The following is a 115,343-nucleotide window of genomic DNA, read 5'->3' as shown; positions in this document are numbered from 1 at the left end:
GGCCATATTCCTAGGGCAAGTTACCGCGGCGTTAGCAACGGGTAATACCGTTATCGCCAAACCTGCTGAGCAAACCAGCATTATTGCCCAGCGCGCAGTAGACATTATGCACTCGGTAGGTTTACCGGAAGATGCATTAAAACTTATTGTATCGCCAGGTAAAGAAGTGGGTGAAACCTTACTGCCAGATGAGCGCATTAAAGCGGTAATGTTCACAGGTTCAACGCAAACGGGAACGCTTATTTCTCAGGTGCTGGCAGAGCGCGGCGGTGAACAGGTACCACTTATCGCTGAAACAGGCGGTCAAAACTGTATGATCGTCGATTCAACGGCACTGCCAGAGCAGGTGGTTGACGATGTTATTCGTTCTGGGTTCCAGAGCGCTGGCCAGCGCTGTTCTGCGCTTCGTGTGCTTTACGTGCAGGAAGAAATTGCTGACGATCTTATAGAGATGCTTATTGGCGCGATGAAAGAGTTGACAGTAGGTGACCCAACACAACTCGCAACTGATGTTGGCCCTGTTATTGACGAAAAAGCCTTGAAGAGTCTGACCGACCATCAAAAAGCGATGGAAGATAAGGCGAAATTACTTTATCGCTCGGAAATGCCTGCGACGTTTAAAAACGGCACCTTCTTCCCACCAACGTTGTATGAAATTAAGAACATCGACGTGCTAGAGAAAGAAGTGTTTGGTCCAGTGGTTCACATTGTGCGTTTCAAGTCGAAAGAACTTGATAATGTGCTAGAGCAAATTAACGGCACAGGTTACGGCCTAACAATGGGTATTCATTCGCGCATTGAAGAACGCGCTAATGAACTGGCCGCTAAAAGTCGCGCAGGTAACGTTTATATTAACCGCGATATTATTGGGGCTATTGTTGGCGTTCAGCCATTCGGTGGTCGTGGTTTATCTGGAACGGGTCCAAAAGCAGGTGGTCCAAACTACTTATCTCGTTTGATGATGGAGCGCGCGACACCTAAGCCTTCACATATCGATGATGTAGATGGCACAGATACAGCGCTAGTAGGTGATGAAGAGATTGCTGAGCGCGCGCACGTGATAATGGATAAAGCCAAAGCAGTAGAAGTTCAGTGGCGTCATACGCCGTTGAACGACCGTATTTCGATGGTGCGTCAGCTTCTGGCGAAAATCGCGAAAGTCAACATCGTTGATGAGCTTGCAGATGATTTAAACCGCACGTTGGCGACAGCCCGTCAGCAGCTAATAAGCGTTGAGCGCAAACTCGCTAAACCACAAGTTCTGCCAGGGCCAACAGGTGAGTCGAATAAACTTTATCTAGAGCCGCGTGGCATCTTAGTATGTTTTGCCGATAAAGAAGTAACGTTTGAATATTGGTTACTGTCTGTCGTGACGGCACTTTCTACCGGTAATCCTGTTGTGTCTGTTGTATCTGAAATATTCTACGAAGAAGCGGTGGAAATTCAGAACAAATTTGAATCGACAGGTGCACCAGAAGGATTGTTCCAGGTGGCACGTCTTGCACATTTAGATACCTTATTGATGGATGAAGATTTGGCTGGTGTTGTAGTGGATTCAAGTACTGAACGTACGGCTCGAATCTCCGCTATGCTGTCATCTCGCGTAGGGGCAATATTGCCTGTTATTACAGCAGAATATAACGACAACCTTATTCAGCGTTTGATGACGGAAAAAACTATCAGCATCGATACAACAGCATCGGGTGGTAACACCTCACTAATGACGCTTGTTGAAGATGATGAATAGCTAATGTAGGTAATGCTTAAGGAATAAAAATGGCCAGCGAAGCGCTGGCCATTTTTGTTGTTATCGTTATGTAAGACGACGTTAAAACGCCTTCATATTACATCCATTCACTATTTCGGCGTTTGCGTTTTGGAAGGTAGGTTATGAACACGCCAAGCAGAATGCCGATACCGGCCACCATGCCGCCACGGGTAAACCATGTCACCAATTCATCCTTGCTTGCACTTTCGACTTGTGCGGTAAGTCGAATAATCTGAGATGCCTGTTCGTCATTGGTGGTAGTAAGTGTAGACACTTGTTGACGAGCGTCGTTAAGCTGCTGACGAAGCTTTGCATTTTCTGACTGTGCAGCCTGCAAACCATTTTGGCTTTGTGCAAGTTTTTCGCTAATGATGGGTAGCTGCTCTGCCTGTGACATTGTGTTAGACACAAATTTACTTTCTACCCAGCCTTTACGACCTTCAGGATCAGTAACCTGTGTAAACTCAGCGTCATTGTCTCTTGCTAGGACAGTGATGGGTGTCCCGGCTTCAATTGAACCTAGAATACGGTAATTACGACCAGGTCCGGTATGCATAAAGATAAACAAATCATCTCTTATATAGTGTAATGAAGACGCTTCTAAATCAGCGGTATCTTGTAGCGAAAATGCTTGAAAAGAGCACGCAATAAGGGCTGCTGCTAACCACTTTCGAATCATATGAAGTCCAATTTAAGAATTTAAAACGTGAAGATGGTATTGGTTGACCGCCATAAAGGCAAGTTTGTTCCACTTTTGTCTAAATTTAGAGAGTCACAAAACGCTGTAGCATTGCGAAAAGTATGTGACAAAGGTATGGTGTCAGCATCATAAGCTGTGCCTTGCGCAACCATGTCAGAAATAGAATTAAAATTTGTAACAGGTGACGATGCTCACCAAGCGTTTACTCAACGGGTCCTCCCTCTTTTTGAAAACCACAGTATTAACGTTAATTCACATCGCGAAATGCGATTGGAAAACGACTACTACGACACGGATAAACTCGACTTTCAAAATAACAAGATGGGGTTTAGAGTTCGCGGTAATAATGGTGAGTACGAGCAAACCTTGAAGACCAACGGTGTAGTAAGCGGCGGCTTACACAAACGTATGGAATATAACGTCGCCTTGGAAAACTCACGTCCTGATTTGGCCTTGTTCGATAGCAATGTGTGGCCGCCGGGATGGGATATTGCTGTAAAAAATGCCAGCTTATCAAAACAATTTAGTACCCACTTTACGCGAAATGCCTATGTGGTGACTATTGACGATAGCGTTGTTGAAATTGTGCTGGATTGTGGCGAGGCGACAACAGAAAAAGCCAGTTCCCCAATTAATGAAATAGAGCTTGAGTTGATGTCTGGCAGTATCAACAGTCTGTTTACGCTTGCTGTGCTGATAAACAATAATATGCCAGTTAGGCTTAGCGATGTCTCTAAAGCGGCGCAAGGCTATCAACTCCTCCACGGCTTCAACGCAAAAATACGGCATTTGCCGGACTTTCTCTCACTAGAAGAAAGTACCACAACAGAAAACGCGTTTTGTCATGCCGTACAAACCGCACTCGCCCATTGGCAACATCATGAGCACATGTTTTGTGAAAGCGGGTCAATAAAAATGCTGGGGGAAGTGGCGAAAAGCGTTCGGTTACTGCTGCAAAGCGTATCGCTGTATCTCCCCGTGTTGCAATGTCCAGAATTATTAACCCTGCATCAAAAGCTTGTCGCCCATGCGCAAAAGTGGGGATGGCAAGATGATTTACAGAGCCTTCGCTATTTGCTTTCTAAGAAAAGCATGTTTAGCAAGACATTGAGCAAGCATCCTGCTGTGGTTAGTTATCTTCAGGGACGTCAGGCAGGGTTAATGCACGCCCATGAGCCAGAAAAGTTGTTTTTTGACAACGAAGCGACCGATATCAAGCTATTGGCCATCAGCCTCATACAAAATAAGCCTTGGCAAAAAGAAGCGACAGGCTATGATCATCCTGTGTTAGAGCATGCAAAAGGGTGGTTATCGCAAGGTTGGCAAACAGTGCAACAAAGCATGCCGTTAAGCAAAACCATGGGCCCGGTCAACTACAGCTCGGTAGAAATTATGCTCAGACAGACCTTATGGAGTGGGTTTCTTTTAGGCGACTTGTTTGTAGAAGAGCGCGGAAACTTTCGCGCTCCCTGGCTAGATTTGCTTACCGGTATTGATGAGCTCAACGCACTATTAATGCTCAAACAGGCGATAGATGATGCAGAGGTCGACTCTCACAATGAAGTGCGTAAATGGACAGCGGAAAAATTGTCTACGTTAATTCGCGTTATGGAACGAACGCGTTCTGTAGCGATGCAGCGCGACATTTACTGGTAGCCGGGTCTAATGGATAAGTTTCCTGATGGCAATGTAATTCTCATGGACGGAGGGTGCTGATGAACTCAGCTATTTTTAGTTATTTTCTCTACGCGTCGATAGGCATTTATATCGTTGGCCTTGCTCGCTTATTTTTACAAAAAGAGGGGTTAAGCAATAAGCGCTGGCTGAGTGCCGCTTTTATCTGCTGGCCTCTATTTATGCTAGATGAATGGTTGCGCCTGGCTTCAGCTACTGAGTTTGCTTTTGTTTATGGCTTATCAGACGTGTTTGCAGTCATAGCTATCACCTGTTGCTACCGGGCGATTAAACCCATGTTATTGGCTTACCCCTCATCAAGAAAGCGATTGTGGTGGCCAGTGGTTATTACCGCTATATTTCAGAGCGCCGTGCTTTTGATCCCCATTGAAGACAAACAGCAGTGGCTCTCAGCTTCCCCCACTGGTCAGCCGTTACTGCTATGGCCTGCTTACATTGCGTCGCTGTTAACTGGGTTTAGCGTATTGCTGATAGGAATCTTAATTACTGAGCATATTCAGATGTATCACAGGCATCTACCAGAGCAGGCTGTGGATATTAAAAACCTAAAAATGCCCAAGTTGGCTGGCGTGATGGGAAGTTTGGTGGGAGTGGCATTTATGAGTATTTTGCTTGTTACCGCCGCTACGTTTGGCTTTTTCCCTGTGCCGTTTTGGGAAAGCTTTCATCATTTAATGATAGGTACAGCACTATTGATCGTGCTGTTTTCACTAACGTTCATACGACGCACGTCGCCATCTCCTTTAGACTATGAACGGTTAGACGAAGGTAAGGCGTCACCTTATGAGAATAGTAGTGTTATATCTAAGGCGGAGCGCTACACCATAGGTTCAAAAGCGTACAAAAAGCGATTTTTAACGCTCGAAGAATTTTGTAAGGGGGCAGACATTGACCCCACATCACTAGCCTTGGCCTTACAGCTGACAGATCGTAAAAACTTCAGGCGGTTTATTTTCCACTATCGCCTCGAATACGCAAAAAACGTGTTACTGCGCAGTGACGCCAAGCTCGAAGCAGTTGCAAAGCGGATTGGGGTAAATTCAGAGAAGTTTTTAAGCGACTATTTGGTAAAGCACCTCGATACGACAACGCCAAAATAGGTGGCTCGACCGGTGCCACCGCTAGCCGCCAAAGGCGTTTGATAATATCTGGTGGGTAAATGTCTTGCGTAAATAAAACCCTCGCGGGCGCGTTTTTATGCGCTGGCCTTCTTGCCCTAACGCATCCGTGAGGACTTTGCCGTTCGCGGCTTTAGGGCGAATATGCAGTGCCACGCCCTGACGAGAGGTAATCGTCTCAACCTGTCCCGTGGCGATTTGTTCAACTAATTCCTCCCAATCCCTTTGCAACAGTGCATCTTCGTGTTCGTTGGGACGCCAATAAAAACCGGTAGCGACCCGCCTTTGTGCAAGCGGTATGGCTCTGTCTCCTTCTATAGGTAACCACAACACTTGCTGTAATTTGTTACGCACATTAGAGGTGTCCCATGTGATGCCTGGCGGCATGAGCAGTGGTGCGAAACAGACGTAAGTTGTTTCTAACGGTGAAAAATTAGCGTCAATTGGAATGGTTTTCAGTTCAATACCTAGCTCGGGGAAGTCTTGCTGTGGCTTAGATCCCGCGCTCGCCCCTAACCATTTCTCTATGAGCATGCCTGGCCAGCCTTTGTGGCGCTGAAGATTAGCTGGAATAGCCACGTTCGCCATTTCGGCTAATTCTCCCAATGACAAACCAGCAATAGCATGACAGCGCTGTAAAAGGCTTTCTGGTGACGTAGGCGAGGAGGATGGCGGTTGCATAAAAGTCGTTAATTTCCTATTTGGGCGGCGACGGCGAACATTAAAGCTATGATTGGAGCATAGTTTATGGAAGAATGAAAACATATAACAGTATAGTGTGCCCGGGAGTCTATGTGATAGATGCCGATGGATTCCGTGCGAATGTGGGCATAGTGATTTGCAACAAAATGGGTCAAATATTTTGGGCAAGACGTTATGGTCAACATTCATGGCAGTTCCCTCAAGGCGGAATTGATGAAGGGGAAACTGCCGAACAAGCTATGTACCGCGAGCTTCACGAAGAAGTAGGGCTGACACCGAAAGATGTCACTATTTTAAGTGTTACCCGCAACTGGCTGAGATATAAATTGCCGAAGCGATTAATTCGTCAGGGCAGTAACCCTGTTTGTATAGGGCAAAAACAAAAATGGTTCTTGTTGCAGCTTGATTGCAACGAGAAGGACGTTAATGTACTCAAAACAGGTCATCCAGAATTTGATGACTGGAGGTGGGTAAGTTACTGGTATCCGATAAGAAATGTAGTATCGTTTAAGCGAGACGTCTACAGACGAGTAATGAAAGAGTTCTCACCTGTGGTTATGTCTGTGCAGCATCGTCCACCGCAGCGCCAGAACGCAGCGCCACACAAACGTGGCAAAAAGCGCAGGCGTGGCTAAAAATGCAGAAGATTGCTATGTGCGGGCGTAAGCAGCGAGTGATCAAGGAGTAACCGGTGAGCCCTCAAAGCCAACAAGGCGCTATGTTGACTACGTTAAAACGTATCGTGCAGGAAATGAATCAGATTTCTGCGCTCGATACGGCTTTATTTCGGCTTGCCTCGCGAGTAAAGCAAACGCTCAATGTCGACTCTTGCTCCATTTATCTCGCTGATTACGAGACCCAAGAGTTCATACTCAAAGCCACTGATGGCCTTCATCCAGATGCCGTAGAGCAAGTTCGCATTGGATTTTCGGAGGGGCTTATTGGTCTCGTTGGGCAGCGAGAAGAACCTCTCAATATTGTCAATGCGCATAGCCATCCCAGGTTTAAGCACTACCCCGAAGTAAAAGAAGAAAAGTACAACGCCTTTTTGGGCACGCCCATCATCAATCAAAGGCGTGTGCTTGGCGTTATTACGCTCCAGCAGGCTGAAATGCGACGCTTCAGCGAAGACGAAGAGGCGTTTTTAGTTACCCTAGCCGCACAGTTAGCGTTAGAAATCACTAATGCTGATATTCGCGGCGCGCTGACACTCTCAAACTCAAATGACAATACTGCCCGACAAAAAAATGTACGGGGCATTGCGGGTTCGCCAGGCTTAGCGATTGGTAAAGGGGTGTCGCTAGACAAGTCAATTAATCTGAAAAACTGGGTGGTAAAACGGACCGATTCTCCGTTAGAGCAAATTCAATTATACCGCAAAGGGGTCGAGGTAACGCGAGGCCATGTGGACGCATTGTCTAATGGGCTTGATGACGCAATTCCCGATGATGTTAAGTCTATCTTTCAGCTATATCATCATCTGCTCGATGCAAATAGTTTGGGAAGAGAAGTTGAGGAAAAAATTCGCGAAGGTTGGGATGCGGCATCATCACTGAAAATGGTCATAGAAAGCTATGCTGCCCGTTTCCGTGCGATGGACGATCCCTACATGCAAGAGCGTGCCATTGATATTGTCGACTTGTCAGACCGTATTTTAGCCAACATTTTGTATGAAGCTAACGGTCAAAAAGTTACAGAAAAGGTCATCACAAAAGCCAGTATTTTGGTGGCTGATGAGGTTTCAGCGCCAATGCTTGCTGAGTTTCCAAGAGATAAGCTTAAAGGCATTATCTCTATTCGTGGGTCTAACAATTCTCATGCGGCAATTTTAGCAAGAGCGATGGGTGTGCCGGCTGTAATGGGCTGTCAAAATGTAACGCCCGCGCTTTTGGAAGACAAAGAAATTTTACTTGATGGCTACTCTGGTGAAGTCATTATTTCCCCTGAGCGCAACATAAAAACAGAGTTTATTCAGCTCATTGAAGAAGAGTCGGCGATCGCCGAAAAGATTGATGCAGAGGCTGATAAACCGTGTGAAAGCGTGGATGGCTGCAGAATGTCGCTATACATTAACGCCGGTCTTTCTGCTGAAGTTGAATTAAACGCTGAGCAAATTGGTGCTGGTGTTGGTCTTTATCGAACGGAAATTCCCTTTATGCTTCGAGAGCGGTTTCCCTCGGAACAAGAGCAGGTAGAGTTATATCGCCAAGTGTTAGAGGCTGCGCCCACACTACCCATTACTATGCGCACCTTAGACGTGGGCGGTGATAAGCCATTACCTTATTTTCCAATTAGCGAGGAAAACCCATTTTTGGGGTGGCGGGGTATTCGTCTAACGTTGGATCATCCTGAAATTTTCTTAGTTCAAGTACGCGCTATGCTTCGAGCAAGTGTTGGGCTGAGTAACTTACAAATAATGCTACCCATGATTTCCACCGTGTCTGAAGTGCAAGAGGCAAAGCGACTTATTAATCAGGCATTTTATGAGATATCTGACGAAATAGCAGAGTCTGGACAGACGCTTAACAAGCCTAAGTTAGGGATCATGCTAGAAGTACCTTCAGTACTTTATCAATTGCCTCAATTGGCCAAGCACGTGGACTTTTTCTCTGTGGGAAGCAACGACTTAACTCAGTATTTATTAGCAGTGGATAGAAACAATACGCGAGTAGCGGGCCTCTATAACAGTTATCACCCTGCGGTATTAGGTGCGCTTTACGACGTGGTGCAAAAAGCCAATCAAAATCAGGTGCCAGTAACTATTTGTGGCGAGATTGCCGGTGAGCCTGCTGGCGCATTACTGTTAATGGGGATGGGATACCGCCGGTTAAGTATGAATGGTTTTAACTTAAGGAAGATCAATTGGCTAATTCGAAAAGTCACGCTAGATGAATGTAAGCAGCTACTTTCGTTGGCGCTTACCTCTGTGAGTCAAGAAGAAGTCTTTGTGCACTTGAATAAGTATCTTGAAACCAAGGGCCTTGGAGGCCTTATCCGAGCAGGTGCGTAAGGAATGGAGCCATTCGTTGTTATCATAGTCAGTTGCCTGGTTCTAGGCTCTGTTGTCGGTATTCTTGCGGGGATGCTTGGCATTGGCGGTGGTCTTATTATCGTACCTGTGTTGTCGTATTTGCTTATTCACTTTATGGGAATGACCACCGAAACCGTGATGCCGGTTGCTATTGCTACTTCGCTTTCAACCATTATTTTTACTGGCACATCATCGGCGCTCGCTCACTATAAACTTGGTAACATTCAACGCAAAGTGGTGCTTTACACGGGCTTGGGAATAGCTGTTGGCGCCATTATTGGTGCGCAGGTGGCAAGTCATATATCCGGCGAGCTCTTAAAAGATATTTTTGCCGTACTGGTGATTCTAATTGCGCTGCAAATGATATTCGGGAAACAAAAAGCGTCTGAAAACGAGGCGTCTAAAGGCACCTTAGCGGTCGTGGGCGTGGGTGCTGGTTTGCTCAGTGCGTTGATGGGCATAGGTGGTGGTGCATTGCTGGTACCTGCTCTAGTATGGTTTCGTGTTAATGTACGCGCGGCTATCGGCTGTGCTGCCTTTTGCGGCTTAGTTATTGCGGTTTTTGGCACCACTAGCTTTATTATTGCTGGCTGGAATGCGATAGATGTACCAGAACACAGTTTGGGGTATGTTTATTTGCCTGCCACAGCTGGTATTGTTGCCACCTCGATATTTACCGCAAATATTGGCGCGAAGCTTGGACAGCGCGTAAACGTTCGCATATTGAAAGCGATGTTGGCATGCCTGCTGGTTCTTGTAAGTATTAGAATGATTTTAGGAATTGAATAAAGTAATGGAACAGAGCAGTTATCTGGTATTCCCCAGTATCGACCCCGTTATCTTCAGCATGGGCCCGTTAAGTGTTCGCTGGTATGGTTTAATGTACCTGGTGGGGTTTATCGCCGCGTATCTATTAGCACAAAAGCGCCTGTCGCAAACCGATTGGAGCCGAGAGCAGCTAAGCGATTTGCTTTTTTGGAGTTTTGTCGGTGTTATCTTAGGTGGCCGTATCGGCTATGTATTCTTCTACCAGTTTGGCATGTTCCTCGACGACCCGCTTTATCTGTTTAAGATTTGGGCTGGCGGTATGTCGTTCCACGGGGGATTACTTGGAGTATTAGCGGCGCTGTTTTGGCGAGCGAAGTGTATGAACACGACTTTCCTGAGATTAGGGGACTTCGTTGCGCCACTAGTACCGATTGGGTTGGGTGCAGGACGAATCGGAAACTTCCTCAACGCAGAGCTTTGGGGACGCAGTACCGATGTTCCATGGGCGGTTATATTTCCCAATGCGGGTAATGTGCCTCGCCATCCCTCACAGCTCTACGAGTTTGCGCTAGAGGGTGTTTTACTCTTTATCATTCTATGGATTTATTCTGCTAAAAAGCGCCCAGTAGGGGCAGTCAGTGGGTTGTTTTTATTAGGCTACGGAAGCTTCCGTTTTATCGTTGAGTTTTTCAGAGAACCCGACGCTCATATTGGCTTATATCAAATGGGCCTAAGCCAAGGACAACTTCTTTGTTTACCTATGATTGCTTTAGGAATAGGATTATTAGTGCGCGCATATACGCGTGGAAAAAACCGTGTTGAACAGTAAATAAATATAAGAATAACGATGAAAGAATATCTCGCATTAATGCGCCATGTACGTGATACGGGTGTGAAAAAGGAAGATCGAACTGGAACAGGTACGCTCAGTGTATTTGGCTATCAGATGCGATTTAATCTCCAGGAAGGCTTCCCCTTGGTGACCACAAAAAAGTGTCACTTGAAGTCAATTATTCATGAGCTGCTTTGGTTTCTAAAAGGCGAGACTAATATCGCCTATTTAAAAGAACACGGCGTGAAAATATGGGATGAATGGGCCACTGATGAGGGTGAGCTTGGCCCTATTTACGGCCACCAGTGGCGCAGTTGGGATCGCGGCGATGGTACGTCGGTAGATCAAATCGCAGAAGTGGTAGAGCAAATCAAAACAAATCCTGACTCTCGACGTCTTATTGTGAGCGGCTGGAACCCTGCAGTATTACCAGATACCAGTTATTCTCCGAAAGAAAATGCGGCAATGGGGAAACAGGCACTCCCCCCTTGTCACACGCTGTTCCAGTTCTATGTGCTTGACGGAAAGCTAAGCTGTCAGCTGTATCAACGAAGCGGCGACATTTTCTTGGGTGTGCCATTTAATATTGCAAGTTATGCACTTCTCACCATGATGATTGCCCAAGTTTGCGATCTGGAGCCGGGTGATTTCATTCATACGCTAGGTGATGCGCACTTGTACTCAAATCACCTTGAACAGGTGGAATTGCAGCTTGGCCGCGAACCATTTGCGCGCCCTACAATGGAAATAAACCCCGAAGTAAAAGACATCTTTGGGTTTTCGTTCGACGACTTCACGCTTAAAAACTACCAGTCACACCCACATATTAAAGCCCCCGTCGCAGTGTAAGGCGTTACCATGAGTACTCCAATATTGATTTGCGACGACTCGGGTTTCGCAAGGCGTCAAATGGCGCGTAGTTTGCCTGACAACTGGGATGTAGATATTTCTTTTGCTGAAAATGGCGAACAGGCGCTAGCGCTTATTCGAGAAGGCAAAGGCGATGTGGTTTTTTTAGATCTCAACATGCCGGTTATGGATGGCTATCAAACAATGGCAGCCATCCGTAGATATGACTTACCGTGTTTAGTTATCGTCGTTTCGGGTGATGTGCAGGCACAAGCGCGAGAAAAAATGCTGGCGCTTGGTGCATTAGATTTCATCAGAAAGCCCATCGATAACGAAAAGCTCAGCCATATATTATCGTCTTACGGTATCTACAGCGGTGAGGGCCATTCGTCAGGTGCTCGTTTAAACAAAGTGCAAAAGAATGATGCGTTTCAAATACGAGACAAACAGATAAGCAACGAAGATAAATTAGACGCCTGTCGGGAAATGGTGAATATCGCCATGGGGCGAGCAGGGGAGAACCTTGCTGAGTTACTGGGTGAGTTCATTGACTTACCCATCCCGAACGTAAACCTTATAGAAAGTAACGAACTCTCAATGGCGGTGGCAGAGATAAATCGAAACGAAAGTGTGTCAGCCGTTTCTAAGGGGTTTATCAGTGAGGGAATAAGTGGTGAAGCACTGGTGATCTTCAATGACACCAACTCTCAAAACATCGTTGAGCTGCTAAAATACCCGCCGTCAGCATCGTCTGACAAATTGGCGTTAGAAGCGCTTATGGACGTGTCTAATATTCTTATAGGTGCGTGCTTGAACGGCCTGTCGGAACAACTAAGCGTAGCCTTCAGTCACACTCACCCAGTGCTGCTTGGTCAGCACCAAGGTTTGTCAGCATTGTTGAGTGATAATGTACACCGCTGGGGTAAGCTAATGGCCATAGAGATTGGCTATGCAATTAAAGCGAGAGATATTTCGTTTGATTTACTGCTGCTCTTTCCCGGTGATGCAATGAATCACGTATACGAACGCTTATTAAGTGATGAATTGGACGCTAACGGTGACAAGGAAGGTCTATGAATGCTTCAACTAGAACATTGTCTCAAAACACGGTAGTCACTACCTCTCAAGTGCCAATGGAATTACTTGATTCCATCGAGGTAGGAATTGCGGTACTTGACCGTAATTTTACTGTGGAGGTGTGGAACAAATTTTTAGAAAACCACAGCGCTAAAAAAGCACAGTCAGTGATTGGTGGCAGTCTTTTTTCTCATTTTTCTGAGATAGATGAGGTATGGCTGAGAACGAAAATCGACCCGGTTTTCAATTTGAGAAGCCCCGTTTTCATTATATGGGAGCAGCGCCCTTACTTATTCAAGTTTACCTGTAATCGTCCCGTTACGTGTGCTGCTGAGTTTATGTATCAAAACGTGACCATTTTCCCGATGGTAGAAAATAATGGCCGTGTTGAACGCTTTTGTATGCTGGTATACGACGTAACCGAGCAAGCGTTAGGCAAGTTGGGTATGGAGCACTTGAACGAAGAGCTGAAAACAGCGAGTCGCGTTGACGGTCTCACAGGGCTTTTTAATCGCCGTTATTGGCAAGAGCGCTTTGACGAAATGTATAAACTCTGCCTTCGCAGAGGTAAGCCGAGTACAGCCCTCATGCTGGATATCGACCACTTTAAGCGCATTAACGATACTCATGGTCACCAAGCCGGCGATAAGGTCATCAAAATGCTTGCGGCGCTAATTAAGCGCTGTGTAAGGGAAACCGATTTAGCAGGACGGTATGGTGGAGAAGAGTTTGCCATTATATTGAATGATTCGACGGTAGAAGATGCAAGAGTCGTTGCTGAGCGAATTCGCCAGCTGGCGCAGCGTTTAACGGTTGAGCACGAAGGAGAGTCGATACGCTTTACCGTAAGTCTTGGATTAGCTCAATTCTCTGCGGACTTTAAAAGTGCGATGGCGTGGTTAGAATGTTCAGACCAAGCGCTTTATAAAGCCAAAGAAAGCGGTCGGAATCAATACTGCATTTACGAATAAACCGGCTTGGCACGGCTAAAGTGCTAAGCGAAGTGTGTTCTTAAGCTCTTGAAAGGTTATAGGTTTTACAAGATGGTAACGGATGCCAGATTGTAAAGACGCTTCTTTATCGTCGCGATGTGCGTTTGCTGTTAATGCAATTATAGGAAGGTCGGGTCTGCCTTCCTTAAGTATTTTCGCGACTTCTAAGCCGCTAATATCCGGCAGGTTAATATCGAGTAAGACACAGTCAAAAACTGACTCATTAGCCCTGCTAATAGCATCATCTCCTGTGTAAGTTACCGTGACATCGTGCCCCATACATTGAAGCATGTATTCAACCAATTCAGCATTTATAGGCTCATCTTCAACGACCAATATTCGCGCTTTTTTCTCTTCTTCCATTGCATATTTGTTATTTGTGGTTAAATAACGAAGCGCATCAACAAATCTGTTTCGGTCGATAGGCTTTACAAAGCCTTGATAGACCGGTAGCTCGCTAGTGGCAATAATATTCGCAATATCCGGTGTGGCTGAAAGTATGATTACAGGCGGAACCCTTTCTCTGTAAATGGCCCGTAAGGTTCTTATCAGCTCAAGTCCATTCATACCTGGCATATAAAGGTCGACGATAATTCCTGAAAATTGCAATATTTCATCGTGAAGATTTAAAAGGTCCGCACCCGATGAGAAAGTACGCGCTGTAAAACCCTCTGAGGTAATAATAGATTGTAAATGTAGCCGAGATATCTCGAGGTCATCAACAACTGCAAATTGTGCGCTAGAAGGTTTCAATACTTCTGGCTGTTTAATTTCGATGGGATTAAGAGGAATAAAAACTTTAAACTCGGAGCCTACACCTACTGTGCTTGAAACTTCTATAGCGCCGCCAAGTTTAGTGATACATTTGTTGGCGATAGAAAGTCCAATGCCGGCACCAGGATAGCGTCGTACGCCGTTATGCTCCCCACGATAGAAACGTTCAAACATACGTTTTTGAGTGACATCATCAATACCTATTCCCGTATCGCTGATAATGACGACTAAGAATATTTCCCGTTTTTTGACTTGAGTCGTAATAGCGACATCTATTAGGCCATTTGTCGTAAACTTCACCGCGTTATCTAGTATGTTGGTTATTACTTTTGAAATAGCAAGGGGATCCGTTCTTACATGCTGCGGTACACTGTGGCTGCAATGCATATTAAATTCGATTTTCTTGTCTTTTACTTGAACAGAAAACGGTGAAATACATTCATCCAGCAAGCTTATTAAATCAATTTCAGTTAATTGCTGGTCATCGTCAGTTCCGTTAACAAGGACTTCAGTAAGATTATTAGTAAGATTGAGTAGTCGATAGCTGGACTGCTCTGCCTGCTGTATTAAATGCGATCGCTTAGACTCCATGTTTGGAATAAGCTCAAGTGCACTTATTATTGCGCTTATCGGTGCGCGAAACTCATGGCTAATAAGCTGCAAAAATGCTTTATTTTGCATCTCGGAATCATCGTTTATTGGGGTCACCCTTAACTTTGACTTACTAAACTTATGGCTACCACTACGTGTATGTCTTTTGTAGATTAACCAAGCCGCAAAATACCATAATGACAGGGCTAGAACGCCTAGGATAAGGGTAAGATAGAAGCTACTGTAAAGGCCTTGTAATTTATTTAGGTTAGCGCTCTCTCGGTCTTGGATGAGCGTCAGCAGGGGGAGTAGGGTCAATCCACTGATGTCGTAAAGAGCTGCTATATTCGGTGGGCTCTCCACGAGAGTATGTACTAAATTAAATACATCGACCGTAGTTTGCTCGTCTGAACCATCGCCCAAATTACGGGATACAGTTAAAAACGTTTCTTTATCGAGGATCTTGCCAACCCCAGAGACACCGAGTTCGGTCTCTAAGAAAAGCCGTAAGTTCTGATGCACCACGCTCAACGGTAGTTTGAGCGTATTGAACGGTGCCGTGGTAGGCGGTGAGTCAGTGAAATCGTGCAGGTTATAGCGGTTGATATACTGTTCAGCAGCAAGAATATCAGCTTCGAAGGCGTGGCCTTTTGTCAGGCTCACTACGATGCGTTCCTCTTTGTTAACGAGACTCATCAAAAAGGTAACGGTTATCAGCGCAATAAACCCTGCGGTGACGTTCACTTTGGATAAAATAAACTTCAGCGCTTTTGCTAATGATTTGTCCTTGAAACGGGTAACCTTGCTTGCACTCAATAGTCTTCCTTGGAAGTTGGTTCAAAAACTATACCGATAAAATAACTGTAGATAACACATGGAAACTTGCAAGCGACTAAGATTAAATTATCTTCTTTCAACCCGGTTGATGTGATGACGAATAGCGTATAAAAAGCAGAGGCTTGGCGTGACCATAGCGGCAGTTAGAATGAAAAATAAGCTCCAGTCTCCGTGCAAGCTGTCTACGACAACACCACTGCTAGAAGCAACCAATGTTCTTCCTGCCACACTCAGCGAAGCCATTAGCGCATATTGTGTAGCACTAAAAGCTCTGTTACACAGAAGCGATATAAAAGCGACCATCGCAACCGTACTCCACGCGCCAGTAAAGCCGTCAACAATGACGGTTACTGCTAGTAAAGAGGTAGAGGGACCTGTTTGCGCGATGAGTGCAAAAAGCAGGTTTGACGCCGCCATTGCAACACCGGCAGTCATGAGTCCTCGGTATATGCCATAGCGAATATTAACGAGGCCACCTAATAGCGAGAATATAATGGTTACCCACCAGTTGAGCAGCTTTGAGTACGTGGCGATATCACTGTTAGAAAAGCCAATCTCTTTGTAAAAAACGATACTCATTCGGCCAAGGAAAGCTTCTCCAATTTTGAAAAGAAAAATAAAAAGTAAAAAAGAGGTAGCTAGCTTGACGCCGTTACGACTGAAAAATTCCGAAAATGGCGTTACGAGGGTCGTTTTAACCCAGTAAACGAAGGGTGAGCTATTGGTCGTAGTGCGAGTGATTTTTTGAAGCAAGGCTTCCCTGTCAATATACGGCTCATTAGCAATCAGTGTTCCGCACATTAACAACGCCATAATTGCCGCTAACAAAAGATAGATATCAGGCCATGACCAAGCGGTTAAATCTGCTAAAAAAAATGGAATAGCGCCAAGTCCGCCATAGCCTGTCCACCACCCAGCTGTTGCCATAGAGGACGCAGCAGACAACCCGTCTTTGTCGTCTTTATCGATGCAATCAATACGAAAACCGTCAATAGCGATGTCTTGAGTAGCAGACGCTATAGCGATAAGTAAGCCTATAAACGCAACATAATATAAGTCGTAAGTAGCGGTGAGTTGAGACATACCAAGACATAGGAACACAATGCAGCACTGCATCGCAAAAATCCAACCTTTTCGTTGACCTAAAAAAGGCGGCCTAATTTTGTCTACCAGGGGAGACCATAAAAAGTTAAAGGAGTAAGTGGCAAAAATAATTCCAAAGAGTCCGATGGCGGAACGAGAGAGCCCTTCATCTTTTAACCAGGCTGAAAGTACTGAGCCAATCATTATCCATGGAAAGCCGCTTGAAATACCAAACAGAAAAATATTCAGATAGCGCTTGTCATTGAAGGTCTTTAACGCGGTGAGCAAAACTTCAGCCTTTGGGAATAACTCAAAAGCGTATTGAGCCATGAACCACGTCTTTTAGCAATAACACTTCGCAATAACACAATGAAGGGAATAATATATGAACAAACGATAATGTTTTTTTTATGGGCTTAGCAAAATCACAACGGCGTGTTCTATTATGGACGAACACCTACACAGTCAAGGGGACAATGCCCTAAACCTTCTAAGAAATTGACACAGTTTGTAAGCTCGTCAACAAGAAAGCGATCTTGTTTCAGCTTATCTTCATTCCAGTAATGTACTTGATGCAGTAAATGCCAAAAAACGCGTTCCTTTTGAGTGTAGGGCTGGGTTAACGTAAATTCAATTTGACCCCATTCCTCCATGCTATCCCAAAAGAATAGCTCCAATTCCTCAATAGGAAGCTCATCTTGCCAAAATGCTCTCAAATAGAAACATAGCTGCTTCGCTTTGTCATCTACAAATTCCTGAACATTCACAAGTAACTCAACCGCCTTTGTTTACTAAATTAAAGTATAGTCCAATTCGTAATTTTCACTCGCTAAGCTAAATGAAAATTTGTCGTATTAACCTAGGTGACTGTTTTGGGTAAATATTTAGACTAGGCCGAAGGCGAGAAAATTACCAGCCCAAATGGCGCGTCCAACCAATGGTGCTATTTGCAACCATCTGAATTTGAGGATTTTTTTGGATTTCTTTTATACTAAAGGCTAACGAGTTGCTGGGGATGGTGATTTGTCTGTAGTGTATTTTGAGTTCGTTTTTTGCTCTTATTTTTCTTTTCAATGTTGTACTGGCCTCCCAGTCATTAAACTCGCTTAATGATAAATCTAAAACCGGGTATTCCGCTTTTGCCATCGTTTCAATCAGCAGATTATTAGTCGTATCCTCAGGCCAAAATGGTGATATTGCAACAAAGGTGTCGGGATGCAGAGCAGGCTGCAGTTCAGCCGCCGAGAAATAGGTCGTGGCGAGCATGCCTTGTGCAATAATCATGCGATAGCCAGAACGGGTTTGTAGATAATTATTTAATGCGTTGAGTTGCAGGGTCAATGCAGACGTAGCCGATTCAAAGTTAAGGTATTGGGTAAGTTGATTGCTTCTGGGATGTATATTTTTATCAGCTTGACTGTCTTGTGCTGCATCGTTTTCTGCTACTGCTTTGTCTACTGACGAAATTGGGGCCATAGGTAAGTTCACGGGACTAATGACTACATGCCACCCTTTCTCCGCGAGCAAGTCTGCAAGGCTATTGCCTTCTGCGAGCGTAAGGCTTGAGGGAAAGGGTTCGGTAAGGATAATCGCCGTACCTAGAGACAGCGGTGTTTTCGCCTCTACCTCAACAATGGGCGCTTCAGCCTCGCCGACCATTATTGACTTGACCTCCCCTGGAAGGTACGCATTGCTCACATCATTATAGAAGTCGCCATAAGCTGTCATAGGAAATAGCGACACCATGACAAAAATATAGAAGGTGATGGTTTGCGTATTCATATAAAAGTGCTGTGCCTTTTCATTTTGCCAACGATAATACCCATCTGCGATGTGAAACAACGAGCTACAATCAATGTGTTTCGTTATCGGCAATTAAAATTAAAACTAAAGCAGTTGTTAAACGTTGTGATAAAGGTTGCCGGTTTGGTGTGTCGCCATCACAGAGACTACTGCGTTTCTAGCGAAAGCGCATCAGGGCGATGCTGGCTAAAGGGAATTGGTGTTTGAAAATGAAGCCATTGACCCAGTGTAGGATGAGCGAAACTCAAGCTTTCTGCGTGAAGCTGCAGGCGAGATGCCATAGCTAGCGCTTCGTGATGCGCATATAGCCTGTCACCCAAAATGGGGTGGCCCAAAGCAAGCATATGTACGCGTAATTGATGGGAGCGCCCGGTAATAGGATACAGTGCTACCAGAGAGTAAGGACGCCCATTTTCATCCGCAGTTCGTTCTATCACTTCAAAATGGGTCATCGCTTTTTTGCCACGCTCAAAGTCAACCATTTGCTTTGGCCTGTTTGGCCAATCGCAAATAAGCGGCAGATCAACGTCACCTGTATCGGCTTCAATATGGCCGTGAACACGAGCAAAATAGCGCTTTTTGGTTTGCCTTAGTTCGAACTGCTTTGAAATGTGACGATGGCTCTCTTTATTGAGCGCCATCACCAGTATGCCCGAGGTCGCCATATCCAGCCTGTGAACTACAGTCGCGGTAGGATATACACGGTTTACTCGGCTAATAAGCGAATCGCGATGCTCTAACGCTTTACCCGGTACGCTTAGAAGCCCGCTGGGTTTATGCGTTACCACCATATCCTCATCCTGATACACAATATCAAGATAAGGCGTCATTGGCGGGTTATAAACAAAGCTTGGGTTTGCCATTATTTTCTCATTGCGTTAACAGTCGCTACCACGCCATAGATTATGGGTTATTAACCACTATACGTAGCGCGTCTAGCTCTACATCTGCTTCCTGGATAACTTTATCAAGCGCATTCATTTGCGTTTCAATAAATTCAATCTCACTGTCACGAACAGCAGGATTACGTTTTTGAAGGTCGCGCAATCGCTGTATTTCTTCGTTTAGTGTGTTGTGCATGTTGTTAAGCGCATCATGTTGCTTTTGATTTGCCTGCTGGTGGGCAAGCTTTCGCGCTTTCTCAATAGCTAATTCTAGGGGCTGTTGCAGTGCTTTTAAAAGCTGCGTCGAGATTTTGCGACCAATTTTACGCTTAACATCAAAGCTCAAATCTGAAGGATTGCCTTGCGCATCTAAACACACGCGCACTGGCGTTTGTGGCAAGAAGCGACCAAGTTGTAATGCTTTTGGTGCTTGTGCCTGTAGCACGAATAAGGCTTCTATCCAGTAGGCCCCTTTAGGCAAAGACGGCTCCGCGATAAAGCCCATGCTGCTTTTTCCGTGTACATCAGTAAGTACAACATCGATGGCGGTATGAACAAGCGGGTGGTCCCAGCTTAAAAACTGAACGTTTTCTAGGGTAGTGGCAACGCGGCGCTTATAGGTGACCGTCATGCCTTCAGGATCTAAGCCAGGTAGCTGGCTTACCATGGACTCAGTTGGCATGAGAATAAAACAGTCGTTACCTTTTTCGTCTTGCTGTACGCCAATAGCATCGAATACACGACCCATAAAACGAGAGAGATCTTGCTCTGTATCCAGCGCAATGATGTCCTCAAGTAGTTGCTCTACACGTCCTTCGCCAGACGCATTGAGCTCTAGAAGACGATCCCGTCCGGCTTCAAGCTGCGCGACGAGTTGGCTATTCAACGTAACACTCATGTTGACGAGTTCATCTCGCGCATTCATATCATCAGGGTGTAAACACGCGCCAATTAGCAGTGGCTTAACATCATCAAATACGCCAGAACCGGTAGGGCAGGTCTTCTCAAAGGCATTAAGCCCTTCGTGGTACCAGTCTAGTAATACGTGCTGTGCCGTTTTTGCTAAATACGGCACGTGGATTTGTACCGTTTGTGTTTGGCCAATGCGATCAAGACGACCGATTCGCTGTTCAAGTAAATCTGGCGTTATCGGTAAATCAAATAACACCAAATGATGAGCAAACTGGAAATTACGCCCTTCACTGCCAATCTCGCTACATAATAAAATTTGTGCACCGTCTTCTTCATCCGCGAAGTAATGAGCAGCTTTATCGCGTTCAACAATGCTCATGCCTTCGTGAAATACGCTATGGCGAATACCGGTTTGGGTACGAATTACCTCGCCAAGTTCTTGTGCCGTGCGAGCGCTGGCGCAAATAAGCAGAATTTTTTCTGGCTTAACGCTTTGCATGAAATCAAGCAGCCATTCAACGCGTGGGTCGAGTTTAGTCCAGCTGTTTACCACGCTTGCCATGCGTTCTGGGTACAGTGAATAGGTTAGGTCACCTCCACTAACAGCATCTGAATAAACGTCGGGTAGAGCCAGCTCGTAGGCGTTTAACTTACGCATCGGAAACCCATCAATATTGGCTCGGCGGTTTCTAAACAGCATACGCCCGGTACCATGGCAGTCGATAAGTTGATGCAGTAAGGCATGGCGGTTTTCTGGTGAACTTAAATCGCCCGCATGTTCCATCACATCAGGCGCGAATTCAGTGAGCTTACTGCGTTGTTTATCATTAGGTTCGGCGTCAGAAAGCAATGGCGCTACTGCGTCAGCTAATTGGCTGTATTTTGACTCTTCTTCCAAGAAAGCGTCGTAGCTGTGAAAGCGGGCTGGGTCTAATAAGCGCAAGCGAGCAAAGTGGCTTTCGTGGCCAAGTTGATCAGGTGTTGCTGTCAGTAACAGTACACCAGGTGTCTGGTTAGCAAGTGCTTCTACACACTGATACTCTTCAGATGGCGCTTCGCTAGACCAAGCAAGGTGGTGGGCTTCATCGACCACCATTAAATCCCAAGTTGCAGCTTGAATCTGCTGCTGACGCTTTTTACTTTTGCTTAGGAAGTCGATACTACAAAGCACAAGCTGGTCGTTTTCAAAAGGATTGACGTCGCCATCATCAGAAGCTTCACTTTCTTCAATGGCTTCACAGCGGTCTTCATCATAAATAGCGAAGGGTAGATTCACTCGACGGAGCATTTCCACTAACCATTGATGCACGAGTGAATCGGGAACTAGTATAAGCACGCGACTTGCACGGCCAGTTTTAAGCTGCTGATGAATGATCAGCGCAGCTTCAATGGTTTTACCTAGGCCTACTTCATCGGCAAGCAATACCCGAGGGGCGTGTCTACCGCCTACTTCAGCGGCGATATGAAGCTGGTGAGGAATTAAGGAGATGCGCGCACCGGCAAGGCCGATAGTGGTAGATCTAAGATAGTCATATTGGTGGTCAAGCGCGCGTTCACGCAAATCAAACCATTTGGGGTTGTCTAATTGCTGACTGAACAAACGCTTTTCAGGTTGGTTTAAGCGTATGTGGCTGTCTAACATCGTTTCAGGTAAACGTGCTTGCGCTTTCGTGTCTTCACGAAGCCCGTGATAAACGAATAACCCCTGACTTTCTTCTCTTTCGGTAATGGTCATTTCCCAGCCGTCTTGGCTTTTTACCGTTTCGCCAATTTCAAATATCAGTCGTGTTAGCGGCGCATCTTGCTTGGTGTATTTTCGCGCTTCGCCCGTTGCTGGATATAGCACTTCAACCGAACGGAAATCGCTACCAATCACGACTCCTAACCCCAGTTCTATTTCTGTATTACTTAACCAGCGTTGACCAACTGAAAATTGACTATCTGAACTCATAAATCACCAACCTATATTTCGGGGGGCGGTATTGTACGCATTGCGTTGTGATAAGTCATTAATACTAGCTCATTTGATCTACAGTTGCAGGTGGGGGCGTAATTGAATACCTATGCCTACGCGTCAACAAGACGATTAGCACTAGTAGGCCTTCATTACTTCACAACGAGAATGCTGGTAGCAAAAGAATAAGAACGCTAACGTGCCCATCAGGCTTGCTTTGTCACAGGGTTGGCGTAAAACTGTCGTATCACTGAACATGGATATTTCTTACTGTTAACTGCGTTACGTTTTTAACGTATGTGAAGCGCAGCTAACAGGAGGAAGCGCGAGATGGATATGAAAGTAGACAGTCAAAAGCTTATACAACTTCGCAATGCTAAGGCATGGAGTCAGCAGCATCTGGCAGATGTATCTGGATTGAGTTTGCGTACTATTCAGCGAATTGAGAAAACACAATCTGCATCCCACGATTCAATAGGCGCACTTGCTTCGGTTTTCGAAACGACGCCCGATACGCTTTTATTGGAGGAATCCTACGCCACCACAAGTCATGCCCAAAAGCCGCCAACCTCGCAAGCTTCTACTGCGGGCGAGAATGCCGCAGCTTATTATGCAATTAAGCAGCAGCTTGACCGGCCAACGTCGTTGAGCCCCCAACACGTTCTTTGGATCACGCTAGCGCTCGCCATCAGTTTGTTTGTTTCTATTTATTATGCACACACGGCCAATGCGAACAACGGTAGCAGCCAAGTAATTGAAGCAGGCAAGCCAATTAATGTCAGTAGCGAAGTCCTTGAAGATGCAACAAATTGGCTTGAACTTATCGACAGCGGCGAATATGAACAAAGCTGGAAAGAGAGTGGGGCTATTTTTAGAAGCGGTATTTCAATAGCTAAATGGGCAGAGGCGATGCAGCTAGTCAGGGAGCCATTGGGGGCAGCCAAGTCGAGGGAAATCGCGTTAGCACAAGCGCCAACTTCACTGCCGGGATTGCCTAAAGGAAACTACCTGATTTTGTCGTTCACCACTGACTTTGATTCTCAGACCACAATGAAAGTAGAGACCCTTTCTATGGTGGAAGTTGATGGCGAATATAAAGCAATAGGCTACTTCATTAAGTAGCCTACTCAGGAAATTGGTACAAAGTTTCAATCCCTTGAATGGCTTTTAAAGCATCATCGCTCGTTGCATTGTTGATGGCTTTTATAAGTTCAGGTGCATTGTACGGTTCTAACAAGGTTAAGAACGTCGCTGTGCCAGGCGGCATGCCACTATTCACTGCTTTTTGAAGTCGCTTCCATACGGTGAACAGCGACTCCTCACCTAACGTTTTTTGTTGCACCACGCTATCGATGGCACGGTGCATTATCATCCCGCATGAATAATAAAGATTGAAGTGCCCGTTTTTGTAAGCTTGAGCCAGCGTAGTCTGCGCCAGCCCTTCAGAACAGCTCTCGAACGCGCGGGTTATTCGACTTTCAACATAGCTATTGGCGTCTTCATAGAGGAAGTTCATGGCGATTGCTGCAAAGTAGTCGGCGTTGCCCTCGTGCAGCCAAGACTGCTCCTCGTTTTCTGATACACCTCCGGTATTGCCGGGCTGATATAGGTGTGCGACTTCGTGAGCAAAGAACCACAGTGTTTGGTTAACAAAGCTGCTGTTATCGGCCTGCTTATTTAAGTCTTGTCTGTTCCAATGCATAAATATCTGGTTAGGTAGTGTGCCGCCTTGTGTAGAGTGATCGTCTATGTTTGCGTAAGAGGCAAGTAGAATAGGCTTTTCACCTTTGAGCGGATTAAGAGAATGGGAAAAAAATGCCATCATGTTGGGGATGTCTTCTTCTAGCGAAACTTTAATGCTTTCAGGAAGTCCAGGGTCAATTAGGGCAACCACATCATTGGTAATAATTGGTACTTGCTTACCCACATACACAATCCTTCCATCATTGATATCTGTCCACGACACGCTGTTTTTCGTTACTTTGCCATTCAACACAATGTGTTCATCACTGGGAATATTGAGTGTCAGCTGCCATTTATTATCTTCTTCAGTACAGGTATTAGCACAAGCAAACAGTCGCCCAGAATGAAAGGCATTTCCACCGTCAGAAAAAGGAGAAAATGGCGCGTAATCTTTGCCCAAGTGTTTGTATGTAGGCGTCAGTGCAAAAGACACGGTAGAGAAAGACTTACCTGACTTGGAGCGCACAATTTCCTGGTGCTTGGCGTCATCAAAAACGATTTCAATATCGCTATCTTGCGCTAACCAACGTGTTGTTCTTGATGTATCTGGGTTTCTAACAAAAGCCAACGTTTTGGCTGGCGTAGTTAATGTGTAAGTGACTTCCCATTCTTCAACCGTGTCAGCCGTGCTTTTCTCAATGTGGATTAGCATGTTAGAAGAGGGAGTATCTTTGGGCGCTTGGCTATTCGCCCATGCAATTTCAACGCTAAAGCACACCAGTAGCGCTATTGTCATACTTATGGCCGTTTTAATTATTGCGATGTTAAACCAATTCATGACCGGTCTTTCCCTGAGTATTATTAATTTGAATGCATCCACATTGTTGGGATGTTGCGGCACCTGGTTAGCACCCCTTTTTAACTCATCACCTCAACAACTATACCTTAGCGTATTTGGACTTTATAAACGCAGCTAAATTAGCGCTAAATGTCGGTAAAGTGTGAGTATTTGTTACGAAACAAGTATGTCTGTTTCTTTTTCAATGCGGGATTAAAGCACTTTCCTCTCTTATATAACGACGTGAGAATGTTCATCCCTTGTCACTTGCTCTTACGAAAAATAAAAAAGAGAAAAACAGTGCTAAATCTTAAAAACTGGATTATGGTGGAATTAAGGGTTCGCGAATTTCACGAACGAACCTTTGAGGCAGAAAGTGAAGTACTGCTTCTCAGTCGACGCGAGTAGGGGAAGAAGTCCTGTTTCGAGCGGCATTCTCCTACAACCGTAACTGTAGCTTGTTAGTGCGTTCACATATGAACAACACGCCTAACCTGGCTTTATTTACCGGAGTAAAGGATGCCAAGAAAAAATTCTACCGATACTAAGATTTACGTCCTCGATACCAATATCTTGCTGCACGAACCCCACGCTTTTCTCTCTTTTAAAGAACATGATGTTGTTATTCCAATGACCGTATTGGAAGAGCTCGACTATATCAAAGACAGCAAAAAAGACGTGGCGCGTGATGCACGGGTATCTATTCGGGCAATGGAAGATTTACTCCATGACGCAACGCCAGAAGATATGCTTGCCGGTGTTTCGATGGAAGGGTTGGGTGCGGGTCAAACGGCACCTACAGGTAGCCTATCTATATTTGCCGATCTTAATATGGTTGAGGCCCAGCAGGTCTTTACTAGCAATGAAAACGACAACCGCATTATTAACGTAGCGCTGCACCTACAAAAGACATTCGCGCCGCAAAAAGTGGTGTTGGTGACTAAAGATTTAAACATGCGCCTTAAGGCGAAAGGGGCGGGCCTTGCTCATGTTGAAGATTATCGTACCGACCAGCTCATTACCGATATCAAGTATCTATCCCGGGGCTTCCATACTTTTGAAGGCAATCTCTGGGATAGTGTGAAAAGCGTAGACAGCCGCACTGAAGGGCGCGACACCATTCATACTATTCCTAAATCCATGCTGCTTGAGGCATATGTAAACGAATTTTTGCTTGATGAAACTAAGCAATTTGCAGGGCTTGTAGAAGAGATCACCGACGATCATTTAGAAGTACTCGATTTAGGTTATGAACGCTTAATGGGGCGTCACGCTTGGGGTATTACACCTAAAAATATCGGGCAGGCCATGGCGCTTCATGCATTACTCGACCCCCATATTGATATGGTTATCCTTACCGGGCCTGCTGGTAGTGGTAAAACGTTACTTGCGCTAGCCGCTGCCCTTGAAATGGTTGTTGAGCGCAACATGTATGACAAAATCATTGTAACGCGAAGTACGCCGGAAATTGCCGAGTCCATCGGCTTCTTACCGGGTACGGAAGAAGAAAAAATGTTGCCTTGGTTGGCAGCGATTACTGATTCTTTAGAGGTGCTGCATAAGCACGATGAAAATACCAAAGGCTCTATGAATTACATCATGGAAAAAGCCAACATTCAGTACAAGTCGGTTAACTTTATGCGTGGCCGAAGCATCCAAAATGCTATTGTGATTTTGGATGAGTCGCAAAACTTAACCGCGTCACAGCTCAAAACTATTATTACGCGTTGTGGTGAAGGAACTAAGCTCATTGTAGGCGGTAACCTGGCGCAAATAGACAGTAACTATTTGAGTGCGGTGACCTCGGGCTTGACCTACCTAGTTGAGAAGTTTAAAGACTTCTCAGGCAGTGCCACCATTAACTTAGACGGTGTGGTAAGAAGTCGACTTGCGAGTTTTGCTGAAGAGAACTTGTAAACCTATTTACACTTTGCTCTTTGGTTTTTTACAAAGGAAAGCGCCTGTTTTTAAGGCGCTTTTTTATCTGAGAATAAACTGATTCATTTAGGGTTTGCTTGAATGCAAGAGCGATAATTAGCTTGCTTACTCCATAATTTCTACTTGATAGCGGCCTGTTACAATATGGCGTTCAGTATCTTCAGACACTTGGCCAAAAGGAATGAGAGCCGGCCCCGTGGGGTCATATAAAACATAAGTGTCGCCGTCGTACTCGATGGTTCTGTCGTCAACCAAAGGGGTTAGCGCAATGCCAAGCAACGCATGATTAGGCAGAAAAACCATTATCATTTTTGTTGAGGGCAAAAACGCTCTAACCATAGCCGAGGAGAGCACTGCTTTGCTGTCGCAGTCCCCCAGGTTTTGCATAAGCACGCTAACTGGCGGCGCATACCCTGAGCCGTTACTGACCACTCTATCTTCTAAGGTGTCATAGGGAATGCTTTGTATCCAGCCAAGAAGCAGTGAAAAATAGGCTCTGGAGTCGGAGTCAGAGTCGAGCTTTTCATAGAAGGCTTGAGATGCCGCTACCAAAGGTTTGACCGACTCAACTGCATACCTCGCATGATCGGGTTTGATGGCTTGCTGATTAAAGAGGGTCGTAAAGCGCGTAAAATAATGGGCGTGTAGATATTCGTTATATTCTCGCTGCTGAATGGCTTTTAAATCGCTAAGTATTTTCTCAACCTGTGCCTCGTTAGCGCCTCTTACTTCGATATCGATAGACTCACGCTTTGGCGAAATTTTTACGCGCGCGTCTTTTGGGTTTATTTTTTTCGCCTCTTCTATAAGGGCAACAGTAACGTAGCGCTGGGCTATCTTTGGCTTGTAGTTAGGTTGTTGAGTAGGCGCTTCGTTTAACGCCTCAGACGGTATTTCGAAAGCGATAGATTGAAGAATGTTGTCACCATCTAGCCACTCATAACTTAGCGCAACGCCCGTCTCAGTTTGCCGTTTATTGAATTTAAGCTGTTCGCTTTGTGAGACAGAAGAAACGACAAGCCCTGCTAACAGTAAACAGAGCCTTACTGATAACCGGGTTTTAGCGCTGCTCAATCTTGATAGTGTCTTTTTATAAACCACGGTGCGTACGCCTACTCAATGTAACGATCGTGGTATTGAGTATGCGTGCCTGAGCGCAAAAAACAAGGCAACCTAACACGTAACTCGTAGAAATTCTTATTCTTGGAACCAGTTGAGTTCGTTGTGAAGGCTTACAACGCTGCCCACAATTATTAGCGTAGGCGGTTGAAGCTGCGCTTCTTCTTGCTTGGCGACAATGGTTTGCAGAGTGCCTGTCAGCACTTGCTGCTTTTCAGTGGTTGCTGACTGTACCAGCGCGATTGGCGTTGTGGCATCTAGCCCATGCTCTATCATTTTTTCGCAGATGATGGGAAGCCCGGTTAGGCCCATATAGAACACCGCCGTTTGGTTTTTTTGCGCTAATGCAGACCAGTTGAGGTCGATAGTGCCATTCTTTAAGTGCCCAGTAGCAAACACCACCGACTGAGCGTGATCCCTATGGGTTAGCGGAATACCCGCATAGCTAGATGCGCCACTTGCTGCGGTAATGCCCGGAACCACTTGAAACTCAATGCCGTGTTTAATGAGGGTTTGAATTTCTTCGCCACCACGGCCAAAAATAAACGGGTCGCCGCCTTTTAGGCGCACCACACGATTCCCTTTTTTTGCTTCATCAACCATCAGCTGGTTAATGTCGTCTTGCGGGAGTGTATGATTACTTTTGGCTTTGCCTACATAAATCTTCTCTGCATCACGACGCACAAGTTCAAGAATTTGTGGTGAAACCAAGCGGTCGTAAACTACCACGTCGGCTTTCTGCATTAAGCGCAGGGCACGAAAGGTTAGTAAGTCTGGATCCCCCGGGCCTGCGCCTACCAGATATACCTGACCTTCTACTTTCTTGTCTTCAGCTGCTGCTTGCAGTGCTAACTCGAAGGCTTCATCTGCTTTTTTATCTTGCCCTTTTTCTACCATTTCGGCGATATCACCGTCGAGAACATCTTCCCAAAAGTAGCGGCGCGCGGTAACACCGTTAAGCGCTTGCTTTACCTTGTCGCGAAACTTCTCTGAGAATGCGCCTAATCGGCTTAGGTTTGCGGGTAGAACCGTTTCAAGCTTCTGGCGCAAATAGCGCAATAGTACAGGAGCTACACCGCCACTGCTCATCGCAATTACAATGGGCGAGCGGTCAACAATGGAAGGCGTAATAAACTGGCATAGCGGCGTATTATCCACCACATTAACTAATACTTTGTTCTCACGAGCAAGGTCGTGAATGTGCTGGTTTACTTCAGGTTTATCGGTTGCTATGAAAACCATGTCCTTGCTAGCAAGGTCATTATCTTCAAATTCGCGCTCAATAAGGGTTACTCTCTCGTCTTGCGCGATCAGCCTAACGGTATCGCATACCCAAGGTGCAATGACCGTAACAGTAGCAGGCGTCTTCATGATCAGCTCTAGCTTGCGGGCTGCGACTTCGCCTGCCCCAACGATAAGGACATTGAGTTTTCTTGCGTCTAGAAATAACGGAAAGTAATCCATAAAGGTTTTATTAGCTTCAAATACAAAAAAAGAACTGACACTATTTTGCGCCAATTCTTTTTATTTAGAAAACAACGAAAATAGCCTTTATATTACTAATGGTTATATAAAGGCTGGTAGTTTTGTTATTTAGTTCTTACGTTTGCGGTCGCGGCCGCCTCGCTCTTCACGATTACCGCGGGCTGGGCGGTCGTCACGACTCTCGCGAGGAGGACGGTCGCCACGAGGGGCGCGATCGCCACGTCCTTCACGTTTAGGTGGAGGCGTGTCAGACCATTCGCGAATATTCAAACGCTGTCCTGCTACTCGAGTACCGGCAAGGGTGTCCCGTGTTTCTTTAGGCATACCGTCTGGTAGGTCGACTGTACTGAAATTATCATAAATCTCGATAGCACCAATGTGCTTAGAGTTGATATTCGCTTCATTCGCAATCGCGCCAACGATGTTGCCCGGCTTAGCACCGTGAACATGGCCTACTTCGATGCGGAAGCGCTGCATGCCTTCTTCTGGCTTGCGGTTTCCGCGTGGTACTTTCGGCTTTCTCTCGCGACCATCACGGCCGTCACGGCTGCCTCTTTCGCGGCTATCTCTGCTATCGCGAGGAGGCTTGCTGTTAATGTCTGGACGATCAGTTTCTTTAAGAATTAACGGTTCGTCGCCTTGCGCAATTTTAAGCAACGCAGCCATTAACACTTCAGGCGATGCTTCGTTTTCTGCTTTAATCATCTCAACAATAGGCATTAACGACTCAATGCTATCGTCTTGTGTTGCTTCAGCAACTGATTGCTTAAAGCGACTTAAGCGTGTCTCGTTAATTTCGCTAATTGAAGGAATTGGCATTGCTTCAATAGGCTGCTTAGTCGTTTTCTCGATAGAGAACAACAGGCGCTTTTCGCGGTGAGAAATAAATAAGATGGCGTCACCTTGACGTCCAGCACGGCCGGTACGGCCGATGCGGTGCACGTAAGACTCACTATCATAGGGAATATCATAGTTAATAACGTGACTTACACGCTCAACGTCAAGACCACGAGCCACTACGTCAGTAGCAACAAGGATGTCGATTTGACCTTGTTTAAGCTTTTCAACGGTACGCTCGCGAGCCGCTTGCGGAATATCACCGTTTAACGGCTCCACATCGTAACCACGGGCCGACAGTTTATCGGCCAATTCAACAGTAGCGGTTTTCGTACGCACGAAAATAATCATACCGTCGAACACTTCTACTTCCATGATGCGGGTTAACGCTTCAAGTTTGTGATGTGGCGCGATTTGACAGTAGCGCTGGCGAATAGTGCTTGCAGTACTTACCTTAGACGCAATTTTTACGTGCTTAGGATCTTTCAAGTAACGCTGGGTAATTTTCTTGATTGGGCCAGGCATGGTTGCAGAGAACAACGCGGTTTGGCGTTCTTCTGGCGCATGGCTCAGAATAAGCTCTACGTCATCAATAAAACCCATGCGAAGCATTTCGTCAGCTTCGTCAAGCACAAGATACTTAAGCTCGCTTAAGTCTAATGTTTTGCGCTTGATATGGTCGATAATACGTCCCGGTGTACCAACAACCACTTGTACGCCACGTTTTAGCTGACGAATTTGGTTATCGTACGACTGGCCGCCGTATACTGGAAGTACTCTAATTTTTTGACTAAAGCTCGCATAAACCTGAAACGCCTCTGCAACCTGAATAGCTAGTTCACGAGTTGGGGCCAATACCAGTAATTGCGGCTTACTTTGCTCAGGATCGATATTTGCCAACATGGGCAGGGCAAACGCAGCGGTTTTTCCTGTCCCTGTCTGTGCCTGACCGAGTAAATCGTGACCTTTAAGAAGAAGAGGTATACTCTCTGCTTGAATAGGTGACGGTTTCTCATAGCCAACTTTTTCGAGGGCTTGTAAGATAGGTTCTGGTAAATTGAGGTCTTTAAATGTCATGTCGACAGTTGTTGTCATTAAGGGTCCTGGTGCATTAAGTAAGGAGGGTGCGGCATACGACTAAACCAAATTTAGCGGTTTATTATCGCAAGACGCTATACAGCGATGAACTGGCCATTCAGGCGAGTTTAAGAAGCGTATTTTTAGCGTATTTCGCGATATGCTTGCCAGCAGTGTTGCAAAAACCCGTATTATATTCGAATAATGGACAGGTTGCCACGAAATTGCACAAATTAGATGAATTAATAAGCAGTGTGATGGACGTTTTTTACAATAGTGCAGCGGTGTGACAATAAAAATTTGAGGAAGGGCAAGGAATTACAATGACAAAGTATAAAACAAATAAATTAATTAAACGCACAACGTTAGCAGTAATGCTATCCAGTGCACTTTTGTCAGGCTGTAGTGAAAAGTCTATGGAGAGCCATCTGGCTGACGCAAGAAATTACGCCTCTCAACAGCAACTTGACGCGGCGGTCGTTGAATACAAAAACGCCATTCAAAAAGCGCCTAATGCTGCCGAGCCGCGCTTCGAACTAGGTAAGCTGTATTTGCAGCAAAATAATTTTGCTGCGGCAGAGAAAGAGCTCAACAAGGCAATGGACTTGGGGCACCCAGTGAGTCAGGTCATTCCACTTCTATCTGTCGCGTATCAACAATCGGGGGCAGAGAATGCCCTTGCTGAGGTGGACTACCGTGCCGAAGGCATGACAGCGGTTGAGTCAGCGGAAGTAGGGTTTTATAAACTACAGGCGTTAATGCAGCTAGGTAAAACTGAGGAGGCGCAGACTCTCCTTGCTGACCTGTCTACCTTGGATACAAGCTCAGTATATAAAGGCCTGATTGATAGCTATGCTTTCGTTTTAGACAACGACATGGAAGGTGCTTTGGCTGCCACTGAGGCGCTTCGTGAACAAGCGCCAACCAATAAAGATGTGTTGCAGCAGCTCGCCAAGCTCTATCTTCAAAGCGGTGAGCCTGAAAAAGCCGCCGAGGTTTATGGCGTTTACGTTAGCCAATTTCCAGATGACGTGACCAGCAAGTTTGCCTATGCGGCGTTGTTGATAGAGATTAGAAATTTAGAGAAAGCAGCGCCTATCGTTAATGACTTATTAACCCTTAACGAAAACCACCCTTTGCTTAACACGTTTAAAGGCATTATCGAGTCGGCTAATGAAAATTACGCTAAAGCATTAGAACATCTAGAGATTGCTGTACAAAACGGCAGAAGCGATCAAGTTGTTCGCCTTGTGGCTGGTTTCAGTGCCTATCAAATTCAAGACTTCGAGGCTGCTCAGCGACACTTGACCATGGTTGCATCAAGTTTACCTGATAATCATCCTGGTCTTCGCATGCTCGCAGATAGCATGCTTCAGCTTGGCGAAAATGACGAAGCGCTAGAGGTGTTAGCTCGGGTTGAAGGTGAGCAGGGTGTTGACGCTGCATTGTTCTCAAAAGCCAGCTACCAGTTACTTAAAGACGGTAACGTAGTAGGCGCTAAACAAATGGTAGAAAAGTCTGAGGCGGTTAGCGCTACTGCTGAAGATTTATCACGTCTTGGCGTGCTTCAATTATCACTCAACGATATTGACGGCTTGGTGAACCTTGAAGAGGCTGTAGAGAAAGCACCAGAGTCAGTGACGTCACAAGCGACCTTATTGCGGGCTTACATAGCAACGAATCAGCTAGATAAAGCAAAGGTTGCGGCAAAAGAATGGCATGAGCAGTCGCCAGACACGGCGGCCCCGCTTATCTATCTCGGTAACATTGCTACTGCAGAGGGCGCTTATCAAGAAGCCGCCCAGTATCTTGATAAAGCAAGTGGTTTAAGCGATGCGGGTAACGAGGTGACGTACTCCCGCGCCAATCTTCTTGTAGCCGAGGGGAAAAAAGAAAATGCCCTTGCGTTTATTCGCGCTTTTATTGATGAGAACCCTGCAGATGTTCAGGCATTAGCGTTATGGTTTGCATTGGCAGCGGAAGAAGGTGATGGCAAAGAGGTTATCGCCCACGCGCAAACTCAATTTAGCAAGAATAAGAGCGATCTTAAGTTAAGGCTGTTATTAGCGAGAATGTACTCTATAAACGGTCAGCTTGATAACACTGTGTCACTGTTAGCTAACGTAGAAGGAGACGAATCGTCACCTCAGGTTTTTTGGAACTTAAAAGGTCAAACGCTTATCGCGACGAATAATGTAAAAGAGGCGACGGCCTTTTTTGATCGCTGGCTGTCCTTTTATCCACAAGACAAAAACGCGGTTTTAGGCAAACTATTAATTGTTGATTCACAGAAGCAGTTTAAGCAAGGCTTAGCCCTTACCGATAAAGTGCTTGCGAAACGTCCTGACGCACAGTTAACGCTGTTGAAAGCGTATTTCCATAGTCGTCTAGGTCAGACAAAACCCGCGTGGGATATCATCAATAGCACGTCAGATGATGTAAAAGCATTGCCATTTGTAAGAGGTATTATTGCTCGCTTACATCTTATCGAAAAAGCGCCAGAGCAAGCGGTAGAGCACGCTAAAGTCGCCTATGACGCCACGCCTAATTCAGACAATGCGCTGCTTTTGGTGGCAGCAATGGAAATGTCTGGTAAGAAAGAGCAGGCGTTCAGCTTTTTAGAGAAACATGTTGGTGCTCACAATAATGATGTGCAAAGCGCCATGCTGTTAGCTGAGCGTCAAATTCGCTCAGACCGAAACGCGGCCATTGATACCTATGAACGGGTGTTGACGAAAACACCAGACAACTTTGTTGTATTGAATAATTTAGCGTATTTGGCTTTTGAAGATGGCGAATTAAAACGCGCGGAGGAGCTCGCGAAAAAAGCAGTGTCGCTTCAACGTGAAAACCCAGATGCTGTAGATACATTGGCGCAAATTTACATTGCTAAAGGTGATAAAGAGGCGGCGCTAACGCTTTACGAGCAAATTTCTGCAGCTCCGATTGCAAGCGATGAAGTTTATTTGAATCACGTAGATTTGTTATTTGCACTCGATAAAGCGGCATTAGCAAAGCGTCGTCTAACAAGCCGAGAGTTTTCGTCTGACGCAGCAAAGCAGAGAGCGGAGAATCTTAAACAGCAATACGGGTTATAACACATCCTTGTAGAAGAGAGAGCGAGGCGGTTTGTTTCCTCTCACTCTGCGCGTAAAAACAAAGGCCACATTCGTGGCCTTTGTTTATTAAGGGTTACATGTCAACGTTGGTTTGTCTCCTGCACGGTAGGCTTGGGCAAATGAATTGACCTCGCCATGGTGGGCTACCTTGTGCAGACTGCATAACTTAATCACGTTTTGAATGTTGCGCCGACAATTGCATTTTAAGTTCGCGCAACTCTTTCATCACATCGTGCAGCGTTGGCTCTACATGCCCTTGGGCAATTTGCTCTTCCAGCAATGCCGCTTCTTTTTCTGCCCGCGCTTTTTCGTTTTCCCTTTCCATTACGTTTACCACAATGCCAATCACCATGTTTAAGAATGCAAACGCGGTGAAAAAGATGAACGTGAGATAGAAAATCCAACTCAGCGAATATACCTCTTGGGTTTCGTACATGACATCTGTCCAATCCTCGAACGTCATGATCCTAAAGAGTGTTAGCATCGAGATGGTAATGTCACCCCACAACACAGGGTTAATATTTTCAAACAGCGTACTGCCCACCGCCGCGTAGATATAAAAAATAATGAACATCAGTAGCATCACATAGGCTAACTGAGGTAAGGCTTTAACCAGTGAAACCAATAAAATCCGTAGCTCTGGGATTATTGAAATCATTCGCAGTACACGGAAAACACGCACTAAACGTGCTATCAACGCGAGTTCCGTATCATCTGCGGGGATCAAACTGATGATAACGATTAGCGTATCAAACCAATTCCAAAAGCTTTTGAAAAAGTAGCGTTTACGTTTTTCAGCTAAAAAGCGAATAGTGAGTTCAGTTAAAAAGAAGGCGCTGATAAACCAATCTAAGAAAAGGGTTACAGAGGCCATTCCCGAGGGAAGTTCGTAGGTTTTTGCACCTACTAGCAGTGCAGAAATAACGATGACGCTTATTACAAAGGCTTCGAACCATTTATTGGCACGGATCCGTTCAAATTTATTCTGAAGTTCAGAGGCTTGCATTTTTATCTATCACTCAAGGAAAAATCACTAAACCAATAGGCTTGCTGTAAGCCCGTTTGGCGTTATACTAAAGTTGCAGTTTGCGCATGTAATGCGACATAAATGTTGGGGCACCAACCGCGTTTTAAAACCGTTACCTGTGCATGTAATAAAAATTAGCCATTACAAACATAGGTGAAAAATAAAGGGCATAATCATGGATGATGAATTACGTTTGTTGCAAGCAAAATTACACGCGGTGTCTCTGCGCTTATCCACTCCTGTTTTAAGCAAGCAAAACGCTCAAGCACTTTGCAATGAATATCGCGAGTTGTTGGGTGCTCTACAGAAGTTTGGGGCGATAAAATAACGCTTTGGTTTCACATTACATAAGAAGTTGACGCGCATAAAAAAGGGCAGCCTTTTCGCTACCCTTTACATCCATCATTCAGGCACTGTCCGTACCCTAACAGCACTTAGCTATTGCTGTCGGCTTGCACTGGCTTAAGGCCGCGATTAATCATCGCCACATCTTCACCTGTTAATGTCCCCGCTGCTTGCTTAAGCGTAATAACCGACTGAATAAAGTCGTAGCGCGCGCCAGCAAGGTTACGTCGTGCGTCGAATAAGTTGCGCGTGCTGTCAAGTACATCAACAATGGTACGTGTGCCTACATCAAACCCTGCTTCCGTTGCTTTTAGTGCACTGTCTGCTGAGACCACAGATTGTTCAAGGGCGCGAATAGTTGAGATAGACGCTTTTACGTTATTAAACGAACTGCGAACAGACTGCACTGTTTGACGATAGGTTTGCTCGGTAGCTTGGCTTTGAGCAACATAGTTGTACTTAGCCTGCTGTGTTTGAGCACTTACGCTGCCACCTTGATAAATTGGCACACTCAGCGTAACACCTATCGACTGGCTGTCTAGGTAAGGCGTATCATAAGCAACCGGCGCACTCTCACCTGCATCGTTGATAAATTCACCCTCAACTTCGTCTTTTGAGCGTCCGTATCTACCCGACAAAGACAACGTCGGTAAGTGTCCTGAACGTGCAATCGCAATATCTTCTTTTGCAATGTCCATTGCTAACCGGTTTACGAGTAACGCTAAATTTTTATCTTCAGCCGTTTCTAGCCAGCTTTCCACAGTTTCAGGTACCGGCATGGTTGCTGAGAAGTTTTCAGTATTTAATCCGTAAAGACTGTCGTGATACTTACCCGTAATAACCCGAAGTGCTTCAAGAGCAAATTCAAGTTCGTTTTTAGCCTGTATTTCCTGTGCCACAGTTCTATCAAAATTAGCCTGTGCTTCGTGTACGTCAGTAATCGCGGTTAAACCAACTTCAAAGCGCTGACGCGTTTGTTCTAATTGACGCTCGATAGCGCGTTTCTCAGAGCCAACAAACTCTACATTGTCGCGCGCGCGGAGCACGTCAAAATAAGCTGTTACCGTTCTTACAATAACGTCCTGCATGCTTGCTGCTAGCTGAGCGTCACTTTGCTCTGCGACCTTCTCAGCACGGTCTAAGTTAAGCCAGTTTGCATGGTCGTACAGTGACATGGAAAGCGAAATACCGTAGTCCTTAGTGTCTACCGTGGTGTCGGTGGTGAAAATGGTATCCGGACCTAGCTGTTGAAAACGCTCAGATTCGGAATGGGTATAACCCACCGAGCCTGAAATTTGGGGGAGCAGGCTTGCACGGCTAAGACTAATTCCTTCAAACGCAGCATCACGTTGCGCTTTCGCTTGGTTTACCAATGGATCGTTCGCCAGTGCTTGTTGATATACCCGCATTAGGTCATCGGCCAAAGCACTAGTTGTCATCGATACTCCGATAACCAGCGACAGAAGTGTTCGTTTCATGCTTACGTCTTCCTGTTGTGTTCAAGTTGCGTCGTCGCGTATTCGTTAAGACGACTAATTAAAACCAAGTGTATGAAAATTCAACCACAAACCGAAAGTACAAACTCGTAACAGTATTCGTTTAACTGTAACAGAATATGTGATCTACCCACGCAATTATTATAGTAATAGACGACTTGTAATCTGAGTTTTCCGTTATTCGAGCACACCTAAATATTGCGTTTGCAACGCATATACATGGTTGGTGTGTGAATGTACTATGTATGATAAATCTATTTGAACCATAAGTGTCAGCAAATGAGCAAGGAATTCCTTTCATTTACCTCAAATGATGTTGAAATCACCGATATTAAACCAGTGTATCGTGGTTTCTTCACGATGAATCAATATCAATTTAAACACAAGTGCTTCAATGGAGAATGGAGCGACACCGTCACCCGCGAAATTTTTGAACGCGGTCATGCAGTGGGGGTACTACCTTACGATCCCATTCTCCAAGAGTTCGTACTGATCGAGCAGGTAAGAATTGGGGCGTTGGCCACATCTTCAAGTCCTTGGCTGATAGAAATTATCGCAGGCATGATAGATGAAGGGGAAACGCCCGAAAACGTGTGCCACAGAGAGTCAATGGAAGAAGCTGGTATCGAGCTTGATAACCTCACTAAAGCGCTCAGTTATTTATCCAGTCCTGGTGGCACGACAGAAAGATTACATATTTTTATAGCGAAAACGAACGCGGCTAAAGCGCACGGTATCCACGGCTTGGATACCGAGTCTGAAGATATTAAGGTCCATCGAGTGAAAGAGAATACCGCCCTTGAATGGTTGGAAAAAGGCCATATTGACAACGCGGCGGCAATAATTGCGCTACAATGGTTTTTTATGCACAAAACTCAACTTCTGGAGCAATGGCAGACATCGTGACTCAACGTAATCAACGAAAATATGTACCTAATCTTCCGTCTATGCAGGCGCTTTGCGAACTGAATTATTCGCACGTACTGAGGATTTTGCCTGACTGTGATACGGAGGATTTAAGTTACGAATTTTCGGTAGGGGTTGGTCTGTCTTATGAAATTCGAATCGTTGACTCTGCCCGTTACACCAGTACGCTGAGCATCAAGCAAACCACGAAAGATATGCCCTCTTACTTAACGCCCAGCATGACGGTGCGCTTATACCATGATGCTCGTATGGCCGAAGTTATAAACAGCCAAAATACAGGTGCACTCGCGCCATCATATGATTACCCAAATTTAAAAATGCGGCAGCGCAACGAAAAGCACATGGTTAATATCTTCTTAGCAGAATGGCTGAATTTTTGTTTGCAGCATGCATCAAGCGTCACTTCTGAAGCGTGATTACCCTCCTACAGTTAAGTGATTGCCACTTACTTAAAGATAAAGAAAAAGCAGGTTATGCAGGCATTGCCCCATACCACTCGCTAGCGCGTGTGCTTCAAAATGCGGTGAGTCCGTATATTAACCGAAGTAAGCATGATAAGAACGTCAGTCAGCCTCAACAAGATAACGAGCATCAAGCTATAATGCTCGTTACCGGTGACATTAGCGGTGACAACTCTTTAGAGAGCTATCAGCACTTTACTGCACTAATGGACCACTACTTAGCGGGTGCAGATATAGAATGGTATGTACTGGCGGGTAATCACGACAATAACCCACATTTTGAAGCAGTGTTAGGTGAGCGGATGCTCAAAAGCGCTAAACCGATAGTTTGCCAGCGCTGGCATATTCACGGCCTGGATACTCGCTCTTCAAGCGATATTTATACGGCGGCGGGGGAGTTAAAAAATGAGGACGTTCGTTCGTTTGAAAAAGCGTTAGTGAGCGCCCCTAGGAATAACCATATCGTTGCACTGCATCACCATGTACTCCCGTCAAATAGTTGGATGGATAAGCACTATTTGGATAATGCTTCTAAAGTTGTGGCACTATCAGAGCAATATTCACAAATTAAAGCGTTAATTCATGGCCATGTACATTCGCCGCTACGCCACACTATAGGTTCAAACAATACACCCGCTTATGGCAGTCCATCTACATGTTGGCAGTGGAAAATGCAGGCAGAATTTGGTGTAAGCGACGAGGCTCCGGGTTATCAGGTGATAGAGCTTTGTGATGATGGTGCAGTGAATGTTACGGTTAAACGGGTTGAAAAATAAGAGACAACAATGCAGCACATTTTATACCTTCACGGCTTTTTAAGTTCTCCAAAATCAATTAAAGCGCAGACTACAAAAGCCTATTTCGAAAAGCATCACTCTGATGTCACATTGCACATCCCAGAGCTCTCCAATTTTCCAAGCAAGGTTGAAAGCCAACTTCTTGCGCTTATTGAAGCTACTCCCGCGCTTTTAGAAAATGGGCTTAAACTGATAGGCAGTTCCATGGGCGGTTACCTCTCTACATTTTTGTTAGAGAAGTTTGGTGGTAAAGCGGTGCTGATAAACCCAGCTGTTCGTCCTTATGAATTACTGCGAAGCTTTATTGGCGAGCATGAAAACCCATACAGTAAAGAAAAATTTGAAATTGTCGCCAGTGATGTGGACGTGATAAAAGCGCTTGAAGCCCCGTCACTGAGCGCGCCAGAGTGCTACAAAGTATTGCTTCAAACCGAAGATGAAACCCTTGATTACCGGCTTGCTGAAGAAAAGTATGCGCAAAGCCAGCTTGTTATTGAGCAAGGCGGCGACCATAGCTTTGTAGGCTACGAAAATCACTTACCTGCTATCGCTCAATTTTTGCTAAACTAAGCGCATTGCCAGGCTCATCGAGCCCTGCTAACATCAAATAAACACAGTGCAGTACTGTGATTAATACCAGTGCTGTTTACTTCCTTTTCGTCGCTGGCTTAAATAATAACCATAACTATGTCAAATCAATACAATTCAGATGCTATCGAGGTTTTAAACGGCCTTGACCCCGTAAAGCGCCGCCCTGGTATGTATACCGACACCACCCGACCCAATCATTTAGGTCAGGAAGTCATCGATAACAGTGTGGATGAAGCGTTAGCCGGACATGCGTCTAACATTAAAGTTATTTTGCATGAAGACCAATCGTTAGAAGTGATTGATGACGGTCGCGGTATGCCTGTGGATATCCACCCTGAAGAGGGAATTTCGGGCGTTGAGCTTATTCTCTGTAAGCTTCATGCAGGTGGTAAATTTTCAAACAAAAACTATGCGTTCTCTGGTGGTTTGCACGGGGTGGGTATCTCGGTTGTAAATGCGCTTTCAACGCGCGTTGAAGTGACCATTAGACGCGACAGTAATGTCTATCAAATTGCGTTTGAAAACGGCGATAAAGTAGAAGATTTGCAGGTTATTGATACCTGTGGCAAGCGAAATACGGGAACTCGGGTTCACTTTTGGCCCGATCCCCAATATTTCGACTCAGCTAAGTTCTCTGTAAGCCGATTAATCCACAATTTGCGTGCAAAAGCGGTACTTAGCCCTGGCCTTCGTATTCGTTTTGACAATAAAATTTCGAAAGAAAGCCAAGAGTGGTATTACGAAGACGGGTTAAAAGACTATTTATACCAAGCGGTAGAAGAGTTTGAGACATTGCCGTCTGATGCGCCTTTTGTCGGCACATTTAGCGGAAACACAGAAGCGGCCGATTGGGCGGTAATGTGGCTGCCCGAGGGCGGCGACTTGGTGACAGAAAGCTACGTGAACCTGATCCCCACTGCCCAAGGTGGTACGCACGTTAATGGTCTCCGCCAGGGGTTATTAGAGTCAATGCGGGAGTTTTGTGAGTTCAGAAACCTCATGCCCCGAGGTGTTAAGTTATCTCCCGACGATATCTGGGATCGCTGCGCGTACATTCTATCAACCAAAATGCAGGACCCACAATTTGCCGGGCAGACCAAAGAACGCTTGTCTTCACGTCAAGCCAGTGCTTTTGTATCAGGCGTAGTGAAAGATGCTTTTAGTCTGTGGTTAAACCAGCATACTGAAATCGCCGAGTCGCTCGCTGAAATGTGTATCAATAATGCACAGCGACGTCTGCGCCAAACTAAAAAAGTAGCCCGCAAAAAAGTAACGCAAGGTCCAGCTCTACCCGGAAAGCTTACCGATTGCTCCTCGCAAGATATATCGTACTCTGAACTTTTCCTAGTAGAAGGGGACTCGGCGGGTGGCTCAGCCAAACAGGCTCGCGACAGAGAGTTTCAGGCAATTATGCCGCTGCGCGGTAAAATCCTTAATAGCTGGGAAGTCGACTCCTCTCAGGTGCTGGCCTCTCAGGAAATTCACGACATTTCGGTGGCATTGGGCATTGACCCTGACTCAACCGATTTGTCGGGTTTACGCTACGGTAAAATTTGTATACTAGCCGATGCTGACTCCGATGGACTACACATTGCAACCTTGCTTTGTGCCTTGTTTGTACGTCACTTTAGAGCCTTGGTTGATTCAGGCCATGTGTATGTAGCGATGCCGCCACTATTTAGAATCGACGTGGGCAAAGACGTCTACTACGCGCTGGATGAAAGTGAAAAGCAGGGAATTCTCGACCGCATTGAAGCTGAGAAAAAGCGCGGTAAAGTCAACGTGCAGCGCTTTAAAGGTTTGGGCGAAATGAACCCGCTTCAGCTTCGTGAAACGACAATGGATCCAAATACTCGTCGTCTTGTACAGCTTACTATTGAAGATGCAGAGGAGATGATGGAACTGATGGATATGCTGCTTGCTAAAAAGCGTTCAGGTGACAGAAAAATCTGGCTGGAAAGCAAAGGCAATATGGCAGAAGTAGTGCTGTAACAGGCCGCACAGGCACATGCCCTTAGTAACTTGCACTTAAAGCCTTGCTAGCAATAAAGCAATGATGAAACGCCAAGACACTATCCTGATAAAGGGAGTGCTTGGCGTTTTAGTTTGTACATCTTCAATAAGATACTTCCGCGCATAACAACACTTGTTCCATTTAAGATAAGTAGCGGCCAGCTTTGGCTCAGTGGCATTGTTAGACCAAACAACAAAGTGCTAACGTCTTTAATGAGAATATTCTTGAAAAGCGAGAATGACAGCGAGCCCACTTTTTGTCGTCGTTGTAAAACCAACCATTGATGCAGTGAACCTTGAAACAAAACAACGGTGACCGCAAGCATCAGGGTATTCGCTCCTAATTGTGCCAATGCCGGAAAGGGGCGAAATGCGATTGATAGCGTACCGCCAATAAGAGCAAACAATGCAAGCGCGGTAACAGCTGCACAAATGCGTGTACGCCTGTGCTGCCATATTTTCCAAATAATGATGAGTGTAAGGATAAGCGCGCCAAAACGGGTCCACACTAAATAGTGATTGAAAGGCTCAACAGAGATACCAAACAAGAAAATTGAAAAAAACGCGAAGTAGCTAGAAGCAAATTGGTTCAGGGAAAGGCTGTGATTGGCGTCATTATCGACCACAACTTGGCTTCGTGCCATGGCTTTTATTTGTGACCATAGCCCTAACCACGTAAGTAAAAATAGCGCAGCACTCGCAAAACCCAAGACGTGGTAAAGCACGTTGATAGCTCCACTTTAAGATATTGATAACATTGAAGTGTAGATAGTGTATCACACCAGAACGAAGACGGGATGAGAAGACAAGACATCATAAATTCAGGGTCGCTTTAAGCCAGCTCATTGTCTACTGGCCTATTATCTGCATTCCGCTAAACGTAGGTTAAAACGTAACGCAAATTCATTAGCAAGGAGGATTATTTTGACATTGTATCCAGTGACTTCATCGTCTCGACGTCGGGCAGTTGGTAACGAAACCACAACACTTCTATTTGATCATGACGGCACACTTATCGATTCGGAGACCGTGCATTACGACTTGTGGAAGGACATTTTGCATGATTACAACGTAGAACTAAGCGAGGCGTTTTACTGTGAAGTGATGGCAGGTATACCCGTTAAGCAAAACGCAGTTGATTTGGTGGAGCACTTTAAACTAGATATTGAGCCTGAGATGTTAGCGGATAAAAAGCACAAGAGTATTAGCGACTACCTAGATAGCCAAGCATTTCCCCTCATGCCTTTTGCCAAAGAAACCCTTTGTACGTGCTTCAGAAATGGCTACACCATCGGCATCGTAACAGGAGGAAGCAAGAAGTCTGTCGAAAAGACCCTATCGCAGTATGAGTTAGGCAGCTATGTGTCTTGTGTGGTCGCTGTGGAAGATGTAGAAAATAGTAAACCTGCTTCTGACTGCTATGAACTCGCTATGGCTAAATTAAAAAAGTCGCCTAGCGAGTGCGTTGCAATTGAAGATACACAGACGGGCATGACGGCGGCAGTCTCTGCGGGCTTAGCTTGTGTGGTAGTCCCAACTACGTTATCAATGCACCACGATTTTACACGCGCTACCGTGCAGTACACTAGCTTAAATGAATGGGTAGGCAGTGAATTTGGCCGCTAAAGCAATGGCCACCAAGCACTATGACTTGTCAGGCCACTTAATCACACGTCGTAGTGGCGGGCGAATAGATAACATAGTATAAACAGTGCCTTGACTAGGGCTTATCTAAATAATTTCACGGGTAAAGCAGCAGTATCATGATTTTGCGTAGCGTAAAATGGCTTTTTATTATCATTGCCGTTATTGTCCTCCTGCTTATCGCGGGTGCAACAGCGGTTGCCATTATGGCGGTTCAAAAGACGCCGCTGGTGGCATCAACTGCGACGACGCAACTTGATGGCGCTGACAGTGTGAACGAATTATTAGGTCAGCTCCAGCGGGCGTTTTCGCGGCGCGAGGAAGGCCATCAGGTAACGCTAACTGAAACTCAGGTAGAAAGTTTAGTTGGCGTTTTACAGCGTGCGTTGCCTGACTTTAAAGGTGTGGTAAATATCACCCCTATTGGAGGGACTATTAATCTAACCTACGCCATTCAGGATACGGGCTATTTTGTGAATGCCTCGGCGCTCGTACTGCCGGGCAACAGTTTGCGTATTGAGCAGGTACAAATCGGTGATTTGACGATACCGGGTCGCTATCTACTTCGCTTCCTTGAACGTACCGTTAATTCTTATACTCAATCGGAAATCGCTACGATTGCGTTATCGCGTGTAGAACGCGTTACTATGGAAAGCGGCGAACTTACCTTAGATGTGGGGCGACTAGATGCTCTGTTGACTGAGTTAAACGTAGTAGCATCAAATATGTCAGTTGACGAGGAAAGCGAGCTTCAGCGCTTGTCCGCCTACTATTTGCGCTATCTTTCTGGAAGAGAAATCGCGCTCTCAACTGAACCTGTTTCTCTTATTGAATATTTACGTGAGGGAATGGCGAGAGCGCGAGAGCAAAGTGAAACAGCTCAAGATGCGGTACTTCACAACAAAGCGGTTATTTTAGCGCTTGCTGTTTACGTAGGGCATCATCGCGTTGGTACTTTGGTGGGAGATATTCAGCCCAACGCTGATAAAGCATTAAAGCCGCGCAGAGGCGCAGTACTTCACAATCGTAATGACTTAGCCCGACACTTTATTATTTCAGCAGCGTTAGAACTTCTGTCTGAAGAAGGTATGTCTTTAGCGATTGGCGAGTTCAAAGAGCTTATGGACCGCGGCAATGGCGGTTCAGGTTATAGCTTTGTGGATTTGGCAGCAGATATGTCAGGCAATGAGTTTGCGCAGGTGGCCACCGAGATTAGCACCGCAGTCGATGTGCAAAATGCTATGGCGCGCATTCAAAGTGAATTAGAAATAATCCCTGCTATTGATGGGTTGCCAGAAGGGTTGAGTAAGCAAGCTTTCATAGAACAGTATGAAAGGGTAGATAGCATGGCTTACCTTAAAGAGGTAAAAGAAATAAAACGCAGAATTAATTTACTGCCCCTTTATCAGCGGTAAGTTTGTAATGACTCAAAGCTAGTACGGATGAATGTTTAAAAAGAAAGCCCGCTGTAAAGCGGGCTTTCTTTATCTGAAGCGATATGTTTAACTTTTTGAAAGCGACTGCTGAAATTGTGTAATAGTCACCAGTGCAAGTTCTATTTTTTTCACTAATGGCGCCAGTGCCTTTTTAGCCTCATCATCATTCAGCTCTTTGACTGACTGCCAGTCATTCGCGATTTCTTGTACATAAGGACCGAAGCGTTTAGCTGACGTGGTAAACCCGCTGTCATCCGCAAACACAGCTGCAAATTTGCCTTTTTGATCGCGCTGCAAATTATCTAAAATTTGGTCGGCATCAACGGCTTTGCGGTGTAGCGTTTGAAGTGTTTCCTGAAGTTGTTGATGGACAGCCTGCATCTCTTGGCTTTGTTGCATGGTTACGCCTTTTGTTTCTATGTGTTTTAAGTGTACATTGTGAAGTACGTTAACTGTAGTTCTGAATACTACCCATGACCTTAGTTAAAGCCATGTTAAATGCTTTACGGCAAATAATGGTTAAAGTTTGATCTTTCAAGGCCGATAACCTACGAGTATTGTTGTTTATGCATTAGTAGTGAATAAGTCCTACCAAGATTTAGTCACTTAACTATTTGCGAAATATTCAACATGCCGTAAGGGTGGGCAATTTTGCCCATTTTTTTACTTTGCTACAAGCAACAAAGGAAAATGGTATGGATCTACAAGGTGCTAGTGCCTCTGGAGCGTCCGGTGCGTCACTTGAGTTGGCCTCTCTTAAGTTGGCAAAAAGCCAGCAAGAGCAAGAGGGTAAAGCGTCGCTTCAGCTGCTGGAATCAGCCGCTGACGTACCAAAATCGTCATCTTCAAACCCCGCGTTAGGCGCCAACATTGATACCTTCGCGTAAGTTAGGGATGCAACCTTAAGTCGATAGGCGTTTTGCCGGGTTGACCGCCAATTTCTCTTACCAGTTTTGGCACTAAGAAACCCGGCAGACGCTTTATCGCTTCTTCCATAATGCTGCGACCCTCGTCATCGCTTACGTTGAAGTGACTCGCGCCTTGTACTTTATCTAATACGTGCAGATAATAAGGCAGTATTCCAGCCTCAAACAGCCTTTCACTCAAGGCACAAATCGCATCGCCAGAGTCATTCACGCCTTTCAACAATACCGATTGATTAAGCAAAGTCACACCTTTTTCTCGCAATGTGTTTAAACGTGCTTTCAACGTTTCTGAGATTTCATTCCCGTGATTTGCATGCAGCACCAGCACTTTTTGCAGGGGTAATGCAGTAAACCATGCGATAAAATCATGACTTATTCTATCTGGTAGCACTACCGGCAACCGGCTGTGAATACGCAGGCGCTTTATATGAGGGATTGCTGCAATTTCACTGGCTAGCCATGCTAAATGGTCGTCTTTTGCCATAAGTGGGTCGCCCCCAGAAAAGATAACCTCGTTAATACTATTGTTACTGCGAAGGTAATCAAGTACCTCAACCCACTGGTGCTTACTTACTGCATTGTCGGCATAAGGAAAGTGGCGGCGGAAACAATAACGGCAATTTACAGCACAGCCAGTGCGAATCATTAACAACACGCGAGAGTCGTACTTGTGCAAAATACCCTTACCCGCAGTGTCATGCTCTTCTAGCGGATCTTCGCTGTAGCCTGGCGAGGTCAAGAACTCGTCGCTTAGCGGCATCACTTGCAAAAACAAAGGGTCGCTAGGGTTTCCTTTTTCCATTAAATCAGCGAAGTGACGCGGAACACGCATAGGAAAAAGTCGACGAGCTTTGATGTGCTGGGCATATTTTTCTGGGTCTAAACCTAAGTGTTGTAATAGCTTTACTGGGTCGGTAAAGCTAAGGGCTAATTCTTTTTGCCAGTTATGCTCTACAGAAATCGCTTTTTTAGGTATTATTTGTTCCACGAAACTTTTTGTACCTTATGTTTAGACAGAGGAATTATGGCTTATTACAGCACTAACGAGTTCAAAGGCGGCCTGAAAATCATGCTGGACGGCGAACCTTGCAACATTTTAGAAAACGAATACGTAAAGCCGGGTAAGGGCCAAGCGTTTAACCGCGTTAAAATCCGCAAGCTTATTTCAGGTAAAGTTTTAGAAAAAACTTTCCGCTCAGGTGAATCGGTAGAAGGCGCTGACGTAATGGATACGGAGCTTGCCTACCTTTACACCGACGGCGAATTCTACCACTTTATGAACAATGATACATTCGAACAAATCGCAGCGGATGAAAAAGCGGTAGGTGAGAATAAGAAGTGGCTAGTAGAAAACGACGTTTGTACTATCACGCTGTGGAATGGGTCACCTATCACAGTAACGCCGCCAAACTTTGTTGAGCTAGAAATCACAGAAACCGATCCTGGCCTAAAAGGTGATACAGCGGGCACAGGCGGTAAGCCAGCAACGCTTACCACCGGTGCGGTGGTACGTGTTCCTCTGTTTGTTCAAACAGGTGAAGTTATCCGTGTAGATACGCGCTCTGGCGAATACGTGTCTCGTGCACAAAAATAATATCTGAAACTGAGGCGCATGTAGCGCATTCTGTTTACGTGTAAAGCCGGTGCCTTTGTGTACCGGCTTTTTGTTTTAGCTTTTTCTATTTAGGTTTAAACACATGCAATCTTGGCAGCCTACTACCACTCATGAAGCGCGTGTTGCGCGTGCCGAATTACTTAGAACTATCCGTGATTTTTTTTACGCGAGAAACGTTTTAGAGGTAGATACGCCTTTACTTTCAAACGGCACGGTTACCGATGAGCATCTTGATGCATTCGATACCGAGTTTAACTTTGCCCAATCGGGCAAGCCCACTCGGTTATATCTTCAAACATCACCTGAATATGCCATGAAACGACTACTTTGCGCTGACAGCGGCTCTATCTACCAAATCTGTAAAGCGTTTCGTCACGAAGGTGAGGGCCGCTGGCACAATCCAGAGTTCACAATGTTGGAGTGGTACCGCTTAGAGTTCGATCATTTTGCATTAATGGACGAAGTAGACGCCTTGTTACAAGAAACTCTGGCCACAGACTCAGCCGATAAGATGACGTATCAACAAGCCTTTCAAACCCACTTAAATATTGACCCTTTAAGTGCTGATGACAACGTGTTGCTAGAAGCAATGAAACAGCAGAATATAGATATTCATGCGCCGCAAAGCCTAAGCTATGACGTTAAATTACAACTGTTATTCAGCTACGCGATTGAGCCTAATATAGGCATTGAAAAACCCTGTTTTATCTACAATTTTCCGGCATCTCAAGCAGCGCTTGCCAAGTTAAGCACTACGGATGAACGGGTTGCCGAACGCTTTGAGGTGTATTATCAAGGCGCTGAACTTGCCAATGGTTTTAATGAATTAAGCGCAGCGAAAGAGCAACGCTTGCGCTTTGAAGCGGATAACGTGAAGCGTAAGGCGGCTGGTCTTCCCGTAAAACCTATCGATGAGAATTTTCTAAGCGCGTTAGATGCGGGGTTACCGCCTTGTGCGGGTGTGGCACTGGGTATCGACAGATTACTTATGCTCAAAACGAGTGCAAAGCACATTCAAGAGGTAATTAACTTTACGGTAAGCAGAGCATAGAACTATTTTGGGTAATGGGGGGCAGAAAAAGTAGGACTTTGCGCTCACACAGTTACAAAACATTAAATTGCCTTAGGTAAGGTAAAGTTACGTTATTCTGCGGTTGACATGCGCCAAGCAATGCTTAAGAATGTTATAACATCACTAAATAATGTTATAACATCCTCAGAGGAATACCCATGAAAATGCGTTCGCTGCTAAGTTTGTCCATAGCAGGGCTGTTAAGTGCGCCTGTGTATGCCACCACGGTAACCGGAAAGGTCACAGACACGGCAGGCCAGCCAGTCGCAGGGGCCGAAGTTAAAATTGAAGGTAGTCGCCGCGTAGCGTATACCGACGAAAACGGTGTTTACCGCTTTGACGACGTAAAACAGCCACATATTCATCTGCATGTTTACTCTTCCAACTATATCCATGGTGATAACGACCTAGGTGACGTTAGTATTGATCAAAACGTCGACTTCGTTTTAGAACCCTCATCGTTCGAGAACATTGTGGTTACCGCTAATGCGCTTCAGTCGTCGGTACTTGAATCCGTTACCCCAGTAACGGTTATCGGTGCTGAAAAATTACGTAAAATTGAAGCGCCAACGCTAGGTGAAACGCTTAAAAATGCCCCTGGGGTTCACAGTACCTATTTTGGCCCTGTTTCAAGCAGTCCTGTGATCCGCGGTAACGATGGCCCACGTGTGAAAATTGTTCAAAATGGCTTAGATGTTTCTGACGTATCTCGTGTTGGTCCAGACCATAACGTAGCCACCACACTATCAAGCGCCACTCAGGTAGAAATTTTGCGCGGCCCAGCGACTCTTCAATACGGAAGTGGTGCCATTGGTGGTGTAGTAAACGTGGTTGATAAACGTATTCCCCAGTATCAGGTTGAAGGCATTGAGGGCGAGGCTGAAACTAGCTACAGCACAGTAAACAATGGTTCTTACACCCGCGCCGATGTAACCGGTGGTAGTGGTAACATTGTATGGCATGTTGATGGTTTTTATCGCGATACAGACAATGCAGATATTCCGGGCTTTGCGTCTATCGACCCCGATGAAGATGAGCCAAACGGTGTATTAGAAAGCAGCGCCATGGAAACGAGCAATATTGTTGCTGGTTTATCTTATGTGGCTGACGAGGGTTACTTCGGTTTCGCGGTTGAGCAACTAGACAATGAATATGGTGTTCCTGGTCATAGCCATGCCCACGGCGAAGAAGAACACGAAGAGCACGATGAAGATCATGAAGGCGAAGAGCATGGTGAAGAAGGGGTGCTGCTTGATGTAGACATGACCCGTTACCAAGCTGCAGGTGAGTGGCACTCACCTATCCGAGGTTTAACTAACCTGAAATTTGCTGCGGCCTACACCGATTATCAGCATGCTGAAATAGAAGACGGCGAGCCAGGCACCGTATTTACGAACGAATCTAGCGATATTCGTTTGTCTGCTTATCACGAAGAAGTGAATGGTTGGCACGGCGTATTTGGCTTGCAGTTCAATCACAGCGACTATAACGCTGAAGGCGAAGAAGCCTTCACGCCAGCCAATACCACTTCAAGCTACGCACTTTATGTGGTCGAGCAGAAAAAAGTTGGCGACGTTACTTTTGAACTAGGCGGCCGATTAGAACGCACTACACTTGATGCTGAAGCGAGTGAAGTTGATTTAGAAGTACTTCACGAAGAGCATGACGGTGAAGAACATGATGATGAGGAGCATGAAGGTGAAGAGCATGAAGAGCACGCTGTTGCTTTCAACTTCCCTGACTATGACTTTACCAGCCTGTCGCTTTCAGCTGGCGCCAACTGGGAATACCAGGAAGGTCACTCTATTGCCGTTACTTTGTCACGCAGCGAACGAGCCCCTAGTCAGCAAGAACTTTTCTCGGCAGGTCAGCACTTAGCAACCCAAAGCTACGAAGTGGGCTTGGTGTTTGATATGGACGAAGAGGGTCATATTGAAGAAAACCTCAAAGGCGTAAAAGAAGAAGTAAGTACCAACTTAGATATCACGTTCCGTAAATTTACTGGAAGCTGGGGCTACAGTGCGTCTTTCTTCTACAATCAGGCAGATGACTATATCTTCCAAACAAGCACGGGGCTGATTGCACTTAGTGAGCACGAAGAACACGGCGAGCATGAGGAAGAAGAGTTAGAAGGCGAGCTTGAAGAACACGGACATGACGAGCACGGCGACGAAGAAGGTTTGCCTATCTATTACTTCCAACAAGCAGATGCTGATATCTGGGGCTTTGAAGCGGAAACTTATGTCGACCTAACCGACACGCTGCGCTTAACCGTGTTTGGTGATTATATTCGCGCTGAAATAGAAGATGACAATCTGCCGCGTACTCCACCTATGCGCTTTGGTAGTGAATTAAGCTACGTCAATGCTGGCCTAAGTGCCGATGTGGGCTTTACGTGGTATGACGATCAAACTGAAGTGGCATCGTTCGAGACGGCTACAGACGGCTACACGTTGGTCAATGCCAGTGTGCAGTATGAGTTTGGTGCTCAAGGTATCGATTGGGTTGTATTTGCCCGTGGTGAAAACCTTACTGACGAAGAGGCCCGCGTTCATACGTCTTTCTTGAAAGACCAAGCGCCGCTTCCCGGTAGAAACTTCACTATGGGTGTAAGAGCGTTGTTTTAACCAAACAAGCCCCTTGCGAAAAAATAAAGGCGATGCATTGAGGGGACTCGGTGCATCGCCTTTCTCGTTTTAGAGCAAGAAAAAATGCACTCATTGTTTATTTTTCCTGTAAAACTAAACGGCGAAAAAAGCGTACTATGAACATCTGAAACTGGCTACGAAGTAGAGGTGACAATGAATGAAATAGCGAGTTGGCTAAGTAATCAAACCGAAAAACACATGGTGTTAGGTTATGGAAGCTTGCTAAGCAAAGACAGCCGAGAGCGCTACTCGAACATTTTCACAAAAGGGATCCCTGTAACGGTTTCAGGTTTTGAACGGGCGTGGGTAACGCGTAGTATTCAAGAAAAACAGACCTACGTTGGCGCAGTGGCTAACGCGCACAGCAAATTAAATGCCCAGCTCATACCTACCCTTATTAACCCCGCCTTACAGGAGCGAGAAAAAGATTATCGGTTTGTTGAGGTAAGTCCAAGCGCGCTTGATTTTCACCTTTATGAACCTGACGAGTCTTCGTTGATAGACGATGTGCTTTCTCAATTCACCTTCTGGATTTGCGAAACCTTAGCGTGTGAACCAGCAAGTGAACAATTTCCCGTTCACCAGACGTATATTGATACCTGCATGGCCGGCTGTTTAGAACACGGCGGCGTTACTGAAGTTGAGCGGTTTGTGACCCATACCTCGCTGTGGCAACATCCAAGAGTGAATGACAGGACAGAACCTAAATATCCACGTGCGGCAAACGTGAATAACGAAGCTATCAAGCACATAGACAAGATTTTAGCAAAGGGCTAGTGTTATCAGTAATGAAAGCGTTCAGGCAAAAGGTTAAGTGTGAATATAAACAGCGCTATTTTCACAAGGGATAATATTACTCTACGGCCCCTTACTTTCGACGATAAACACTGGGTGCTTACGTTGCAGCACGACCCGTTATGGCTCAAATACATTGGTAGTAAAAACGTAAATACGTTGGACGATGCGTGCGACTATATCGGTAAAACCAACGCGCAGCGAGATGAGTGGGGATATGGTCTGCTTGCCGTTGAGGCGACAGACACTAAACAGCCTTTGGGCGTTTGTGGGTTATTCAATCGTTTTGCGTTTGATTGCCCTGATTTAGGCTTTGCTATGCTGCCAGAGGCAAGAGGTCGTGGCATATGTTATGCGGCATGTGAGTGCGTTATAGCCTGGTCTGCTTCCGAAGGATATCGCTTTTTAACCGCGATGACCCACCCAGAAAATATGGCATCGCAAAGGCTTTTACAACGTTTAGGATTCAAAAAGCTGGGTTTTTACTTCGATAAAACGTTCCCAAAGCAGCATTTATTTAGGCTAGATTTATAGCCATAAAGGAATGCCCTCTATGGCTGTTTTTTTCAAAAGTTCTGACCGTAATTTTGTCCTAACATTACAACGGCGGTAGCACGGTCATTTTTTTAATAATGATTGGCTCAATCGGAACGTTATTCGCGTTCAAGCGGATTGAATATTCGGTTTCTACTTCCGACATGGCATCAACAACGTCTTCACCTTCCACAATCACGCCAAACACTGCGTAGCCCCAATCTCTGCCCGGGTTTAAGCTACTGTTGTCATTCACGTTAAAGAAAAACTGACGATTTGCCGTATGCGGGTCGCCCTGTCTCGCCATTGCTATGGTATGTAGGTCGTTGGTTAAACCGTTACCAGACTCATTAAAGATATCGGGGAAATTTGATTTGCCATTGAAGTCGGCCGTATAACCGCCACCTTGCACCACAAAGCCCGGCACAATGCGGTGAAAAATGGTGTCTTCATAAGCGCGCTTATCTACATAGCGAAGGAAGTTATTTACCGTAATGGGTGCACGTCTTCTGTCCAGTTCAATCACGATATCACCCATGGTAGTTTCAATCTTTACCCGTGGATAATAGTTATCTGGCTGAACCTGAGAACCATCGTCTTTCTTCGCCATAGCTGCTGAACTGCTGCCTATCAACATAACGACCGTAAGCAGTGGTAAAAGTATTTTTTTCATAAAAATGCCTTTAAATGTAATCCTTAATTCGCGTATTTCTTTTCTGCACCTAGCGTTTCGCAGTGCTTAAGATAACGAACTTTTTATCGCTCGCAAGTACCTTGGCACCACCGAACAATTTTTTAAGTTTAATGTGATAGTCCAGGTGCCGGTTACCCACCACAACAAGATGCCCACTTTTTATAAGCAAGTCCCGTGAATCGGTGAACATCTGCCATGCGATATGATCGGTGATGGCGTTTTGTTGATGAAACGGTGGGTTACACAGTATTTTGGTAACAGCAGGTTTGTATGTTCGCTTTAGTAGTGTTTCTAAACAGTTACTTGCAACAAACTCGCACTGGTCTATTTTATCAGGGAAATTATTGAGTACATTTAGTCTGGCACTTTCTAACGCCATATAAGACTCATCCACAAATATAACCTTGGCATCCGGCGCGAGAGAAAGCGCGTTGACGCCCAGTACGCCGTTGCCGCAACCTAAATCTACCACCACGTCATTAGCACTTACCGACATGTGCTCTAACATAATACGCGCACCGATATCTAATGACTGACGTGCAAAGGTGTTGGCTAGGTTATCTATGGTTAGCGTTGTGCCTGTTGTGCTTTTGCACTGCCAACGGGTGGGATAAGGCGAGTCAGCGTGTTTTAATGACGCTCGAGGCGAAGTGAAAATTAGCCGCGATTTCTTTTTGGCAAGAGAAGTGGTTGTGGGGCCAATATACCGTTCAAAAAGATTGAGCACAGATTTTGTAATGGCTTTTACTTTGCCCGTCGCGATAATCTGAGTGTCAGGTGTAATATATTTCTGTAAGTCAATCAGCTGCTGTTCTAGCAGCGCAAGTGCACGTGGGACTTTTACTACAATAATTAGGGGAGCTTTTGCTGGAGTAAACGTTGAACTTTCAACACTGCTAAGTGTTTGAACAGGGGCCGTTTTTAGCTCATCTGGTTTATCAGCATCTGACGTATCTAATAATTGGTTAGCCTTTAGGTTCTCGTGTAAAGAACGCAAAGATATGTAAGAGTCGGATACCCAGTAAGGCGCTAAATGCGAGAACCAGCAGCCTAACGCACCAAAATCATCGTTAAAGATCATCATTGAGCCATCACTTTCACCGCTACCGATTGGAAACGATTCTTCGCTCAATAATGATTCAACGTGCTCTATAATGAGTTCGTCGGCACTATCCCAAGCTTGAAGGCTTATATGCTGATGCTTTTCAGGGTAGCGAATAAGCGAGAATTGTCGGTCGGCAAAAATAAATTCTGTATTCATTGGCGTCTGTTTTAAAGAAAGGCTCACGACATTCACTACTGCGAATGTCAATTAGATGGATTGTAAACGCATATCTTATCACACCCCAGGCAGCACTCTAGCCAATAACTGCGGATTACTCCTGCTGCTTCGCTGAAGCGTGACTGGGTGAAGGTCATTTCCTGAATCAGTGAAAGGGTGGGATGTCATTAAATCAATCCACTTACATAGTGCCTGCGTATTTAGCAGGGAAACGTTAAGCATAGATAGCAGTGGCTCTCATTATTGAACTAAAACCAAGCACCAATAGAAGCGAAAAAATTACGCATGCAATTCTCTCTATTCGAGGCACCACAAGAAGAAACGTCGCCTTATACGTTGCCATTATCCGAGGCTGACGTTAGGTACTTTCCTAATGCATTGTCGCAAGATGACGCAGATAGCTTCTTTGCCTTGTTGAAAAACGAACTTCCTTGGCAACAGGACACGATTAAATTGTTCGGAAAGTCGGTAAAAATACCGCGTTTACAAAGCTGGCATGGCGATCCAGAGTGCACCTATACCTACTCGAATTTAACCATGGCGCCAAATCCATGGACGAAGAATCTTTCGTCAATAAAGACGCGGTGCGAGGCACTGTGTGCACCCAGTTACGGTACACGGTTTAATAGTGTTCTGGCTAACTGGTATCGAGATGGTAAAGATAGCATGAGCTTTCATTCTGATGACGAGCCTGAGTTAGGCATGAACCCTGTTATTGCTTCAGTGACGCTAGGTGAAGCAAGACCGTTTGTCTTCAAGCATAAAGAAACAAAAGAAAAGTATACGCAAGTACTTGAGCACGGCAGCGTATTGATTATGGCCGGAGCAACACAAAGTCATTATGTACACGGTATTGCGAAGACGGCTAAGCCTATCGGTGGTAGAATTAACCTTACATTTCGACATCTTATTCAAAGAGCAAGGTAAGCCCCATGCAAGTAAAAACGTTTCTTGAATCAACTATTGAAACCGCACTTAGCCCAAGCTATCTGGAAGTAGTTGATGAAAGCTTTATGCACAATGTGCCAGAAGGTGCTCAAAGTCACTTTAAAGTGACTGTGGTAAGTAATGCCTTCGAAGGAAAACGATTGATTGCCAGACACCGAGAAATTAACGGTCTTGCAACTGAGGCACTACAAGGGCCGGTCCATGCGTTAGCACTCCATACCTACACCCCGGCCGAGTGGGAGGCGCGAGGCGGACAATCCTTAACTTCTCCTGATTGCCTCGGTGGAAGTAATACCAGTCCACATAGGTAATCACGCCCTCAGCGAGAGTTAAAATGTTCGTAATCGCGGCGTGTTACCGCAGGTATAGTAGTTCTTCATCAAGGTGACACAACAAATAGCGCTTTTTATCGTAACGATTGGAAGTTGAACAGAATGAGTGAAATGGAAAGCAGCGATATGAAAAATAGCGGCACCTATGCCCCCTACGTCGATTTTATTAAGACCCCAGCAATTCAAGTATTAATGCTAGGCACTGGCTTTTTACTTGTGATGCTGTTTGTGTATATGGGCGTGCTCACGTCTTTTGACAATAGTGTATTTGAGTCACTTAGTACCCTCGGTAACGTCGAAGGTTGGCGGGGCGATGTGCTTAGAGATACCACTGCGCTAGGCAGTAACACGGTGCTTATCTTTGTGGTGGCATCAGTGGCTGGTGCTCTGAGTATAGCGGGAGAGAAGAAAAAGGCGCTCACGTTTATTATTGCAGTCGCGGTTGGAATAGCTATGACATTCTTGCTAAAAGCGGGTATCGATAGGCCGCGTCCTTCGCTTACCATGCAGCATGTTGATGTGTATACACAAAGTTTTCCCTCAGCGCACGCTACGCTATCCACGCTGGTATATTTTTACGTGGCTAATTTACTTACGCAGCTATCGCAAAGTACGAAAGTGCGAGTATGGATTTATGTTGCCACCGCGTTCCTTGTGTTTTGTATTGGATTGAGCCGAGTTTTACTGGGCGTGCATTGGCCTAGTGATATTATCGCGGGCTGGTTTGCCGGTGGAAGCATGGCGGCGTTTTGCTTTTATGTGATTAAGTGGAAACGCAAACTGCGTATCAAAAGTGAAGCCTAAGCAAGATGGGTTGTGTAAACAGCTTGGTGAGATAATCAAGCGCGATCCTTTTAAAATGCGGTGCCTTCGTGCCTTACGTACCCTTGCATTACCACAAGGGTATATTGGCGCAGGGTTTGTTCGAAATGCCATTTGGGATGAACTACATCAAAAGGTTTCACCTACTCCCCTAAATGATATCGATGTCGTTTACTTTTGCGATGAAGTTACTGTGCCGCACAGTAGCGCTGAACGTAAACACACAAATGCATCGCTCTCTCAATTAGCCGCTCAGTCGGAAGTTCTGTCGTTGGTAAAGTCGAAGGAACAAGCCATTGAGCGTGAACTTACCCGTCTAGTACCACAAGCAACCTGGCAGGTAAAAAACCAAGCGCGTATGCATATGATGCATCATCATTCTGCCTATAAAAGCTGCAGTGAAGCCATTTCATATTGGATAGAGCGGGAGACCTGTGTAGCGGTGCGTCTTTTGGCAAATGACGATGTAGATGTACTGGCGCCATTTGGCTTGGAAGCAAACTTCGCCGGCACGATAAGTATTAACCCCAAATACCCTAGACCTGAAGTTTTTGAGCAACGCGTCGTATCTAAAAATTGGCGTAAGGTTTGGCCTTTGTTGAAGGTAGTGTTATAGCAACAGAAGGCGCACCTGAAGGAATTAATCTTCAGCTATTTTGGGTAATCGCTGAAGCAAAAATGGGATTAAGCTACTTTTTCACTACACGTTTCGTAGCAATATTTACTATCTTGGCGGCAATGGTCGCAATGGTGGTGTTTTCACTCATAGCTTGTTTTTGCAGTCGACGATAGGCGTTATTTTCACTTAACCCGAATTGTTCCATGACAACCAGCTTTGCTCGACTTATGAGCTTTTGTTCCTGTATCGCACGTTTGGCTTCTTCAAGTTCTCGCCCCATGTCCTCGATGTGCTGAGCTTGAGAACGCAGTAGATCATAAAAAGAGCGGTGGGCAGATAAGGTTTTGGTTTGCTCGTTGAGTGGCAGCGTTTTAAGCTCGTCGTCTTTACTATCTTCCGCTAAGCCCGGCATGCTGGGGTCGAACAATAGGGTGAGTGGCGAGCCATCGGTGGCGTGTTCATCGTTAAAGCGTTTGAGCAACTGTTGATGGTTCGCCATTTCATTTTTTGCGTCGGCTACTTTATTGTTGGCCTGCTGAGTAAGGGCTTCGGTAAGCGCGACTTCGATAGTCTGCATTGCATCGATGCGGCGTGTCGCTACATCAAACCAAACTTCTGAAATTTCACCGGCGATTGGGCTGCCGTCACTAAGTTGTGCAATCATATTTCTAAGCTGCGTGATATCGATAGCGGCAGGGCTTTTATTTAACGTATCCAAGGCGCCTTTATGTGCTTTACAGCTAAACTCACAGAAAATGTTGAAGTGATGTTCTTGGGCTTGCTGAAGAGCAGTAAGCTTTTCGCATAAACGCGCATCAAAATGGGTTTCTGCAAAACCAATAGCCCCCCACGCTCGTTCTTGCCCCGCGTATTCCTTCGCCTGCATAAAGTTAAATAATGCCACTAGCAATCTAGTAATAGTAGGGTCGCTTGCAATATCCGCCGCTTCAAAAATAACGGTAAGTAAACTGGCGACTAAACGGCTGTACGCGCGTGTCGATTCCAGTGGCGTTAGCTTTTGCTTACTCACTTGGGTTCTTAATCGAGGTAGGTAGTCTGTGGCCTGCATAGCAAGCGTAATGCTACTCAATAAACGCGGGTTGCCCGTGGAGACCTCTTCAGTCAGGTAAAGAGATTTCAATTGGCTTTTTAGCGTTGACTCTGCGTGTTCACTAGCAGCAACATATTGCATCCGCTCTGTGCGATATCGCTCGCCGTTTGACGCGAGAAAGATATTGCTGGCCCCCCGTTCCTTCTGCAGTTCATGAATAAGTTCTCGCACTGCAATCACAATGCGGCAGTTACTCGATAACTGTTCAAGCACTGTAATCTCAGCGTGCTTTGCCGCGAGTAAAAAGCGCTTAGTCGCGTCGCTACACAGTGCAATGGTCGGTTCGGGGTCATGAAGCATAAGAAAACTACTTTGGCTAAAAATAGAGGTAACGTATTAAGCAAAGCAACACTTATGCCCTGTTTATTGAATAAGAAAGCCATAAAGGTTTGATGGGGCTCAAATTCTTTCAAAGCCAATAAAAATAAAGGCTGGACGCAGTGAATGGTTTTATTAAGGCGCTAAATTAAGTCTCTAAATTAAGCCTGAGAGGGCGTAACAGGTGCCTTATTGTTGCAGCGAAGTGAAAGGTTGCGCCAAATGAGTGCAACCTGTTGTTGACGTTTACAGGCCTGTTTATACGTCCGACACGCAAAGCGCTGAAACGTCGAGATTGTTATTAATGTGGTTGTCTCTTAGTTTCTCACTACTCGAAGAAACCACCCTACAAATAAGGAAATGAGAAAGCCAAAGAACGCGATCATGGTTGTGATAGTGAGCATTTGCCCTGAGAAATCAGCGTTTTCTCCGGTGTGCTCGCTCACTAGCATGCCCGACGCTTTAAAAATAAACAGTGCGGCGACAGAAAATAACAAGATAACGGCGGTCGACATAATGGTCGCTTTCCAATAAGCCTTTGGCGACATCCAATGGATAGCGCCTGCCACTAACACGCACAAAATAGTAAGAATATAAGGTACCACTTTAACTCCTCGTTGAATAAGGCACTAGCCTTACGGCGATGTCTCATTGCCATGCTCGACTTAGTTCAAACCCTGAGCACTGACGGACAAAATTAATAAAATACCGTAATACGATGCCATGGACGACGTCATTTGTCAGCAAAGGCGAGAAAAATAAGCGCGATGGAAGCCCTCAAAAACAGGGTTCTATCAATATAAAAAACGTAGGCAAGCAACAAGCTGGTGGCGGGAAAGCGAGAGGCCTTTACGGATTAAGGTTTGTCTTAGTAACAATCTATTAAAAGATTTTAAGCGACAATGGTGATAGAATCGCCGAAAAATTCTCCTACTTACCTGGTGTACTGTTTTCACGCGGTCTACGCCACGGTGGGTTGTTGTGTTTAACTTCTTAGCTTCTGAGAGAACATGTTCGATTTAATTACCAGTAAAGACAGCAACGTTAAAAACGACGTGCTATCAGGTATTACTGTGGCGCTTGCCTTGGTACCTGAGGCCGTTGCATTTGCATTTGTAGCCGGCGTAGAACCAATGATTGGTCTTTATGCAGCGTTTATGATGGGCCTAATCACGTCTGCGATTGGCGGTCGCCCGGGAATGATTTCTGGTGCTACGGGTGCCATGGCCGTGGTGATGGTGGCATTGGTTGCCCAGCATGGCGTGCAGTATCTATTTGCTGCAGTTATTTTGGCCGGTTTGCTGCAAATTATGTGCGGTATATTCAAGCTCGGGAAGTTTATCCGGCTGGTGCCATACCCAGTAATGCTGGGCTTCGTAAACGGTTTGGCTATCGTTATTTTCTTGGCCCAGCTAGGTCAATTTAAAGTGACCAATGCGGCAGGTGAACTTCAGTGGATGGAAGGTACGCTGCTATATTGGATGCTAGGGCTTGTGGCGTTAACCATGGCCATTATTTACTTGCTTCCTAAGCTGACTAAAGCAGTACCTGCTTCGCTTGTGGCCATTGTTACGGTAACTGCATTAGTGCACGGCCTAGATTTAGAGGCCCGCACGGTTATTGACTTTGTTCGTGACTTGCTGCCTGCAGACCAGCGCGATGCCGCTACGCTAGCCGGCGAATTGCCAAGCTTTGCTATTCCTATGGTGCCCTTTACTTGGGAAACCGTGATGATTGTTCTACCTACGTCTGTGATCCTTTGCTTAGTAGGGCTTATTGAATCGCTACTCACGCTTTCCTTGATTGATGAAATGACCGATACCCGTGGTCGCGGTAACAAAGAATGCGTGGGCCAAGGTGTTGCGAATACCGTTAACGGTTTCTTCGGCGGTATGGGCGGTTGCGCCATGATTGGTCAAAGCATGATTAATATTAACTCTGGCGGTCGTGGTCGCCTGTCAGGCATCACCGCGGCGTTAGTACTGTTGGGCTTTATTTTATTCGCCGCCCCGCTTATTGAAATGATCCCGCTAGCCGCCCTTGTTGGGGTTATGTTTGTGGTAGTAATCGCTACTTTTGAATGGGCGTCATTTAGAATTGTTCGCGGCGTAAACAAGGAAGATGCCTTTGTGCTCTTCTTGGTGACAGGCGTTACCGTTATTGCCGATCTGGCTATTGCGGTTGTGGTAGGGGTTATCGTTTCCGCGCTGGTCTTTGCATGGAAACACGCCCGTCATATTGAAGCGAAATCGCATATCGATAACGACGGCTGGAAAGTGTATGAGCTAGACGGCCCGCTGTTCTTTGGTTCGGTATCTCACTTTAAAGATTTGTTTGATATTGCCAACGATCCTAACGATATCGTTATTGATTTTAAAGATTCTCGCATTTGGGATTCGTCAGGTATTGATGCGCTGGACACCCTTGCTGACAAGTATGAAGAGCAAGGTAAGAAGCTGCACATTCGCCACATTAGCGATGAGTGTCGTTCACTACTTCGCAAGGCAGACAAGTTTGTTGAGATAAACGTGGTAGAAGACCCTCGCTATCGCGTAGCGACAGACAAACTGGCGTAAATCTTTAACATCAAGTAATGCACCAAGTGAACACAGGTTTGCGTTTGTTTGGTGCAGCTTAGAAATAAAAATATTGCCTTTTTTATCTTAAATCTATTAAAAACAGCGTGTTACACGGTTGGCACTGAATTTGGATAGTATTAAACGTAAAGTGTGTTTTAGTGATTTGTGTCAATCGCTGAAAATTGTGTGATTTATAACACTCCGTAAAATGTGTTAGCTAGAATATGCTGAACCTAAGTGTCAGTACTAGCAAAATAGGCAACGAAGCCCGCATCAACGAAAGTTGAAGCGGGCTTTTTTTTGTCCCGAAAAAAGGGGAATACCATGACTTCATTGGACTCAAAAACGCAAATTGTCGTCGTAGGCAACGGCATGGTGGGGCACCATTTTGTTGAACAGCTTCACCAAAGCGACGCCAATGTAGAAATAACCGTCTTATGCGGCGAGTCTCGCCTCGCGTATGACCGCGTTTACTTATCTTCGTTTTTTAGTGGCGCAAGTGCTGATGATTTAGCGCTTACCACCCCAGCACAGTATGCCCAGTGGGGCGTAAGTGTAGTGACCAATGCGTTGGTGACCGATATAGACCGTGACAACAAAAAAGTGACGACGTCAGAGGGGCAGGTATTTAGTTACGATAAACTTGTGCTTGCTACAGGCTCATATCCTTTCGTGCCGCCTATCCCCGGTAACGAGCAAGAGCACTGTTTGGTCTACCGTACCATCGATGACTTACTTGCCATTGAGGCCTCGGCAGCGGTAAGTAGCGTGGGGGTGGTTGTCGGCGGCGGCCTGTTAGGCTTAGAAGCGGCGAACGCGCTCAAGCAAGCCGGCCTTGACACTCATGTCGTCGAGTTTGCGCCACAGCTAATGGCGGTTCAGCTTGACCAAGCCGGTGGTAAAGTCCTTAAAGATAAAATTGAAAATTTGGGCGTTACCGTTCATACCCAAAAAGCAACACAAAGCATTGAAGCGGGAAATACCTGTCGCTATAAAATGGTGTTCGCCGATGGCACCGAACTTGAAACCGACATGATCCTTTTTTCTGCGGGTATTCGCCCTTCGGATCAGCTTGGTAGGAAGTCAGCACTAAAACTCGGCGAGCGTGGCGGTATTGTTATTGATAACCATTGCGTGACGTCTGATCCGAATATATACGCCGTAGGCGAATGCGCGCTATGGGACAACAAAATTTTTGGCCTTGTTGCCCCCGGCTATACTATGGCTCGCACCGCGGTAAGTCATCTAACCGGTGGTGATGCAGAGTTTTCAGGTGCCGATATGAGCACTAAGTTGAAGCTTATGGGGGTTGAGGTTGGCTCCATTGGTGATGCGCACGAACGTACTGAAGGGGCATTAAGTTATACCTACTTAAACCAGCCTGAAGGCGTTTACAAAAAGCTTGTTGTTGATAGTGAACAAAAGAAAGTGCTGGGCGCGGTACTGGTAGGTGACACAAGCGATTACGATACGTTATTGCAGTATGCGCTTAACGCTATCGACCTTCCTGAGCATCCTGAAAGCCTTATTCTTCCGTCGTCGGATGCCGCTCCTGCTCTTGGCGCCGATGCGTTACCCGACACCGCGTCTATTTGTTCCTGCCTGAATGTAACAAAAGGCGATATTGTTTCAGCCATTGAAGGTGGCTGCTGTAGCGTAGCGGATGTGAAAGGAGAAACCAAAGCCAGTACAGGCTGTGGTGGCTGTGCAGCGCTACTTAAAAACGTGGTGGACAGCGAGCTTGAAAAACGCGGCGTTGAAGTTTCAAAAGCCATTTGTGAGCACTTTAACTATACACGTCAAGAACTCTTTCACATTGTAAAAGTAAACGGCATTCGCACGTTTGATGACCTGCTAGAGCAGCATGGTGAAGGTTTAGGTTGCGAAATTTGTAAGCCCGCAGTGGGCTCTATTTTGGCATCAGTTTATAACGACTACATTCTAAAATCGGCCCACCTACCGTTACAAGATACCAACGATATCTACCTTGGCAACATGCAAAAAGACGGGACTTATTCCGTTGTGCCACGGGTGCCAGGCGGAGAAATCACGCCAGAGAAATTGATTTTGTTAGGTGAAGTGGCGAAAGAGTACAACCTGTACACCAAAATAACCGGTGGGCAGCGTATCGATTTATTCGGCGCGCGTGTTGAACACCTTCCTGACATCTGGGAGAAGCTAGTAGCGGGGGGATTTGAAACCGGTCATGCGTATGCGAAAGCGCTGCGCACTGTGAAGTCGTGCGTGGGAAGTACTTGGTGTCGCTATGGTGTACAAGACTCAGTAGGCACCGCCATCGATTTAGAAAATCGCTATAAAGGCTTACGTGCACCGCACAAAATCAAGTTTGCTGTATCAGGCTGTACCCGCGAATGTGCCGAGGCCCAAAGTAAAGATATTGGTGTTATTGCCACTGAGCAGGGCTGGAACTTGTATGTATGCGGTAACGGCGGTATGAAGCCCCGCCATGCCGACTTGTTTGCCACCGACTTAGATACCGAAACCCTTATCAAATATATCGACCGCGTGTTGATGTTCTATGTGAAGACTGCCGATCGCCTACAGCGTACTTCAGTGTGGATGGATAACCTAGAAGGCGGCTTAGCTTATCTTCAAGATGTGGTGATAAACGACGCCTTGGGCATTAACGACGAGCTAGAAGCGCAAATGGATACCGTGGTTGACGCGTATCAATGTGAGTGGAAAACCACTATCGAAGACCCTGAAGCGCGCAAGCGTTTCCGTCAGTTTGTAAACAGTAATGCTGGCGATACCAATATTCAGTTTGTTTCAGAGCGCGGCCAGGTTCGCCCTGCAACAGAAGCTGAAAAAGTGGCAGGGAAAGACCAGTTTATTCCAGTCGCTATGGTATAGCGATTTAGTTATTAAAGAGCTTAGGAGGAACATTTGATGTCAGCAGCGCCAAATCTTTTAGCTTCAGGGCAAGATATTCAGCAATGGCACCTAGTGTGCGAAACACGGGACTTAGTAAAAAATAGCGGCGTTTGCGCCCTGGTAGAGTCTCGGCAAATCGCGATTTTTTGTTTATGTGTCAAAGGGGAAACCCAGGTTTTTGCGATAAGTAATTACGACCCCATTGGCAAGGCCAACGTGCTATATCGCGGGCTTTTGGGGTCAATTGGCGGCGCCCCGGTAGTTGCGTCTCCTTTATACAAGGAGCATTACTTTTTAGAAAGCGGGCTATGTAAGGAATACGATGATATATCGGTTACCACTTACCCAGTAAAAGTAGAAGGTGAAAAGGTTTTCATTGGCATTTAAGCGGTACGCTGCATACAGAAGGCGTTTACAAAGCAGAGAAAACGAAAAAGGTAATGATATGAATATGGCTACTCCACAACCCGATATTATGTCTGAACAGTTAAGACAAACAACATGCCCTTATTGCGGCGTGGGTTGTGGCGTAGATATCAGTTGCAACGTAAGTAAGCGTGCCGTAACCCTGGACACTGTTAAGGGCACGCCCGAGCATCCCGCCAATTTTGGTAGATTGTGCGTTAAAGGAACAAACCTGCTTGAAACGAACGATCTTAATGGGCGTTTGCTTCACCCAACCATGGCAGGTAAATCGGTGGATTGGGACACGGCCACCGATGTGATTGCGGATAAGATCGCCTCTACTATTGCGCAGTATGGCGCGGATGCCGTTGCTTTTTATGTGTCAGGTCAGCTACTGACCGAAGACTATTACATTGCCAACAAATTAATGAAGGGCTACATCGGCAGTGCCAATATTGATACTAACTCACGCCTTTGCATGTCTTCAGCCGTGGCTGCCTACAAGCGTGCATTCGGCGAAGACGTGGTGCCATGCGATTATACTGATCTGGAATGTACAGACTTACTGGTGATCACTGGCAGTAACGCGGCGTGGGCACATCCTGTACTCTTTCAGCGTATTCAGCGTGCAAAGCTCAAAAACCCGCTCATGAAGGTGGTGGTCATAGACCCACGCAAAACCGAAACCTGTACCATTGCCGACCTTCACCTAGCAATAAAACCGGGTAGTGATGTGGCACTATTTAATGGCCTGCTACGCTTTGCTAATAAGCAGGGAAGGGTAAACAAGGCAAGCGTTGGAAGGTTTGCCGACGGTTTAGATGAAGCTTTAGAAAGTGCGAGCGCGTCGACGCTTAGCGAAGTCGCCAAGATTTGCGATGTCGACGCTAGCTGCGTGAAAACCTTTTATGAGATTTTTTGCCAAGCGGCTCGGGCTATTACCTTCTATTCAATGGGGGTGAACCAATCGTCAGCGGGCGTAGATAAAGCGCAAGCCATTATAAACTGCCATTTAGCCACCGATTTAATTGCAAAAGAAGGCTGCGGACCTTTCTCAATTACAGGCCAGCCCAATGCCATGGGAGGCCGTGAAGTAGGCGGGTTAGCAAATATGCTTGCCGCACATATGGACCTTGAAAACCCTGAGCATATCAACGCGGTAAAAACGTATTGGAACGCGCCAGTTATGCCTAAAGGGCAGGGGCTTAAGGCTGTTGACCTCTTTAACGCCATTGAAAGGGGTAAAGTAAAATTCGTTTGGATAATGGGCACTAACCCTGTAGTAAGTATGCCCAACCGCGCTCAAGTCGAGCGCGCACTATCAAAGTGCGACATGGTGGTGGTGTCTGACATCGTGGAATCTAACGACACATTGAAATACGCCCACATCGCCCTTCCGGCAACGGGGTGGTCTGAAAAAGATGGAACGGTGACCAACTCAGAGCGCCGTATATCACGTCAGCGGGGCATCTTACCCCCGCCAGGCAGTGCAAAACACGATTGGCAAATTATGTGTGACGTAGCGGTTAAAATGGGCTTTGCTGAGGCATTTAATTTTACCCATCCATCGCAAATTTTTTGCGAATACGCAGGGTTAACCGGTTATCAAAATAATGGGCAACGCCAGCTGGACCTATCGCCTTTACAAAATATTACTCAGGCGCAATATGATGCCATGTCGCCTTTACAGTGGCCATTTACAACATCTGATGAGTTGCAAGGTATGCAAGGGCTTAACAGTAAGCGACCCTTTGCCGATAAACAGTTCTCTACGCCTAACGGTAAAGCCAAGCTTATTCCCGTTGTATTTAAAGCACCACAGCAACAAACGTCGAAGCTGTTCCCGTTTGTGGTAAACAGCGGTCGAGCGCGAGACCAGTGGCATACCATGACGCGCACGGGCAAAGCAGCAAAGTTACTGGCTCATATGCCAAGAGCTTACGTGTATATCAACCCTAAAGACACTGCCGCATTGGGCGTTGAAAATGGCGCTCTTGTTTCTCTTTCAAGTGCAGTATGTAATGACGCCCCTGTTATCTACCCGGTTAAAGCGGATACGGATATGCGCGAAGGGGAAGTGTTCATTCCCATCCATTGGTCGGCGCAATGGGGTTCTCATAGCAAGCTAGGCGCGCTTTACGACAGCGCGGTTGACCCTATTTCAGGTCAACCTGAGTTAAAACACGCTGCAGTGGCCATCGCACCTGTTCATTTCGCTACGTATGGCAAGCTCTTTATTTCATCGGCTATGCAATCAACACACACTGCCGAGATCGGCCCCTTTAATGAAGACGCGCTAAAGCATGTTTGTCATTACTGGAGTAAAACACCGCTTGAACGCACAGATGCCTCTGCAGATATAAGTCGGTCGGATGCAGCACTATCAGTGTTGAATGTTGCTTCGAACAATAGCCGTCGAGACTTTACACAGAGTTTGATACCTCTGCTGCCGCAAAATGCGGTGCTACTGCAGTTTCATCATCTTACATACTCAGTATGCCTCGCCCTTGTGGATGACATACTTTGCTTCGCTGCGTTTTTAGGCGATGAGCCAGAAAAAGCGACAAGGGCACTGGCACCGGCACATATAGAAAACACAGGGTCAGTGCCTAACTCTTGGCTTGCTAGCCTCTTAAATACGCCTATTTCCACTGGCATACAGCGAAACTTATTACGAGGCCAAGTCGACGACGCATTTTTAAATGGTGATGTCGTTTGCAGCTGCTTCGAAGTGCGTGAAAAAACGATTACTCATGCCATCGAAGAAGGTTGTAGTTCGGTAGTAGCGCTTGGTAAAGCGTTAAAGTGTGGTACGAATTGCGGCTCGTGCAAGCCGGCCTTGTCTAAGCTTATAGACAAGCATTTAGTCATAGAAACCCAATCTGTTTAGGAGCGTTAAATTATGTCAATAGCATCTAGTTGGTCTTTTCCGTTTTTGCGCACCCTATTCAAACAGCAGAAACCTATGTTTAACCTTCCTTATCGCGATGCTATTGCAACGAGGTCCTCGGCCACAACCACACGCCAGCATCCCGCTAATGATAAAACTTCAGCTAAGCATTCATACCTAAACAAGTGGTTTACGTCAGCAAACAGACAAAGTGAACATCATAAACAAGGGCAGGTGTTCATTGTGGGGGCTGGCCCAGGCGATGCCGAGTTACTTACTTTGAAAGCACTTCGACTATTGCAGCAAGCCGATGTCGTGCTTTTCGATGCATTAGTCAGCGAAGATATTCTTGCGCTAATTCCCTCTAAAGTGGTGAAAGAATATGTAGGGAAACGCTGTAAAAAGCATAGCTTTACCCAAGATGAAATTTGCAAGCGGGTGGTTGAGTTGGCAAGCAAAGGGCACAGGGTTGTGCGGTTAAAAGGAGGCGACCCAGCGCTATTTGCAAGAACTTGTGAAGAAACTGATGCGCTAACAAAAGCCAACATTCCTTTTGCTATTGTGCCCGGTATTACTGCTGCGTCAGGTGTATCTGCGTATACCGGAATTCCTTTAACTGACAGACGCTGTGCTCAGTCAGTGAGTTTTATGACCGCACATTTTAAAGACGCAGAGCTATGGCCTGAAATGGCATCGATGGCAGAAAATGTTTTAAAGCAAACTATGGTGGTTTATATGGGGCTAAGCCGGCTAGAAGGACTTTGCAAAGGTTTGTCACAGCATAAGGTGCCATGCGCATGGCCAGTAGCGGCTATCGAAAACGCTACGTCCCCTCAACAACGCGTCATTACTGGTGTGCTAGAGGATATTCATAGCAAAGTTAAGGCAGCAAACTTAACGGGTCCCACGTTACTTATTTTTGGAAAGGTGGTAGAGTCTCGTCAACAGGTAAACACACTTCTACTAAATTCATCCGAGCATGCAGCAACCATTTAGCGAATACATAAAAATTATTGGCAAGGGCCAAAAAAGGGGACGTAGCCTTACCCGAGATGAAGCTTATCATGCTATGAAAATGGTGTTGGCTAACGCAGTGACAGGTGACCAACGGGGTGCATTTCTCATGTTGCTTCGCACCCGTGAAGAGACGCCGGAAGAAGTCATTGGCTTTGTTGATGCGTGCAGAGAGCTGATAGAGCCAGAGGTAAAAACACTCACCCCCACGTTAGATATTGGCTGTTATGCAGGCAAACGCCGTCAATTGCCTTGGTATTTACTCGCGGTAGCGGTACTGGCCAAAAACGGCTATTCCGTTATGCTTCACGGCGCTCATGAGCCGGGTTCGGGTCGTCTTTATGCAAGCATTGCGCTACCCACGTTGGGTCTTCCTGAGGTGGACAGCATTGCTGACGCAAAACTGCAGCTTGCTGATAAAGGGGTAACCTATCTCGATTTGTCGTACCTGTTACCCGCCCTTGATACCATCATTAAACTGCGAGAAGTGTTTGGTCTTCGCTCTTGTGCTAATACCCTTGCGAGGCTATTAAACCCCACCGCGGCGCAGTATTGCGTGCAGGGCGTTTATCATATGCACCTTGACCACAAGCATTGTCGCGTTAATGAAAACTATCCTTCTATTGACGCCCTATGCTTTCGAGGCGATGGTGGCGACCCTGAAGTAAATGGCGAACGAGAAACCGAGCTTTTCATTACCCGAAATGGCGAAACAAAAGCAATGATAATGCCGGTGGTTGCCGCTAAATGGGCCCTTAAAGACAAAGACATGAACGTGAGTGACATGCTCGATGTGTGGGCCGGTAGGAAAAATAGCGTTTACGGTGAACAAGCAATCTTAAGTACGCTTGCCAGCTACTTGGTACTCTTACAAAGCTGTGACGTTGCCGATGCATTGCGCCAAGCAAGACTGCTCTGGTCTCAGCGTGATGTTACGCGTCAACCCTTTGCGTGACCGCATTGACTCACTCAACACGCGTTGAGTGAGAATCTAGCAAGGCAACCTTTTGTATAATTAATTTTTTCTAGTACCTCTGCTATCTTTAACTAATCCCTTCTCAAACTAACATCGTGTTCCACATATCAATGGGGCATGGCTAAGGTGTGGCGTGTCAGGAGCGCAGAATGTTTTTTAAGAACAAAGAATTACTTGCAGAAAACCAAAGGTTGCTGAAAGAGTTGTCTGCCTATAAAACGGTTCAAGAGGAATTACGGGAAGAAATGCTCTTCATTGAGCTAGATTCAAGCGGTCGAATTCGTGGTTTAAACGATTTGTGTGAGCAAGCAATGGGATATCGTGCCGTTGATATCGAAGGGAAAACATTAGATAACCTAATACCGGCAACGTCAAAAAATAAAGGCGATGTACAAAACATGCTAGGAGCGATAAAAACCCATCGTCATTGGCATGGCGCCATGAATTTTTTAAACGCGAAAGGCGAAGAAATGTGGGTGAGGGGAATTTTGCAACCCGTTGATGATGCGTTTGGAAACGTGGGTTACATTGCGCTTTATATGGCGGAGCAAACGCGAAACATAACCGAGAGTAGGGAGCAAAGAGATATGATAGCCGCGCTCCATCGCTCATCTGCCGTTATCGAGTTTAAACTCGACGGCACTATTATAAAGGCCAACGAAAATTTTCTTAAAGGAATGGGGTACTCACTCGATCAAATTGTAGGTAAACACCATCGGATTTTTTGTACGCAAGAGGAAGCAAACTCAGACCAATATAAACAGTTTTGGCGCGACTTATCACAAGGTAAGCTAGAGTCAGGTCGTTTTAAACGAGTAGATAGTCGGGGTCACGATGTGTGGCTTGAGGCTTCCTATAATCCCATTCGCAATGAAAACGGCAAGCTCTACAAAGTGGTGAAATTTGCCACTGTAATAACGGAACAAATGGAAAGAGAATTTGCTATTTCTGAAGCGGCCAACGTGGCTTATACCATATCGCAAAATACCGGTGAACAAGCTCATAGAGGCAGCGAAGTGCTCAATGCTACTGTGAAAGCAATGAATGAGCTTACGACGCAAATGGGGAGTGCAAGCGAGGGAATTAAAGACCTTGATGAGCAGTCTCAAAAAGTCGCTGATTTGGTTAAGAGTATTAGCGGTATTGCAGATCAAACCAATCTACTTGCCCTAAACGCGGCTATTGAAGCGGCTCGCGCGGGCGACCAAGGTCGAGGGTTTGCTGTGGTTGCTGATGAAGTAAGGCAGTTGGCCTCACGGACAAGTAGTGCAACGGAAGAAATAGTCAACGTAGTGATGGAAAATAGAAAACTCACGGAAAATGCGGTTCAGCTTATTGAAGCTGGACAAGACAAAGCGCGCGAAGCATTAGAGTACTCAACACAATCTGGGCATGCCATGGGAGAGATTCAAAGCGGCGCAAACGAGGTCGTTAATGCCATCGGCCAGTTCACTAAACGCTTATAGAATAAAGCGCATGTTAAACTCGCCCGTCGGGAAGGTCTGGCATGCTTCCTGGCTTCGTTCTGGGAACTTGAAAGGGAACCGCCATTCCTGCATTCCCACGCTTCGCTAGAAAACTTGCCCGCGCCTTCTGAGTGGGCAATTATCTATGCGGATTGGTATTGCCTATTCGCACCATGGTTGAACAACACCACCGTTTTGGTGCATCAAAATATAAATCAGTTTCTTTCTGCAACCTGTGAATCTGTTTCTTTTTCCTTATTTATCAATGTTTTGAATTTTTGGCACGTTGGCTGCTAAATAAACCGTGCAACAGCAAGGTTGCCATATTAGGCAGCAAGTGCGACACGCGTGTTGTAACACCGTGTAAAGCACAGCATTAACCATAGTGTGAATAAGAAAGATAATTAGGAATCAGTGGAGAGCAGTAAGGAAGCGCCATCTTCTCCGGCATTTATGGAAAATGATAATAACAATAATAAAAGATGGTTTTTTAAGCTAAAGCTTTAAATCAACCTCCCTTTAAGATGAGGTGTGTGAGCGGGAATTCCTGACTTACCAACAACAACTTGATGCGTTAGTAATGACTCCGATGTTACTAACACGGCAACGAAGCCCACCATGCTAGACAGTTAAATGTCGATAGCTGGTGGGTTTTTTTTTGGCTACGAGGAACACGTATGACTGAGTTAAAGACAACATCACTATTTGAACGCTTAAGAACAGCGAGTGCGAGCGTTTGTGCTGCACTTGTCGTCTCTGTAGCAATGTTTGCAACATCTGTTTCAGCACAAACCACCGCGCTAGGTTGGCCTGAGAAAGAGGAACTGAAGTTTGGGTTTATTAAACTGACGGATATGGCTCCGCTTGCAGTGGCGTATGAAAAAGGCTTTTTTGAAGATGAAGGGCTATACGTCACCTTAGAAGCGCAAGCTAATTGGAAAGTGTTGCTTGACCGTGTTATTGACGGCCAATTAGATGGCGCTCACATGTTAGCGGGTCAGCCATTAGGAGCGACTATCGGCTTTGGCACAGAATCCCATATTGTGACGGCCTTTAGTATGGACCTTAACGGTAACGGTATTACCGTATCAAACGAAATTTGGGAGAAAATGAAGGCCCATATACCTCAGGAAAACGGCAAGCCAGTACATCCAATTAAAGCTGACTATTTAAAACCTGTGATTGATGAATACCGCAATGCTGGGAAATCTTTCAATATGGGTATGGTATTTCCTGTGTCTACCCATAACTACGAGTTGCGCTATTGGCTAGCGGCAGGTGGCATTCACCCAGGCTACTACGCACCGCATAAAGGTGATACTGCGGGTCAAATCGATGCGCAAGCGCTGCTGTCGGTCACACCGCCTCCGCAGATGCCAGCGACCATGGAGGCAGGGACTATCTATGGCTACTGTGTCGGCGAGCCATGGAACCAACAGGCGGTATTCAAAGGTATTGGCGTCCCTGTGATCACCGATTACGAAATTTGGAAAAATAACCCTGAAAAAGTATTTGGCGTAAGCCAAGGCTGGGCTGAAAAATACCCTAATACCCACATCCGCGTCGTTAAAGCATTAATACGTGCAGCAATGTGGCTGGATGAAAACAACAATGCAAATCGCCCTGAAGCGGTAAAAATTCTTGCTAAAAGCAACTATGTAGGTGCCGACGAAGACGTACTGGCTAATAGTATGACCGGCACTTTTGAATATGAAAAGGGCGACAAGCGTGAAGTCCCGGATTTCAACGTATTCTTCCGCTACAACGCCACGTACCCTTACTACAGCGATGCGATTTGGTATCTCACTCAAATGCGTCGCTGGGGCCAAATTTCAGAAGCAAAGTCTGACGACTGGTACAAAGAAACCGCGAAAAAAGTCTACAAACCCGAAGTCTATGCTCAGGCTGCTAAAGCGCTAATCGCTGAGGGCAAAGCTAAAGCATCCGATTTCCCTGAGTTTGGAACGGAGACAGGCTATAAGCCACCTCAGAGTGAATTTATTGATGGCGTGACGTTTGATGGAAGTCAACCTAACGCTTACTTAGAGCAATTTGACATTGGTCTTAAGGGCGACACTGTTCTGTAGGTGTCTCGTAAAATAGCCCCGTCGATTTTGATGAAGGCGGGGTACTCACAATACGTTAATGCATATTAAGTGTCAGGAGCAAGCAATGAGCAAGATGACAACCATTCTTCGTCTTCCAACGTCGTCGTCAAACGCCAACTCTGTGTTGAGTCGTTTATATCAATCCACGCCTGCGTTGTTGCTGCCTGTAATCGGCTTGCTGATGTTTTTGGCCATTTGGAATGGCGTTGCAAAAAGTATCGACACGTCGTTAGGGCAATTTCCGGGGCCTGCACAAGTTTTTGAGCAAGCCGGTGTCTTGATTGACGAACACACCGCTCAACGCGAAAAGGCAGATGCGTTTTACCAGCGTCAGGAAGAGAGAAATGCCGCGCGTGCGGCACAGGACCCGACATATCAGCCAAAGATCAGAGAGTTTACCGGTGCGCCTACGTTTTTTGATCAAATATGGACAAGCCTGTACACCGTTATGGTTGGCTTTTTTATCGCATCGGTAGTGGCGGTCCCTGTGGGTATTGTGTGTGGGTTAAGCAAATCGGCATACACGGCGATAAACCCGCTTATTCAATTGTTTAAACCCGTTTCGCCGCTAGCATGGTTGCCGTTAGTTACTATGGTAGTCAGTGCGCTTTATGTCAGCGAGGACCCAGCCTTTTCAAAGTCTTTCATCACTTCTGCCTTCACCGTGTCACTTTGCTGCTTGTGGCCCACGCTTATTAACACGGCGGTAGGTGTTTCAAATATAGACAAAGATCTTATCAACGTGAGTAAAGTGTTGCGCCTTACCCCTTTTGCACACCTAACAAAGATAGTGCTGCCGTCTTCCATTCCTATGATTTTTACTGGGCTTCGATTGTCGCTTGGCATTGGCTGGATGGTACTTATCGCTGCAGAAATGCTTGCTCAAAACCCAGGGTTAGGAAAGTTTGTGTGGGATGAGTTTCAAAACGGCAGTTCAGAGTCCTTAGCCAGAATCATGGTTGCAGTGCTTACTATTGGGGCAATTGGGTTTGTTTTGGACCGTTTAATGTTATCGATTCAGCGCGCGGTAAGCTGGGATAAGTCGAGCGTATTACGCTAAGTTTGAGGAGAAATTTATGCACACTAAACACTTAGAGTTAGAACAGGTTGGTATCGACTTCCCAACACCGAAGGGGCCATTTACTGCGCTTCAAGATGTGAATTTAAAAATCAGTAAAGGTGAATTTGTGTCGCTGATTGGCCATTCGGGCTGCGGCAAATCGACGGTATTAAATATCATCGCTGGTTTGCATCAGGCTACTTCTGGTGGCGTAATTTTAGACGGTGCTGAAGTAAAGCAACCGGGGCCTGAGCGTGCCGTAGTATTTCAAAATCACTCATTATTGCCTTGGCTTACGGTTTATAAGAACGTTGAGCTGGCCGTTAAATCGACCATGCGTGGCAAGAGCAAAAGTGAAATGCGCGAATGGATCATGCATAACTTAGAACTTGTGCACATGACCCACGCCCTCGACAAACTGCCCAGTGAAATCTCTGGGGGGATGAAACAGCGAGTGGGCATTGCCCGTGCGCTGGCTATGGAGCCTAAAGTGTTATTGATGGATGAACCGTTCGGTGCGCTAGACGCATTGACGCGTGCTCACCTTCAAGACTCGCTAATGGAAATTCATGCTGATTTAGGTAACACCGTCATAATGATTACCCACGACGTGGATGAAGCAGTCTTGCTATCTGATCGTATTGTTATGATGAACAATGGCCCAGCAGCCACCATTGGCGAAATTCTAGATATTGAATTACCTCGCCCGCGAGACAGATTGGCACTTGCAGACAATAAACACTACAACCACTACCGACATGAGGTATTAACCTTCCTATACGACAAGCAGAAGAAGGTTGAAACCGTTACTTCACGCGTCAATAACGCGTTATCTAAACCCAGCGGGGTGTCATCTGAAAAAAAAGACGCTAAGAAATCAGATGCTGCCTAGCATTATCGGCATCTGAGAAGGGCGGTAGCTTCACCGCCCACAATCCAAAATTTCACTTTTCAACCGGCATTTTAATGCTGGCTGGGTAAGTGTTGACTAATAAAAAATGAGAACCGATAGGGAATACACATGAACACGTTACAAAAATTAAGCATTAACATGCTAGCAGCATCTGTTATGACAGTATTAGGCAGCAGCGCCATGGCTGCTGATATCCACGCCGCTCTGAGCGACTCAAAGGCATGGGCTGACCTGAATTTGCGCTATGAGTCGGTAGAGCAAGACAACGCATTAAAAGATGCAAGCGCGCTGACCCTGCGTACGCGTTTAGGGTTTAGCTCGGGCAGTGTAAATGGGTTCTCATTTACCGCTGAAGTTGAGGACAGCCGAATTGTACTCGGGCAGGATGAGTTTACCGTCGGGCCTACGGGCTTTAATGTAGGTGAATATTCGGTGATCGCCGACCCTGAAACCACCGAAGTTGACCAAGCATTTATTCAATATAAAACGGATAATTTCACAGCTAGAGTAGGGCGCCAAGTTATTACGCTAGATGACCATCGATTTGTTGGTCACGTTGGCTGGAGGCAAGACCGTCAGACCTTCGACGCCGTAAGCGCTAAATATGCGGCAACGGACAATCTAGCGCTTTTCTACAGCTATCTGTACAAGCGCAACCGTATTTTTGCAGAAGCAGCCGATTTAGATTCAAAAGACCATATTCTTCACGCAACCTATACATCTAAGATTGGTAAATTTGTCGCCTATGCCTATTTGTTAGAAGTCGATAACGATACAAACAATGCACTCGATACTTATGGTGTGAGCTACGATGGGAAGATGAAAGGCGATAGTGTTAGTTGGGCTTATGGTGGTGAATTGGCTACTCAATCAAGCGAAGCGGGCGCGGGAGAAACTGCCACCGACTTCGATGCGTCTTATGTAAATGCATACCTAGCAGCAACGTTTTCTGGCGTAACGGCGAAAGTTGATTACGAAATATTGGGCTCTGACGATGGGCTGTACGGCTTCGCAACGCCCCTCGCTACCCTGCACAAATTCAACGGTTGGACCGATCAGTTTTTGGGTACGCCAGCGCAGGGCTTAAAGGACCTTAAGTTTTCACTATCTGGTGGTTTAGCCGGTGGTAAGTGGTTATTGGCCTACCACGACTTTACAGCTGATGACAGCAGCAATGGCGTTGACGATTTAGGTAGCGAGATTAACGTGCAATATACCAAGAAATTTGCAGGTAAATACGATTTCGGTATTAAGTTCGGTACTTACGATGCGGGCGATATAAAAGTGGATACCAACAGCTTCTGGATGTGGATTGGTACGCGCTTTTAATCGCTAGACGCGTCGATTTATAGATACCGCATAGCGTAATAGCTAAACCAAACTTGGGTTGGCTGAGTCGTTATTGACTTAGCCAACCTTTTTCAACGGCTATATCTAGCTGCTGCATAACGTAGTCCCATAGGGCTGGTGCGCAAGATTTTAAATGGGCATTACGCTTTTCAATTTTCTCTCTCGCGATTCCGTGCCGCTTCCAGCTACCGCCATTGTCTTTCATATTTTGAAACACGGGAAGTACACGGTCCATCGCTTTAGCAAACTCAGCATCGGCGGTTTCCGCTGCTTCAAACTCAAGCCACAACTCGAGCATGTCACTATCGAGTGGATTTGGCAGCAAACCAAAAATACGCTTAGCGGCAGCAAGCTCTTTCTCTGCTTGTTCGTTGTGGTCGGTTTGGTGACTGAAAGCGAACATATCGCCAGCGTCTATTTCAACGATATCGTGAATAAGGATCATGCGAATAACCCGAGCAACATCAATAGGTTTAGCGGCATACTGGCTTAACATGTTTGCCATTAGTGCCACGTGCCAGCTGTGTTCGGCTGAGTTTTCCTGGCGATAGTCATCGCAAGGGAGCGTTATTTGCCTTTTAACGGCTTTTAAATGGTCTAGCTCACATATGAAGTCAGCAAAGTCACTTACTGCGTGCATTGGGTTCTCCAAGACATAAAAATGGGCGCATATGCGCCCATGATGTGTTTAATTGGTGTAGATACGAGTGGCGTAATTACTTTTGCTCTGATAGCCACACGATTAAATCAGCAATGTCATCAAAAGACATGTCAGCGGTGAACGTTGGCTGATATTTACCGTTAATGATGAAGCTTGGCACACCCGTTAGGTGCTCACGGTATTCGTCAATCTGCTGCTGATTTTTACGCAGCATGCTGTTTACGCCGAAGCTTTTTGCCATTTTATCAAACTCTTCACCGTCTACGCCATTTACAACGAAGATGTTACGAAGGTCTTTTAGGCCGGTAATTGACGCGCGCTGTTTGTGAATGTAGTTAAAAATAGCACCGTTCATCGCGTCTTCTTGCTTCATAGCGCGGGCAATAAGCATGGCTTTCGTTGCATCGTCCTGCACTTCAGGGCCAGTAAAACGCATAAAGTTTACGTGCACTTTGTTGAACTTGGTTCCGTCGCTTTTCTTTTCTTTAATTTGCGCAACGATAGGCTCAAACTGGAAGCAGTGAGGGCACCAAAACGAGAAGTACTCAGTAATTACTGGCTTATCTGTGGCTTCTTTATCAAGTACTTTGTAGTGCGTACCTTCTTTCCATTTAGACGCTGGCTCTTGTGCACAGGCCGTTAATGGCAAAAGCATTGCCATGACAAACATTACTGCAAACTTTTTCATGGAATATGATCCTATGTTCAAAAATATTATCGTTGATGAGATTATCACAGCATTGTTCGCTTAACTAGGTTCTGTTGTTCTTCAAAACCTTATACGCGATAAGCTCACCAAAAAACGAGATTCAAAGCCCAGCGTGCTACGCGAATGGCTGCCGTTTCATACAAACTCTTGTAATAACCGGTACGGTGCGAACGCAGATTTCAACGTGTGGGTTAGGTTTTACAGGACGTAAGTGTAAAAGTGCCAAACTGAACAAAAGATGAATTAAGGCGGGTATCAAGGTTTTTTGGGTACTCACGTGGCAACATGACACTTGGCTTACGTGTTTTCAATCGCGCTGGGCTTATGAGTTTTCAATCGCAACCTAGCCTAGCAAAAAATAAAAGGCTATACCGCTGGATATAGCCTTTGTAATTGTGGAAAAGTGGAGTTTCCTACATGCTGTAGTTAACTGACAGGAGCGCCCGGCGCTCTTGACCGGCGTAGCCCACAATATCTTCATAGTCGGTATCAAAGGCATTATCGACCTTTAGTGAAACCTGCCATTTAGCATCAATCTGATAACTAAGGTTGACCGTTGCCAGCGTGTAGGCCGACAGCGCTAGTGTCTGCAATGGCTCAGGGAACGGCGGGAAGAAGGTATCATAGTGGCTACCCGTATAAGCCAGCTTCGTGTACAAGCTGAATGTATCTGTTCCAAAGTCTGTGGTATAGGTGAGTGAGCCTTGATGACGCGCACGGCGAAGTTCTGTGGTGGTAACGCCATTATCTGTTTGCTCTGCGTCTAAATAGCTGTAAGCGGCAGTAATGTTACCGTAGCCACTGTTCCAGTTAAGCTCGACGTCTACCCCTTCACGAGTGCTTTCGCCGTCAATGTTGTCAGCGCTGAATGCGCCAGCGTCTGGAAGGAAAACGAAACCGTTTATCTCATCCTCTAAGTCGGCAGTATAGGCGCTAATCTGACCCGTAACCTTTTTCCAATTAGCTTTAACACCTACTTCCCACTCTTCACTAGTTTCAGGCTCGAGGTTGGGGTTGCCAACGAAACTGGCTGGGAAAAAGCCAAAGCGCTCTGTAAAAGTAGGCGTTTTAACGGCGCTTCCATAGCTGGTAAACAGCGTGTAGTGGTTATTTAATTGCCAGCTTAACCCGCCGCGATAGCTAACCGCATTATCAAACTCACTGTTATTGTCATAACGGGCGCTTAACGTAGCCGTTATAGACTCGGTTAATTGACCGTTAGATTCTGCAAAAACGCTGTACGTATTGTCGTGCTGCTTTTGATTAGGATCGCCAAAATTGACGGGACCGCGCTGGTCGAACAGTCGCTGTAGGTATTCAACGCCGCCAGCAAAATCCCAATTTTTAATGGTGTAAAAGCTTGTCCAATTTAACTCAATACGCTCCCCGGTTGTACCGCCGGCGTCAACGCCTGATTCGGTATTGTCGTTCTCGTCTTTTCGGTAGTGTGCACTTAATGCAGAACGATATTGCGTATTGTTTGGGGCAAACTCCCAGCGTAATTTAGCGCTAAGTTGTGCGCCGTCGGTCACATTATCGGTGTCAGTTGGTAAGCCGGTAACAGCAAAGTCAGTGCCGTCGTAGTCGTTTTCGTAGTGCACGGTACGCAAATTAGCAATTAGCGTATGCTCAGTAGATACAGCGTAGTCAAGGTTAAGACCTGCGGTCATGTTATCGTAACCGTCATCTTCATTGCCTACGCGCGAAACATTATCGCCATCGGTACGGATGTAGCTGGCATAGGCAGACACACCCACATTATCACTTTGAGAGCGGGCATTCATACTGCCTTGTAGCGTGCCTTGTGTCCCTGCCGCCGCAGAGAAATCAACGTGTGACGTATTGGCCGCAAATTGGCCTGACTTTGTTGTGATGCTCAGCACGCCACCAATAGCGCCACTTCCCCAGCGGGCGCTTTGAGGGCCGCGAAGCAGTTCAATACGCACCACATTGGCGCTGGTTAAGTGGGCCAAGTCAACCAGGCTGCCTTGGCCTATATCGTTAGATACAACGCCATCAATTAATATAAGTAAATGGTTGGTTTCGCTTCCGCGAACGCGAACTTCAGCTAAGCCGCCTGGGCTACCTGACTGCGCTAGGCTAACGCCCGGCAAACCGCGAATAAGATCGGTCAGCTGCAGTGCCCCCGAAGCTTCTATGTCGCTTTCGGTGAGTACTGAAACAGAGCCGGGAAGTTTCGTTAACGATATAGGCAAACGCGTTCCGGTTACGGTTAGCGTTTCAATATCTTGGTTGAGAGTTTGAGAGTAAGCGGGTGTGCTTAAGCACGAGAGAACCGCAGCACTTAGCGCTGCTTTATTAAAATATGTACGCATGGTTTTTTTTTAAATTATCTTTGATGCACTCCGCCCGAGCGCATGTTTAAGGGAAGTGTTCTGTTTACTGGTTTATTAACTACAAAAAGCAAACGACACCGTGAGGCACAGGCCGGTATCCGGGCTTACTCACCATCACATTTAAAGTGATAGCTCTTTTGCCTTCCCATCTAATAGTGTTTGCTAGCGCAAAAGCGTGCTCACTTATAAAAGACAGTGGCGTATGAAAAGAAAACGACATAGCGTTGAGTTTACCGTTGCGGGGGCAGCATCAGTTTTCCACTGATTTCCCGTTTAACCCTTGTCGCCGTCGTTAATCTGAGGGAGAAGGGCACCTAAGCGATGCTGATTATAGAGAAAGTGCAATGCGATAGCGAATATGATTTATCACGCCTTTCACCTTGTTATTACTTGTAGTGAATTGCAATAACAAGGCGTAACTGAGCGTTAAAATGGTAACCGTGTCGAACTAACCTGTGGTCAGCATCAGAAAATAATGATGCAGGTGAAACAAAATGCCGCACCTGGCCCATTTAATAGCCAAGCTTCAACGCTGGCTCTTGAAGAGCTGACATTTGTTCTTTTAGGGCGAGAATTTGACCTTCCCAGTATTTGTCTTCTGCAAACCAAGGAAATGCGCGAGGAAAGGCAGGATCTTTCCAGCGTCTAGACAGCCACGCCATATAATGCACCATACGCATAGCGCGAAGGGGTTCGATAAGCACAAGCTGTGTGGTGTCGAAAGAATGAAACTCTTCGTAGGCTTCTACCAGCGTATCTAACTGTAAAAGCTGCTGCTGACGATCTCCACTCAGCATCATCCACAAATCTTGAATAGCAGGCCCCATGCGGCAGTCGTCAAGATCAACAAATGTCGGGCCGTCTCGCCATAAAATATTCCCAGGATGACAATCGCCATGCAAACGAATAGAAGAGGTGGGCTTATACGCTTCTTTGGTGGCAGAAATGACGGGATTTAATATGGCAAAAAATGCGGTTTTTAAATGATCAGGTAGCAACGTACTTTGCTCGAGCACTTGTTTTGGCTCGTTGAGATAGCTTTCAACATCAATGGAAGGGCGAGAAGTAAATGCTTTGGAATGAGCGACACGATGAATGCGACCTATAAAGCGGCCCATCCACTCGAGTTGGTCTAGGTTATCATTTTCAAATTGTCTGCCGCCAACAGAGGGAAACAGCGCAAAGCGGTAGTCGGTCTCACCTACTTTGTGATGGTGCAACGTACTGCCGTTTATGGCAATAGGCGCGGCCAAGGGAATTTCATTCTCTATAAGTTCTTGAGCAAACTCATGCTCTTCGCTGATTTGAGTGTCGCTCCAGCGGCCTGGGCGATAGAACTTGGCAACGTAACGCTTGCCATCTTCGGCAAGAAATTGGTAAACCCGGTTTTCATAACTGTTAAGCGCTAACAAGCCGCTTTGAAGAAAAATGCCCTGGCTTTCCAGGGCATCTAATATGGTATCTGGGCTAAGCCCAGAGAAAGAAAAATCTGTCATCGATAAAGGAACTTCGTTGGTTCATCAACCGTAACCGTTTCCCCATCAATTGTGGAGGTTACACTGATAAAAATATCGGTAACCGTATCTTCCAGATTATAGGCGTCAGTTGCAACTGAAATCGGCGTACTGTAGACCGCACCTCCAGAAACTGTCACCTGTTGCTCACCAATGTATTGATAATCCGGTAGGCCTTTCACAGTAATCGAGTAGGTTTGCGTTTGCTGAGTTTTGTTGAGCACCTTGATGGTATAAACATTTTCAATAAGACCCTCGTTGGTCTCGCGGTACAATGAATTCCTGTCGCGAATAATGTCTACTTCCGTCGGGCTACGCATCCAGATGTTGGCAACCAGCAATCCTGTCATGACCAAAAGCACAACAAAATAACCTACCAATTTGGGGCGAATAATGTGAGTCTTACCTCCAGCCAATTCTTCTTCGGATGTGAAACTAATGAGCCCTTTGGGGTAGCCCATTTTATCCATAACACCGTTACAAGCATCCACACATGCGCCACAGTTAATGCACTCATACTGAAGGCCATTGCGTATATCGATACCGGTTGGGCATACCTGTACGCACAAGTTACAGTCGATACAGTCGCCTAAACCTTTCTCTTGCACCTGTTCGTGACTAAGTTTACGAGGTCGAGGACCGCGCTGCTCACCCCGTTTTGCGTTGTATGAAACGGTAAAGGTGTCTTTGTCGAACATGGCCGACTGGAAGCGCGCGTAAGGGCAAATGTGTGTACACATGATTTCTCGCATATAACCCGCATTACCATAAGTACAAACCGCGAAAAATATAACGGAAAAACCAGCCCAAAAACCGGTGTTGAAGGTTACAAAGTCAATAAACAGTGCATCAATTGGCGTAAAGTAGCCAACAAAGGTTAATGCCGTTAAAAGTGCGACTAACACCCATGCGGTATGCTTTGCCGTTTTGCGTATAAACTTATCGGCATCCATTTTGCGGGCATCAAGCGCGATGCGTTTATTTCGTGGGCCTTCGAACTTCTCCTCGAACCAAGTATAAATATAAACCCACGTTGTTTGCGGGCACATAAAGCCGCACCAGACTCGACCAGCAAACGTGGTAACAAAAAAGAGGGCGAAGGCAGAAACAATAAATATGTAGGCCAGTAGCGTAAGGTCTTGGGGCCATAGGGTAAGCGAAAAAATCGTAAAACGCTGCTCGCCAATATCAAGAAGCACTGCCTGATGGCCGTTGTACTGAATCCACGGAATAACGGCGAAAAGGGCCAGAAAAAAGAGCCCAAAGAATCGTCTGAAGGTTTCAAGTGGGCCTTGAACTGCACGGACATAGATACGGCTGCGAGAGTCGTGGCGTTTGCCCTCAGTGGCTCCTTTGGGCTTATGTACCTTTACCGGTGTAACGGTCTTTACCGGTATTTGTTCATTCATAGCTTAACCTTATATGATGTAGCGAACTGCCAGCGCAGTATAACGTGGTTCACACCATCATCTTTAACATAGATCAATAATGCGGCGTATGGTGAATCTTTTTGAACTTTCAGTCAATACTGAAAGTTTCGAAAGGTGCCCGGATGTAACGCTGTATTTCTTTGACTTAACTATCAGTGTCAACATAGCAATACAGTAAGCTAGCGTCAGGCACTTCTTGTCGTTTAGCATACATGAGTATAGTTCGCAGTATTTACAATTAACCAGGCATCACTCTACTATCTTTAACATTAATATGGTCAATGACTGACCCCATCGTGTACAGTGAAGGTTTATGAAAGCCGAAGTTGGTGAAAGCTTTGATTAAGAGCCGCTTCGCAAATTGCAGAAACATTGGCGCTATTTGTCGTAAACGTCCATCGAAGCTAGCTGAGAAGTCATGTTAAGGTTTTTTATCATAGCCGCTGAGATCATTGTTTTGATCTTAGTTTTGCGCTCTCCTTTTGTTCAGTATCTGTTTGAAGATATCCAAAATACCGTGTCCGATTGGCTGGTATCAATTTCTACCCTTGCCGAACGTGAAGAACTGGCTAGTTTGCAGAAAGAAATCAACGAGAAGCTTAGCCCTTTAAAACCTTATCAGCAAAGCTACATTCAACAAATTACCGCCGACACAGCAAGCGTTAAGCGGTTTTATAACACCTACTGTGAAAATGATGACATAAACCCTAATTTTTCGGGAACTAAAAGGGCTCAACTCTGCCTAACCATAAAGCAGTCGCCAGTTATGCAGGTCGCAAAGCGAAATTAGTCTAGTTAAATGCATTAGCCTTTTCGTCATGCGCCAGTAGTGAATTGAGTAAACGATTTCACATTGCTTGCTAACTCACGGTTTAATCGACTGAACTTAGGAGCATAAAAGTGAATAAACTACGTACTTTTTCTTGTTTGAGCTGCGTAGCAGCAGTTGGACTACTTGCTGTTTTTGCTCCCACACAAGCGGCAGAGGTTAAGATTACGTGGGAAGAGCCAGAGTCTTATAGCGACATCAGGCCCACGAATGAGTCCCGCAAACGCTTTCGGGAACGTACGCTTGAAGAGCTTGAATCGCACATAGTTGAACTCGCTAAAGACTTGCCTGAATCGCAGGTGTTGTCTATGACGGTAACCAATGTTGATTTGGCTGGACAAGTTTGGCCAAGTCAATTCGTTGGCTTTGGTAACGGAGCTGGAAGTGATGTTCGCATCATAAAGCGTATCGACATACCGCGCATGACGTTTAGTTACACGCTCACAGACGCTGACGGACAGGTAGTTGTGAGTGGCGAAGAGGTCAAACTTAAAGATATGGACTTTATGGAGTCGAACATTCGTCGCAATCGCACAGAATCATTGTCTTATGAAAAAGCGATGCTTAACGATTGGTTTTCAGATACGTTTGCAACGCAAGTTGCAGCAACACATTAAGCTTTCTTGAGCTAAGGTTGCTCTAAACGAGAGATATCGCAAACTTGTCAAAGGTACGCTCATAAAGTACTGATTGAAATGCTAGCGATAGCGAAGGATGTTCATCCTGCAGTAACTATTAAAAAGGTCACGTTAACGTGACCTTTCTTGCGTTAGGCCCATCAACTGTGGGCCTCTAACGATTTACGATCGACCATTTCGTTATTATAAATAGTCGAACTCGTTTCCTGAAATAGCAAGGGTACTGTCTGGTCCTGCTTTATACGCCGCTTTGTGAGCATCGCGACGTACAAGTATCCGTTCCATATAAAAATCCCGAGTTTTCAGTTTCGATGAAGCAAGTACCGCGTTTTCTGAGTGCTGTGCTTTATCAGCCATGCTGTACCATAGCACCCCAATAAGTGAGTAAGCACTGTAGGCGAGATAGTCACAGGCGGCCGATGCGGCGGTAGTTGCATCCATACCGAGACAATCAGCCGAGGAAGCGCGCCAGTCGTCCAGAATTCCCTGGGCCAAGTTCTTTGCTTCACTATCTTGAATATCGTCAACAAGGGCACAGAATGCATTGTAGGTTGCTTCCATCATTTGGCCGCCATCACGAGTTAATTTACGGCCGATGAGATCTAGCGCCTGAATACCGTTAGTGCCTTCATAAAGCATCGCAATGCGCACATCTCGCATTAACTGCTCCATACCCCACTCGCGAATAAATCCATGCCCACCGAATACCTGTACGCCTAGGCTGGTGGTTTCAAGGCCCATATCAGTCATGAACGCTTTACAAATTGGCGTCAAAAACTGAAGTATCTTTTCAGCATCTTCTTTTTCTTGGCCTTCAGTGTGTTTCTCAACGTCCATAAATTTGGCATAGAACAGTGACAGAGCACGACAGCCTTCAATCAGTGACTTCTGAGTGAGCAGCATGCGCGCTACATCGGGCTGAAATACGATAGGATCTGCTTTACCATCCGGGTTCTGAATGCCTTGTGGCGCACGAGATTGAACACGTTCGCGGGCATACGTCAGCGCACCTTGATAAGAGGCTTCAGCGGCACCTAGACCTTGTAAGCCTACTTGGAAACGCGCGTCGTTCATCATAGTAAACATACAGGCTAAGCCCTGGTTCTCTTCGCCAACAAGATAGCCAGTAGCACCGTCAAAATTCATCACGCAGGTTGGGCTCGCCTTGATACCCATTTTATGTTCTATACTTCCCACTGACAGGCTATTTGCTTCACCTGGTTCATTGTTTGTGTCGGGTAAAAACTTGGGCACTAAGAACAAGCTTATCCCTTTTACGCCTTTCGGCGCATCAGGTAGGCGTGCTAATACAAGGTGGATAACGTTAGCGCTCCAATCGTGATCGCCAGCGGTGATAAATATTTTGTTGCCAGTTACTTTGTAGCTGCCGTCGCCTTGTGGTTCGGCTTTCGTGCTAAGTAAGCTTAAATCCGTACCTGCGTGTGGTTCAGTCAGGTTCATCGTGCCTGTCCACTCACCGCTAATAAGCTTAGCAAGATAGATATCTTTAAACTCTTTACTGGCGTGCTTTGTTACCGCAAGGGTTGCACTTTCCGTAAGCATGGTCGTTAGACGCCAGCTTAGGTTGGCGGCATTAAGCATTTCATGAACCGGAACAGCCATGGTGTAAGGCAAATCTTGACCATCGTATTCAGCTGAGCCTAACATGGCATTCCAGCCATTAGCCACATATTCCTGGTAGGCATCTGCAAACCCTTTAGGGGTGGTTACTTTGCCGTTTTCTAGTTTACAACCTTCTTCGTCACCTTCACGGTTTAAAGGGGCAACTACGTCTAACGCAAACTTAGCACCCTGAGCAATAATTTCATTCGCCAATTCGCTATCAAAATCGGCTATGCCAAGCTTTTGGTAATGGGCATCAAGTCCAAGCCAGTCTTTTAATAAAAACTGAAAGTCAGTTGTAGGGGCATGGTACAGAGGCATGGATGACTCCTTTTTCAAACAAGTGTTTTAATTTGGTCTATTATAGTCACAAAAAGCCGAGTCGTAATAGTCCGTTAAAGGAAAGTTAATAATAAATTTGGGTGATAAAAGGCGCCTTAGCCCATCTCGTGTTGCCGTTGGGCTGGGCAAAGTATAGCAATGAAACAACATAGCTAAGTTTACTTGCTTTTATCTTCCTCACTGGCATGCTTACGCCATAGAAATGAAAGTTAGACAAAACGTGGTTTACAACAATATGGCATCAGGTAAGTCGAATAGTACAAACGCGGCAATCAACAGTGCTTTAAATAAAGACGAACGTCATCATCGCCCGGTTTGCATTGTAACTGGTGGGAGTCTTGGGATTGGTTATGCAGTTTGTAAGCTGTTCAGTCAAAACGGTTACAATGTGATTAATCTTGATATCAGAGACTTCGAGCAACCGTTATCTAATTGCCTTTGGAAGCCCTGCGATGTGAGCGTAGTCAGAAACATCGAATCATCAATAAGCGAGGTTCTTGCTGCCTATAAGCGCATAGATGCGCTAGTGTGCAACGCGGGTATACATGTATCAGCTACCATCGAAGACACTGATGAAGCCTTGCTTGATAAAGTCATAAACCTAAATATCAAAGGGGCTTATGGCGCAATAAAATCCTGTTTGCCCACAATGAAAGCACAAGGTAGCGGTGCTATCGTTGTGATGGGCTCTGACCAGTCTTTTGTGGGAAAACGAAACTCATTTGCTTATGGTGTAAGCAAAGGGGCGCTAGCGTCTATGGCGAAAACGACGGCGCTTGATTATGCGACATACAATATTCGCGTAAACGCAGTGTGCCCTGGAACTATTGAAACGCCACTTTTTCACAACGCTATCGACAATTATGTAGCTCGCTCAGGGGCAAATAAGGATGACGTGGTAGCTGAAGAAGCCGCCGCACAGCCCATTGGCCGACTAGGCCAGCCAGACGACGTCGCCGAATTGACGTACTTTTTGTGCAGCAGCAAAGCCTCCTTTATCACGGGAAGTTTATACGCCATTGATGGCGGCTACACCGCGCAATAGTTAAGCGGTGAGTTCGAAAGCAGGTAGAGAGTTCAAGAGCAAACCTTTACCGTGCTTAAGTTTTAACGTTAGGCATATACTTGAGCCCAAGCATCACAGCTAAGTACCACAAACAAGGTCACATAAAATGAGTCAGCATTTACCTGGGTGGATAGATCCGCATATTCATTTATTTGCCTTGCGTGAGGGGCAGTATCACTGGCTAAAGCCCTCTAATATGCCTTTTTGGCCCGATAAAAGCGCTATTGCCAAGAATACCGCTGAGAACGACCTTTTTCGTGCAGCACGAGGGCAGCTTGCGGGATTTGTTCATATCGAGGCCGGTTTCGATAATCAAAAGCCATGGCGAGAAATCGCCTTTTTAGAACGCCACTGCACATTGCCTTTTCGGTCGGTTGCCTGCATAGATTTAACTGAAAATCATGTCGGTAGCCATATAGATAAGTTAAAAACTTATTCTTCGGTGCGCGGCTTGCGCCATATTCTAGATGATGATGCAGGCACGCTTTTACGACGGCCAAACGTGCAGTGGGGTCTAAGGCATATGGCTGCCCGAGGGTTAGGTTTCGACGCCCAGTTTGATTTAGCCGATATCTATGCAGTTCGCGCGCTACTCTATGTGCTTGAACGAGAGCCGACTTTGCGAATTGTGGTAAATCATTGTGCTGTAGCACCGCTTTCTACTGCGCATTTGGCATTTAAAATGTGGCGTAATAATCTACGCTGTTTAGCTGAAACAGGGCAGGTGGCGTTTAAATTTTCGGGTTTAGAAATGCAGGAGCGCAACTGGCAATGGCCGCGGGCGTCATTCGTGTTAAACACGCTGTTAGAAACGGTAGAAATAAGCCAGCTAATGTTTGCCAGTAATTATCCGCTTTGTCGGTGGCGTATGCCTTATGAAAAGTTATGGCAAGGTTATTTAGATATAACAGCGCCGCTATCTGATGAACAAAAAACGGCGTTATTCTCACTCAACGCTAAGCATTGGTACGACTTCGTTTAACGGGTAAAGATGTTTAAAAAGGTTGCTAACGAATGGCCTATCGAAGAACAATAGGCCAACTGTACGGTTTGGAATTGAACCAATATTTTTGCCAGTAGCTTACGCGGATTATTTTAGCTCGGTTACCGTCATATGCGGTGAGCGATAAACAACCTCGTCGTTCAAGTCAATGCCAATTCCCGGCGTGTCAGGGGCTTCTATAAAACCATTCACCGGCTGTGGATCCTGAATGCACAACTCACGGTTCCAATCTTTAATCGCGTAAGTGTGATGCTCGTGAATTAAGAAATTAGGAATTGCGGTTTCCAAATGAAGGCTAGCTGCTGTGGCGACCGGACCGCCGCAAACGTGGGCTTGAATTCGTACGTCGTAGATATCTGCGTAATCACATACTTTTTTGGCTTCTGTGAAGCCGCCACACAGACCTACATCTGGTTGCAGAACATCAATGGATTGATCTTCAAGGTAAGGGCGAACATCCCAACGGTGATATAAACGCTCGCCGCCCGCTATAGGTACGTTTACGTTTTTAGCCACTTTGTCATGTAATTTTGAGTTCAGGTAGTTCACTGGCTCTTCATAATATAAGCAGCCAATTTCTTCTACAATATCGCCTAGCTGTATAGCGGTAGATGCGCCTAACAAGCTGTGGCATTCAAAGATAATGTCGCCATCTTCACCCATAGTATCTCGAATGGCCTGAAGACGTGCTTTGAAAAGCTTAAGCTCAGGTTTGGTGAAGAGCTTAGTTCTGTCAAAGTGAGTGTTGCCGTCTTTATCGTAAACAATAGGGTCTACTTTGACTGCATCATAACCGTCTTTAAGGGCTTTCTCTGTTGCTCGGGCATAATCAGCAGGGTCATTGAGCTTGGTCACTTCTTTGTCCCAGTCAAACTGTAGCTGGCTAGCATAGCTGCGTAACTTGCCGTTAGTCTTTCCACCTAGCAATTCATAAACCGGTAGGCCAAGTGCTTTACCCTTTATGTCCCAAAGTGCTGTGTCGATGGCACTCATTGCTGCATAAATAACTGGTCCGCCACCCAGGCCCCAAAAGCCCTCGCGCAGCATTCTCGACCAAAGCAACTCGGTATGGAACGGGTTAAAGCCAATAAGCATAGCTTCAGCAATCTCTTTAATCATATGAGCTGCGGCGCTATGACCCCAGTCGTAAGCAAGACCTGCCTCACCCACCCCAGTGATACCTTCATCAGTATAGACGCGCACAAAAACAGGGTTCCACTGTGGGCGTTTCGGGCATTCAATATCAAAAATTTCTACTTTGGTAACTTTCATAGTGTTAATACAATTCCTGTTTAAAAGAGTGGGCGCGCGCATGATGGCTGAACGCTGTTTGGCAATCTTATTTCAGTCGGAGAGCGAAACAAGGCCGTCATCGCAAAGGGGGCGAATAGGCTTTCGCTATTCGCAAAAGCTTGGATCTAACTTGTACGCTTTTCTTAGCATAGCAGGCCACGCTTTTTGTCCACCGGTTTCGCCACTATGGACAATTTTCGCCTGAGCATAAATACCGTCGATAATAGTTTGAGGTATTTCTATGATTTCCTCATTCGATTGCATTAAAGCAAGCTGAATTTCGCAGGCCCGTTGCAAGTCGTAGAAGCGCATAAAGGCGTCTCCCACGGTTGGACCAAGAGTAAGTCCACCGTGATTGGGTAATAGCATGTGGTTAGTATCGCCAAGGTCGTCCTGAAGGCGCTTTTTCTCGCTTTCATCCACCGCTAATCCTTCATAACTGTGATAAGACAGCGATGGCAAAGAGAACATAGAGTATTGGCTCCACGGTTTGAGCCCACCTTTTACCGACGCTACCGATATTGTAGCCAGAGTATGAAGATGGATGACACACTGCGCGTCGTGTCGCACTTCGTGAATCGCGCTATGAATCGTAAAGCCCGCAGGGTTTATGCCGTAAGGCGTGTCATCTAGAATATTGCCTTCCAAATCGACTTTCACTAAATTTGAGGCCGTGACTTCATCAAACCCAAGGCCGAAAGCGTTAACTAGATAGTGATCCGTTCCAGGAACTTTCGCAGATATATGCGTGTAGATAAGGTCTCCCCATCGCATGTCTGCGACTAAGCGGTAGCAAGCGGCCAAATCGACACGTGTATTCCACTCTTGTTCAGATACTTTGCCTTTAAGGCTTAAGGTCGGCAGTGAAAACAAGCCAGTTCTCCTTTTTCAAACGTGTAGACAATTTACCAATACCGATATTAATGAACAACGATTTGTCAGTGCTGGTTTATAACGAATTGGGTATAGCCATCGCGCAAGGGAATAAGGTCGTCTGCAAATCGCATTGACTTCTCATCAATAGAGAATGGGTCGACCTTTTCCAGCCCTTTTACCTCTAGTTTAGCCCATGGTGGAGCATCAAAGGCGTCAGGAAACGTTTCTACACCGGCATCTAGTGCGCAGCCGAATAAGGCTAGGCCATTTTTTGTCGTCGCTAAATATTGTGAAACCTCTACGTTAAATCCCGTTTCTTCCCATGTTTCTCTATGAGCCGCACAGGCTGGCGATTCACTATTTGCAAGCCCACCACCAGGGAAATCAAGTTTATTTGACAGGCGGTGTCTTATTAGGAGCACCTTTTTATCAACTTTTATTAAGCACGCCGCAGCAGTGACTTCTGATGCGCTATTTGTTTGCAACGCGTCCAATCTTGCTAATACCTCACTCGAAAAACGGCACATAGGTTTGCTAGGTTCTGATCCCGTACAGGAGAAAAGCGTTAAAACAGCGAATAAAGCTGATAAGTGAAATAAGTTGCGCATCGATTTGAGTAAAATACAGGTTATGTCTGTTAAAGGTTATTAAAATATCAACGACAATAAAGCCACAGACTCTACGCAAAAAATAAAATAAAACAACAATAACGCAGTACGCGAATTAACGGTTAGCGGCGCTTATCTGATATATGAGCGACTTATTTGTGTGCTTGAGTACCCATTGACCAATATTTTTTTATAAAAAATTATGCTCGGTGGGACGCTTTTACCTATAGGAAAGGTTATGTCTTCACGATTTTCTTTATCGCCATTACTCATTGGTGTGGTATTGCTCGCAGGTATTGTGGTGTACTTAAATATCCCTGAAGAACAAAGCGCCAGCCAGAGTGGTCCAAGGGCTACGCCGGTCAATACGGCGTTTGTTTCTTCGCAAGCATTTCCTATTACTATAGAATCCTTGGGCACAGCAATTGCCAACGAATCAGTCAATATCACCGCCCAAGTTACCGATACGGTAAAAGCCATTAACTTTGAAGATGGTGATGAGGCGAAAAAAGGCGAGGTGCTTGTCCAACTTAACGATACAGAAGAGCGAGCTCGAGTCGAAGAACTAAGAGCGAATATAGATGAGGCAAAGCGACAATTTACGCGTATAGCCGATCTGCGTCAGTCGAACGCCACATCCGAACAACTGCTCGATGAACAACAGGCTCGTGTAAAAGCGCTTGAAGCTCAGCTGAATATTGCCTTAGCCCAGCTCGATGATTTGCAAATTCGCGCGCCTTTCAGCGGGCTTTTAGGTAACCGAGAAATCAGCATCGGCTCTTTAGTGCAGCCAGGCGATACCATCACATCATTAGATGATATCAGCGTTATCAAAGTAGATTTTAACATCGCTGAAAATCACTTGGCGAGCGTTGCAAAGGGGCAGACACTTACCGCATCCTCAGTGGCTTATCCCGGTGAAACCTTCAATGGCAGCATTTCGAATATTGATACCCGCCTCGACCCCATTAGTCGCTCTATTCGAGTAAGAGCAACAATCGATAACCAAGACAAGCGCTTACGTCCGGGTATGTTATTAACCGTCGTGGTAGAAAAGCGCGTCTTAAATACACTAGTGCTACCTGAAAAAGCGTTAGTACCTGTGCAAGATAAACAGTTTGTTTACGTCATTAAAAATAATATTGCCCATCAAACGGAAGTTGAAATAGGCGAGCGCCGACCTGGTTTGGTTCAAATAGTCGGTGGTCTCAGCGAAGGGGATGAAATTATAACCGAGGGGACGCTGCGCGTGCGAGATCAGTCTCCGGTTAACGTTCTTAACCGCTAGGGGGCCGACTGCTATGTTACTATCAGACGTTTCCGTAAAGCGCCCGGTTTTTGCTACCGTTATCAATTTGCTATTGATCATCTTTGGTATTGTCGCGTTCACTATGTTGAGCTTGCGAGAGTACCCAGATATTGACCCTCCAATAGTCTCGGTTAGCACAACTTATACAGGCGCCTCAGCAAATATTGTTGAAACCCGCATCACTCAACTTTTGGAAGATAGAATTTCGGGTATTGAAGGTATTAAGAATGTTACCTCTACTTCTCGCAACGGTCGGTCTGACATTACTATCGAATTTAAATTATCGCGGGATATTGATGCCGCTGCGAATGACGTGCGTGAACGAGTAAGCCGGGCGTTAAATAACCTGCCTGATCAGGCCGATCCGCCTGAAGTATCAAAAGCTAACTCAGACGAAAGTGCCGTCGTTTGGTACAACTTGCGAAGCACTAACCTTAATACGATGGAGCTAACGGATTATGCTGAGCGTGTGCTAGTCGACAGGTTATCCATTGTGGATGGCGTAGCCCGAGTGCAGTTAGGGGGCGGTAAACGCTATGCCATGAAGGTGTTTTTAGATCGCAACGCGATGGCAGCAAGAGGAATAACCGTAGCCGATGTTGAGCGAGTTATTCGCGCTGAAAATGTTGAACTGCCAGCCGGTGAGGTGGAAAGTACCGATAGGAACTTTGAAGTACGGGTGGCAAGAACCTTTCTTTCTCCCGATGATTTTGCTGCGCTTACGGTTGCTGTAGGTGATAACGGCTATCTCGTTCGCTTAGGTGAAATTGCTAACGTTGAACTGACCGCCGAAGATGACGAAACCGAGTTTCGTGGCGACGGTGTAAATATGATAGGGCTGGGAATAATAAAGCAGTCTAAAGCAAATACTCTCGATGTCGCGCGGGCAGCAAAAGCGCAAATAGAAAAAATAGAGGCAACGCTTCCCGACAATATTTTCATTGTTCCAAGTTACGACTCATCCGTTTTCATTGAGGCGTCTATCAATGAAGTGTATGAAACGCTTGGCATTGCCATGTTGATGGTTGTTATTGTGATCTATGTGTTTCTAGGGAATATTCGAGCAACGTTAATTCCAGCGGTTACCGTGCCGGTTTCGATAATTGCAGCCTTCATCGTGATGTATGCATTGGGTTTTTCAATCAACCTGCTTACTTTGCTTGCAATGGTACTCGCCATTGGTTTAGTGGTCGATGATGCCATTGTTGTCCTTGAAAACATATACCGTCGCATCGAGATGGGAGAGCCTCCAATATTAGCGGCTTATCGCGGCGCTAAAGAAGTGGGTTTTGCCGTAATTGCTACAACCCTTGTTCTTATTTCGGTGTTTGTGCCATTGGTATTTCTTGAAGGAAATATAGGAAGACTGTTCACTGAATTTGCACTGGCGATTGCCGCCGCTGTCGCGTTCTCAAGCTTTACTGCGCTTACCCTCTCACCAATGATGGCGTCGAAAATTCTCAAAAAACGCACCCGCTCATCAGGTTTTGGAAGTTGGATGGATAAGCGTTTTTCACAACTTGAAAGCGGCTACTTCAATACGCTAGGCAAAACACTGCATCAGCCTATTCTTATGCTATTAATGCTCGTTATTGCAGTTGTTGCTCTTGTTCAACTGTCAGAGAAAGTGCCAAGTGAGTTTGTCCCTAAAGAGGACAGGGGTAATTTCTTTATTCTGATGAATGCACAGGAAGGGGCAAGCTTTGAAAGTAATGCAAAAAACCTTGAGAAGATTGAAAGCATCTTAATGCCCTACCGAGAAAATGGAAAAATAAATCGGTTACTTGTACGAACTCCAGGGTTTGGTGGTAATGCGGGTATCGCGATTGTCGGTTCTGCCGATTGGGATGAGCGTGATTTTAGTACCTTTAATCTAATGGACGAAATTAGCGGGAAACTGAATTCTGTTCCTGATGTACGTGCTTTCGCCATAATGCGAAGTGGAATCTCGGGGGGCGGTTTGGGTCGGCCGGTGCAATTCGTATTGCAAGGTGATACCTATGAAAATTTAGTTGCATGGCGAGATATCGTGCTTGAAAAAGCGGCCAACAATCCTGGTCTTATCCGCCTTGACTCAGACTATAAAGAAACGTCACCTCAGCTGTTGGTGAATATTAATCGTGACAGGGCCGCAGATCTCGGCGTGTCTATCAGCGATATAGGCGGCACATTAGAAGTGATGCTAGGGCAGCGTCGCGTATCCACTTTCCTGGATAGAGGAGAGGAATACGACGTAATCATGGAAGGGATTGAAGAAGATTTTAGAAGCCCTAATAGCATAGAAAATCTATACGTACGCTCTGCGAGAACCGGAGAGCTGATTCCCATGGATAATTTGCTAACGTTTGAAGAGCAGGCAACATCAGCCCAGTTAAATCGCTACAACAGGATGCGAGCAGTCACGATTTCCGCAAATTTAGCTGACGGTTATACACTAGGTGAAGCGCTTGCTTATCTTGAAGATATTGTCGCGACGGAGCTTCCCGATAATGTTTCGATAGACTACAAAGGAGAGTCGCAGCTTTATCAAGAAGCCGGCAATTCTTTTGTGTATGTATTTATACTCGCTCTCGCCATTACGTATCTGATTTTGGCTGCTCAATTCGAAAGCTGGATACATCCACTGGTGATCATGCTCACCGTGCCATTGGCGTTGGTAGGCGCCTATATCGGTTTGTTTTTCAGTGGAATGACAATCAATATATACAGTCAGATTGGACTAGTTATGCTCATTGGACTCGCCGCTAAAAACGGCATACTCATCGTGGAGTTTGCCAATCAGCTGCGGGATGCGGGCATGGAATTTGAGTATGCATTGAAGCGTGCCGCGGCCCAGCGCCTGCGTCCCATTGTAATGACAGGCTTTACCACTGTATTTAGCTCTCTTCCTTTAGTTCTTGCCTCAGGCCCCGGCGCCGAAAGTCGAATGGTGATCGGTATGGTTATTTTCTCCGGCGTTTTAGTTTCAGCTTTTATGACACTATACGTTGTGCCAACAGCCTATAGTTGGCTAGCTCGTAATACCGGTTCACCACTTAAGCGAACCAAAGAAATTGAGCGACTTGAAGAAGAAATTCCTTACAAAAAAGGTGAATCATAATTCTATATGCAGGGCACTTGCCCTGCATTGTTGACCTCTTGGTCAGATAAACCATAAATTAATAACGTATTTATTTTAATACGTTAGCATGCCTCTGTATTACTTTGTTAATAAAATGTTTTAATTTAAGTTTATGATAATCAAATGTTTTTCGGGTTTTGAGGAGTTGTATTTTTCTATCTTATTCAGCGTTGTAAGTATTAATTGTACCCGTTAGACGTAGGTATAGTTGCTTAACTTTTTTCTTCCACTACACTCCGCGCCAATTACCAGTGTTTATATAAGTCACTAATTTATAGACATTAAATTTTTATGCTCAAATTGGCGATTATGGCGTTTGTGACTAATACTTACCACGTCGTAATTATGTGAGCGAACATGCCCATATTCGCCAGCCGCGACAACACACTCGAACTAAGATTCAAATAATAGTGTTTAAAGAGTAGATAGCGGTGAGCGCGTATCTCAACATACTTTAGAGGACACATCATGAAGAAATGGATATTAGCAGCAGCGCTTTGCTGTAACGTTGCAGTTGCCGACGTGGCCGTTATTGTGCATCCCAGCAATGGTGACTCACTCGATAAAGACAGTATAAGCCGAATTTTCTTGAACAAAGCCAAGGCTTTTCCCGGCGGTGCGCAAGCGGAGCCTGTTGCACTTGCGGAAGGACAAGCGACCACTGACGAATTCAATGACAAAGTGTTGAATAAAACGGCAGCCCAGCTTACTGCTTTTTGGTCGAAGCTTGTGTTTACCGGCAAAGGTCAACCACCGAAAGCATTGGGTAGCGACGCAGAAGTTGTTTCTGCAGTAGCGGGTAATCCCGGCGCTATTGGTTATGTCGATGCCAGCGCAGTGAACGACAGCGTGCGCGTTGTCGCAACCTTTTAACTGACCGTTTATACAAAGAATTTAAGGAACACGCATGAAAACCCAATTAGCTATCTTATCTATGGCTGGCCTTTTGGCTACTCCATCATTTGCCGATATTCAAATTAACGGCTTTGCTAACTTGATCGCTGGCATGACGCTAGATGACGACGAATCAGTTTACGACTACGACAGTGATTTTAGCTTTGACCCAGCCAGTGTATTTGGTCTCCAAGTTCGTGGAGAGGTGAGCGATAAATTATCGGCGACGGCTCAGTTGGTTGGTCGCGGTAGAGATGATTACGACGCAGACTTCGAATGGGCTTATATGACGTATGTATTGAATAACAATGTCAATATCAGTGCCGGTCGCCTACGTATGCCGCTCTTCAAATATTCAGCGTCACTTGATATCGGTTATTCTTACCACTGGCTTACACCGCCAGATGCGGTTTATGGCATCGACTTTAATAATATCGACGGTGTTCGTGTTGACTATATGAACTACTCAGGTGACTGGGAATACGGTGCACAATTTACGGTTGGGCGTGTTGAAGCTGACACAACCATTTCCGGTACACCTGCAGCGTTGGCATTAGAGGATGTTGTTGCAGTTTCTTTTGAAGCGACGCGCGATTGGTTTAGTGCGCGTACTTTGTTAGCGCGCGGCAAAACTAGCGCAGCAAATCCAGACTTCGACACTTTTGTCGGTGGTCTAGCGCAATATGGTGCATTCATCCCTACCGCTTCAACTGCGGCTGAAGGTTTCAGCGTTAATGAAGACACGGGAACGTTTTTTGAGGTTGCCGTTGATATCGATAAATACGATTGGTTTATAGGTGCGGAATTTACACAAACAGAAGTTGACGGTTCTGTTATTGCTGATAACAAAGCATGGTACGTTACCGCTGGCATGCGTTTTGGTAAGTTTACTCCGCACATTACCTATGAAGTTGAAGAAGCTGATAATGGCGACCAGTTAGGCCTGATTGCTGCACTGCCTGCAACAATCGCGACAGGTGACGCAGTGGTTGATGCAACATGGAATGGTGCTGCTGGCGTGGCTGGCATCTATCAAACAGCTGCTGGTATAGCTGCGCAGCAAAATCTTGATGTATCTGCAGTTACCGTTGGTGTGCGTTACGACGTTGAACCAGGTTTTGCGCTTAAAACTGATGTCACTTGGTACTCAGACGACCTAAACGATTTGAACGATGCTACACTATTAAAAGTAGGTGTGAACTACACGTTCTAAAACTCTGCTTGGCCTCGCACATAAGTGCGAGGCCTATAATTAAATTAAAGATTTTCGCTATTAAGTAGATAAAGTAGAACAAGATAGTTTTTCACTCATACTTAGAAAACTATTGAGCAAATATAATAACAGTGGAACAGCGAATGAACTTTTTAAAAAAAATGCCAATTGCGACTAAGATCTTCCTTATTCCGGGTATCGCAGCGCTAAGTTTTATTATTTACTTGCTTATTACTGTTTATACCGCTTTGAATAACGGCGCGACCCTCGAGCGAGTGCAAAAAGTTCAGTTCCCTGCGCTACAGTTATCCGCTTCAACCCTTGTTGAAATGCAAAAAGTTCGTGACACCCTTTCAAGCGCAGTGACTACTGGCGATCAGGACACACTCGTCATGGCGCAAGAACTTGTTGATGAAGCGAAAGCAGGTCTTAGCCAAATAGCTTCTATTAGTCCCGATTTTCGCAGCGATATTTCTAGAATTTCATCTGGATTCGATGAATACTTCAACACCGCTTTCGATGTATCTCAGTCCATGGTTAACGGCACTGCTGACTTTAGCCGCCTTGGTGAGCTTTCTTCAAAAATGAACAAATCTTATGACGGTGTTATTGCATCTATGTCTCAGTTCAGAGATGCTCAGCAAGCAGCGTTTGAAGAAGCGTTTGAAAACACAGACAGCGCAAATACCTCGCTTATCAGTACAGGGGTAATCTTAGCCATTGTCGTTACTATTTTGTTGTTTGCTACTGCCGTACCCATTGTGAGGGGTATTAAGCAAAGCATTGACGATGTTGTCCGCTCACTCAAAGATATAGCGCAAGAAAATGGCGACCTAACGGTACGCATAGAAACGAAAAGCGAAGACGAGATTGGCGAACTCGTTTACTGGTTCAATCAATTCATGGATAAATTGCAGGGCGTTGTTCGAGACGTCGTTGAAGCGAGCTTGCCCCTTTCTAACCTTGCGCAAAACTTACGTGGGGTTACGGAAGAGACTCAGCGCACGATAGATGTCCAGCAGCGCTCGGCCACAAATGCTAAGCGGGCTGTAGACACGATGAGCGGTTCGGTTGATGGCGTTGCTCATAGCGCTGCACAGGCAGCAAGCGATGCCAACGAGGCGACCAGCGCTGCAAGCGAGGGGCGCCAAATTGTACAGCAGACAGTGACTAGCATTCAGCAGTTAGCTGATAACGTACGTGAAACTGCTGACGTGATCGCGCGACTTGAATCCGATTCAAATAAAGTTGGCTCTGTACTCGATGTTATCAAAGGCATTGCTGAGCAAACAAACCTACTCGCGCTAAACGCTGCTATCGAAGCAGCACGAGCGGGTGAGCAAGGCCGAGGCTTTGCGGTTGTTGCTGATGAAGTGAGAACGTTGGCATCGCGCACTCAGCAATCTACCGAAGAGATTCAAAGCACCATCGAGCAGTTACAAAGCGCAGCACACTCTGCGGTAGAAGTAATGGCTCGCGGTACCGAGCAAGCCTCTAGCAGTGTAGAAACTGCTAATAGGGCAGGAAGCAGCTTGGAAACTATCACAAGTACCATCGGCCGCATTAATCAGATGAATGAGCAAATTGCACATAATACAGAAGATCAGCGTACGGTGGCGGTAGACATTGTTCGCCATGTTGATGAAATTCATCAGCGCACGGAGCAAACGGCTAGTCGCTCAGGAGAGTTAGGCACGATGTGTAATGAACTTGCAGACCTAGCGCAGCACCTTGAGTCTATTGCTAAGCAATTTAGGGTGTAAATAACAGGCTTTCAAAGGCGTCCTTTGACACGATATGGGCCCTAGATGAGCAACGCTGATTAGAGCCTCCGCATGGGGGTTTTTTTGCAGGTGACGCTATTAATATCTTTCTCTTAATGTTTATTGTGGGACACAAATAAAAAAATCCCCAGGACAAGCTGGGGATTTTTATTGATGATACTACCGCTAAAGCTACTCGTCTAAGAAACTACGTAGCTGCTCAGAACGGCTAGGATGGCGAAGCTTGCGAAGTGCTTTCGCTTCAATTTGACGAATACGCTCACGTGTTACATCAAACTGCTTACCCACTTCTTCAAGTGTATGGTCAGTGTTCATATCGATACCAAAACGCATACGTAGTACTTTTGCTTCGCGAGCTGTTAAGCCTGCTAGTACTTCCTGAGTCGCGCCTTTCAAGCTTCCACCTGTTGCTGAATCGAGAGGCTGGATAATTGTGCTGTCCTCGATAAAGTCGCCAAGATGTGAATCTTCATCATCACCGATGGGGGTTTCCATCGAGATTGGCTCTTTTGCAATTTTAAGTACCTTACGAATTTTATCTTCAGGCATCAACATGCGCTCTGACAACTCTTCAGGTGTAGGCTCGCGACCCATTTCCTGAAGCATTTGGCGAGAGATACGGTTCAGCTTGTTAATCGTTTCAATCATGTGCACAGGGATACGAATTGTACGCGCCTGATCTGCAATTGAACGAGTTATTGCCTGACGAATCCACCACGTTGCATAGGTAGAGAATTTGTAACCGCGGCGGTATTCAAACTTATCTACCGCCTTCATTAGACCAATGTTACCTTCTTGAATAAGGTCAAGGAATTGAAGACCACGGTTGGTGTACTTTTTAGCGATCGAAATAACAAGACGCAAGTTAGCTTCAACCATCTCTTTCTTCGCACGGCGTGCTTTTGCCTCACCGATAGACATGCGACGGTTGATGTCTTTAATGTCTGCGATAACCAAGCCAGTTTCTTGCTCAACTTGGTTCATCTTGCTGATACAGCGCTCGATTTCTTCTTGGTTAACGGCAAGATCTGAAGCATAAGGTGCACCAGACTTGATTGTTTCGTGCAACCACGCTGTCGATGTTTCGTTGCCAGCAAATGCTTTAATGAAATCTTTCTTAGGCATTTTGGCATTAACAACGCAGAACTTCATAACAAGACGTTCTTGGATGCGCACTTTGTCCATCATTTCACGCATGTTTTTAACCATGCGGTCGAACTGCTTAGGAACCAGACGGAATTCTTTGAAAACGTCGCTTAGTGCATTGATCTGTGTGCGAGCATCCGCGTGAGAGCGTCCCTTCTTCTCAATAACTTCACGGGTCTTGATGTACTGCTCACGAAGCTCTGTAAAGCGCTCGCGTGCTAGCTCAGGGTCAACACCGCTATCGTCTTCTTCATCTTCTTCGTCTTCATCATCATCGCCATCTTCATCATCTAATTCTTCTTCAGACAATTCAGAGCCAACATGGGTTGCTGTTGGAGCAAGATCCTGATCATCATTAGGGTCAACAAAACCAGAAATAATGTCGCTTAGACGAATTTCTTCCGCTTCGTAAAGGTCCCACTGATCCAATAAATATGTAATTGCTTCAGGATACTCAGCAACAGAACACTGAACTTGGTTGATGCCGTCTTCAATTCGCTTGGCGATTTCAATTTCGCCTTCACGGGTAAGAAGTTCAACAGTACCCATTTCACGCATGTACATGCGTACAGGGTCAGTTGTACGGCCAATTTCACTTTCTACAGTAGCAAGTGCCTGTGCTGCTGCTTCTGCAGCATCTTCATCGGCATTTGCTTCTTGCATGAGAAGTTCATCTGCATCAGGAGCTGATTCAGATACTTGAATTCCCATGTCGTTAATCATGCGGATTATGTCTTCGATTTGATCAGAATCGACAATATCTTGCGGCAGGTGGTCGTTAACTTCTGCAAAGGTTAAGTAACCTTGCTCTTTACCTTTGGCAATCAGGAGTTTAATCTGAGACTGCTTGCTTTGCGCCATATAACCTACACTTCTCACATTCAATTAGTTTGCAATAGAAAAGACAACATACGTCTTAGTATGTTCCCTGATCTGCTGTAGTACTGCATTTGTATCAAGGCCGTTAATGCTCGATGCCACGCCGGTGTAAACCGTTACTTTTGCGATGCACATCTGCTCGGGTTTGGTTTTTCCCGTTTATGTTCGGCTATATCTTTGCTACTTGTGTTGCTGCATATTTGTTCACTTTTTTTGCGTTGAGCTTTAATAAAGAGGTTTGCAGCGAATTAGCCAGTATAGCAGAATATACAGTGGTTTTACCAGATTGAGGGCCGATTTTTTAGCCAGCAATTTTCACACAGTCAACCATTTAACTCAGATTGAGTCAGAAATACCTACTACGTTAGAGCAATTAGCCGGCGGGTCAAAAGAATAATTGATGACATGCGTGGCTAACTTTTCTGTCTTTCCCTCATTAGCAGGTTTAATTCCTGTTTCTCCGCTTGGGTAAGCGGCTGAACCCGCGAGCGTGAAATTAAGGTTTCAATTCGACTATCAAAATGCCCATCAAGTAAGCGAACGAAGCTGTCGTTGTATACACGTTCAGCATCCTCGTCTTTTACTAAGTGTTCTTGTAACAATAATTTCGCGATAGTAGATGAATGGGGATGGTCGCGGAAATTTTCAACAAGCTGTGCGGTTTTTGCTTTTGGATTTGCTAAACAGTAGCGATGAACGTCGCGTAACAAATCCATACCAGCGGCACTACTACCAGCAAAAATGTCTATCTGAACATCTTCGCATATCGACGCGAGTGCTGGTTTATCTATGAGCAAACGAATAAGCATCCGAAGAGGCGATAGCTTAGGTTTATTCACTTGATTTCTACTTGGGGAATACGCGTGTTTCGAACCTTGATTTGCCTTTGTAATATCTTGTTGAAGCTTAAAGCGGTCGAACTCGCCAGTATGTTTCGCCAGTTCCTCTAAAAGCATTTGCTTTTGGTCTTCGCCTAACGTGCTTTCGATAAGCGGTAACGCCGCTTTTTTGAGCGCTATTTTGCCTTCAGGCGAGCCTACGTTGTGGGTTTTTAATAAATTTTCGAAGAAGAAGCGCGAAAGCGGCATCGCCTCATCAAGCATACCCATAAATGCTTCTTTACCTATTTGGCGTACCATAGTGTCTGGATCTTCACCATCGGGTAAGAATAAAAACGACAAACGTACGCCGTCTTTTAACGCAGGCAACGCATTTTCTAATGCACGCCAGGCAGCTTCTCTGCCAGCCCTATCGCCATCGTAACAACAAACTATGTGCGACGTAGCGCGAACCAGCATTTGAATATGTTCAGGGGTAGTCGCAGTACCCAACGCCGCAGTGGCAATATTAATATCAAATTGACTGAGTGCTACTACATCCATGTAGCCCTCAACGATAACCACAGTATCAAGATTACGATTATTTTGACGAGCAGAATAGAAGCCAAATAGTTCGCTGCCTTTATGGAATATGCGAGTTTCAGGAGAGTTTAAGTATTTGGGGCCGCCATCATCTAATACGCGCCCGCCAAAGCCAACGACGCGACCGCGCTTGTCTCGAATTGGAAACATAATTCGGTCGCGAAAGAAGTCGTACGTGCGACCTTGGTCATTGCGATTGACAAGTTTTAAGTCTACAAGTTGTTTAATGCGCTGTGGGTCTTTGCCAAATGTGTTTAACAACGCATCCCAGCTATCAGGGGCATAACCGATTTCCCATTGCTTAACGATATCACCGCTCAGTCCACGATTTTTTAAGTAGTCGATGGCCTTTTTACTATTGCCGTTTTGGCGTAGCTGATGTTGAAAAAAGCGCGCAACTTGTTCCATCACCGCATAGTCGTCTTGTTGCTGTTGCTTTTTTTCTTCGCTCATAGCCGGTCGGTTGCCCTTTTCTCTGGGCACCTCAAGACCGTGATAGCGGGCAAGTTCCTCAATAGCCTCTACAAACTCAAGGCGATCAAACTCCATGATAAAGGAGATAGCGTTGCCATGTGCTCCACAGCCAAAACAATGATAAAACTGCTTGTCTTGACTAACTGTAAAAGAAGGGGATTTTTCGTTGTGAAAAGGACAGCACGCTTGGTAATTTTTGCCGGCTTTTTTAAGCTTTACTCGGCTATCGACCACGTCTACCACATCAGTACGTGACAGAAGATCATCTATAAAATCGCGAGGTATTTTTCCAGCCATGAGGGTATTTTTAAAAAGGACCAGTAATGCATAACATGCAACGACGCCCAAGACGACAAGTTACAAATGAATAAGACAGCTAACTACTTTAACAGGGAAGCCTAAGAATGAGAATAACGAAGGCGTGGCAATGCACACCTTCAATCTAAATCGCTAAAGTTGCAATTTTACGCCTAAGCGTTCAAGCGCGCCTTAATTTTCGCACTAAGCGCACCCATGTCTGTACGGCCTTGAACTTTAGGCTTTAAAGCGCCCATTACTTTACCCATATCCTGCATACCTGAAGCGCCTGTAGCAGCCATGGTTTCATCGATAAGAGCGTTTAGCTCGTCGTCACTTAAAGGCTGAGGAAGAAAATCTTCAATATAGGTAATTTCTTCTCGTTCTTTACTCGCTAGGTCGTCACGATTAGCCGCATCGTACTGGGCCGCTGCGTCTTGACGCTGCTTAACCATCTTGGTGAGTACTGCTAGAATCTGGCTATCATCAAGCGTTATTTGCTCATCGATTTCTTTTTGTTTGATGGCAGCCATCGCCATACGAATAGTACCAAGACGTACCTTTTCTTTTGCACGCATCGCATCTTTTTGCGCTGCTTTTAAATCATCAATTAGTGCCATGATGCTTCCTGTTTTTTTATTAATAAATGTAGCTTATCAGGCGCTGCAAAAATTTACAGCAACGATCACTATACTTCTTAACCCTGTGTTGAAAATCAAATGTAATGGTTTAATAGGATTGAAAAGAATAAAAATAAAGGCCCAGAAACGCGAAAGGTGCTGCAATTGCAACACCTTTCAGACTCGTTGGCTAACCCTATATTAGTAGAGTTTTACGCGACGTGCGTTTTCACGAGCTAGCTTCTTAAGATGACGCTTTTTAGCGGCAGCTTTCTTGCGCTTGCGTTCCCAAGTTGGCTTTTCGAAGAATTCACGACGACGAACTTCAGAAAGAACACCTGCTTTTTCACAAGAACGCTTAAAACGACGCAGCGCCACATCAAACGGCTCGTTTTCTCTAACTTTAACGATAGGCATTAAACACTCACCTCAAAACTTTTACTGTGTAAATCCGGGTAAAATTGTGCGCTAAAAAGGCCACCCGGGTTAAAAATGGTGCGAAATTCTAATCATATCTACAGAGAAAGTAAAGGATGAATTGCTAAAAAATAGCCAATATTGTGCATTTACCGTTCATTTACCTGATAACTAGCATTCCATGAATGCATGATTAAAGGTAAACTCTGCGCTCGTTAAGCACCGTGTTCCTTAACTCGGCACACTAAAGCGCCCTTTTCAGACGATGTCCTTCATGATTTTTCTCTTTTTGAACGGTAATCGGCCAAAAACGTAAAACCGGATGTTTCTGATAAGGGTAGTATTATGATCGCGGCCGGATCATAAAGATGATCGCCCCAGATCGCCAGTATTATTTATTTTGTTTTAGGTATTATTCGACAAGTACAGTTTATGAGCGTTATATGCTTATAAAAGCGTCCAAAACAAAGCATTAAAGTTAGTAGTAAAAAGGCTTACCCCCCATGCGTATTTTAGGAATTGAAACATCTTGTGACGAAACTGGCATCGCGGTTTACGACGATGAAAAAGGTTTGCTGTCACATGAGCTTTACAGTCAAGTGAAACTCCATGCTGATTATGGTGGCGTGGTTCCAGAGCTAGCCTCTCGTGACCACGTTAGAAAGATTATTCCTTTAATTGAAAAAGCTATGGAAGATGCCAATACAAAGCCAACAGAAATCGACGGCGTTGCATTCACTCAAGGGCCTGGCTTGGTGGGAGCATTGCTCGTTGGGTCTTCAGTAGGTCGTTCGTTAGCCTACGCGTGGAACGTACCTGCGGTAGGCGTTCACCATATGGAAGGGCACTTGCTAGCGCCTATGCTTGAAGACGACGCGCCGGCATTTCCTTTCGTTGCTCTTTTGGTGTCTGGTGGCCACTCAATGCTGGTTAAAGTCGAGGGCATTGGTCAATACGAAGTGCTCGGTGAGTCTATTGATGATGCTGCAGGCGAAGCGTTTGATAAAACGGCTAAGCTGCTAGGACTCGATTACCCAGGAGGACCTCTGCTGGCAAAGTTAGCTGAAAAAGGTGAAGCAGGTCACTACAAGTTTCCTCGTCCGATGACAGACAGACCGGGTCTTGATTTCAGCTTTAGTGGCTTAAAAACGTTTGCAGCGAACACTATTCGCGATGCTGACTTAACAGGCAATACTGATTTGACCGAAGAGCAGGTAGAGCAAACGAAAGCAAATATTGCCTATGCGTTTCAAGAGGCGGTTGTCGATACCCTTATCATTAAATGCAAACGTGCGTTAAAGCAAACGGGTATGAAGCGTTTAGTTATAGCGGGGGGCGTGAGTGCTAACACAATGCTGCGCGCTGAGATGAAAGCCCTTATGCAAGAGCTTAAGGGAGAAGTGTTTTATCCAAGCTTGGCGTATTGTACAGATAATGGTGCGATGATTGCCTATGCCGGAATGCAGCGTTTGAAAGCAGGAGAGACCTTAGCTTTGTCTTCTCAAGCCAAGCCGCGTTGGCCGCTGGATACCTTGACGGCTATTTAATATACGCCGATTGTCCCTTTTAAAACGTGCCACTTGATGATGTTTATTAAGCTGTTGATAACGAAAGTTTTGCGTAGCCAATAACGTTTCGCAATGGAAATACACAAAAAGGCAATGAAAACATGCTTCACTGCCCTTAATTTCAATCAGATGAGCAAATAAGCAAGGGAAAGGGAGCATGAGGTTAGAAAACTGGACAACACGGTTCTCAAGCATGGTGAAATACTCGCTTGGTTTTTTTATAACGTCACTCACTGTAGCAACGCTAACATCGTTCAATGTATTCGCTACGGATCAGGTCCTGCCAACAGGTACGCCAATGGCGCACGACTCAAAGAGTGACGCTGAAAAAAACAAGCAATACGTGGTGATGATATCGTTGGACGGCTTTCGTCACGACTACATAGAGCTGCACAAAGCTAAGCATTTAAACACCATTGCGAAGCAAGGGGTAAGGGCTGTGTCGATGACTCCTGTATACCCTTCAAACACCTTTCCCAACCACATATCTTTGGTCACCGGATTACTTCCCAAAAATCATGGTATTGTAAACAACCGATTTTACGACAAATCGCGGCCGAAAAAGGAAGGCTTCGCACGATATGAACTTGGCGATGGTGGCGCAGACAGCACATGGATAAAGGCAACACCACTTTGGAATCTTGTTGAATATCACGGTATGAAGGCGGCTACGTTTTTTTGGCCAGAATCTGACGCGCGTATATCTGGCGCATTACCTACTTACCACTATCATTATTCCAAATATTCCGATTACCAAGAGCGCGTTGATCAGATAGTCAATTGGCTCAAATTGCCTGAAATATCTCGTCCTCGCTTCATAGCTGGTTATTTTTCATTGACTGATTCAGTAGGTCACGACGAGGGGCCTTTCGCAGATAAAACTTACGATGCGGTGCAAAAAGTAGATGCGCTGATTGGTCAACTTTACCAGCGCATAAATCAATTAGATCTAAAGGTAAACTTAGTTGTTGTTTCCGACCACGGTATGACTGCGATAGACGAGAATCAACTGCTAGACATAGCGTCACTGTCAATTCCAGAAAGCTTTATTGTGGAAAATGCTGGGGCCCAAGTGCATTTGTACGCTAAAGATGGCCTGTCTAACGAAGAAATCAGCGATGAAATGACCCGCTTAAAGCAAATCGCCGAAAATCGCTATATTGTTCTAAACAAGAACCAGCGTGCGGCGCGTTATATGGAGGCAGGCAGCAGGACGGGCGATATTATCATTGAAATAGCGCCACCTGCGCGTTTCAAGAATGCCAATAGTATGCATGTCAGTAAAGGCGGGCACGGTTACCTCAATACGCTGCCTGACATGGGGGCGACGTTCGTTGCTGTAGGGCCCGCGTTTGCATCAGGTACAACCCTTCCTCCATTTAGTAATCTGGAGGTATATCCAGCACTGGCAAAAATTCTTGGTGTTGTACCGATTACCCCCATAGACGGAAAGCTTGATGTGTTAACGCAGGGGCTTACTCTTTAACTTTTCCTTTATCCCATACCTTACTTTCATTACCCGCTAACAGGCGGGTAATATTGTCTTTATGTCTTAATATAATCAGCAAAGAAAGCATCGCCACGGGAATGGTGTACAGCGGCTTTATTAAAAACGTAAACAGTGGCGCGAGCGAAACGGCGATAAGCGCACCGAGTGAAGAGTAGCCGGTAAGAAAAACTACAATTACCCAACTTAGAATGAGCAGGCCCGCTAAATCAAGCCCGATAGGCAGCATAGCACCAAAAGCGGTAGCTACCGCTTTTCCTCCTTGAAAACCAAAGTAGAGCGGAAAAATATGACCTAGGCATGCGAATATGGCTATCAAGCCCAGTGTAATAGGCTCTATGCCTAAAAAATAGCTGCCATATACGGGAATCGTGCCTTTTAAAATGTCCATTACGAGGACAAGTAATGCGGGAACACGCCCACCTAACCGGTAAACATTAGTAGCCCCTGGATTTTTAGAACCGGCGGTTCTAGGGTCCGGTAGTCCAAACAGCCGGCTTATTACGACGGCACTTGAAAGTGAGCCAAAGAGGTAGGCGACAGCAATCATTAAAAGGGTTAGCGAAATCATTTATGCATTCTAGTTTTTAAAAGTGTGTTGAGGCGTGTGTCACGTAACTAAATGGGGTGAACCTTTTTTGACACATCTATGCGCTTTATAACATAAGCGCTTAATGATGCTCATTATATAAAACCGTCTGGTTAAAAATATAAAACCTTGGTTGCCCCCAGTTGTCATACAGCGGTATAGTTGAGCCACGCATGCATAAAGCTACTCCATCCAAACGCGATATACCACCGTTTAACCGCAATATGTGGGTGAAAGCGCAGTAGTAAGACCAGTGGTCGGGCCGTTAACAATGGCGATGCACTGGTTGATAACAGTACAAGATGAAAAAATTCCATGGGTAAAATTTATATTACAGGTCTTGAGGTTGACACGCTGATTGGTGTTTACGATTGGGAGCGCGAGCGCACGACTCAACTGCTTCTAGACGTAACACTTGATGTTGATTTGCAAGCTGCCATGCAAAGCGATGACGTGGCCGATACCGTTGACTATGCAAAAGTTGCCGAGTGCATTGTACACGTTGGCAAAGAAAGCACCTTTGAGCTACTTGAAGCTTTTGGTAGCAAAGTAATGAATTCCGTTCTTGAACGCTTTCCAGCTAACGGGATTACACTTAAAATCGTAAAACCAAATATCCTTCCCAACGCGCGAACGGTTGCTGTTGAAATGAGCAAAGAGCGGGTTTGATGTCTACACACACTATATTGATTAGTATTGGTTCCAATATTGAGCGGGAACACTACACCCGGCGATCTTTCGCTGCGTTAAAGCACGCATTCAGAGATGTCACCGTATCTTCTGTTTACGAAAGTGAAGCGGTTGGCTTTAACGGTAATCCTTTTTACAACGCAGCGGCGCGGGCAATCACATCAAAAAGCATTGAAGAGGTGTGCGCTACCCTTAAATCTATTGAAAAAGACAATGGCAGAGTGCACACCGACAAAAAGTTTTGTGCCAGAACCCTTGATCTTGATTTGCTTACCTATGATAGTGAGATAACTACAACCCCTGTGGTTTTACCTCGCGAAGAAATTTGCTACAACGCGTTTGTGCTATGGCCGTTAGCTGAACTTGTTCCCAACGACATTCACCCTGAAACGCAGGAAACCTATGCCCAAATGTGGCAAAACTTTGATAAACAAAAACAGCAATTATGGCCAATTGACTTTACGTGGAGTTAAGCAAAGGAATGACACTTTTCGAAATTATTATTTTAGCAATTATTCAGGGCGTAACTGAGTTTCTTCCTATCAGTAGTTCTGGGCATTTACTTTTACCTGCGGAACTCTTCGGATGGGTAAGCCAAGGTCTGGCCTTCGATGTGGCTGTGCACGTTGGAAGTCTGCTTGCTGTCATGATTTATTTTCGCCAAGAGATTGGGCAGATGACAGTAGCTTGGGTAACACAAGGTTTTAGCAAACAGCAATCTACTGACAGTAAACTCGCATGGTACGTCATCGTTGCGACAATTCCTGCCGTTGTCATTGGCTTTTTAATGAAAGGCTGGATTGAAGACAATGCGCGCACGGCATTGGTGATAGCTGGCACGACGATAATCTTTGGCTTATTGCTTTGGTATGCAGATGCTACCGCTAAGCGAGAGCAGGAGCTTGAAGGTTTGACATTAAAACACGCTGTCTATATTGGTTTAGCGCAAGTCTTGGCGTTAATTCCGGGGACATCTCGTTCAGGTATTACCATGACCGCGGGCCTAATGTTAGGGTTAAAGCGGGAAGCCTGCGCCCGTTTTTCCTTCTTATTGTCAATTCCAGTTATTTTAGGTGCGGGACTTCTAGCCACTCTCGACTTGCTTAATGCAAACGAAGCGGTGGACTGGTATGCGCTGCTGTATGGCGCTGCGTTTTCATTTGTCAGCGCCTACCTGTGTATTTACTTGTTCCTAAGCTGGATATCCCGCATTGGCATGCTGCCTTTCGTTATCTATCGTTTGGCGTTAGGCGCAGTGTTGTTATGGTTTGTGTTCGCCTAACGTCGAGCCATAAACACTGTAGTGAATGCGCCTTTAAGTTGGTATTGATTCGATGGGCAACGAACATCAATGTTTAGATAGTATTAAGCAATTACATGCGTGTGTTAGGCGCGCGATGATTAACAGGGCAATAAGGAAGTGAAATATGGCAGAAACCATTTTTGATAAAATTATCAATAAAGAAATTCCAGCGGATATTTTATACGAAGACGAACTTGCGCTGGCGTTTAAAGATATTAACCCCCAAGCCCCAACGCATTTTTTGGTTATTCCTAAAAAGCAGATAGCGACAGTGAATGATATTGCTGAGGAAGACCGCGTTGTAGTGGGCCACTTATCTTTTGTTGCCGCTCAAATTGCGAAAGAGCAGGGTTTTGCCGATCAGGGATATCGAACTGTCATGAACTGCAATGAATATGGTGGGCAAACTGTTTATCATATTCACTTGCATGTGTTAGCGGGTAAGCCACTTGGTTGGCCTCCATACACAGAGAATATGAAGCGTCATGTAGAGTAATCAACGCGTCATACAGAATGTATTAAACAGGCCGCACTTGCGTTTAAGCGCGGCCTTTTTGTTTTATCTCTTGCTGCAAATTTGGTTATTTGCTTAATCTTTGACCTTTCCCCGAGATTAATCAGCAAGCCCCAGTATTTTCTTTCCTTGGTTGAAGTGAATATCAACAGGAATACTTGCCGCTTCTAAACGCGCTAAATCAGATGCAAGGTCGGGTTTGATAACGCCCATGGTTTCAACCAGTTTCGCTACGCCATCGTAATCGCCGTCACCCTGCAATGTAAGAATAAGTTCAGATAATGCTTCAACAGCGGCACCCATCTTTTCCATATTCACGCGATATAGACCGTCTTGTGTTTTTTCAAACGCGCCTTGCTGGGCAAAGAAATTGAAGCGGATCATGTTTGCTTTCCCATGAGCAGAGCTTGCTCCGAAACGCACTGAACGGAAAATACCCGCCATAAAGGTGACATAGTAATCTTCCAACGAACCTTCTGTGATTTCGCCTTTTTCAAGGAGACTTTGCACCATATACAAACCTAGAATGTCTGCTTTACCTTCTTCAAGGGCCGATGCATGCTCTTTTAATGCGCCGCGCACGGTACTCGCACCATCCAATGTATTCTTAATGCCTAGACCATGTGCTACCTCGTGGAACATAGTATTCGCAAAAAAGGCGTCGAAGGTAATATGCTCTCGCTGCTCGGGTACGATTAACGTGTCTGCAATAGGCACAAGAATAGTGTCGAATTTTGCGCGCATAGCATTTTTAAGCTGAAGGCGACGCGTTCCCTTTTCTAACTGAACACGTTCATCATTTGGCAAATTGATTGCGATGGTTTTGCTGCCTGCATTAGAATGCCCTGCATAATAAATAACGTCATAAGCATTAAGGTCGGCGTCAGAACCCGGCATTTCAGCCTTATACGCCTCAGCAACTGGAAGTCCTTGCTGCAACTCAGGTAAAAAGGCTGCATATTTAGCAAGCTTTTCACTCCAAGCGAGGTCTTTAATTAGCACGTAAGCTTCAAAGGCAGCGCGATAACCAAACAACTGATCTTCATAGCTTTCAATAGGGCCGATAACCAACTCAACCGGATTGGTTTTCATATCCATCCATGCCATATCAGAAGCGAGGTAGTCGTTTGATAGTAAGGCTTCCGAGCGCAGTTGTAAGTATTGCTTGAAGCTCTCGTCTTCAGCGAGTGTAGAGGCTTTTTTAAGAAGATCAGAAGCCTTCATCAATTCGCTTTTAAATGCTTCAGAGTAAGGCACTGAATATAGGTTGCCTGCTTCGTCACGTTTAATCATAGAGTAAAGACCCTGCTGGTCTTTGAAGTTTGCCGTTGCAAACTCGGCTTTATCCATGTCGTGAGGGTAAAATTCGGCCCCAAGTGCCTTATCTTCATAGCCGCTAATGAACGGCGTGTCGCCGTTTAAACGGTCCCATGGACCGTAATTTATGGTGGCAAAATGACGAACCTTTTCGTCGCTTATTGAAGAAAGAAAGGCATCTTTATCTTCGAAAAACGCTTGCTTCCAAAATAAATCATCCATGATTTTCGATGCATCAATTAACAGAGAGAGCATTTCACGTTGATTATCGCTTAGGTGAGATAAATCACTCGTCAGATCTACACTGTGATAAATAGACAGGCGTGACTCATCGACTAACAATATTTGCTGGTTATCAGTGTCAGGTGAACTAGTTTGCGTTGTATCGGGGCTCTTGCTGCAAGCCGAAAGTATGAATAATCCAGCTACTGCGGCTGCAACAGGGGAGTAGCGTGAAAGTACTTTTTTCATATTAATATTACCGTTTAATCTGTCGTTGGGTAGGTAGCACACTATAGCTATGCTTTTGATTTAATACAAAAGTATGAAAAAAAATTGCGTAAATTTGATAGTGCTCTGTCGCTTGTTGTCTATACTTTACCTAGGCCCTAGGTATTAGCGAAAATTTCGCTGTCACGTTTTCTATTTTTAGATGGTCGAAACCGAAGAGCTACTATAGTATGGTGTTAGAAACATCAAAGAAAAACAATAAACAGTTTGTATTTTCGCGTGTCACATTTGGGTTTTCACGAGTAGACGCAGGGAATGCAACGTTCAACAATTAATCGGTGACGCCGTGAATCGTCGCAGTCATTGATTGGTCAGTAATGTAACTTATTGCCTTTACAAGGGCTATTTGGAACTTCCTAAGGGTAGAAATATGTCTACACAGAACGCGCTCTCAACCATTTTGGTTGAAAAAATTAATAATGATACGCTTGTACTTCCTACACTTCCCGCTATCGCGCTGAAAATTCGTAAAGCGGCTGATGATCCCGATATTAACCTTAATGCGATGGGGGACGTTATCGGTCAAGATCCATCACTTAGTGCAAGAATGATTAAGATCGCGAACAGCGCTTATATGGGGCGTAGTGTTAAAGTTAACTCCGTGAGTCAAGCGGTGACGCGGATTGGGCTGCGTCAGATAAAAAATATTTCCACTGCGCTAGCGATGGAACAGTTGTTTGTGTCTAAAAATGACGTGGTTGCACGCTATTTACAAAAAGAGTGGGCAAGTACCGTGAATATTGTTGCTAGCTCTATGGCCGTATTGCAGCTTTATATTGCTCGTACTAAAAAGCGTGAAATGAGCATGGATACGATGACGCTAGCCGCGCTTGTGCACAACATTGGTGTGCTGCCTATCTTAACAGAAGCAGAACGTCATCCAGAGGTATTCGCAAACCCTTCATTTCTTGAGGTTGCCATTGACAAATTAGCGGGCAGAATCGGCGCCAATATCATGGAGAAGTGGGGTTTTGGTGAAAGCTTCGTTAATGTTGCAAAAAATTGGAAAGACTTGAGCTATATTCCTGACGAGTTAGGTTATATCGACTTTGTTCGTGTGGGCGCTGCTGTATCAGGTGCTGCTGGTAGTCAGAAAGACGCTATTTTAAACCTAGCCATTCAGCGTGGTGTGGTAGAAGATATGGGAGAGCTTCACTCAGATGAGTTTGAAGAGCTAAGTAGCGCTGCCAAGCAAATCTTCCTCTAACACAGGTTATTTAGAAGAAGCGACTAAGCGCGTTATCCTATTTAGACGAGCATTAGTGGTCAGTATGAGAAAGCCGATAGCTTTGAAGTTATCGGCTTTTTTGATCTATCTCAGTTAACGTCGGTGTTCTGGCGTTTTCTGAATATAAAGAAGTAGTAAACCTAATCCTAAACCCCAGACCGCAGAGGTCATGGAAAATAAACTGAAGCCTGACGCCGTACACAGCATGGTAAGCATTGCAGGTGCTCTGTGGTGTTCAACTTCCATAGCGCGAGCCAAGGCGCCTTGGAGTGTGGCCAACAATGCTAGTCCTGCAAGAAGGTGAATGATAATACTGGGCATACTGACAAATAACGCCACGACCACAGACGCTAACAGCCCCATAAATAAGTACACCACGCCGGCTGCTATTGCAGCTCTGTAGCGCTGCGACTTTTCGCTATCAGCTTGCTCGCCCATACACAGCGCTGCGGTAATAGCTGCCAGGTTGAAGGTAAACCCACCAAAAGGTGCCAATAGCGCTTGCACAATGGCAATGCCTGATAAAATTGGCTTGTGGTCGGGCATGTAGCCATGGGCGTGATGAATAGCAATGCCAGGTAAGTTTTGGGAAAGTGTAGTGATGAGAAAAAGGGGCAAGGCTAACCCAATCGCGGCACTGAATGAAAAGCTGGGTGTAACCCAAACAGGAGTCGGTAATGTAAAACCTGATGATAGGAGAAATGATGAACCTGAAGCCATTTCTGGTAAAAGCATTGATGAATCGCTTGGTATAGAAACAATGCTGTGTGAACTGTCCATAAGCAAACTGATACCCACCGACAGAACCAGGAGTAACAGCATAAGATAGCGGGGAAATAAACGGCTCCCAACGAGATAGGCCGCGATAAATAACGCGACTAAATACGGCGCTTCATTAACATCGCTGAATATCGCTAAACATATAGGTAAGAGAATACCGGCCAAAAGTGCAGATGAAATTGCAGGAGGAATTCGACTTATCTGTTTCAACAGGCTGCGGCTTTGCGCGGTCACAAGA

General features: G+C 45.6%; 95 protein-coding genes and 1 riboswitch (2 of these 96 cut by a window edge). Of the genes, 58 read left to right on the top strand and 37 right to left on the bottom strand.

Going from position 1 to position 115,343, the window contains the following annotated elements:
- On the top strand, positions 1-1,747 hold the 3' end of the coding sequence (gene putA / locus JC525_RS04800; protein ID WP_198814774.1) for a bifunctional proline dehydrogenase/L-glutamate gamma-semialdehyde dehydrogenase PutA. Its footprint begins 2,051 nt before the window's first position; 1,747 of the gene's 3,798 nt are visible here — the last part of the coding sequence; its start codon lies off the left edge, out of view; it ends in the stop codon at positions 1,745-1,747.
- Positions 1,748-1,844: 97 nt separating this feature from the next.
- Here the strand turns inward: putA and JC525_RS04795 are convergent, their stop codons facing one another.
- Positions 1,845-2,447 (bottom strand): TIGR04211 family SH3 domain-containing protein, encoded by a 603-nt coding sequence (locus JC525_RS04795; protein ID WP_233094979.1) that lies wholly within the window; start codon positions 2,445-2,447, stop codon positions 1,845-1,847.
- Positions 2,448-2,618: 171 nt separating this feature from the next.
- Between JC525_RS04795 and JC525_RS04790 the strand changes: the two genes are divergently transcribed.
- Both JC525_RS04790 and JC525_RS04785 read left to right on the top strand, forming a co-directional pair.
- On the top strand, positions 2,619-4,124 hold the full coding sequence (locus JC525_RS04790) for a CYTH domain-containing protein (RefSeq protein ID WP_198814773.1): 1,506 nt from the start codon (positions 2,619-2,621) through the stop codon (positions 4,122-4,124).
- A 59-nt stretch (positions 4,125-4,183) separates the two neighbouring features.
- Positions 4,184-5,263, top strand: a complete 1,080-nt coding sequence (locus JC525_RS04785; protein ID WP_198814772.1) for a DNA mismatch repair protein — start codon at positions 4,184-4,186, stop codon at positions 5,261-5,263.
- 21 nt (positions 5,264-5,284) lie between these two features.
- Here the strand turns inward: JC525_RS04785 and mutH are convergent, their stop codons facing one another.
- A complete protein-coding gene (mutH, locus tag JC525_RS04780; protein WP_198814771.1) occupies positions 5,285-5,962 on the bottom strand; it encodes a DNA mismatch repair endonuclease MutH in 678 nt (225 codons plus the stop codon).
- Between the two features lie 113 nt (positions 5,963-6,075).
- Here mutH and rppH point away from each other — a divergent pair, with 113 nt between their 5' ends.
- The 7 genes from rppH (at position 6,076) to JC525_RS04745 (ending at position 13,511) form a co-directional block, all read left to right on the top strand.
- Entirely contained in the window at positions 6,076-6,618 is a 543-nt protein-coding gene (gene rppH / locus JC525_RS04775) for an RNA pyrophosphohydrolase (RefSeq protein ID WP_198814800.1), read from the top strand.
- Between the two features lie 83 nt (positions 6,619-6,701).
- A complete protein-coding gene (gene ptsP / locus JC525_RS04770) occupies positions 6,702-8,993 on the top strand; it encodes a phosphoenolpyruvate--protein phosphotransferase (protein ID WP_198814799.1) in 2,292 nt (763 codons plus the stop codon).
- A 3-nt stretch (positions 8,994-8,996) separates the two neighbouring features.
- A complete protein-coding gene (locus JC525_RS04765; RefSeq protein WP_198814770.1) occupies positions 8,997-9,803 on the top strand; it encodes a sulfite exporter TauE/SafE family protein in 807 nt (268 codons plus the stop codon).
- Between the two features lie 4 nt (positions 9,804-9,807).
- The gene (gene lgt / locus JC525_RS04760; RefSeq protein ID WP_198814769.1) at positions 9,808-10,611 is read left to right on the top strand and encodes a prolipoprotein diacylglyceryl transferase; all 804 of its coding nucleotides are present in this window, start codon (positions 9,808-9,810) and stop codon (positions 10,609-10,611) included.
- Between the two features lie 18 nt (positions 10,612-10,629).
- Positions 10,630-11,463 (top strand): thymidylate synthase, encoded by an 834-nt coding sequence (locus tag JC525_RS04755; RefSeq protein WP_198814768.1) that lies wholly within the window; start codon positions 10,630-10,632, stop codon positions 11,461-11,463.
- A gap of 9 nt (positions 11,464-11,472) precedes the next feature.
- Complete coding sequence (locus JC525_RS04750) at positions 11,473-12,540, top strand: response regulator (RefSeq protein ID WP_198814767.1); 1,068 nt, start codon at positions 11,473-11,475, stop codon at positions 12,538-12,540.
- On the top strand, positions 12,537-13,511 hold the full coding sequence (locus tag JC525_RS04745) for a GGDEF domain-containing protein (RefSeq protein ID WP_198814766.1): 975 nt from the start codon (positions 12,537-12,539) through the stop codon (positions 13,509-13,511). Before JC525_RS04750 ends, JC525_RS04745 begins: the two co-directional genes overlap by 4 nt.
- Before the next feature lie 15 nt (positions 13,512-13,526).
- On the opposite strand, the gene JC525_RS04740 is transcribed toward JC525_RS04745, so the two are convergent.
- The 6 genes from JC525_RS04740 to rapA all read right to left on the bottom strand — a co-directional run bounded on the left by JC525_RS04740 (position 13,527) and on the right by rapA (position 22,367).
- A complete protein-coding gene (locus tag JC525_RS04740) occupies positions 13,527-15,713 on the bottom strand; it encodes a response regulator (protein WP_198814765.1) in 2,187 nt (728 codons plus the stop codon).
- Positions 15,714-15,800: 87 nt separating this feature from the next.
- Entirely contained in the window at positions 15,801-17,147 is a 1,347-nt protein-coding gene (locus JC525_RS04735) for an AmpG family muropeptide MFS transporter (protein ID WP_198814764.1), read from the bottom strand.
- Between the two features lie 113 nt (positions 17,148-17,260).
- Entirely contained in the window at positions 17,261-17,584 is a 324-nt protein-coding gene (locus JC525_RS04730) for a hypothetical protein (protein WP_198814763.1), read from the bottom strand.
- 142 nt (positions 17,585-17,726) lie between these two features.
- Positions 17,727-18,599, bottom strand: a complete 873-nt coding sequence (locus JC525_RS04725; protein WP_198814762.1) for a DUF3530 family protein — start codon at positions 18,597-18,599, stop codon at positions 17,727-17,729.
- Between the two features lie 167 nt (positions 18,600-18,766).
- Positions 18,767-19,483, bottom strand: coding sequence for a bifunctional tRNA pseudouridine(32) synthase/23S rRNA pseudouridine(746) synthase RluA (gene rluA / locus JC525_RS04720; RefSeq protein ID WP_198814761.1), 717 nt, complete (start codon positions 19,481-19,483; stop codon positions 18,767-18,769).
- 40 nt (positions 19,484-19,523) lie between these two features.
- Positions 19,524-22,367, bottom strand: a complete 2,844-nt coding sequence (gene rapA, locus JC525_RS04715) for an RNA polymerase-associated protein RapA (protein ID WP_198814760.1) — start codon at positions 22,365-22,367, stop codon at positions 19,524-19,526.
- A 333-nt stretch (positions 22,368-22,700) separates the two neighbouring features.
- Here rapA and JC525_RS04710 point away from each other — a divergent pair, with 333 nt between their 5' ends.
- On the top strand, positions 22,701-23,492 hold the full coding sequence (locus tag JC525_RS04710) for a DUF4019 domain-containing protein (protein ID WP_198814759.1): 792 nt from the start codon (positions 22,701-22,703) through the stop codon (positions 23,490-23,492).
- Between the two features lies 1 nt (position 23,493).
- Here JC525_RS04710 and JC525_RS04705 read toward each other — a convergent pair whose 3' ends face one another.
- On the bottom strand, positions 23,494-24,891 hold the full coding sequence (locus JC525_RS04705) for a hypothetical protein (RefSeq protein ID WP_198814758.1): 1,398 nt from the start codon (positions 24,889-24,891) through the stop codon (positions 23,494-23,496).
- 519 nt (positions 24,892-25,410) lie between these two features.
- On the opposite strand from JC525_RS04705, the gene JC525_RS04700 reads away from it, so the two are divergent.
- Positions 25,411-26,808, top strand: coding sequence for a PhoH family protein (locus JC525_RS04700; RefSeq protein ID WP_198814757.1), 1,398 nt, complete (start codon positions 25,411-25,413; stop codon positions 26,806-26,808).
- 126 nt (positions 26,809-26,934) lie between these two features.
- Here JC525_RS04700 and JC525_RS04695 read toward each other — a convergent pair whose 3' ends face one another.
- The 3 genes from JC525_RS04695 to JC525_RS04685 form a co-directional block, all read right to left on the bottom strand.
- Positions 26,935-27,930, bottom strand: a complete 996-nt coding sequence (locus JC525_RS04695) for a hypothetical protein (RefSeq protein ID WP_332874073.1) — start codon at positions 27,928-27,930, stop codon at positions 26,935-26,937.
- 96 nt (positions 27,931-28,026) lie between these two features.
- Complete coding sequence (cysG, locus tag JC525_RS04690) at positions 28,027-29,412, bottom strand: siroheme synthase CysG (protein WP_198814756.1); 1,386 nt, start codon at positions 29,410-29,412, stop codon at positions 28,027-28,029.
- Positions 29,413-29,541: 129 nt separating this feature from the next.
- Positions 29,542-31,365 (bottom strand): DEAD/DEAH box helicase, encoded by a 1,824-nt coding sequence (locus tag JC525_RS04685; RefSeq protein ID WP_198814755.1) that lies wholly within the window; start codon positions 31,363-31,365, stop codon positions 29,542-29,544.
- Positions 31,366-31,670: 305 nt separating this feature from the next.
- Between JC525_RS04685 and prsT the strand changes: the two genes are divergently transcribed.
- Positions 31,671-34,445: an XrtA/PEP-CTERM system TPR-repeat protein PrsT gene (gene prsT / locus JC525_RS04680; RefSeq protein ID WP_198814754.1), complete on the top strand. Its 2,775-nt coding sequence runs from the start codon at positions 31,671-31,673 to the stop codon at positions 34,443-34,445.
- Between the two features lie 187 nt (positions 34,446-34,632).
- Here prsT and JC525_RS04675 read toward each other — a convergent pair whose 3' ends face one another.
- Complete coding sequence (locus JC525_RS04675; protein WP_198814753.1) at positions 34,633-35,472, bottom strand: ion transporter; 840 nt, start codon at positions 35,470-35,472, stop codon at positions 34,633-34,635.
- A gap of 196 nt (positions 35,473-35,668) precedes the next feature.
- On the opposite strand from JC525_RS04675, the gene JC525_RS04670 reads away from it, so the two are divergent.
- Positions 35,669-35,821 carry a hypothetical protein gene (locus JC525_RS04670; RefSeq protein WP_198814752.1) on the top strand — a complete coding sequence of 51 codons (153 nt, stop codon included), beginning with the start codon at positions 35,669-35,671 and terminating at the stop codon, positions 35,819-35,821.
- Positions 35,822-35,927: 106 nt separating this feature from the next.
- Here JC525_RS04670 and tolC read toward each other — a convergent pair whose 3' ends face one another.
- Positions 35,928-37,316, bottom strand: coding sequence for an outer membrane channel protein TolC (tolC, locus tag JC525_RS04665; RefSeq protein WP_198814751.1), 1,389 nt, complete (start codon positions 37,314-37,316; stop codon positions 35,928-35,930).
- Positions 37,317-37,613: 297 nt separating this feature from the next.
- Here tolC and nudF point away from each other — a divergent pair, with 297 nt between their 5' ends.
- The 5 genes from nudF to parE all read left to right on the top strand — a co-directional run bounded on the left by nudF (position 37,614) and on the right by parE (position 42,102).
- Positions 37,614-38,240: an ADP-ribose diphosphatase gene (gene nudF, locus JC525_RS04660; protein WP_198814750.1), complete on the top strand. Its 627-nt coding sequence runs from the start codon at positions 37,614-37,616 to the stop codon at positions 38,238-38,240.
- Positions 38,241-38,281: 41 nt separating this feature from the next.
- Complete coding sequence (locus JC525_RS04655) at positions 38,282-38,677, top strand: DUF1249 domain-containing protein (protein WP_198814797.1); 396 nt, start codon at positions 38,282-38,284, stop codon at positions 38,675-38,677.
- On the top strand, positions 38,674-39,498 hold the full coding sequence (locus tag JC525_RS04650; protein ID WP_198814749.1) for a metallophosphoesterase family protein: 825 nt from the start codon (positions 38,674-38,676) through the stop codon (positions 39,496-39,498). The genes JC525_RS04655 and JC525_RS04650 overlap by 4 nt, the downstream gene beginning before the upstream one ends.
- 9 nt (positions 39,499-39,507) lie before the next feature.
- Positions 39,508-40,089, top strand: a complete 582-nt coding sequence (locus JC525_RS04645) for a YqiA/YcfP family alpha/beta fold hydrolase (protein ID WP_198814748.1) — start codon at positions 39,508-39,510, stop codon at positions 40,087-40,089.
- Positions 40,090-40,206: 117 nt separating this feature from the next.
- Positions 40,207-42,102, top strand: a complete 1,896-nt coding sequence (gene parE, locus JC525_RS04640; RefSeq protein ID WP_198814747.1) for a DNA topoisomerase IV subunit B — start codon at positions 40,207-40,209, stop codon at positions 42,100-42,102.
- 80 nt (positions 42,103-42,182) lie between these two features.
- Here parE and JC525_RS04635 read toward each other — a convergent pair whose 3' ends face one another.
- Positions 42,183-42,848: a hypothetical protein gene (locus JC525_RS04635; protein WP_198814746.1), complete on the bottom strand. Its 666-nt coding sequence runs from the start codon at positions 42,846-42,848 to the stop codon at positions 42,183-42,185.
- 199 nt (positions 42,849-43,047) lie between these two features.
- Between JC525_RS04635 and JC525_RS04630 the strand changes: the two genes are divergently transcribed.
- Both JC525_RS04630 and JC525_RS04625 read left to right on the top strand, forming a co-directional pair.
- Positions 43,048-43,749, top strand: coding sequence for an HAD family hydrolase (locus JC525_RS04630; RefSeq protein WP_198814745.1), 702 nt, complete (start codon positions 43,048-43,050; stop codon positions 43,747-43,749).
- Between the two features lie 137 nt (positions 43,750-43,886).
- Positions 43,887-45,182, top strand: coding sequence for a hypothetical protein (locus tag JC525_RS04625; protein WP_198814744.1), 1,296 nt, complete (start codon positions 43,887-43,889; stop codon positions 45,180-45,182).
- An 87-nt stretch (positions 45,183-45,269) separates the two neighbouring features.
- Here the strand turns inward: JC525_RS04625 and JC525_RS04620 are convergent, their stop codons facing one another.
- A complete protein-coding gene (locus JC525_RS04620) occupies positions 45,270-45,602 on the bottom strand; it encodes a hypothetical protein (RefSeq protein WP_198814743.1) in 333 nt (110 codons plus the stop codon).
- Between the two features lie 296 nt (positions 45,603-45,898).
- On the opposite strand from JC525_RS04620, the gene JC525_RS04615 reads away from it, so the two are divergent.
- Positions 45,899-46,090 carry a hypothetical protein gene (locus tag JC525_RS04615; protein ID WP_159490227.1) on the top strand — a complete coding sequence of 64 codons (192 nt, stop codon included), beginning with the start codon at positions 45,899-45,901 and terminating at the stop codon, positions 46,088-46,090.
- Position 46,091: 1 nt separating this feature from the next.
- On the opposite strand, the gene epmB is transcribed toward JC525_RS04615, so the two are convergent.
- Positions 46,092-47,117 (bottom strand): EF-P beta-lysylation protein EpmB, encoded by a 1,026-nt coding sequence (gene epmB, locus JC525_RS04610; RefSeq protein ID WP_198814742.1) that lies wholly within the window; start codon positions 47,115-47,117, stop codon positions 46,092-46,094.
- 36 nt (positions 47,118-47,153) lie between these two features.
- Here epmB and efp point away from each other — a divergent pair, with 36 nt between their 5' ends.
- From efp to JC525_RS04585, 5 genes are all read left to right on the top strand, one after another.
- Positions 47,154-47,723 carry an elongation factor P gene (gene efp, locus JC525_RS04605; RefSeq protein WP_159119582.1) on the top strand — a complete coding sequence of 190 codons (570 nt, stop codon included), beginning with the start codon at positions 47,154-47,156 and terminating at the stop codon, positions 47,721-47,723.
- A gap of 103 nt (positions 47,724-47,826) precedes the next feature.
- Positions 47,827-48,795 carry an elongation factor P--(R)-beta-lysine ligase gene (epmA, locus tag JC525_RS04600; protein WP_198814741.1) on the top strand — a complete coding sequence of 323 codons (969 nt, stop codon included), beginning with the start codon at positions 47,827-47,829 and terminating at the stop codon, positions 48,793-48,795.
- 179 nt (positions 48,796-48,974) lie between these two features.
- Positions 48,975-51,443 (top strand): TonB-dependent receptor, encoded by a 2,469-nt coding sequence (locus tag JC525_RS04595; protein WP_198814740.1) that lies wholly within the window; start codon positions 48,975-48,977, stop codon positions 51,441-51,443.
- 174 nt (positions 51,444-51,617) lie between these two features.
- On the top strand, positions 51,618-52,241 hold the full coding sequence (locus JC525_RS04590) for a gamma-glutamylcyclotransferase (protein ID WP_198814739.1): 624 nt from the start codon (positions 51,618-51,620) through the stop codon (positions 52,239-52,241).
- 39 nt (positions 52,242-52,280) lie between these two features.
- Complete coding sequence (locus JC525_RS04585) at positions 52,281-52,793, top strand: GNAT family N-acetyltransferase (protein WP_198814738.1); 513 nt, start codon at positions 52,281-52,283, stop codon at positions 52,791-52,793.
- A gap of 64 nt (positions 52,794-52,857) precedes the next feature.
- Here the strand turns inward: JC525_RS04585 and JC525_RS04580 are convergent, their stop codons facing one another.
- Complete coding sequence (locus JC525_RS04580) at positions 52,858-53,466, bottom strand: peptidylprolyl isomerase (protein WP_198814737.1); 609 nt, start codon at positions 53,464-53,466, stop codon at positions 52,858-52,860.
- A 49-nt stretch (positions 53,467-53,515) separates the two neighbouring features.
- A complete protein-coding gene (locus tag JC525_RS04575) occupies positions 53,516-54,748 on the bottom strand; it encodes a methyltransferase (protein WP_198814736.1) in 1,233 nt (410 codons plus the stop codon).
- A 306-nt stretch (positions 54,749-55,054) separates the two neighbouring features.
- Here JC525_RS04575 and JC525_RS04570 point away from each other — a divergent pair, with 306 nt between their 5' ends.
- The 4 genes from JC525_RS04570 to JC525_RS04555 all read left to right on the top strand — a co-directional run bounded on the left by JC525_RS04570 (position 55,055) and on the right by JC525_RS04555 (position 57,487).
- The gene (locus JC525_RS04570) at positions 55,055-55,696 is read left to right on the top strand and encodes an alpha-ketoglutarate-dependent dioxygenase AlkB family protein (RefSeq protein WP_198814735.1); all 642 of its coding nucleotides are present in this window, start codon (positions 55,055-55,057) and stop codon (positions 55,694-55,696) included.
- 5 nt (positions 55,697-55,701) lie between these two features.
- Positions 55,702-56,028: a BolA family protein gene (locus tag JC525_RS04565; RefSeq protein ID WP_198814734.1), complete on the top strand. Its 327-nt coding sequence runs from the start codon at positions 55,702-55,704 to the stop codon at positions 56,026-56,028.
- A gap of 123 nt (positions 56,029-56,151) precedes the next feature.
- Entirely contained in the window at positions 56,152-56,853 is a 702-nt protein-coding gene (locus JC525_RS04560) for a phosphatase PAP2 family protein (protein WP_233094977.1), read from the top strand.
- A gap of 55 nt (positions 56,854-56,908) precedes the next feature.
- The gene (locus JC525_RS04555; protein WP_198814795.1) at positions 56,909-57,487 is read left to right on the top strand and encodes a nucleotidyltransferase family protein; all 579 of its coding nucleotides are present in this window, start codon (positions 56,909-56,911) and stop codon (positions 57,485-57,487) included.
- Between the two features lie 73 nt (positions 57,488-57,560).
- On the opposite strand, the gene JC525_RS04550 is transcribed toward JC525_RS04555, so the two are convergent.
- Both JC525_RS04550 and JC525_RS04545 read right to left on the bottom strand, forming a co-directional pair.
- On the bottom strand, positions 57,561-58,901 hold the full coding sequence (locus tag JC525_RS04550; protein ID WP_198814733.1) for a nitrate- and nitrite sensing domain-containing protein: 1,341 nt from the start codon (positions 58,899-58,901) through the stop codon (positions 57,561-57,563).
- Between the two features lie 335 nt (positions 58,902-59,236).
- Entirely contained in the window at positions 59,237-59,524 is a 288-nt protein-coding gene (locus JC525_RS04545; RefSeq protein WP_014948232.1) for a hypothetical protein, read from the bottom strand.
- 405 nt (positions 59,525-59,929) lie between these two features.
- Between JC525_RS04545 and JC525_RS04540 the strand changes: the two genes are divergently transcribed.
- The 11 genes from JC525_RS04540 (at position 59,930) to JC525_RS04490 (ending at position 76,554) form a co-directional block, all read left to right on the top strand.
- Entirely contained in the window at positions 59,930-61,495 is a 1,566-nt protein-coding gene (locus JC525_RS04540; RefSeq protein WP_015066196.1) for a SulP family inorganic anion transporter, read from the top strand.
- Between the two features lie 327 nt (positions 61,496-61,822).
- Positions 61,823-64,372, top strand: coding sequence for a nitrite reductase large subunit NirB (gene nirB / locus JC525_RS04535; protein ID WP_198814732.1), 2,550 nt, complete (start codon positions 61,823-61,825; stop codon positions 64,370-64,372).
- Positions 64,373-64,408: 36 nt separating this feature from the next.
- Entirely contained in the window at positions 64,409-64,780 is a 372-nt protein-coding gene (nirD, locus tag JC525_RS04530) for a nitrite reductase small subunit NirD (protein ID WP_198814731.1), read from the top strand.
- Positions 64,781-64,838: 58 nt separating this feature from the next.
- Positions 64,839-67,688 (top strand): nitrate reductase, encoded by a 2,850-nt coding sequence (locus JC525_RS04525; protein ID WP_198814730.1) that lies wholly within the window; start codon positions 64,839-64,841, stop codon positions 67,686-67,688.
- A 12-nt stretch (positions 67,689-67,700) separates the two neighbouring features.
- A complete protein-coding gene (gene cobA / locus JC525_RS04520) occupies positions 67,701-68,684 on the top strand; it encodes a uroporphyrinogen-III C-methyltransferase (RefSeq protein WP_198814729.1) in 984 nt (327 codons plus the stop codon).
- Complete coding sequence (locus JC525_RS04515) at positions 68,668-69,657, top strand: glycosyl transferase family protein (protein ID WP_198814728.1); 990 nt, start codon at positions 68,668-68,670, stop codon at positions 69,655-69,657. Before cobA ends, JC525_RS04515 begins: the two co-directional genes overlap by 17 nt.
- Positions 69,658-69,827: 170 nt before the next feature.
- The gene (locus tag JC525_RS04510) at positions 69,828-71,144 is read left to right on the top strand and encodes a PAS domain-containing methyl-accepting chemotaxis protein (RefSeq protein WP_198814727.1); all 1,317 of its coding nucleotides are present in this window, start codon (positions 69,828-69,830) and stop codon (positions 71,142-71,144) included.
- 677 nt (positions 71,145-71,821) lie between these two features.
- The gene (locus JC525_RS04505) at positions 71,822-73,231 is read left to right on the top strand and encodes a CmpA/NrtA family ABC transporter substrate-binding protein (RefSeq protein WP_198814726.1); all 1,410 of its coding nucleotides are present in this window, start codon (positions 71,822-71,824) and stop codon (positions 73,229-73,231) included.
- 85 nt (positions 73,232-73,316) lie between these two features.
- A complete protein-coding gene (locus JC525_RS04500) occupies positions 73,317-74,312 on the top strand; it encodes an ABC transporter permease (protein ID WP_233094976.1) in 996 nt (331 codons plus the stop codon).
- Positions 74,313-74,328: 16 nt separating this feature from the next.
- Entirely contained in the window at positions 74,329-75,204 is an 876-nt protein-coding gene (locus tag JC525_RS04495; RefSeq protein ID WP_198814725.1) for an ABC transporter ATP-binding protein, read from the top strand.
- A 129-nt stretch (positions 75,205-75,333) separates the two neighbouring features.
- Positions 75,334-76,554, top strand: a complete 1,221-nt coding sequence (locus tag JC525_RS04490; protein ID WP_198814724.1) for an alginate export family protein — start codon at positions 75,334-75,336, stop codon at positions 76,552-76,554.
- 70 nt (positions 76,555-76,624) lie between these two features.
- Here the strand turns inward: JC525_RS04490 and JC525_RS04485 are convergent, their stop codons facing one another.
- The 5 genes from JC525_RS04485 to ccoG all read right to left on the bottom strand — a co-directional run bounded on the left by JC525_RS04485 (position 76,625) and on the right by ccoG (position 83,225).
- Positions 76,625-77,215 (bottom strand): HD domain-containing protein, encoded by a 591-nt coding sequence (locus tag JC525_RS04485; protein ID WP_198814723.1) that lies wholly within the window; start codon positions 77,213-77,215, stop codon positions 76,625-76,627.
- Between the two features lie 76 nt (positions 77,216-77,291).
- Positions 77,292-77,924 carry a thiol:disulfide interchange protein DsbA/DsbL gene (locus JC525_RS04480; protein ID WP_198814722.1) on the bottom strand — a complete coding sequence of 211 codons (633 nt, stop codon included), beginning with the start codon at positions 77,922-77,924 and terminating at the stop codon, positions 77,292-77,294.
- Positions 77,925-78,358: 434 nt separating this feature from the next.
- Positions 78,359-80,281: a TonB-dependent receptor plug domain-containing protein gene (locus JC525_RS04475; protein ID WP_198814721.1), complete on the bottom strand. Its 1,923-nt coding sequence runs from the start codon at positions 80,279-80,281 to the stop codon at positions 78,359-78,361.
- A 93-nt stretch (positions 80,282-80,374) separates the two neighbouring features.
- Positions 80,375-80,635: riboswitch (cobalamin riboswitch) on the bottom strand.
- A 179-nt stretch (positions 80,636-80,814) separates the two neighbouring features.
- Complete coding sequence (locus JC525_RS04470) at positions 80,815-81,798, bottom strand: serine/threonine protein kinase (RefSeq protein ID WP_198814720.1); 984 nt, start codon at positions 81,796-81,798, stop codon at positions 80,815-80,817.
- A complete protein-coding gene (gene ccoG, locus JC525_RS04465) occupies positions 81,795-83,225 on the bottom strand; it encodes a cytochrome c oxidase accessory protein CcoG (RefSeq protein ID WP_198814719.1) in 1,431 nt (476 codons plus the stop codon). Before ccoG ends, JC525_RS04470 begins: the two co-directional genes overlap by 4 nt.
- Positions 83,226-83,664: 439 nt before the next feature.
- Here ccoG and JC525_RS04460 point away from each other — a divergent pair, with 439 nt between their 5' ends.
- Both JC525_RS04460 and JC525_RS04455 read left to right on the top strand, forming a co-directional pair.
- Positions 83,665-84,036: a hypothetical protein gene (locus JC525_RS04460; RefSeq protein ID WP_198814718.1), complete on the top strand. Its 372-nt coding sequence runs from the start codon at positions 83,665-83,667 to the stop codon at positions 84,034-84,036.
- Between the two features lie 110 nt (positions 84,037-84,146).
- Positions 84,147-84,692, top strand: a complete 546-nt coding sequence (locus JC525_RS04455; protein ID WP_198814717.1) for a DUF3016 domain-containing protein — start codon at positions 84,147-84,149, stop codon at positions 84,690-84,692.
- 204 nt (positions 84,693-84,896) lie between these two features.
- Here the strand turns inward: JC525_RS04455 and JC525_RS04450 are convergent, their stop codons facing one another.
- Positions 84,897-86,657, bottom strand: a complete 1,761-nt coding sequence (locus JC525_RS04450) for an acyl-CoA dehydrogenase family protein (protein WP_198814716.1) — start codon at positions 86,655-86,657, stop codon at positions 84,897-84,899.
- Between the two features lie 223 nt (positions 86,658-86,880).
- On the opposite strand from JC525_RS04450, the gene JC525_RS04445 reads away from it, so the two are divergent.
- Both JC525_RS04445 and JC525_RS04440 read left to right on the top strand, forming a co-directional pair.
- Complete coding sequence (locus tag JC525_RS04445) at positions 86,881-87,723, top strand: SDR family NAD(P)-dependent oxidoreductase (protein ID WP_233094975.1); 843 nt, start codon at positions 86,881-86,883, stop codon at positions 87,721-87,723.
- A gap of 127 nt (positions 87,724-87,850) precedes the next feature.
- A complete protein-coding gene (locus tag JC525_RS04440) occupies positions 87,851-88,726 on the top strand; it encodes an amidohydrolase family protein (RefSeq protein WP_198814715.1) in 876 nt (291 codons plus the stop codon).
- Between the two features lie 108 nt (positions 88,727-88,834).
- Here the strand turns inward: JC525_RS04440 and JC525_RS04435 are convergent, their stop codons facing one another.
- The 3 genes from JC525_RS04435 to JC525_RS04425 all read right to left on the bottom strand — a co-directional run bounded on the left by JC525_RS04435 (position 88,835) and on the right by JC525_RS04425 (position 91,401).
- A complete protein-coding gene (locus JC525_RS04435) occupies positions 88,835-90,019 on the bottom strand; it encodes a mandelate racemase/muconate lactonizing enzyme family protein (protein WP_120960909.1) in 1,185 nt (394 codons plus the stop codon).
- A 126-nt stretch (positions 90,020-90,145) separates the two neighbouring features.
- Positions 90,146-90,913, bottom strand: coding sequence for a class II aldolase/adducin family protein (locus JC525_RS04430; RefSeq protein WP_198814714.1), 768 nt, complete (start codon positions 90,911-90,913; stop codon positions 90,146-90,148).
- Between the two features lie 65 nt (positions 90,914-90,978).
- Positions 90,979-91,401, bottom strand: coding sequence for an NUDIX hydrolase (locus tag JC525_RS04425; protein WP_233094974.1), 423 nt, complete (start codon positions 91,399-91,401; stop codon positions 90,979-90,981).
- Between the two features lie 361 nt (positions 91,402-91,762).
- On the opposite strand from JC525_RS04425, the gene JC525_RS04420 reads away from it, so the two are divergent.
- The 5 genes from JC525_RS04420 (at position 91,763) to JC525_RS04400 (ending at position 99,824) form a co-directional block, all read left to right on the top strand.
- Complete coding sequence (locus tag JC525_RS04420) at positions 91,763-92,812, top strand: efflux RND transporter periplasmic adaptor subunit (protein ID WP_198814712.1); 1,050 nt, start codon at positions 91,763-91,765, stop codon at positions 92,810-92,812.
- 13 nt (positions 92,813-92,825) lie between these two features.
- A complete protein-coding gene (locus JC525_RS04415) occupies positions 92,826-95,933 on the top strand; it encodes an efflux RND transporter permease subunit (RefSeq protein ID WP_198814711.1) in 3,108 nt (1,035 codons plus the stop codon).
- Positions 95,934-96,422: 489 nt separating this feature from the next.
- On the top strand, positions 96,423-96,827 hold the full coding sequence (locus tag JC525_RS04410; RefSeq protein WP_198814710.1) for a substrate-binding domain-containing protein: 405 nt from the start codon (positions 96,423-96,425) through the stop codon (positions 96,825-96,827).
- A 34-nt stretch (positions 96,828-96,861) separates the two neighbouring features.
- Positions 96,862-98,061 (top strand): topoisomerase IV, encoded by a 1,200-nt coding sequence (locus tag JC525_RS04405; protein WP_198814709.1) that lies wholly within the window; start codon positions 96,862-96,864, stop codon positions 98,059-98,061.
- A gap of 143 nt (positions 98,062-98,204) precedes the next feature.
- Positions 98,205-99,824 (top strand): methyl-accepting chemotaxis protein, encoded by a 1,620-nt coding sequence (locus JC525_RS04400; protein ID WP_198814708.1) that lies wholly within the window; start codon positions 98,205-98,207, stop codon positions 99,822-99,824.
- Between the two features lie 192 nt (positions 99,825-100,016).
- On the opposite strand, the gene rpoD is transcribed toward JC525_RS04400, so the two are convergent.
- The 4 genes from rpoD to rpsU all read right to left on the bottom strand — a co-directional run bounded on the left by rpoD (position 100,017) and on the right by rpsU (position 105,099).
- Positions 100,017-101,852: an RNA polymerase sigma factor RpoD gene (gene rpoD / locus JC525_RS04395; protein ID WP_198814707.1), complete on the bottom strand. Its 1,836-nt coding sequence runs from the start codon at positions 101,850-101,852 to the stop codon at positions 100,017-100,019.
- 431 nt (positions 101,853-102,283) lie between these two features.
- A complete protein-coding gene (dnaG, locus tag JC525_RS04390) occupies positions 102,284-104,062 on the bottom strand; it encodes a DNA primase (RefSeq protein WP_198814706.1) in 1,779 nt (592 codons plus the stop codon).
- Between the two features lie 173 nt (positions 104,063-104,235).
- Positions 104,236-104,682 carry a GatB/YqeY domain-containing protein gene (locus tag JC525_RS04385; RefSeq protein ID WP_120960891.1) on the bottom strand — a complete coding sequence of 149 codons (447 nt, stop codon included), beginning with the start codon at positions 104,680-104,682 and terminating at the stop codon, positions 104,236-104,238.
- 201 nt (positions 104,683-104,883) lie between these two features.
- Positions 104,884-105,099, bottom strand: coding sequence for a 30S ribosomal protein S21 (gene rpsU, locus JC525_RS04380; protein ID WP_012517258.1), 216 nt, complete (start codon positions 105,097-105,099; stop codon positions 104,884-104,886).
- A 503-nt stretch (positions 105,100-105,602) separates the two neighbouring features.
- Between rpsU and tsaD the strand changes: the two genes are divergently transcribed.
- On the top strand, positions 105,603-106,646 hold the full coding sequence (tsaD, locus tag JC525_RS04375) for a tRNA (adenosine(37)-N6)-threonylcarbamoyltransferase complex transferase subunit TsaD (RefSeq protein ID WP_198814705.1): 1,044 nt from the start codon (positions 105,603-105,605) through the stop codon (positions 106,644-106,646).
- Positions 106,647-106,824: 178 nt separating this feature from the next.
- Positions 106,825-108,153: an alkaline phosphatase family protein gene (locus tag JC525_RS04370; RefSeq protein WP_198814704.1), complete on the top strand. Its 1,329-nt coding sequence runs from the start codon at positions 106,825-106,827 to the stop codon at positions 108,151-108,153.
- Here the strand turns inward: JC525_RS04370 and plsY are convergent.
- The gene (gene plsY / locus JC525_RS04365; protein ID WP_198814703.1) at positions 108,143-108,745 is read right to left on the bottom strand and encodes a glycerol-3-phosphate 1-O-acyltransferase PlsY; all 603 of its coding nucleotides are present in this window, start codon (positions 108,743-108,745) and stop codon (positions 108,143-108,145) included. The two genes, JC525_RS04370 and plsY, sit on opposite strands and share 11 nt — an antisense overlap.
- Positions 108,746-109,078: 333 nt before the next feature.
- Between plsY and folB the strand changes: the two genes are divergently transcribed.
- From folB to JC525_RS04345, 4 genes are all read left to right on the top strand, one after another.
- Positions 109,079-109,432, top strand: coding sequence for a dihydroneopterin aldolase (folB, locus tag JC525_RS04360; protein WP_198814702.1), 354 nt, complete (start codon positions 109,079-109,081; stop codon positions 109,430-109,432).
- On the top strand, positions 109,432-109,926 hold the full coding sequence (gene folK, locus JC525_RS04355) for a 2-amino-4-hydroxy-6-hydroxymethyldihydropteridine diphosphokinase (protein ID WP_198814701.1): 495 nt from the start codon (positions 109,432-109,434) through the stop codon (positions 109,924-109,926). The genes folB and folK overlap by 1 nt, the downstream gene beginning before the upstream one ends.
- Positions 109,927-109,934: 8 nt before the next feature.
- Positions 109,935-110,735: an undecaprenyl-diphosphate phosphatase gene (locus JC525_RS04350; RefSeq protein ID WP_198814700.1), complete on the top strand. Its 801-nt coding sequence runs from the start codon at positions 109,935-109,937 to the stop codon at positions 110,733-110,735.
- 145 nt (positions 110,736-110,880) lie between these two features.
- Positions 110,881-111,252 carry a histidine triad nucleotide-binding protein gene (locus tag JC525_RS04345; protein ID WP_198814699.1) on the top strand — a complete coding sequence of 124 codons (372 nt, stop codon included), beginning with the start codon at positions 110,881-110,883 and terminating at the stop codon, positions 111,250-111,252.
- 117 nt (positions 111,253-111,369) lie between these two features.
- On the opposite strand, the gene JC525_RS04340 is transcribed toward JC525_RS04345, so the two are convergent.
- Positions 111,370-113,058 carry a dipeptidyl-peptidase 3 family protein gene (locus tag JC525_RS04340; protein ID WP_198814698.1) on the bottom strand — a complete coding sequence of 563 codons (1,689 nt, stop codon included), beginning with the start codon at positions 113,056-113,058 and terminating at the stop codon, positions 111,370-111,372.
- 409 nt (positions 113,059-113,467) lie between these two features.
- Here JC525_RS04340 and JC525_RS04335 point away from each other — a divergent pair, with 409 nt between their 5' ends.
- The gene (locus tag JC525_RS04335; protein ID WP_105930734.1) at positions 113,468-114,304 is read left to right on the top strand and encodes an HDOD domain-containing protein; all 837 of its coding nucleotides are present in this window, start codon (positions 113,468-113,470) and stop codon (positions 114,302-114,304) included.
- Positions 114,305-114,418: 114 nt separating this feature from the next.
- On the opposite strand, the gene JC525_RS04330 is transcribed toward JC525_RS04335, so the two are convergent.
- On the bottom strand, positions 114,419-115,343 hold the 3' portion of the coding sequence (locus JC525_RS04330) for a benzoate/H(+) symporter BenE family transporter (protein WP_198814697.1). Its footprint extends 305 nt past the window's final position; the window shows 925 of its 1,230 coding nt (coding positions 306-1,230); the start codon falls outside the window, past its right edge — the gene reads right to left on this strand; its stop codon occupies positions 114,419-114,421.

The organism is Alteromonas sp. IB21 (genome assembly GCF_016405965.1).
Lineage (GTDB): Bacteria > Pseudomonadota > Gammaproteobacteria > Enterobacterales > Alteromonadaceae > Alteromonas.
Note: the sequence above shows the minus strand (reverse complement) of the source record. Positions and strands in the feature narration are given on the sequence as shown.

What these genes read in the sequence shown, in the direction of transcription:
- JC525_RS04485 (WP_198814723.1), bottom strand. Translation starts at nt 77,215, where the DNA reads ATGCACGCAGTAAGTGACTTTGCTGACTTCATATGTGAGCTAGACCAT.
- lgt (WP_198814769.1), top strand. Translation starts at nt 9,808, where the DNA reads ATGGAACAGAGCAGTTATCTGGTATTCCCCAGTATCGACCCCGTTATC.
- JC525_RS04470 (WP_198814720.1), bottom strand. Translation starts at nt 81,798, where the DNA reads ATGACAGATTTTTCTTTCTCTGGGCTTAGCCCAGATACCATATTAGAT.
- nirB (WP_198814732.1), top strand. Translation starts at nt 61,823, where the DNA reads ATGACTTCATTGGACTCAAAAACGCAAATTGTCGTCGTAGGCAACGGC.
- JC525_RS04645 (WP_198814748.1), top strand. Translation starts at nt 39,508, where the DNA reads ATGCAGCACATTTTATACCTTCACGGCTTTTTAAGTTCTCCAAAATCA.
- JC525_RS04500 (WP_233094976.1), top strand. Translation starts at nt 73,317, where the DNA reads ATGAGCAAGATGACAACCATTCTTCGTCTTCCAACGTCGTCGTCAAAC.
- JC525_RS04710 (WP_198814759.1), top strand. Translation starts at nt 22,701, where the DNA reads ATGGATATGAAAGTAGACAGTCAAAAGCTTATACAACTTCGCAATGCT.
- JC525_RS04785 (WP_198814772.1), top strand. Translation starts at nt 4,184, where the DNA reads ATGAACTCAGCTATTTTTAGTTATTTTCTCTACGCGTCGATAGGCATT.
- JC525_RS04370 (WP_198814704.1), top strand. Translation starts at nt 106,825, where the DNA reads ATGAGGTTAGAAAACTGGACAACACGGTTCTCAAGCATGGTGAAATAC.
- tolC (WP_198814751.1), bottom strand. Translation starts at nt 37,316, where the DNA reads ATGAAACGAACACTTCTGTCGCTGGTTATCGGAGTATCGATGACAACT.
- JC525_RS04790 (WP_198814773.1), top strand. Translation starts at nt 2,619, where the DNA reads ATGTCAGAAATAGAATTAAAATTTGTAACAGGTGACGATGCTCACCAA.
- JC525_RS04550 (WP_198814733.1), bottom strand. Translation starts at nt 58,901, where the DNA reads ATGCTTCATGACCCCGAACCGACCATTGCACTGTGTAGCGACGCGACT.
- plsY (WP_198814703.1), bottom strand. Translation starts at nt 108,745, where the DNA reads ATGATTTCGCTAACCCTTTTAATGATTGCTGTCGCCTACCTCTTTGGC.
- JC525_RS04795 (WP_233094979.1), bottom strand. Translation starts at nt 2,447, where the DNA reads ATGATTCGAAAGTGGTTAGCAGCAGCCCTTATTGCGTGCTCTTTTCAA.
- JC525_RS04405 (WP_198814709.1), top strand. Translation starts at nt 96,862, where the DNA reads ATGAAAACCCAATTAGCTATCTTATCTATGGCTGGCCTTTTGGCTACT.
- JC525_RS04705 (WP_198814758.1), bottom strand. Translation starts at nt 24,891, where the DNA reads ATGAATTGGTTTAACATCGCAATAATTAAAACGGCCATAAGTATGACA.
- JC525_RS04700 (WP_198814757.1), top strand. Translation starts at nt 25,411, where the DNA reads ATGCCAAGAAAAAATTCTACCGATACTAAGATTTACGTCCTCGATACC.
- efp (WP_159119582.1), top strand. Translation starts at nt 47,154, where the DNA reads ATGGCTTATTACAGCACTAACGAGTTCAAAGGCGGCCTGAAAATCATG.
- nirD (WP_198814731.1), top strand. Translation starts at nt 64,409, where the DNA reads ATGTCAGCAGCGCCAAATCTTTTAGCTTCAGGGCAAGATATTCAGCAA.
- JC525_RS04765 (WP_198814770.1), top strand. Translation starts at nt 8,997, where the DNA reads ATGGAGCCATTCGTTGTTATCATAGTCAGTTGCCTGGTTCTAGGCTCT.
- JC525_RS04615 (WP_159490227.1), top strand. Translation starts at nt 45,899, where the DNA reads ATGGATCTACAAGGTGCTAGTGCCTCTGGAGCGTCCGGTGCGTCACTT.
- epmA (WP_198814741.1), top strand. Translation starts at nt 47,827, where the DNA reads ATGCAATCTTGGCAGCCTACTACCACTCATGAAGCGCGTGTTGCGCGT.
- JC525_RS04460 (WP_198814718.1), top strand. Translation starts at nt 83,665, where the DNA reads ATGTTAAGGTTTTTTATCATAGCCGCTGAGATCATTGTTTTGATCTTA.
- tsaD (WP_198814705.1), top strand. Translation starts at nt 105,603, where the DNA reads ATGCGTATTTTAGGAATTGAAACATCTTGTGACGAAACTGGCATCGCG.
- JC525_RS04625 (WP_198814744.1), top strand. Translation starts at nt 43,887, where the DNA reads ATGATTTTGCGTAGCGTAAAATGGCTTTTTATTATCATTGCCGTTATT.
- JC525_RS04510 (WP_198814727.1), top strand. Translation starts at nt 69,828, where the DNA reads ATGTTTTTTAAGAACAAAGAATTACTTGCAGAAAACCAAAGGTTGCTG.
- nudF (WP_198814750.1), top strand. Translation starts at nt 37,614, where the DNA reads ATGAGCAAGGAATTCCTTTCATTTACCTCAAATGATGTTGAAATCACC.
- JC525_RS04435 (WP_120960909.1), bottom strand. Translation starts at nt 90,019, where the DNA reads ATGAAAGTTACCAAAGTAGAAATTTTTGATATTGAATGCCCGAAACGC.
- JC525_RS04745 (WP_198814766.1), top strand. Translation starts at nt 12,537, where the DNA reads ATGAATGCTTCAACTAGAACATTGTCTCAAAACACGGTAGTCACTACC.
- rluA (WP_198814761.1), bottom strand. Translation starts at nt 19,483, where the DNA reads ATGGCAAACCCAAGCTTTGTTTATAACCCGCCAATGACGCCTTATCTT.
- JC525_RS04415 (WP_198814711.1), top strand. Translation starts at nt 92,826, where the DNA reads ATGTTACTATCAGACGTTTCCGTAAAGCGCCCGGTTTTTGCTACCGTT.
- folB (WP_198814702.1), top strand. Translation starts at nt 109,079, where the DNA reads ATGGGTAAAATTTATATTACAGGTCTTGAGGTTGACACGCTGATTGGT.
- JC525_RS04385 (WP_120960891.1), bottom strand. Translation starts at nt 104,682, where the DNA reads ATGGCACTAATTGATGATTTAAAAGCAGCGCAAAAAGATGCGATGCGT.
- JC525_RS04750 (WP_198814767.1), top strand. Translation starts at nt 11,473, where the DNA reads ATGAGTACTCCAATATTGATTTGCGACGACTCGGGTTTCGCAAGGCGT.
- JC525_RS04735 (WP_198814764.1), bottom strand. Translation starts at nt 17,147, where the DNA reads ATGGCTCAATACGCTTTTGAGTTATTCCCAAAGGCTGAAGTTTTGCTC.
- JC525_RS04540 (WP_015066196.1), top strand. Translation starts at nt 59,930, where the DNA reads ATGTTCGATTTAATTACCAGTAAAGACAGCAACGTTAAAAACGACGTG.
- JC525_RS04490 (WP_198814724.1), top strand. Translation starts at nt 75,334, where the DNA reads ATGAACACGTTACAAAAATTAAGCATTAACATGCTAGCAGCATCTGTT.
- JC525_RS04755 (WP_198814768.1), top strand. Translation starts at nt 10,630, where the DNA reads ATGAAAGAATATCTCGCATTAATGCGCCATGTACGTGATACGGGTGTG.
- cysG (WP_198814756.1), bottom strand. Translation starts at nt 29,412, where the DNA reads ATGGATTACTTTCCGTTATTTCTAGACGCAAGAAAACTCAATGTCCTT.
- JC525_RS04670 (WP_198814752.1), top strand. Translation starts at nt 35,669, where the DNA reads ATGGATGATGAATTACGTTTGTTGCAAGCAAAATTACACGCGGTGTCT.
- cobA (WP_198814729.1), top strand. Translation starts at nt 67,701, where the DNA reads ATGTCAATAGCATCTAGTTGGTCTTTTCCGTTTTTGCGCACCCTATTC.
- JC525_RS04350 (WP_198814700.1), top strand. Translation starts at nt 109,935, where the DNA reads ATGACACTTTTCGAAATTATTATTTTAGCAATTATTCAGGGCGTAACT.
- ccoG (WP_198814719.1), bottom strand. Translation starts at nt 83,225, where the DNA reads ATGAATGAACAAATACCGGTAAAGACCGTTACACCGGTAAAGGTACAT.
- rapA (WP_198814760.1), bottom strand. Translation starts at nt 22,367, where the DNA reads ATGAGTTCAGATAGTCAATTTTCAGTTGGTCAACGCTGGTTAAGTAAT.
- JC525_RS04560 (WP_233094977.1), top strand. Translation starts at nt 56,152, where the DNA reads ATGAGTGAAATGGAAAGCAGCGATATGAAAAATAGCGGCACCTATGCC.
- JC525_RS04595 (WP_198814740.1), top strand. Translation starts at nt 48,975, where the DNA reads ATGAAAATGCGTTCGCTGCTAAGTTTGTCCATAGCAGGGCTGTTAAGT.
- JC525_RS04340 (WP_198814698.1), bottom strand. Translation starts at nt 113,058, where the DNA reads ATGAAAAAAGTACTTTCACGCTACTCCCCTGTTGCAGCCGCAGTAGCT.
- JC525_RS04505 (WP_198814726.1), top strand. Translation starts at nt 71,822, where the DNA reads ATGACTGAGTTAAAGACAACATCACTATTTGAACGCTTAAGAACAGCG.
- JC525_RS04480 (WP_198814722.1), bottom strand. Translation starts at nt 77,924, where the DNA reads ATGAAAAAGTTTGCAGTAATGTTTGTCATGGCAATGCTTTTGCCATTA.
- JC525_RS04580 (WP_198814737.1), bottom strand. Translation starts at nt 53,466, where the DNA reads ATGAAAAAAATACTTTTACCACTGCTTACGGTCGTTATGTTGATAGGC.
- JC525_RS04525 (WP_198814730.1), top strand. Translation starts at nt 64,839, where the DNA reads ATGAATATGGCTACTCCACAACCCGATATTATGTCTGAACAGTTAAGA.
- JC525_RS04400 (WP_198814708.1), top strand. Translation starts at nt 98,205, where the DNA reads ATGAACTTTTTAAAAAAAATGCCAATTGCGACTAAGATCTTCCTTATT.
- JC525_RS04565 (WP_198814734.1), top strand. Translation starts at nt 55,702, where the DNA reads ATGCAAGTAAAAACGTTTCTTGAATCAACTATTGAAACCGCACTTAGC.
- mutH (WP_198814771.1), bottom strand. Translation starts at nt 5,962, where the DNA reads ATGCAACCGCCATCCTCCTCGCCTACGTCACCAGAAAGCCTTTTACAG.
- prsT (WP_198814754.1), top strand. Translation starts at nt 31,671, where the DNA reads ATGACAAAGTATAAAACAAATAAATTAATTAAACGCACAACGTTAGCA.
- JC525_RS04725 (WP_198814762.1), bottom strand. Translation starts at nt 18,599, where the DNA reads ATGAATACGCAAACCATCACCTTCTATATTTTTGTCATGGTGTCGCTA.
- JC525_RS04445 (WP_233094975.1), top strand. Translation starts at nt 86,881, where the DNA reads ATGAAAGTTAGACAAAACGTGGTTTACAACAATATGGCATCAGGTAAG.
- rpoD (WP_198814707.1), bottom strand. Translation starts at nt 101,852, where the DNA reads ATGGCGCAAAGCAAGCAGTCTCAGATTAAACTCCTGATTGCCAAAGGT.
- JC525_RS04495 (WP_198814725.1), top strand. Translation starts at nt 74,329, where the DNA reads ATGCACACTAAACACTTAGAGTTAGAACAGGTTGGTATCGACTTCCCA.
- JC525_RS04475 (WP_198814721.1), bottom strand. Translation starts at nt 80,281, where the DNA reads ATGCGTACATATTTTAATAAAGCAGCGCTAAGTGCTGCGGTTCTCTCG.
- JC525_RS04620 (WP_198814743.1), bottom strand. Translation starts at nt 45,602, where the DNA reads ATGCAACAAAGCCAAGAGATGCAGGCTGTCCATCAACAACTTCAGGAA.
- folK (WP_198814701.1), top strand. Translation starts at nt 109,432, where the DNA reads ATGTCTACACACACTATATTGATTAGTATTGGTTCCAATATTGAGCGG.
- dnaG (WP_198814706.1), bottom strand. Translation starts at nt 104,062, where the DNA reads ATGGCTGGAAAAATACCTCGCGATTTTATAGATGATCTTCTGTCACGT.
- JC525_RS04420 (WP_198814712.1), top strand. Translation starts at nt 91,763, where the DNA reads ATGTCTTCACGATTTTCTTTATCGCCATTACTCATTGGTGTGGTATTG.
- JC525_RS04345 (WP_198814699.1), top strand. Translation starts at nt 110,881, where the DNA reads ATGGCAGAAACCATTTTTGATAAAATTATCAATAAAGAAATTCCAGCG.
- JC525_RS04335 (WP_105930734.1), top strand. Translation starts at nt 113,468, where the DNA reads ATGTCTACACAGAACGCGCTCTCAACCATTTTGGTTGAAAAAATTAAT.
- parE (WP_198814747.1), top strand. Translation starts at nt 40,207, where the DNA reads ATGTCAAATCAATACAATTCAGATGCTATCGAGGTTTTAAACGGCCTT.
- JC525_RS04440 (WP_198814715.1), top strand. Translation starts at nt 87,851, where the DNA reads ATGAGTCAGCATTTACCTGGGTGGATAGATCCGCATATTCATTTATTT.
- ptsP (WP_198814799.1), top strand. Translation starts at nt 6,702, where the DNA reads ATGTTGACTACGTTAAAACGTATCGTGCAGGAAATGAATCAGATTTCT.
- JC525_RS04450 (WP_198814716.1), bottom strand. Translation starts at nt 86,657, where the DNA reads ATGCCTCTGTACCATGCCCCTACAACTGACTTTCAGTTTTTATTAAAA.
- JC525_RS04675 (WP_198814753.1), bottom strand. Translation starts at nt 35,472, where the DNA reads ATGCAAGCCTCTGAACTTCAGAATAAATTTGAACGGATCCGTGCCAAT.
- JC525_RS04555 (WP_198814795.1), top strand. Translation starts at nt 56,909, where the DNA reads ATGCGGTGCCTTCGTGCCTTACGTACCCTTGCATTACCACAAGGGTAT.
- JC525_RS04410 (WP_198814710.1), top strand. Translation starts at nt 96,423, where the DNA reads ATGAAGAAATGGATATTAGCAGCAGCGCTTTGCTGTAACGTTGCAGTT.
- JC525_RS04515 (WP_198814728.1), top strand. Translation starts at nt 68,668, where the DNA reads ATGCAGCAACCATTTAGCGAATACATAAAAATTATTGGCAAGGGCCAA.
- JC525_RS04655 (WP_198814797.1), top strand. Translation starts at nt 38,282, where the DNA reads ATGCAGGCGCTTTGCGAACTGAATTATTCGCACGTACTGAGGATTTTG.
- JC525_RS04575 (WP_198814736.1), bottom strand. Translation starts at nt 54,748, where the DNA reads ATGAATACAGAATTTATTTTTGCCGACCGACAATTCTCGCTTATTCGC.
- JC525_RS04685 (WP_198814755.1), bottom strand. Translation starts at nt 31,365, where the DNA reads ATGACAACAACTGTCGACATGACATTTAAAGACCTCAATTTACCAGAA.
- JC525_RS04570 (WP_198814735.1), top strand. Translation starts at nt 55,055, where the DNA reads ATGCAATTCTCTCTATTCGAGGCACCACAAGAAGAAACGTCGCCTTAT.
- JC525_RS04590 (WP_198814739.1), top strand. Translation starts at nt 51,618, where the DNA reads ATGAATGAAATAGCGAGTTGGCTAAGTAATCAAACCGAAAAACACATG.
- rpsU (WP_012517258.1), bottom strand. Translation starts at nt 105,099, where the DNA reads ATGCCTATCGTTAAAGTTAGAGAAAACGAGCCGTTTGATGTGGCGCTG.